104 protein-coding genes and 1 tRNA gene (1 of these 105 only partly in view) are annotated in these 115,343 nt (G+C 53.7%); 63 read left to right on the top strand and 42 right to left on the bottom strand.

Annotated features, from left to right (window positions below; genetic code table 11):
• Positions 1-13: the final stretch of an acetyltransferase gene (locus tag VIN76_RS08675; RefSeq protein WP_332041438.1), read on the top strand. It extends 6,023 nt beyond the left edge of the window; the window shows 13 of its 6,036 coding nt (coding positions 6,024-6,036); its start codon lies beyond the left edge, outside the window; it ends in the stop codon at positions 11-13.
• A 22-nt stretch (positions 14-35) separates the two neighbouring features.
• Positions 36-215, top strand: a complete 180-nt coding sequence (locus tag VIN76_RS08670; RefSeq protein ID WP_332041437.1) for a hypothetical protein — start codon at positions 36-38, stop codon at positions 213-215.
• A gap of 84 nt (positions 216-299) precedes the next feature.
• On the opposite strand, the gene VIN76_RS08665 is transcribed toward VIN76_RS08670, so the two are convergent.
• The 6 genes from VIN76_RS08665 to VIN76_RS08640 form a co-directional block, all read right to left on the bottom strand.
• Positions 300-491, bottom strand: a complete 192-nt coding sequence (locus tag VIN76_RS08665) for a hypothetical protein (protein WP_332041436.1) — start codon at positions 489-491, stop codon at positions 300-302.
• A 10-nt stretch (positions 492-501) separates the two neighbouring features.
• On the bottom strand, positions 502-1,383 hold the full coding sequence (locus VIN76_RS08660; protein WP_332041435.1) for an SDH family Clp fold serine proteinase: 882 nt from the start codon (positions 1,381-1,383) through the stop codon (positions 502-504).
• Positions 1,384-1,510: 127 nt separating this feature from the next.
• Positions 1,511-2,140 (bottom strand): SOS response-associated peptidase family protein, encoded by a 630-nt coding sequence (locus VIN76_RS08655; protein ID WP_332041434.1) that lies wholly within the window; start codon positions 2,138-2,140, stop codon positions 1,511-1,513.
• Between the two features lie 12 nt (positions 2,141-2,152).
• Positions 2,153-2,404: a hypothetical protein gene (locus VIN76_RS08650; protein WP_332041433.1), complete on the bottom strand. Its 252-nt coding sequence runs from the start codon at positions 2,402-2,404 to the stop codon at positions 2,153-2,155.
• A 183-nt stretch (positions 2,405-2,587) separates the two neighbouring features.
• Entirely contained in the window at positions 2,588-2,782 is a 195-nt protein-coding gene (locus VIN76_RS08645) for a hypothetical protein (protein ID WP_332041432.1), read from the bottom strand.
• Positions 2,783-3,398: 616 nt separating this feature from the next.
• Positions 3,399-3,472 (bottom strand) — tRNA-Gln (locus VIN76_RS08640).
• Positions 3,473-3,707: 235 nt separating this feature from the next.
• Between VIN76_RS08640 and VIN76_RS08635 the strand changes: the two genes are divergently transcribed.
• Both VIN76_RS08635 and VIN76_RS08630 read left to right on the top strand, forming a co-directional pair.
• Complete coding sequence (locus tag VIN76_RS08635) at positions 3,708-4,817, top strand: Ppx/GppA phosphatase family protein (protein ID WP_332041431.1); 1,110 nt, start codon at positions 3,708-3,710, stop codon at positions 4,815-4,817.
• Positions 4,814-5,482, top strand: coding sequence for an RlmE family RNA methyltransferase (locus tag VIN76_RS08630; protein WP_332041430.1), 669 nt, complete (start codon positions 4,814-4,816; stop codon positions 5,480-5,482). Before VIN76_RS08635 ends, VIN76_RS08630 begins: the two co-directional genes overlap by 4 nt.
• Before the next feature lie 69 nt (positions 5,483-5,551).
• Here VIN76_RS08630 and VIN76_RS08625 read toward each other — a convergent pair whose 3' ends face one another.
• The 3 genes from VIN76_RS08625 to VIN76_RS08615 form a co-directional block, all read right to left on the bottom strand.
• Positions 5,552-6,313, bottom strand: a complete 762-nt coding sequence (locus tag VIN76_RS08625; RefSeq protein ID WP_332041429.1) for a DsbA family protein — start codon at positions 6,311-6,313, stop codon at positions 5,552-5,554.
• A gap of 129 nt (positions 6,314-6,442) precedes the next feature.
• Positions 6,443-7,846, bottom strand: coding sequence for a M48 family metalloprotease (locus tag VIN76_RS08620; protein ID WP_414696320.1), 1,404 nt, complete (start codon positions 7,844-7,846; stop codon positions 6,443-6,445).
• Between the two features lie 192 nt (positions 7,847-8,038).
• Complete coding sequence (locus VIN76_RS08615) at positions 8,039-10,882, bottom strand: Rne/Rng family ribonuclease (RefSeq protein WP_332041428.1); 2,844 nt, start codon at positions 10,880-10,882, stop codon at positions 8,039-8,041.
• Positions 10,883-11,457: 575 nt separating this feature from the next.
• Here VIN76_RS08615 and VIN76_RS08610 point away from each other — a divergent pair.
• The 3 genes from VIN76_RS08610 to lepA all read left to right on the top strand — a co-directional run bounded on the left by VIN76_RS08610 (position 11,458) and on the right by lepA (position 17,111).
• Positions 11,458-12,447: an N-acetylmuramoyl-L-alanine amidase gene (locus VIN76_RS08610; RefSeq protein ID WP_332041427.1), complete on the top strand. Its 990-nt coding sequence runs from the start codon at positions 11,458-11,460 to the stop codon at positions 12,445-12,447.
• 173 nt (positions 12,448-12,620) lie between these two features.
• Positions 12,621-15,152: a PBP1A family penicillin-binding protein gene (locus VIN76_RS08605; protein ID WP_332041426.1), complete on the top strand. Its 2,532-nt coding sequence runs from the start codon at positions 12,621-12,623 to the stop codon at positions 15,150-15,152.
• Positions 15,153-15,305: 153 nt separating this feature from the next.
• Positions 15,306-17,111 (top strand): translation elongation factor 4, encoded by a 1,806-nt coding sequence (lepA, locus tag VIN76_RS08600; RefSeq protein WP_332041425.1) that lies wholly within the window; start codon positions 15,306-15,308, stop codon positions 17,109-17,111.
• A 62-nt stretch (positions 17,112-17,173) separates the two neighbouring features.
• Here the strand turns inward: lepA and VIN76_RS08595 are convergent, their stop codons facing one another.
• Positions 17,174-17,944 carry a class I SAM-dependent methyltransferase gene (locus VIN76_RS08595; protein ID WP_414696319.1) on the bottom strand — a complete coding sequence of 257 codons (771 nt, stop codon included), beginning with the start codon at positions 17,942-17,944 and terminating at the stop codon, positions 17,174-17,176.
• Positions 17,945-18,233: 289 nt separating this feature from the next.
• On the opposite strand from VIN76_RS08595, the gene VIN76_RS08590 reads away from it, so the two are divergent.
• The 3 genes from VIN76_RS08590 to VIN76_RS08580 all read left to right on the top strand — a co-directional run bounded on the left by VIN76_RS08590 (position 18,234) and on the right by VIN76_RS08580 (position 20,919).
• On the top strand, positions 18,234-18,629 hold the full coding sequence (locus VIN76_RS08590; protein ID WP_332041424.1) for a hypothetical protein: 396 nt from the start codon (positions 18,234-18,236) through the stop codon (positions 18,627-18,629).
• A 98-nt stretch (positions 18,630-18,727) separates the two neighbouring features.
• Complete coding sequence (locus VIN76_RS08585; protein ID WP_332041423.1) at positions 18,728-20,077, top strand: TldD/PmbA family protein; 1,350 nt, start codon at positions 18,728-18,730, stop codon at positions 20,075-20,077.
• 47 nt (positions 20,078-20,124) lie between these two features.
• Entirely contained in the window at positions 20,125-20,919 is a 795-nt protein-coding gene (locus VIN76_RS08580; RefSeq protein ID WP_332041422.1) for a 3'(2'),5'-bisphosphate nucleotidase CysQ, read from the top strand.
• 60 nt (positions 20,920-20,979) lie between these two features.
• Here the strand turns inward: VIN76_RS08580 and VIN76_RS08575 are convergent, their stop codons facing one another.
• The gene (locus tag VIN76_RS08575) at positions 20,980-22,509 is read right to left on the bottom strand and encodes a phytoene desaturase (RefSeq protein WP_414696318.1); all 1,530 of its coding nucleotides are present in this window, start codon (positions 22,507-22,509) and stop codon (positions 20,980-20,982) included.
• The gene (locus tag VIN76_RS08570) at positions 22,506-22,706 is read right to left on the bottom strand and encodes a hypothetical protein (RefSeq protein ID WP_332041421.1); all 201 of its coding nucleotides are present in this window, start codon (positions 22,704-22,706) and stop codon (positions 22,506-22,508) included. Before VIN76_RS08570 ends, VIN76_RS08575 begins: the two co-directional genes overlap by 4 nt.
• Positions 22,707-22,897: 191 nt before the next feature.
• Here VIN76_RS08570 and VIN76_RS08565 point away from each other — a divergent pair, with 191 nt between their 5' ends.
• The gene (locus VIN76_RS08565) at positions 22,898-23,785 is read left to right on the top strand and encodes a MipA/OmpV family protein (RefSeq protein WP_332041420.1); all 888 of its coding nucleotides are present in this window, start codon (positions 22,898-22,900) and stop codon (positions 23,783-23,785) included.
• 6 nt (positions 23,786-23,791) lie between these two features.
• Here the strand turns inward: VIN76_RS08565 and prfB are convergent, their stop codons facing one another.
• The 3 genes from prfB to VIN76_RS08550 form a co-directional block, all read right to left on the bottom strand.
• A complete protein-coding gene (prfB, locus tag VIN76_RS08560; RefSeq protein ID WP_332041419.1) occupies positions 23,792-24,919 on the bottom strand; it encodes a peptide chain release factor 2 in 1,128 nt (375 codons plus the stop codon).
• A 101-nt stretch (positions 24,920-25,020) separates the two neighbouring features.
• Positions 25,021-27,042: a GMC family oxidoreductase N-terminal domain-containing protein gene (locus VIN76_RS08555; RefSeq protein ID WP_332041418.1), complete on the bottom strand. Its 2,022-nt coding sequence runs from the start codon at positions 27,040-27,042 to the stop codon at positions 25,021-25,023.
• 146 nt (positions 27,043-27,188) lie between these two features.
• Complete coding sequence (locus tag VIN76_RS08550) at positions 27,189-27,956, bottom strand: CsgG/HfaB family protein (RefSeq protein WP_332041417.1); 768 nt, start codon at positions 27,954-27,956, stop codon at positions 27,189-27,191.
• A 326-nt stretch (positions 27,957-28,282) separates the two neighbouring features.
• On the opposite strand from VIN76_RS08550, the gene VIN76_RS08545 reads away from it, so the two are divergent.
• A complete protein-coding gene (locus VIN76_RS08545; protein ID WP_332041416.1) occupies positions 28,283-29,590 on the top strand; it encodes an FAD-dependent oxidoreductase in 1,308 nt (435 codons plus the stop codon).
• Here the strand turns inward: VIN76_RS08545 and VIN76_RS08540 are convergent.
• Positions 29,587-30,477 (bottom strand): alpha/beta hydrolase, encoded by an 891-nt coding sequence (locus VIN76_RS08540; protein WP_332041415.1) that lies wholly within the window; start codon positions 30,475-30,477, stop codon positions 29,587-29,589. The two genes, VIN76_RS08545 and VIN76_RS08540, sit on opposite strands and share 4 nt — an antisense overlap.
• Positions 30,478-30,558: 81 nt before the next feature.
• Between VIN76_RS08540 and VIN76_RS08535 the strand changes: the two genes are divergently transcribed.
• A complete protein-coding gene (locus VIN76_RS08535) occupies positions 30,559-32,301 on the top strand; it encodes a D-aminoacylase (RefSeq protein WP_332041414.1) in 1,743 nt (580 codons plus the stop codon).
• Positions 32,302-32,339: 38 nt separating this feature from the next.
• Here the strand turns inward: VIN76_RS08535 and dnaN are convergent, their stop codons facing one another.
• Positions 32,340-33,455, bottom strand: coding sequence for a DNA polymerase III subunit beta (gene dnaN / locus VIN76_RS08530; protein ID WP_332041413.1), 1,116 nt, complete (start codon positions 33,453-33,455; stop codon positions 32,340-32,342).
• Between the two features lie 232 nt (positions 33,456-33,687).
• Here dnaN and VIN76_RS08525 point away from each other — a divergent pair, with 232 nt between their 5' ends.
• The 21 genes from VIN76_RS08525 (at position 33,688) to ligA (ending at position 58,564) form a co-directional block, all read left to right on the top strand.
• On the top strand, positions 33,688-34,371 hold the full coding sequence (locus VIN76_RS08525) for a histidine phosphatase family protein (protein WP_332041412.1): 684 nt from the start codon (positions 33,688-33,690) through the stop codon (positions 34,369-34,371).
• A complete protein-coding gene (locus VIN76_RS08520) occupies positions 34,368-34,862 on the top strand; it encodes a hypothetical protein (protein WP_332041411.1) in 495 nt (164 codons plus the stop codon). Before VIN76_RS08525 ends, VIN76_RS08520 begins: the two co-directional genes overlap by 4 nt.
• Before the next feature lie 133 nt (positions 34,863-34,995).
• The gene (locus VIN76_RS08515) at positions 34,996-36,717 is read left to right on the top strand and encodes a tetratricopeptide repeat protein (RefSeq protein ID WP_332041410.1); all 1,722 of its coding nucleotides are present in this window, start codon (positions 34,996-34,998) and stop codon (positions 36,715-36,717) included.
• A gap of 67 nt (positions 36,718-36,784) precedes the next feature.
• Entirely contained in the window at positions 36,785-38,032 is a 1,248-nt protein-coding gene (rlmN, locus tag VIN76_RS08510; protein WP_332041409.1) for a 23S rRNA (adenine(2503)-C(2))-methyltransferase RlmN, read from the top strand.
• Between the two features lie 136 nt (positions 38,033-38,168).
• The gene (locus tag VIN76_RS08505) at positions 38,169-38,978 is read left to right on the top strand and encodes a cytochrome b/b6 domain-containing protein (protein ID WP_332041408.1); all 810 of its coding nucleotides are present in this window, start codon (positions 38,169-38,171) and stop codon (positions 38,976-38,978) included.
• Positions 38,975-39,751, top strand: coding sequence for a molybdopterin-binding protein (locus VIN76_RS08500; RefSeq protein ID WP_414696317.1), 777 nt, complete (start codon positions 38,975-38,977; stop codon positions 39,749-39,751). The genes VIN76_RS08505 and VIN76_RS08500 overlap by 4 nt, the downstream gene beginning before the upstream one ends.
• 42 nt (positions 39,752-39,793) lie before the next feature.
• A complete protein-coding gene (locus VIN76_RS08495; protein WP_332041407.1) occupies positions 39,794-41,032 on the top strand; it encodes a class I SAM-dependent methyltransferase in 1,239 nt (412 codons plus the stop codon).
• Positions 41,033-41,159: 127 nt separating this feature from the next.
• Positions 41,160-42,383, top strand: coding sequence for an argininosuccinate synthase (locus VIN76_RS08490; protein ID WP_332041406.1), 1,224 nt, complete (start codon positions 41,160-41,162; stop codon positions 42,381-42,383).
• An 11-nt stretch (positions 42,384-42,394) separates the two neighbouring features.
• Entirely contained in the window at positions 42,395-43,369 is a 975-nt protein-coding gene (locus tag VIN76_RS08485) for a calcium/sodium antiporter (RefSeq protein WP_332041405.1), read from the top strand.
• A gap of 158 nt (positions 43,370-43,527) precedes the next feature.
• Positions 43,528-44,100, top strand: coding sequence for a ribosome maturation protein RimP (gene rimP / locus VIN76_RS08480; RefSeq protein WP_332041404.1), 573 nt, complete (start codon positions 43,528-43,530; stop codon positions 44,098-44,100).
• A 2-nt stretch (positions 44,101-44,102) separates the two neighbouring features.
• The gene (nusA, locus tag VIN76_RS08475) at positions 44,103-45,731 is read left to right on the top strand and encodes a transcription termination factor NusA (RefSeq protein WP_332041403.1); all 1,629 of its coding nucleotides are present in this window, start codon (positions 44,103-44,105) and stop codon (positions 45,729-45,731) included.
• Complete coding sequence (locus VIN76_RS08470; RefSeq protein ID WP_332041402.1) at positions 45,712-46,401, top strand: DUF448 domain-containing protein; 690 nt, start codon at positions 45,712-45,714, stop codon at positions 46,399-46,401. The genes nusA and VIN76_RS08470 overlap by 20 nt, the downstream gene beginning before the upstream one ends.
• A 65-nt stretch (positions 46,402-46,466) precedes the next feature.
• Positions 46,467-49,034 (top strand): translation initiation factor IF-2, encoded by a 2,568-nt coding sequence (gene infB, locus VIN76_RS08465; RefSeq protein WP_332041401.1) that lies wholly within the window; start codon positions 46,467-46,469, stop codon positions 49,032-49,034.
• 29 nt (positions 49,035-49,063) lie between these two features.
• Positions 49,064-49,504 carry a PaaI family thioesterase gene (locus tag VIN76_RS08460; RefSeq protein WP_332041400.1) on the top strand — a complete coding sequence of 147 codons (441 nt, stop codon included), beginning with the start codon at positions 49,064-49,066 and terminating at the stop codon, positions 49,502-49,504.
• Positions 49,504-49,905: a 30S ribosome-binding factor RbfA gene (gene rbfA / locus VIN76_RS08455; RefSeq protein WP_332041399.1), complete on the top strand. Its 402-nt coding sequence runs from the start codon at positions 49,504-49,506 to the stop codon at positions 49,903-49,905. Before VIN76_RS08460 ends, rbfA begins: the two co-directional genes overlap by 1 nt.
• 44 nt (positions 49,906-49,949) lie before the next feature.
• Entirely contained in the window at positions 49,950-50,891 is a 942-nt protein-coding gene (gene truB, locus VIN76_RS08450) for a tRNA pseudouridine(55) synthase TruB (RefSeq protein ID WP_332041398.1), read from the top strand.
• Between the two features lie 24 nt (positions 50,892-50,915).
• Complete coding sequence (gene rpsO / locus VIN76_RS08445) at positions 50,916-51,185, top strand: 30S ribosomal protein S15 (protein ID WP_332041397.1); 270 nt, start codon at positions 50,916-50,918, stop codon at positions 51,183-51,185.
• A 207-nt stretch (positions 51,186-51,392) separates the two neighbouring features.
• Entirely contained in the window at positions 51,393-53,645 is a 2,253-nt protein-coding gene (gene pnp / locus VIN76_RS08440) for a polyribonucleotide nucleotidyltransferase (RefSeq protein ID WP_332041396.1), read from the top strand.
• Positions 53,646-53,909: 264 nt separating this feature from the next.
• The gene (locus VIN76_RS08435) at positions 53,910-54,701 is read left to right on the top strand and encodes an outer membrane protein assembly factor BamD (protein ID WP_414696316.1); all 792 of its coding nucleotides are present in this window, start codon (positions 53,910-53,912) and stop codon (positions 54,699-54,701) included.
• Positions 54,702-54,773: 72 nt separating this feature from the next.
• Positions 54,774-56,438 carry a DNA repair protein RecN gene (gene recN / locus VIN76_RS08430; RefSeq protein ID WP_332041395.1) on the top strand — a complete coding sequence of 555 codons (1,665 nt, stop codon included), beginning with the start codon at positions 54,774-54,776 and terminating at the stop codon, positions 56,436-56,438.
• Positions 56,438-58,564, top strand: a complete 2,127-nt coding sequence (ligA, locus tag VIN76_RS08425; protein ID WP_414696325.1) for an NAD-dependent DNA ligase LigA — start codon at positions 56,438-56,440, stop codon at positions 58,562-58,564. Before recN ends, ligA begins: the two co-directional genes overlap by 1 nt.
• A 38-nt stretch (positions 58,565-58,602) precedes the next feature.
• Here the strand turns inward: ligA and VIN76_RS08420 are convergent, their stop codons facing one another.
• A complete protein-coding gene (locus VIN76_RS08420) occupies positions 58,603-59,283 on the bottom strand; it encodes a TIGR02117 family protein (RefSeq protein WP_332041393.1) in 681 nt (226 codons plus the stop codon).
• Between the two features lie 44 nt (positions 59,284-59,327).
• Here VIN76_RS08420 and phhA point away from each other — a divergent pair, with 44 nt between their 5' ends.
• Positions 59,328-60,224: a phenylalanine 4-monooxygenase gene (phhA, locus tag VIN76_RS08415; RefSeq protein ID WP_332041392.1), complete on the top strand. Its 897-nt coding sequence runs from the start codon at positions 59,328-59,330 to the stop codon at positions 60,222-60,224.
• A 21-nt stretch (positions 60,225-60,245) separates the two neighbouring features.
• On the opposite strand, the gene VIN76_RS08410 is transcribed toward phhA, so the two are convergent.
• From VIN76_RS08410 to VIN76_RS08395, 4 genes are read right to left on the bottom strand one after another with little or no spacing between them, the layout of a single operon-like run.
• Positions 60,246-61,232: a 50S ribosomal protein L11 methyltransferase gene (locus tag VIN76_RS08410; protein WP_332041391.1), complete on the bottom strand. Its 987-nt coding sequence runs from the start codon at positions 61,230-61,232 to the stop codon at positions 60,246-60,248.
• Between the two features lie 27 nt (positions 61,233-61,259).
• Positions 61,260-63,134 (bottom strand): ABC-F family ATP-binding cassette domain-containing protein, encoded by a 1,875-nt coding sequence (locus VIN76_RS08405; RefSeq protein ID WP_332041390.1) that lies wholly within the window; start codon positions 63,132-63,134, stop codon positions 61,260-61,262.
• A 44-nt stretch (positions 63,135-63,178) separates the two neighbouring features.
• Entirely contained in the window at positions 63,179-63,847 is a 669-nt protein-coding gene (locus tag VIN76_RS08400; RefSeq protein ID WP_332041389.1) for a spermidine synthase, read from the bottom strand.
• Positions 63,844-64,563 (bottom strand): SDR family oxidoreductase, encoded by a 720-nt coding sequence (locus VIN76_RS08395; RefSeq protein WP_332041388.1) that lies wholly within the window; start codon positions 64,561-64,563, stop codon positions 63,844-63,846. The genes VIN76_RS08400 and VIN76_RS08395 overlap by 4 nt, the downstream gene beginning before the upstream one ends.
• Positions 64,564-64,806: 243 nt before the next feature.
• Between VIN76_RS08395 and sdhC the strand changes: the two genes are divergently transcribed.
• The 3 genes from sdhC to sdhA are packed head-to-tail and all read left to right on the top strand — an operon-like array spanning position 64,807 to position 67,431.
• Entirely contained in the window at positions 64,807-65,205 is a 399-nt protein-coding gene (gene sdhC, locus VIN76_RS08390) for a succinate dehydrogenase, cytochrome b556 subunit (RefSeq protein WP_332041387.1), read from the top strand.
• A gap of 4 nt (positions 65,206-65,209) precedes the next feature.
• On the top strand, positions 65,210-65,599 hold the full coding sequence (gene sdhD, locus VIN76_RS08385) for a succinate dehydrogenase, hydrophobic membrane anchor protein (protein WP_332041386.1): 390 nt from the start codon (positions 65,210-65,212) through the stop codon (positions 65,597-65,599).
• Positions 65,599-67,431 carry a succinate dehydrogenase flavoprotein subunit gene (gene sdhA, locus VIN76_RS08380; protein WP_332041385.1) on the top strand — a complete coding sequence of 611 codons (1,833 nt, stop codon included), beginning with the start codon at positions 65,599-65,601 and terminating at the stop codon, positions 67,429-67,431. Before sdhD ends, sdhA begins: the two co-directional genes overlap by 1 nt.
• A 67-nt stretch (positions 67,432-67,498) precedes the next feature.
• On the opposite strand, the gene VIN76_RS08375 is transcribed toward sdhA, so the two are convergent.
• Both VIN76_RS08375 and VIN76_RS08370 read right to left on the bottom strand, forming a co-directional pair.
• Positions 67,499-68,008, bottom strand: coding sequence for a hypothetical protein (locus tag VIN76_RS08375; protein ID WP_332041384.1), 510 nt, complete (start codon positions 68,006-68,008; stop codon positions 67,499-67,501).
• Between the two features lie 23 nt (positions 68,009-68,031).
• Positions 68,032-69,195, bottom strand: coding sequence for an alpha-hydroxy acid oxidase (locus VIN76_RS08370; RefSeq protein ID WP_332041383.1), 1,164 nt, complete (start codon positions 69,193-69,195; stop codon positions 68,032-68,034).
• A gap of 111 nt (positions 69,196-69,306) precedes the next feature.
• Between VIN76_RS08370 and creD the strand changes: the two genes are divergently transcribed.
• Positions 69,307-70,719 (top strand): cell envelope integrity protein CreD, encoded by a 1,413-nt coding sequence (gene creD / locus VIN76_RS08365; RefSeq protein ID WP_332041382.1) that lies wholly within the window; start codon positions 69,307-69,309, stop codon positions 70,717-70,719.
• A gap of 119 nt (positions 70,720-70,838) precedes the next feature.
• On the opposite strand, the gene ypfJ is transcribed toward creD, so the two are convergent.
• Complete coding sequence (ypfJ, locus tag VIN76_RS08360) at positions 70,839-71,762, bottom strand: KPN_02809 family neutral zinc metallopeptidase (protein WP_332041381.1); 924 nt, start codon at positions 71,760-71,762, stop codon at positions 70,839-70,841.
• A gap of 128 nt (positions 71,763-71,890) precedes the next feature.
• Between ypfJ and VIN76_RS08355 the strand changes: the two genes are divergently transcribed.
• The 6 genes from VIN76_RS08355 to VIN76_RS08330 all read left to right on the top strand — a co-directional run bounded on the left by VIN76_RS08355 (position 71,891) and on the right by VIN76_RS08330 (position 77,297).
• Positions 71,891-72,676: a 3-hydroxybutyrate dehydrogenase gene (locus VIN76_RS08355; RefSeq protein ID WP_332041380.1), complete on the top strand. Its 786-nt coding sequence runs from the start codon at positions 71,891-71,893 to the stop codon at positions 72,674-72,676.
• Positions 72,677-72,900: 224 nt separating this feature from the next.
• The gene (locus tag VIN76_RS08350) at positions 72,901-74,229 is read left to right on the top strand and encodes an amidohydrolase (protein ID WP_414696315.1); all 1,329 of its coding nucleotides are present in this window, start codon (positions 72,901-72,903) and stop codon (positions 74,227-74,229) included.
• Positions 74,230-74,263: 34 nt separating this feature from the next.
• Positions 74,264-74,635: a hypothetical protein gene (locus VIN76_RS08345; RefSeq protein ID WP_332041379.1), complete on the top strand. Its 372-nt coding sequence runs from the start codon at positions 74,264-74,266 to the stop codon at positions 74,633-74,635.
• A gap of 171 nt (positions 74,636-74,806) precedes the next feature.
• On the top strand, positions 74,807-75,226 hold the full coding sequence (locus VIN76_RS08340; RefSeq protein WP_332041378.1) for a rubrerythrin family protein: 420 nt from the start codon (positions 74,807-74,809) through the stop codon (positions 75,224-75,226).
• A 135-nt stretch (positions 75,227-75,361) separates the two neighbouring features.
• Positions 75,362-76,693 carry a heterodisulfide reductase-related iron-sulfur binding cluster gene (locus tag VIN76_RS08335; RefSeq protein WP_332041377.1) on the top strand — a complete coding sequence of 444 codons (1,332 nt, stop codon included), beginning with the start codon at positions 75,362-75,364 and terminating at the stop codon, positions 76,691-76,693.
• Positions 76,694-76,703: 10 nt separating this feature from the next.
• Entirely contained in the window at positions 76,704-77,297 is a 594-nt protein-coding gene (locus VIN76_RS08330) for a DUF3501 family protein (RefSeq protein WP_332041376.1), read from the top strand.
• Positions 77,298-77,304: 7 nt separating this feature from the next.
• Here VIN76_RS08330 and VIN76_RS08325 read toward each other — a convergent pair whose 3' ends face one another.
• A complete protein-coding gene (locus tag VIN76_RS08325; RefSeq protein ID WP_332041375.1) occupies positions 77,305-77,721 on the bottom strand; it encodes a hypothetical protein in 417 nt (138 codons plus the stop codon).
• A gap of 304 nt (positions 77,722-78,025) precedes the next feature.
• Here VIN76_RS08325 and VIN76_RS08320 point away from each other — a divergent pair, with 304 nt between their 5' ends.
• From VIN76_RS08320 to VIN76_RS08300, 5 genes are all read left to right on the top strand, one after another.
• Positions 78,026-79,417, top strand: a complete 1,392-nt coding sequence (locus VIN76_RS08320) for a helix-turn-helix domain-containing protein (RefSeq protein ID WP_332041374.1) — start codon at positions 78,026-78,028, stop codon at positions 79,415-79,417.
• Between the two features lie 148 nt (positions 79,418-79,565).
• The gene (locus VIN76_RS08315) at positions 79,566-80,954 is read left to right on the top strand and encodes a TIGR03013 family XrtA/PEP-CTERM system glycosyltransferase (protein WP_332041373.1); all 1,389 of its coding nucleotides are present in this window, start codon (positions 79,566-79,568) and stop codon (positions 80,952-80,954) included.
• A 9-nt stretch (positions 80,955-80,963) separates the two neighbouring features.
• Positions 80,964-83,051 (top strand): XrtA/PEP-CTERM system histidine kinase PrsK, encoded by a 2,088-nt coding sequence (prsK, locus tag VIN76_RS08310; protein WP_332041372.1) that lies wholly within the window; start codon positions 80,964-80,966, stop codon positions 83,049-83,051.
• 1 nt (position 83,052) lies between these two features.
• Positions 83,053-84,435, top strand: a complete 1,383-nt coding sequence (gene prsR / locus VIN76_RS08305) for a PEP-CTERM-box response regulator transcription factor (RefSeq protein WP_332041371.1) — start codon at positions 83,053-83,055, stop codon at positions 84,433-84,435.
• Positions 84,436-84,505: 70 nt separating this feature from the next.
• Entirely contained in the window at positions 84,506-86,419 is a 1,914-nt protein-coding gene (locus VIN76_RS08300) for a tetratricopeptide repeat protein (RefSeq protein WP_332041478.1), read from the top strand.
• Positions 86,420-86,436: 17 nt separating this feature from the next.
• On the opposite strand, the gene VIN76_RS08295 is transcribed toward VIN76_RS08300, so the two are convergent.
• Complete coding sequence (locus VIN76_RS08295) at positions 86,437-86,781, bottom strand: GntR family transcriptional regulator (RefSeq protein ID WP_332041370.1); 345 nt, start codon at positions 86,779-86,781, stop codon at positions 86,437-86,439.
• A gap of 79 nt (positions 86,782-86,860) precedes the next feature.
• Entirely contained in the window at positions 86,861-87,451 is a 591-nt protein-coding gene (locus VIN76_RS08290; protein WP_332041369.1) for a nitroreductase, read from the bottom strand.
• Between the two features lie 162 nt (positions 87,452-87,613).
• Between VIN76_RS08290 and VIN76_RS08285 the strand changes: the two genes are divergently transcribed.
• The 3 genes from VIN76_RS08285 to VIN76_RS08275 are packed head-to-tail and all read left to right on the top strand — an operon-like array spanning position 87,614 to position 91,940.
• On the top strand, positions 87,614-89,209 hold the full coding sequence (locus tag VIN76_RS08285) for a peptide MFS transporter (protein ID WP_332041368.1): 1,596 nt from the start codon (positions 87,614-87,616) through the stop codon (positions 89,207-89,209).
• Positions 89,210-89,238: 29 nt separating this feature from the next.
• Positions 89,239-90,651: an amidohydrolase family protein gene (locus VIN76_RS08280; RefSeq protein WP_332041367.1), complete on the top strand. Its 1,413-nt coding sequence runs from the start codon at positions 89,239-89,241 to the stop codon at positions 90,649-90,651.
• The gene (locus VIN76_RS08275) at positions 90,648-91,940 is read left to right on the top strand and encodes an amidohydrolase family protein (protein ID WP_332041366.1); all 1,293 of its coding nucleotides are present in this window, start codon (positions 90,648-90,650) and stop codon (positions 91,938-91,940) included. The genes VIN76_RS08280 and VIN76_RS08275 overlap by 4 nt, the downstream gene beginning before the upstream one ends.
• 279 nt (positions 91,941-92,219) lie before the next feature.
• Here VIN76_RS08275 and VIN76_RS08270 read toward each other — a convergent pair whose 3' ends face one another.
• A complete protein-coding gene (locus VIN76_RS08270; protein ID WP_332041365.1) occupies positions 92,220-93,212 on the bottom strand; it encodes an aldo/keto reductase in 993 nt (330 codons plus the stop codon).
• On the bottom strand, positions 93,209-94,600 hold the full coding sequence (locus tag VIN76_RS08265; RefSeq protein ID WP_414696324.1) for an alanine/glycine:cation symporter family protein: 1,392 nt from the start codon (positions 94,598-94,600) through the stop codon (positions 93,209-93,211). The genes VIN76_RS08270 and VIN76_RS08265 overlap by 4 nt, the downstream gene beginning before the upstream one ends.
• Before the next feature lie 120 nt (positions 94,601-94,720).
• Between VIN76_RS08265 and glmM the strand changes: the two genes are divergently transcribed.
• The 5 genes from glmM to folP all read left to right on the top strand — a co-directional run bounded on the left by glmM (position 94,721) and on the right by folP (position 99,995).
• Positions 94,721-96,073: a phosphoglucosamine mutase gene (gene glmM / locus VIN76_RS08260; protein WP_332041363.1), complete on the top strand. Its 1,353-nt coding sequence runs from the start codon at positions 94,721-94,723 to the stop codon at positions 96,071-96,073.
• Positions 96,074-96,086: 13 nt separating this feature from the next.
• On the top strand, positions 96,087-96,848 hold the full coding sequence (thiD, locus tag VIN76_RS08255) for a bifunctional hydroxymethylpyrimidine kinase/phosphomethylpyrimidine kinase (protein ID WP_332041362.1): 762 nt from the start codon (positions 96,087-96,089) through the stop codon (positions 96,846-96,848).
• Positions 96,845-97,414, top strand: a complete 570-nt coding sequence (locus VIN76_RS08250; protein WP_332041361.1) for a ribonuclease HII — start codon at positions 96,845-96,847, stop codon at positions 97,412-97,414. The genes thiD and VIN76_RS08250 overlap by 4 nt, the downstream gene beginning before the upstream one ends.
• Positions 97,415-97,705: 291 nt before the next feature.
• The gene (locus VIN76_RS08245; RefSeq protein ID WP_332041360.1) at positions 97,706-98,866 is read left to right on the top strand and encodes a site-specific DNA-methyltransferase; all 1,161 of its coding nucleotides are present in this window, start codon (positions 97,706-97,708) and stop codon (positions 98,864-98,866) included.
• Positions 98,867-98,876: 10 nt separating this feature from the next.
• A complete protein-coding gene (gene folP / locus VIN76_RS08240; protein ID WP_332041359.1) occupies positions 98,877-99,995 on the top strand; it encodes a dihydropteroate synthase in 1,119 nt (372 codons plus the stop codon).
• Between the two features lie 33 nt (positions 99,996-100,028).
• Here folP and VIN76_RS08235 read toward each other — a convergent pair whose 3' ends face one another.
• Both VIN76_RS08235 and VIN76_RS08230 read right to left on the bottom strand, forming a co-directional pair.
• A complete protein-coding gene (locus VIN76_RS08235; protein ID WP_332041358.1) occupies positions 100,029-100,274 on the bottom strand; it encodes a hypothetical protein in 246 nt (81 codons plus the stop codon).
• A 5-nt stretch (positions 100,275-100,279) separates the two neighbouring features.
• Positions 100,280-100,408 carry a hypothetical protein gene (locus VIN76_RS08230; protein ID WP_332041357.1) on the bottom strand — a complete coding sequence of 43 codons (129 nt, stop codon included), beginning with the start codon at positions 100,406-100,408 and terminating at the stop codon, positions 100,280-100,282.
• 605 nt (positions 100,409-101,013) lie between these two features.
• On the opposite strand from VIN76_RS08230, the gene VIN76_RS08225 reads away from it, so the two are divergent.
• Positions 101,014-101,898: an OmpA family protein gene (locus tag VIN76_RS08225; protein WP_332041356.1), complete on the top strand. Its 885-nt coding sequence runs from the start codon at positions 101,014-101,016 to the stop codon at positions 101,896-101,898.
• 68 nt (positions 101,899-101,966) lie between these two features.
• On the opposite strand, the gene VIN76_RS08220 is transcribed toward VIN76_RS08225, so the two are convergent.
• Together VIN76_RS08220 and VIN76_RS08215 are read right to left on the bottom strand one after the other, a co-directional pair.
• Positions 101,967-103,556 (bottom strand): hypothetical protein, encoded by a 1,590-nt coding sequence (locus VIN76_RS08220; RefSeq protein WP_332041355.1) that lies wholly within the window; start codon positions 103,554-103,556, stop codon positions 101,967-101,969.
• 166 nt (positions 103,557-103,722) lie between these two features.
• Positions 103,723-104,964: a threonine ammonia-lyase gene (locus VIN76_RS08215; protein WP_332041354.1), complete on the bottom strand. Its 1,242-nt coding sequence runs from the start codon at positions 104,962-104,964 to the stop codon at positions 103,723-103,725.
• A 200-nt stretch (positions 104,965-105,164) separates the two neighbouring features.
• Between VIN76_RS08215 and VIN76_RS08210 the strand changes: the two genes are divergently transcribed.
• The 3 genes from VIN76_RS08210 (at position 105,165) to VIN76_RS08200 (ending at position 108,251) form a co-directional block, all read left to right on the top strand.
• Positions 105,165-106,847 (top strand): amidohydrolase, encoded by a 1,683-nt coding sequence (locus tag VIN76_RS08210; protein ID WP_332041353.1) that lies wholly within the window; start codon positions 105,165-105,167, stop codon positions 106,845-106,847.
• Between the two features lie 204 nt (positions 106,848-107,051).
• Complete coding sequence (locus tag VIN76_RS08205) at positions 107,052-107,294, top strand: hypothetical protein (protein ID WP_332041352.1); 243 nt, start codon at positions 107,052-107,054, stop codon at positions 107,292-107,294.
• Positions 107,295-107,492: 198 nt separating this feature from the next.
• Positions 107,493-108,251, top strand: coding sequence for an arginyltransferase (locus VIN76_RS08200; protein WP_332041351.1), 759 nt, complete (start codon positions 107,493-107,495; stop codon positions 108,249-108,251).
• Between the two features lie 26 nt (positions 108,252-108,277).
• Here the strand turns inward: VIN76_RS08200 and VIN76_RS08195 are convergent, their stop codons facing one another.
• From VIN76_RS08195 to arfB, 3 genes are all read right to left on the bottom strand, one after another.
• Positions 108,278-108,964, bottom strand: coding sequence for a hypothetical protein (locus VIN76_RS08195; RefSeq protein ID WP_332041350.1), 687 nt, complete (start codon positions 108,962-108,964; stop codon positions 108,278-108,280).
• Positions 108,965-109,123: 159 nt separating this feature from the next.
• Positions 109,124-109,609, bottom strand: coding sequence for a GAF domain-containing protein (locus tag VIN76_RS08190; RefSeq protein WP_332041349.1), 486 nt, complete (start codon positions 109,607-109,609; stop codon positions 109,124-109,126).
• A gap of 45 nt (positions 109,610-109,654) precedes the next feature.
• Positions 109,655-110,053 carry an alternative ribosome rescue aminoacyl-tRNA hydrolase ArfB gene (arfB, locus tag VIN76_RS08185; RefSeq protein WP_332041477.1) on the bottom strand — a complete coding sequence of 133 codons (399 nt, stop codon included), beginning with the start codon at positions 110,051-110,053 and terminating at the stop codon, positions 109,655-109,657.
• Positions 110,054-110,393: 340 nt separating this feature from the next.
• On the opposite strand from arfB, the gene ctrA reads away from it, so the two are divergent.
• Positions 110,394-111,101, top strand: coding sequence for a response regulator transcription factor CtrA (ctrA, locus tag VIN76_RS08180; RefSeq protein WP_332041348.1), 708 nt, complete (start codon positions 110,394-110,396; stop codon positions 111,099-111,101).
• Between the two features lie 95 nt (positions 111,102-111,196).
• Here ctrA and VIN76_RS08175 read toward each other — a convergent pair whose 3' ends face one another.
• The 5 genes from VIN76_RS08175 to VIN76_RS08155 form a co-directional block, all read right to left on the bottom strand.
• Complete coding sequence (locus VIN76_RS08175; RefSeq protein WP_332041347.1) at positions 111,197-111,925, bottom strand: metallophosphoesterase family protein; 729 nt, start codon at positions 111,923-111,925, stop codon at positions 111,197-111,199.
• Positions 111,926-112,102: 177 nt separating this feature from the next.
• On the bottom strand, positions 112,103-113,284 hold the full coding sequence (locus VIN76_RS08170) for a saccharopine dehydrogenase family protein (protein ID WP_332041346.1): 1,182 nt from the start codon (positions 113,282-113,284) through the stop codon (positions 112,103-112,105).
• A gap of 44 nt (positions 113,285-113,328) precedes the next feature.
• A complete protein-coding gene (gene dcd / locus VIN76_RS08165; protein WP_332041345.1) occupies positions 113,329-113,883 on the bottom strand; it encodes a dCTP deaminase in 555 nt (184 codons plus the stop codon).
• A 69-nt stretch (positions 113,884-113,952) separates the two neighbouring features.
• Positions 113,953-114,645 (bottom strand): glycoside hydrolase family 25 protein, encoded by a 693-nt coding sequence (locus VIN76_RS08160; RefSeq protein ID WP_332041344.1) that lies wholly within the window; start codon positions 114,643-114,645, stop codon positions 113,953-113,955.
• 92 nt (positions 114,646-114,737) lie between these two features.
• Positions 114,738-115,220 (bottom strand): UPF0262 family protein, encoded by a 483-nt coding sequence (locus VIN76_RS08155; protein ID WP_332041343.1) that lies wholly within the window; start codon positions 115,218-115,220, stop codon positions 114,738-114,740.
• Positions 115,221-115,343 lie beyond the last annotated feature (123 nt).

Genomic DNA, 115,343 nt, shown 5'->3' with positions numbered 1-115,343 from the left:
CAAAATTAAGTAAATCACGAAATGGAGTATGCAATATGTCAATGACGCAAGAACAGATAGACCGCGACCGTAAATATCAATTCGAACAGCGGCAAGCAGCTCAGGCGCGTTCAAAAGCGTTTTATGAGCGCCATGATCAGCCACAGAAAAAGCGAAAAGGCACACCGGGTGATATTGCTCACCAAATGTATCCGGAAGATGTTCCGCTGGATTAAGTTTCTACCGGCGCAGGCTCGTAAATTATAGTGCAGAATTGTCAATAAAACTGCTCTAGATGCAGGGGCAAATTGATGTAGAGACTAACCCTTCTTCACTTGTGCTAATGTTATGCGTTCCATCAGCGGAATGCTGAAACTCTGTTTTTTTGGAGTTAACCCGGCTTTCGTCATACGAGTGCTAAATTCGCGGTGCTTCTCTAGTTGCTTTGCGAACGCGCCTGATCTGCCTCTGCTGCCTTTAACCGCTTCTTTTACAATAATATCAATGCTCATAGTGGGTTCCTTAGAAGATATGCCTGTTATAAATAGCGAATTGTGAACCATTCCGTTCCAAATACCCAGTTAAAGTATCGCTGTATCGTCTTACATTTAGATTAAGATTATCATCTTCGCCAAAATCTTCGATTTCAAGTTTCAATTCCGACCTTAGCACACCCATAGGTATCGTGCGCCCATGAGAGTGCCAAATTTTATTATCGGATAATTTCATAGCTATTTCTTCAGCCCGCTGCAACTTTTGATCTGAAGTAACTTTTGAACCCACATTATTGGTCCGGTGGTTCGTCCAGTTTTTAAACTTATATTCGGTGAGCCATTTCTTCAGCAAATTAATTGAGAGATCCTTAGCTTGCTCGTAAAAACGAAGCATGGCCAAGTCCAAATTCTGTAACATAGAAAATTCAGCAGGTGTGATCGTATTGTCGCGACTTTTTTCGATAAGTTCATCTACTTTATCGAGGTAACCTAATGCAGGCACTAAAACACGATTCTCTCTATCAGGGACCTGGGGGTCAATAGGCCCCAAAGCAGACGCGTAATTCATGTAAATTTTGTCTGCTGCCATGCAAAATATGGTGCCCGCTGACATCGCTGTATTAGGCACAATCGCATAAAAATTATTATAATGATGGCGTATAACATTAACCATGCGTTCGACCGCCTCAGCCTCGCCTCCGGGAGTTGTCAGGCAGAGAGCGAGCGCTTCTCGTTTGTCACCGCGCTCAGCCATCCGCTCAATAACATCTTTGAATGAATTGAAGTTCCCGGTCCGAAGCTCGCCATAATAATACAGTATATCGCAATCTAGATGTTCCTCTAGTCGCTTTTCAGCAATTTCAACTGTATCGAAAATTACACGATCTACTAATGCTAGTGTCGCCGCCATATTACGTCCTCCCGGCTATCGTTTGTCATATCGGGGCTGAGCTGTCGAATCTTCACCTTACCAGTTTCGGACAGGATTGATGTAATGATAGAACGGTCTGTGGTTTTCAAATCTGAGATAAATTCGTTCATCCAGCCCAGAGGTGATTAGTCCAGTCAATCTCAACTGATCCTGTCCATGGCCGGCATAAGTGGGCGGCATGTTCCATTGGCTCGTTCAGCCATGCTTCCACATTGTCCTGAGCCAGAATAACCGGCATTCGACTGTGAGCCTTCGCTGCATCGCCTGCTGCATCCGTCATGACCATGGTATAGCAGTTGCCCCATTCATTACTGGGACGCAATAAACCCGCAACTGCCATTAACTGTTGATCCGGGATTGATACCCAAGCCTCTTTCATGCTGCCTTTGGGGCCATAGGCTTCTGCATAGCGTTTGACCGGGATAATGCAGCGATATTCGGGTCCAGTCCACCGACGCCAGAATGGAGATGACAGTTTGTCGGTGCGGGCATTGTTGACCGGTTTGGGCCTGGGGTGCTTGCCCTGTTCGTTCGCTCGCTTTCTAACGGCCGCCATTATGAGCGGGAAACCCCATGTCATCTGGCTGATCGTTCGCTTGCCGTCTATCATACGGACGATTTCACCTTGTCCCTGCGGATGGATGATAGATCCCGCACTGTTGAACATCTCGATTTCAAGAACCCTTAAAGCGCGGCGAGCGGCTTCCGTTGCGGCCTGTTCATATCGATTGCACATAATAGCAGTCTATCACGCCAAACCGCCAACGAAAGGGGTAGTTTCACCTTCGGTAGTTTGAGCCATACGCATGGTGCCACCGCACCCACGCTGGCGGCACCGTGCGCGGCGTTCTACATCTTCAAGATATAAATATTTGGCATCTGCGCGATCCAGCAGCTCTTGCGCAGACAGCCAACGCATTTTCTTGCATTTGCGACAGACCAGCTCGAACCGTTCGTCAGGCTCCAGATCGAGTACCTGAATATTGCGTCTCCAGTTCATAGCATTACCTTTGTCCCGGTGATTCGGGGTGGTAATATGAGAACATTATAAGAACAGTCGCAAGAGAGGATGCTATATATGAGATGCCTGACACGGGCGGCTGATTGATTATTAAACCTTATTCTTTAGCTGGAGAGGAGGATAATGGTAAAAGGGGCAGGCTTTAACCTGCCCCCCAACGCGTTACATCGGGCTGCGTCCAGTGATGTGATGCCCGCGTTTTCCTGTTCTGATTTCTGATATACGGCCTTGGTTAATACCCAAGTCCGCCGCAATATCGTGTTGGTAGTGACCTCGTTTGAGGCGCTCCCAGATTTTGCGTATTACATCATCAGTCAGTCGAGCGCGTTTGCGCCCCCTGTTGTCGTCAACCATCATTCTACCTTCCTTGATGGTGCGATCTGAGACTTGACGGGCATAACTATCAATGCAAGAGCATCGATTACCAGGTTCTACCAACCTCGCGTCTCAGAACAGTTATTGCGAGGCTACCCTGAATAAGGTCCAGCGCTCCAACGCTGGGCCTTTTTATATTCAGGATAATCAGTCACTAGTTTAGAGACCCTTTACCGTATGCACGAGAGGGTAAATGACTTTAAAGGCAATCCGTTCGTCGTATGTATGAATCACATCAACGCACATGATTTTTTGCTGCGGTGCAGCGACTCCCTGACAATGTTGAGCAGGGATAGAATGCCCAGTTACACAAGAGGCTAAATCTCATTTGAAAAAGTTTTCAGCAATCATTGTTCTCTATGCGTTCGTAATCGAAAACTCTCCTGATCTACACAGAATCAGAGCAGTTTCTTCAGCAGTGTTGAGAAATGTATAGATCGGTTTCATTTTATGTTGCATCCATGTTGCATGGAGCTGCCGGAACTCAGTGTAATAGCAAGGAAATTGGCGGTATTCTGCGAGTCTGTCTTGCAACATGGAAAACGGCAATCTAAGAGCCAAGGGGTCTTTTAACTATCTGATAAGTCTAGGAAAAAGCTGGATCCCCCGTGAGGATTCGAACCTCAATTAACGGAGTCAGAGTCCGTGGTATTACCATTATACGACAGGGGAGTGTCGGGGGCGCTCTAAACGGCGGGTCTCGGCGGGTCAAGGGGTTTTGGCAATGTCACGGCACAGTTTTGATGGCAGGGCGTGAAATTTTCGTTCAGGTGGATATAATCTCACGCCGGGCTGACCCTGTCGCACCTTTTTCGCTAAACTCTTGCACATGGGGCACCCTACCGTTATCTCTAAGGTCAAATACCGGCGGTATTATCCGATCCGGAGGAACATAAGAGTAACGGTTATGGCGGATGAACTATCCCCATCGCCGCAACAACAGGACGGCGGAAAATCCGCAAGGATGGCGCGCTCGAAACATGCGGCGACATACAAAAATGGAAGGCGAAATGCGTCTTCCTCACACTATAATGGCGCCCGGTGGCCCAAGCTGAGGTCTTATGCGGCCATTGATCTGGGCACGAATAACTGCCGTCTATTGGTTGCAAAGCCGTCTTCTGACGGGTTCATTGTCACCGACGCTTTTTCCCGTGTTGTGCGGCTTGGCGAGGGGTTGATCGAAACCGGGCGGATCAGCAACCGCGCGATGGACCGTGCGGTTGCGGCGCTGTCCATTTGTTCGGACAAGCTGAAACGCCGCAATGTCACGCTCGCCCGTTCGGTGGCTACTGAGGCTTGCCGCCGGGCCAGTAATGGCGACAAGTTTATCGACCGGGTGCGGCAGGAAACCGGCATTGCACTGGACGTCATCAGCGCGGAAGAAGAGGCACGTCTAGCCGTATTGGGGTGCCAGATTTTGCTGGAACCGGGAGAGGGGCCAGCGCTGATCTTTGACATTGGCGGGGGGTCAACCGAGCTGGTGCTGGTCGATACATCGGGAGCAGCTCCGCAGATTATTGACTGGCTGAGCGCACCTTGGGGCGTGGTGTCGCTGACCGAGACGGAAAAATATAACAGCACTAATCCGCGAGCCCGCGCCCAGGCGTTCGAAAATATGCGTGCGCGAGTGCGGGATAGTTTTGCCGAGTTTGCCAGCCGTTTGCCCATATCCGAAAATCAGGATTTTCGCTTGCTTGGGACCAGCGGTACCGTGACAACTCTGGCCAGCCTGCACTTGAAACTACCCCATTATGACCGGAAGGTGATTGACGGCTTGATTGTTCCAGCAGATTCGATGCGTGATATCAGCGCCATGTTAGTAGCCTGTTCACCAGAGCAGCGATCCGCGATACCTTGCATAGGCCGGGAGCGTGCGGAGCTGGTAGTTGGCGGCTGCGCGATACTTGATTCCATTCTGGAAATTTGGCCAGCCAGCCGCGTCGGTGTTGCTGATCGCGGGATAAGGGAAGGCATCTTGCGTTCCCTCATGTCCTCTCATGAACGGCAACAGTCATGAGCCGGGGCAGATCAGGCCACAAAGAGCGTGTAAAGACCGCAAAGGGCCGGAAAATCGGTTCCACGCGTTGGTTGGAGCGGCAGCTTAACGACCCCTATGTCAAACAGGCAAAGGCAGAAGGTTACCGATCTCGCGCGGCGTACAAGATATTAGAGCTGGACGAGCGGTTCAAGTTTGTCCGCAAGGCCAAGGCTGTGGTCGATCTGGGCATTGCACCCGGTGGCTGGTCACAGGTCATTCGCAAATTTGTTCCCGGAGCGAAAATTGTCGGCATCGACTTGCTACCAGTTGACCCGATTGATGGCGTTACCATTTTCGAAATGGATTTCATGGATGACAGTGCGCCGGACAAGCTGATGGAAGCGCTGGGCTGCGCGCCTGACCTTGTGTTGTCGGACATGGCGGCAAATACTGTCGGGCATCAGCAAACCGACCATTTACGCACCATGGGACTGGTGGAATCCGCTGCCCACTTTGCTGTGGAAAATTTGCAAATAGGCGGCACATTTGTGGCAAAGGTTCTGGCCGGAGGCACGGACAATGAATTGCTGACTTTCCTGAAACAGCATTTCAAGACCGTGAAACATGCCAAGCCCCCGGCAAGCCGTAAAGGCTCGTCAGAATGGTATGTGATTGCCCAGGGATTTAAAGGGCGACGCGACTAGGGCTTTGTGCGGGGCGCATCATCAGATAACCCATTTTAGTCCCCGTTAATCCCCGCCTGCGGCCGCCGTTTATTTCGAGCTGCGGGCCTTGGCGATCATTTCCTTTATGCCGTCATAGCCGACCGCGCCTACCTGGCTCTGGTTGCCGACAACAAATGCCGGGGTTCCGGTGAACTGTAGCTGCCGTGCGACTTCAATATTTTTCTGAATCTCTTCGCGCGCTTCGGGAGTTGCAATAAATTTGCGGGCGGCCTGCATGTCCATACCGACTTCCTTAGCTGCGCTCTCGATGGTGGAAGGGGTCGGCCGGCCGGTGGCGAACATGGTTTTGTGAAAGGCGTAATATTTCCCCTGCTTGGCCGCGGCCAACGCCATTAACGCGGCGTCGTTACTGGCCTCGCTCAATATCGGAAGTTCGCGGAAGACCACTTTGACATTTTTGTCTTCCTGCAAAACGCGGGCAATATCGGCGGTGGTTTGCTTGCAATAGGGGCAGGCAAAGTCGGAATATTCGACGATGATAACATCGCCATTGGGGTTTCCTGCAAAGGCGTTTCCGGCAAAGGGAGTTTCGATCTGGGCGCGCACTTCATTAATAGCCGCACCTTTTTGGCGGTTCTGCAATATTTCGACGGCTTCGGGAATGATTTCAGGATTTTTGAGAATATAGTCCCGCACAATGGCTTCGATTGCGGCCTTTTGTTTGTTGTCAATGCCCGCAGCAAGCGCGGCCTTTGCCGCTTCGTCACCTGCGGATGATGCACCGCTTGTCTGCATGAACCAGACCGCCGCTGCCGCAGCTATGGCCAAAGCGCCACCTCCCATAATCATCCACTTTCTCTTAATATTGTTCACGTTTCACCATTTCAAATAACTTCACCCCCCTTGGGTCAGCTTCTTCCGCTTGTCCAGAGTTGTTAGTAAAGAGCACTGTTTGAAGAAGGTTGTTGAGGGATAGGTTTAGCGCCGCCGCTTATCCTGCCGCTCAAACTCGTTCTTAGCGGTTAACAGAATATCCTGAGCGCGGATCCATTCCGGTGTGTTTTCCTTTATGCCGGACATGGCGATTTGCGAGCTGCGGATCGCGCTACCATAGTTGCGTGACAACATGGCGCTTTCTGCGGTGGCAAGCTGTGCGCGAGCGCTATCGCCTTGCTGTGAATAGACAACGCCCAGTTGGTACCATGCGAAGGGGTTTTGATTGTCCTTTGCTACAGCGGCTTTCAATACACGCTCGGCTTCCTCGAAATGACTTTGGTCTTCGGTAGCGATCAACGCATGGCCAAACAGACTGGCGATCAGGGGTTGGTTATTGGTCAGCTGGACCGCTTTGCGTAAAGAGGCGATGGCGTCTTGAGGGTTACCCGATTCTAGATATATCTGTCCTTGCAGTTCCAGAAAATAGGGATCGTTCGGTTCGTCATTCAAAAGGCTATTGACCTCTGTCATGGCGCGGTCTGGATAGGCGCTTTTGTGCCAGGCATAGGCCCGGGCATAACGTGCGGCGATGCTTTGATCGGTTTCCGGAAACTCGCGTAATGTGACGGCTGGGTCACTGATATAGCCAAACAGCTTTGCCTTGACCCGCTGGAACCGTTTTTCAATCTCTGGATCGGGAGGGTTATCCCATGCAGAATCTGCTTGATACACATCGCGTAGCACGGAGATACGCTCACCGGACAGCGGGTGGGTGCGGCTATAGCTATCTTCCTGAGGAATGCCGAGACGGAACTCGTAATTTTGCAGCTTTTTGAAAAAGTCGATTGACCCTTTGCCAGTGATACCGGCGCCCGAAAGATAACGCGCACCTGCGGCATCGGCGCTGCGTTCCTGAACCCGGTTAAAGGCAAGAAATTTGCCCATCGCGGCTTGTTGTCCGGCCGCCAAAATCCCAGCCCCAGCATCACCCGCACCCGCAGCAATGGCTGCCGCGCCAAGAATCAGGCTGAGGATAGTGATGCCGGTGGCGGTTTTCATGCCTTCGCCAAAGCGGATGATATGACCGCCGGTAATATGGCCAAGCTCGTGCGCCATAACGCCCTGTATCTCGACTGCACTATCCGCTTCGGCTATTGTTCCGGAGTAGAAGTATATGCGCTGTCCACCCGCGACAAAGGCGTTGACCTCGCTGCTGTTGATCAGGACAACTTCCACGTCCTTGGCATCCAGTTCGGATGCTTGTACCAGCGGGGCCACCATGTCACTGAATAGCGCTTCGGTTTCAGCGTCACGTAGAATAGACTGGGCGGCAACCGGTTGCGCCGTGACCGCAAACATGGTGATAAGCGCAATGATGAAATGCCCGATGCGGGACAAGGAAAAAGAGGCAATATGCTTGCGTTTATGATCATTCGGCGATGACATATCTGTCCTTTTGGGATGTCCTCTGAAATTCAGTATTCGGGCGAATTTATCTTCCTGTTTGGTGTCTATACTGGGGCGGCCAGGCTTAACCTGCGATGAAATATACTGTCGGCAATCTAACGGATAATGGGACCCGTTGACAACAGAAGATGTGCCCCGCTCCCGAATGGAGAGGGGCACCATATCTTCTGCTTAGCCGAATGTCCGTTGCCACCAACCGGCACGGGGCGGGTCAGATTTTTCTGATTTCGCCGTTTTTTCAGAAGTACTTTCAGAAGGAACGCTTTCTGAAGAGACGCTTTCTGAAGTCTCGTTTTCAGCAGGGGCGGTTTCCTTCGGTGCGCTTTCTTCTGACGCCTTCACGGCTGGTTTTTTGGCCGCAGTCCTTCTGGCTGCAGGTTTAGCAGCCGGTTTATCGGTAGTTTCCGCGCCATCGACATCGGCTTTTTTCGCTCGCGACCGGCTTGCCCGTTTAACAGCGGGTTTAGCAGCCGGTTCCTCAGTAGTGGCATCACCGCCGCTTTCTGTCGGAGCCGTTGTAGCTTCTTCGGTCTCAGGAGCCTGAGCAGCTTCAGGGCTTTTTGCAACCGCTTTGGACTTACGCGGTGCACGGCGGCGTTTGGGCTTTTCTTCGGCCTCAGGTACCGGGGCTTCCTCTGCGTTCGGTGTGGCTTCTGTTGCAGCCTCCGAAGCGTCGGTTTTCTTCGATCGCGACCGGCGAGCCCGTTTCGGCTTTTCTGCCGATTCAGCAGCTTCGTCCGTACCAGCTTCTACTGGTGCCTTTGCTTTCGCACTATCGGTTTCCGAACCCTCTGCCGCCGCTACTGCACCGTCAGATGGCTTGCGATTGCGTCCACCGCGGGAACGGCGTGACCTTGGCTTGTCGCCGCTATCGCTGCTTTGTTCTGCAGTTTCTGCTTCTGATGGTTCAGAGGCTTGTTCTGTGGCATTGTCGTTATCGCCGTTCTCATTGTTGGAAGCGGTTTCGCTACCATTACGATCACGTCGACCGCCGCGACGTCCACGCCGTCCGCGCCGTTTGCGCGGGGCGTTTTCTTCGCTGCCGGTTTCCTGCGCAGCGACATCGGATGCAGTGTCTTCTTCCTCGTCGTCCACGTCTATAATAGGCTCAAACTTCGGGGCGTTTTTCGGCGGGCTACCTGATCCTTTGACCTCCATCCGCGCGCCTTCAATCTCTCCATCCGGAGTGATCTCGACCGTAACGCCGTAACGCTGCTCGATCTCGCCGATTTCATGCCGCTTGCTGTTCAGGACGTAAATAGTCGCTTCCTGGCTGGTGGTAAGTGTGATCTGGCTGGCTTTACCCTTGGCTGCCTCTTCCTCAATCAGGCGCAGGGCAGATAGCGCAGCCGAAGATGCCGTGCGGACAAGGCCGGTGCCTTCACAATGCGGGCACACTTTGGTGGATGCTTCCAGAACGCCGGTACGCAGACGCTGGCGGCTCATTTCCAACAAGCCAAAGCTTGATATCCGTCCGACCTGAATTCGTGCGCGGTCATTTTTCAACGCATCGCGCATGGCCCGTTCGACCTTGCGGACATTCGAGTGGCGGTCCATGTCGATAAAGTCGATCACCACCAGACCGGCCATATCGCGCAGGCGCAATTGACGGGCAATTTCCGCTGCGGCTTCCAGATTGGTTTTAACCGCAGTGGCTTCGATACCATGCTCTCGTGTGGACCGGCCAGAGTTAATGTCGATAGAGACTAGCGCCTCAGTCGGATTGATGACCAGATAGCCGCCGGATTTCAACTGGACCTCCGGCTGATACATGGCAGAAAGCTGGTCCTCTACGCCGTAACGCTGGAACAGGGATACCGGATCGGCATAGCTTTTCACCCGCCTGCTGTGGCTGGGCATTAGCAATTTCATAAAGTTTTTGGCCGCTGCATAACCTTCTGCACCCTCGACCAGAACTTCTTCGATCTCGCGGTTATAGATGTCGCGAATCGCGCGTTTGATAAGATCGCTGTCGCTGTGGATCAGGGCAGGGGCCACTGCGCCCAATGTTTTCTCCCGCACTTCGTCCCATAGCCGGGCGAGATAATCAAAGTCGCGCTTGATTTCCGGTTTTGTGCGCGAAAGACCAGCGGTCCGTACGATGCAGCCCATGCTATTGGGCAGGTTCAGGTCCGCAATAATGGATTTCAACCGTTTCCGGTCGCCCGCATTGTTGATTTTACGGCTGATCCCGCCGCCATGCGACGTGTTAGGCATCAGTACGCAATAACGACCCGCAAGACTGAGATAGGTGGTGAGGGCTGCGCCTTTATTGCCGCGCTCTTCCTTGACAACCTGCACCAGAACAACCTGACGGCGCTGGATAACATCCTGGATCTTGTAGCGTTTGCGAAGGGCCATGCGCTTCTGACGCGCCTGGTCACTGGCTTTGGCTACATTGCCGCGGCCTTCATTGTCACCCGAACGCCCGCGATTGCGGCCTTTGCCGCGACCCCGGTTATTGCGGCGGCCATTGCCCGCTTCATTATCGTCCCCGGTCGATTCTTCATCATCGTCATCATCGCTGTCGTCGCTATCTGAATCATCGCTATCATCGTCATCATCGGGGATTTTACCCTCTGTGACGTCGATCGTATCGACGCTTTCGTCTTTCTCGACCTCGACCAAAGCGGTGTCCAGCTCTTCGGTGGCTTCGCTACGCACCATATCGGATGGTGTGTCGTCTTCCTCTTCTTCCTGTGCGCGCAATGCAGCCTCTTCGGCGGCATGTTCGGCTTCTTCGGCAAGCAGACGTTCGCGATCTTCCTGCGGGATCTGGTAATAGTCGGGGTGGATTTCGCTAAATGCCAGAAATCCGTGGCGGTTGCCGCCATAATCAACAAACGCAGCCTGTAGCGAGGGTTCCACTCGCGTTACTTTTGCTAGATAAATATTGCCTTTTAGCTGTTTGTGATCCGAGGATTCAAAGTCAAACTCCTCAATTTTGTTCCCTTTTACGACGGCCACCCGGGTTTCTTCCTGGTGGCGCGCGTCGATTAACATGCGCGTGCTCATTCAATATACTCCTGACATGGTGCGTCGGAAACTTGTCCGGCGGGACCATGCGATATAAAAGGGATGACGTCTTCTTGCGCGCGGCCAATCCGATGCTTCTCCATCGATCCGGGGCGCGCGGCGTCATCCGGTTAGATTCAAATGTCTCTGAAAAAAATGTGTCTGCAACAAATGCATGGCCCGGGCCGGTAGCCAGGGTCTTTCCGTCCATAGAAGCACTTCCCTTTGGAAGAGTTCCGGAACCGGAGATGTCATGCCTCATGTCGCGTCAACCTGTAAGTGCGGGACTGATGCCCCGCTTCGCTCGTGTCTTTGTAAATTAGTTTCTAATGACACAGATGGAGTGCTAGCACCGCAATTGCAAATCGGCAATATAAACTATCGTATGACCGGCTTACTATTTCACCCGCGATTATGCCCCAAGCATAGTGCCGGTAGCTGGATTGCCGAAAACTGGCCAGAAACCGGGTATTTCCCAATTAACTTCCTCATATTGCGCGCGATTATAATTATATCCTTTATGGAGCATTAATCTTGTTTTAGGGCTGTTCCACAGGGGGTATCGCCAAACATATATGGCCGAAAAAAATTTTATCCGGACCGGCATCAAGGCGCGGCTGCATAAGGTATATTTGCCTTTTGGCCGGTTTCGTGCTGCTCATTTTGCAGTGTTTCCGGTGCTCTGTTCATTGGCTTTAACTCCTCACTATCCTGCACATGCGGCTGTCCTTGGCTGGTTCGCTCCGTCGTCTATACTACAGACAGCTCAATTCCGCGCCGCGCCGCCGAAAAAATCCTACAGCGTCAAAATGCCGCTCGGTAAGCCTCAGCCTACGGTTGCTTTGCCCAGGATTGCCGGTCCAAGGGACAGGAACCTGCCTCTGGTCGTTATTGATGCCGGGCACGGGGGGCATGATCCGGGCACGGTTTCGCCGCATGGCGGCCAATATGAGAAGACGGTTGTGCTGGCGGTTGCCAAAGCGGTTCGGGAACAGTTGCTTGCCGGAGGACGGGTTCGCGTTGCCTTGACGCGCGATACGGATAAATATCTCTTGCTAGAAGAAAGATACGGTATTGCCCGACGGTTGGGTGCTGATCTGTTCATATCCATTCATGCCGATGCTGCGGGCAACCCGTTGGCGTCCGGCGCCAGCGTCTATACCCTCTCGGAAGTCGCTTCGGACAGGGAAGCGGCCAAGCTGGCAGCGCGAGAAAACCGCGGCGATATCATAAACGGCGTGAATTTGGGCGAGGCCAACCGCGATGTATCTTCGATATTGATTGACCTGACCCAGCGTGAGACGATGAAAGAGTCCGCTGACTTTGCTAAACTGTTGGTCCGCGAAGGTGAGCGGTTGATCAAATTCCGCGACAACCCGCACCGCTTCGCGTCGCTTGTGGTCTTGAAAGCGCCGGACACAGCCTCTGTCCTGTTTGAAAGCGGTTATATGACGAACAAGGATGACGTCGCGATACTGGCATCGAGTGAAGGACAGATCAAGGTCGCCACCGGAATCGCCAACGCTATCGAGGCTCATTTCGCCCGTAAGGCGGCGCGGGAATAACCGTTTGATATGTGCCCTAATCTCCATCCTGGGGAGGGTAGGGATTTTAACAGGCATCTTAATGATTTCCGGCTTGTGCGCGGAAGACGGTTGCCATTTTGCGGCGCCACAATGCAATTTTTTCGTCGATATTATCTGGATAATGGCTCCGATGGTGCTAGATAGCGCAGGATATGGTCAATGATACCCCCGATACAGATGGCACCGAGGCCACGGAAAGTCTTGCTTACAAGCTGGAACGCAAAAGCGGCAATTTTCTACGTGGGCTGGAAACATTGTGGCAAAAATGGTGGTTTCGCCTGCTTATCGCCTTTGCTGCACTATGCCTGATTGGCTGGCTGTTGATCTGGCTACTGTTCGCACGCGATTTGCCCGATGCGAAAATGCTGGAACAATATGATCCGCCTTTGCCGACTATAGTGCGTGCTTATGATGGTGAGCCTGTACACAGCTATGCCCGCGAAAGACGGGTGCAACTGGCTTATTCCGATTTTCCGACAACATTGATACGCGCCTATCTGGCTGCGGAAGACCGGACCTTTTTTCAACATGGTGGGCTGGATTATCCCGGCATCGCGACAGCAATTGTCACCAACCTTACCCGCGGCGGTCGCCCGGTGGGTGCCTCTACCATTACCCAGCAGGTCGCAAAAAACCTGATGCTATCGAACGAGCTTTCCTATCGCCGTAAAGTCCGCGAGGCGATACTCGCCTATCGGATTGAGGAAGTGCTGACCAAAGAGGAAATTCTAGAGCTTTATCTCAATCAGATTTTCCTTGGCCGAAATGCTTATGGTGTTCAGGCTGCGGCGCAGGCCTATTTTGGCAAGGATGTCGACGAACTGGCCCTCCATGAAATGGCCTATCTGGCGATTCTGCCTAAGGGACCGGCCAATTATCGCCCGGAACAGAATGAAGAACGCGCCATTTCCAGACGCAACTGGGTTCTGGGCGGAATGCTGAGCAATGACTGGATCACAAAGGAACAGCATGACCATGCCGTCGCACAGCCTTTGGGGGCCATCACCTCTCGCGGGGAACGCTATGAACGGGTTGGTGGTTATTTTATCGAAGAAGTACGGCGCCAGTTGATCGACCAATTTGGCGAAACGGATGAGGACGGGACGAACAGTGTCTATGCCGGTGGTTTGTGGGTCCGCACCTCTCTCAATCCGCAATTGCAGGAATATACGAAAGATGCACTGCGGAACGGCTTGCTGCGCTATAGTCGCGGTAAAAGCTGGAGCGGGCCGATCAACACTATAGAGATAGACGGAAACTGGACGCAGAGACTGGCTTCGACCAATATAGACACCGACTATTCCGACTGGCAGATTGCTGTGACTCTAAAGCGTCAGGGCGGTGGCGCTGAAATCGGTTTTTCCGATGGCAGGACAGGCACTATTGGCAATGCGCCGGATAAGTTGAAAGCCGGTGACATCATTGCCGTCAGCCCGGAAGGCGGCAGCAATTACGTGCTTCGCAATGTGCCCAAAGTTTCCGGCGGAATGGTTGTGCAGAATCCGCATAATGGCCGGATATGGGCCATGCAGGGCGGGTTTGATGACCGTATGAGTTCGTTCAATCGTGCCACACAGGCATCGCGGCAGCCGGGTTCCACGATCAAGCCATTCGTCTATGCTACCGCGCTTGATCAGGGGATGACCCCTGCGACGATCATCACGGATAGTCCGTTTTGTGTCTATCAATCCGCTTCTCTGGGGCAAAAATGTTTTCGTAATTTCGGCAATTCCAGAGGGGCCGGGCCGCAGACATTGCGGTGGGGGGTCGAGCAATCCCGCAACCTGATGACGGTGCGCGCGGCCAATGATGCAGGCATGGATAATGTCGTCAAAACCATCAAGACAATGGGCATTGGCGAATATGAACCGTATCTTTCCTATGCGCTCGGCGCGGGCAGCACGACAGTGGAAAAGCTGACCAACGCATATTCAATGCTGGTCAACTATGGGCGCGAGTTAAAGCCAACCGTTATTGATTATGTGCAGGACCGCCATGGTAAGGTGATTTTTCGAGCCGACAAGCGGATTTGCGAGGATTGCAACCAACCTGACTGGGACGGCGGACGTATGCCGCGCCCGCGCCCTGCAGGAAAACAGCTTATGGACCCGATGACGGCTTATCAGATGGTCAATATCATGGAAGGGGTCATCACCCGCGGCACAGCGCAAAGGCTCCGGAGCCTCGAGCGTCCGTTATTCGGTAAAACCGGAACGTCCAATGGCCCAACCAATGTCTGGTTCATTGGCGGATCGCCGGATATGGTTGCCGGGGTCTATATGGGCTTTGACCAACCGGCCAATATGGGTGGCTATGCTCAGGGCGGCTCATTGGCGGCCCCGATCTTTCAGGAATTTGCCCAGAAAGCGATGGAGGGCATGCCGAAAACGCCTTTCGTAGCTCCGCGCGGTATCCGCATGGTCAAAGTGGACCGCAAAACCGGCAAGCGGGTTTTCGGCGGCTGGCCATCCGATGACCCAAGAGCGGCAGTGATCTGGGATGTCTTCAAGCCGGAAACCGAACCTAAACGCTCAATCCGTAAAGAGGATATGCTCGCCCGTCTGGAAGCTATGAAGGCGCAGTTGAAGGCCGCCAAGATCGCAGCCCGTAACCGCGCTGCGAATGCAGGGGCTGGGGCGCAAAGTGACAGCGAGTTTCTTCAGGAAGAAGGCGGCATTTATTAGGTTACATCGCAGTGGACTTTATAGCCTGTTCTATGGTTCATTCCATGACGGGCCGGTAAAGAAAGCGCATCCCCGCCAATATTGTTTGGCAAGCTGCGCCACTTTTGCTGTTTCCCTACTGACAGGGGGGAAAACCCCTGCTATCGGCGCGCTATGACTGAACGCTCCCATATTCGTAATTTTTCGATCATCGCACATATTGACCACGGCAAATCGACGCTGGCGGACAGGCTGATCCAATATACCGGCGGTCTTACCGAGCGCGAGATGAGCGAACAGGTGCTCGATAACATGGATATTGAGCGCGAGCGCGGCATCACGATCAAGGCGCAGACTGTTCGGCTCAACTATACAGCGAAAAATGGCGAGACTTATGAATTGAGCCTGATGGACACGCCAGGCCATGTCGATTTTGCCTATGAAGTGTCACGCAGCCTTGCCGCCTGCGAGGGGGCCTTGCTAGTGGTGGATGCGGCGCAAGGCGTGGAAGCGCAGACGCTGGCAAATGTTTATCAGTCGATCGAGCATGACCACGAGATTATTCCGGTCCTGAACAAGGTCGATTTACCCGCCGCAGACCCGGAACGTGTTCGCACCGAGATCGAGGAAATTATCGGTATAGATGCTTCGGAAGCAGTGCTGGCTTCGGCAAAATCCGGCATCGGTATCGAGGAGATTCTGGAACAGATTGTCGAAAAGATACCCGCCCCCGGCGGTGACCGCAATGCACCGTTGAAAGCGATGCTAGTCGATAGTTGGTATGACCCCTATCTGGGCGTTGTCATCCTTGTCCGCGTTATTGACGGCGTGCTGTCCAAGGGGCAGCGGATCAAATTCATGGCGCAGGGCACGGAACATCTGGTCGACCGTGTTGGCTGTATGCGGCCAAAGATCGAAATCCTGCCCGAACTGGCAGCTGGAGAGATCGGCTTTATTACCGCGCAGATCAAGGAAGTTTCCCAAACCGCCGTCGGCGATACGATCACAACGGTCAAAGGCGGCGCGACAGAGGCCTTGCCCGGTTTCAAGGAAGTGCAGTCGGTGGTCTTCTGCGGTCTGTTCCCCGTCGATGCTGCCGATTTTGAAAAGCTGCGGGAAAGTATCAGTAAACTGCGCCTGAATGACGCAAGCTTCACCTTTGAAATGGAAACCAGTGCCGCATTGGGGCAGGGCTTCCGTTGCGGTTTTCTGGGCCTGTTGCATCTGGAGATTATTCAGGAACGGCTGACCCGCGAATATGATCTGGACCTGATTACAACCGCTCCTTCGGTAGTTTACCGGATGGTGATGAATGACGGGTCGGAACAGTTTCTACACAACCCCGCCGACATGCCGGACATCGTGAAGATTGCGGACATTGAAGAACCATGGATAGAGGCAACCATTTATTGCCCCGATGAATATCTGGGCGGTATCCTGAAACTCTGTCAGGATCGACGCGGGATCCAGAAAGACCTGACCTATGTCGGGGGACGGGCGCAGATAGTCTATGAACTGCCTCTCAACGAGGTGGTGTTCGATTTCTATGACCGGCTGAAAAGTATTTCGCGCGGTTATGCCAGCTTTGATTATCATCAGGTGGGACTGCGCTCCGGTAACCTGGTCAAGATGAATATCATGGTCAACGGCGATCCGGTCGATGCGCTCAGCATGATTGTTCACCGCGACGCTGCTGAAGCGCGTGGTCGGCATATGTGCGAAAGGCTGAAAGACCTGATCCCGCGTCACCTGTTCAAGATCCCCGTGCAAGCGGCGATTGGCGGCAAAGTGATTGCGCGCGAGACAATTGCAGCGATGCGTAAGGACGTGACCGCGAAATGCTATGGCGGTGACATCAGCCGCAAGAAAAAGCTGCTCGAAAAACAGAAAAAGGGCAAGGCCAAGATGCGCGAATATGGCAATGTCAGCATTCCGCAGGAAGCGTTTATCGCTGCTCTGAAAATGGGTGATGAAAGTTAGTTAACACATTGTGATACAGGAAAATAAGGCGATCAGCTTTTAGAAACAGCACCTTTCACCGATTATTCCAGTAAACCGCAAGGCTCTATTTCATCGGGAAGCAAAGCCCTGCCAGCGGGGCGAAAGCGGGCGAAATATCCGCCCAGTTCAGGCCGCTGCATAAAACCGGTCAGTTGATAGCCAACTGCCTCGAATTCGCAAAATAGCTGCCTGGGTGGCGTCCCGTGCTCTGTAAAGGGGCGGTCAACATCGACTACGATGACTTCCCCACCATCATATCCGTCATCGTCTCCGTCCTTGCGGAGCGCGGGGCGCAGCCGCGAGAGGAAAGCATAGGGCTCGCTCACTTCGTGATACATATGCACCAGGAAGATGCGGTCAAAGCTGTTTTCCGGCAGGCGCGGATCGTCCGGAGCGCCAAGTTTGATCGAGACATTATCAAGCGATTCGCGCGCGACCCTGTCGGCCAGACGCTCAATCGCACCCTTGTCGATATCCTGCGCCAGCACGCGCCCCTTTGGACCGACTTTTTCGGCCAGTCGCACGGTATAATAGCCTTCACCTGCACCAATATCGGCGACCGTCATGCCCGGTTCCAGCATCGCCGCTTTCATGATCTCCTCTGCCTCACGCCGGTCATCACGCACAGTTTCGGTGGACCACTCGTTACCGCTCAACTCCGCAACAGGCCGCGATGCTGGCGGATAAGCCCGTGCAGTCTCCACCCGCCCGGCATCCTCATCGGATACCTTCTTGCACCCGGCTAGGGGAAGTGTGGCCACCAATGCCGTGATTGCCATCAAGGAAAAAATGGAACGGGGAGGCGTGATCATGATCATGAATATGGAGTAGGAGAGGAGAAGGACGGGGGCAATGGTATTTTTGTGGGTGTGCTCTATAGCGCTGACTCTGTGCCTAAGCTGGAAAGGCAGTTGATGATTTAATACCGCGCTTCATCCCGTCGTAAGACCGCAATGATTGGAAAGAATTTTCCGTATCCATGAAATATTAGGAATGAAATATTGTGATTTGGCTTTTGGAAAAAAAGGCTTATAGTATTAAGAGCGTCAGATCGAAGGGGACATTTGACGGCGCGGAGAGGGTTAGTTGGAAGGAATCAAAATGACTGCATCCGCACATCATGAGCCAGTGACAAAGGGCCGTTCCAATGGTGATCGCCTGCCTATGAGAACTGTGCGCTGGGATAAGAAAATGAGCAACAACAGCGCTGCTGCGTTGCTTGTTTATACCATGCTGCAAATTTTCTTTGTGCTTAAATTCATTGAAACCAAAGGCATGTCGATTGCGCCTTATTTCGGATTGGTATTGCTGGTCGGTGTCATCATTCCTGTTTGCCGCAAATATGAAAAGCGCTGGCGCGATGTGGATTCTTTTGGCCTGTCGGAGCGCAGTCTTGCAGCCCGTTTTCGCAAGGACCAGATTTCGCTCTGGACATTGACACTGGGCATACCGCTCGTTTTCATTGGTATGATCCTGCTTATCAGGGCGATCTTTTAATATAACCGGGTTAATAACTGCCCTCAAAACAGGTTGTTTGGCGGTCAAAGGCCGATAGCGCCGTTGACCTTGAGGCCGGGCGTATCTATGTCCTGCTCATGTTAAAGCCAGAAGAAGCGCAGGACCGCGCCGACGCCCTTATCTCCCAAGCTAAAAAAGCCGGCGCTGATGCCGCCGATGCGATTTATGTCTGCGACGCCTCAACTCAGGTGCAGATGCGGCTGGGCAATCTGGAGGATGTGGAGAGGTCCGAGGGTGAGGAAATCGGCCTGCGGGTCTTTGTCGGCAAGCGGTCGGCCACTGTTTCATCATCGGACATGGACCCGGTGATTTTGTCTGCACTTGTCGGGCGGGCCATGGATATGGCGCGCGAGGCACCCGAAGACCAATATGCCGGGCTTGCCCCCGAAGAGCTGATCCTGAAATCGCTGCCCGATATCAAGATTGACGGCGATGATGGCGCTGATCCCGATCCGGCGATATTGCGGGAAATAGCATTGAAGGCGGAGGATGCTGCGCGGGCTGTGGAAGGTGTTACCAATAGCGAAGGCGGCGGTGCCAGCGCGGGGCGTTCGATTGTTGCTCTGGCCACCAGCCATGGTTTTTCCGGCGCTTATTCCACCAGCGGCTATGGGTGTCATGCAAGCGTGATTGCTGGGCAGGGCAACGCAATGGAGCGGGACTATGCCTATGATAGCAAGCGGCACTTTACAGACCTTGATACGCCGGAAGCGATTGGTAAAGAGGCGGGAGAACGCGCAGTCGCCCGGTTGAATCCGGTTGATTTCAAATCCGGTGCGATGCCCGTTATATTCGATCCACGGATCAGCAATTCCCTGCTCGGCCATTTTATCGGTGCGATTGCCGGCAGCGCGATTGCGCGGAAAACAAGTTTTCTGCTCGACGCCCTGGACACGCAGGTTTTCGACAGCGCGATCAATATTATTGATTGCCCGCACCGCAAGCGCGGCTTGCGTTCGAAAATCTTTGACGGAGAGGGATTGCCGACGGCCAAGACCAAATTGATCGACAATGGTCGCTTGACGCAGTGGATCATGGAAAGCGCTTCGGCGCGTCAGTTGGGATTGCAGCCAACCGGACATGCCTCTCGCGGGGTGGGCGGTGCGCCCGGAGTCAGCGTGACCAACCTTCACATGAACGCCGGATCGGTTAGCAAGGCCGATCTAATCAAAGATATTAAACACGGTGTTTATATCACTGAATTAATTGGGCAAGGTGTGAACCCGGTAACGGGTGATTACAGCCGCGGCGCAGGTGGTTTCCTGATTACTGATGGCGAAATTGGCGCGCCGGTTTCGGAAATCACCATTGCCGGGAACCTGAAAGCCATGTTCGCCAGCCTGATCGCTGCGGATGATCTGGAATATCGCTATGCCATCAACGCCCCGACATTGCGGACCGATAGCATGACCGTGGCCGGTGGTTAAGCATTTAGCATATAGCATAGGCGCACCGCCGTATTTTGGGCGGACCTATGGTTGAAATTGACTATAACCAGCTTGTAACCATCGCCAAAGAGGCAGGACAGCTTGCCATGGCGGGGTGGTCCGCTGGCGTATTGTCACAAGATGTCTGGGAAAAAACACCCGGCCATATTGTCAGCAGCGTCGATATCGCCATTGATGATCTGCTGAAAGTGCGGCTGCACAAACTGCTTCCGGAGGCTGGCTGGCTTTCTGAAGAAACGGCGGATGATAGCGGGCGACAAGGCAAGGATTTGCTCTGGGTCGTCGATCCGATTGACGGCACCAAGGATTTTGTCAAAGGCAAGACCGGCTGGGCAATCTCGATTGCGCTGGTGGAACGGGGCGTGCCGGTGTTCGGGATTTTGGAAGCGCCCGCAATGGGGGAAACATGGATCGCCAAGGCGGGCAGCTTTGCCGAGGTCAATGGCCGCGCGATAATCGCCAGTAACCGCGCCCGCTATGACGGCTCGCGCATACCGCTCGACATCGCGGATCTGCCGTCGGATATCGACCTTTCCCCTGTAGCAAAACCCAACAGCATTGCGCTGCGTATGGCGATGGTGGCGGATAACCGGGCAGATCTGGTCGCGTCTATCCGCTGGGGCTATGAATGGGATATCGCCGCCGCGCATGTGATCGCCAACGAAGCGGGGGCTCAGGTCACTGACGCGCTTGGCAACGAACTGCGCTACAATAGCGAGCATGGGAAGGCCTTTGGCGTGCTGTGCTCTGCAAAAAAGATCCACAACGCTGCGGTTGAGCGGCTGTCACAAATTGCAGCCGATGTTCTGGCGCGGGATTGACGGTTTAATCTGCAAGCGGCCCAATCTCTCTTCCCCACCGAAGGAGGGCCGGGATTGGGTTCATCCCAAATCCTCAATCATCAGATCTGCTGTCGCCTTGGCACCGCTGACAACTCCGGGGATACCGGCCCCCGGATGCGTGCCCCCTCCGACAAAATAGAGGTTGCTGATAATATCATCGCGGTTATGCACCCGGAACCACGCGCTTTGCGTGAGTAGCGGCTCCTGACTGAATGGGCTGCCCAGATAAGCATTAAGGTCGCGGCCAAAATCCTGCGGTGTATAATGAAAGCTGGTGACGATACGGTCATGGATATCGGGAATCAGGCGATGGCCGATCTCGTCGAGAATATGTTTTTCGTAAACCGGCCCCATTTTTTTCCAGTCAATCGGCAGTTTTCCCTGATGCGGTACGGGGGCAAGTACATAAAAACTGCTATCGCCCGGGGGCGCCATGTCGGGGTCGGTGATTGTCGGATGGTGTAAATACAGCAAATTATCACCCGGTAGCACGCCGGTATCATAAATATCCTTTAACAGCCCTTTATAGCGCGGACCGAACAGCATCATATGGTGCGGAATCCCCGGCCATGTGCCTTTTAGTCCGAAGTGGACGATGAAAAGAGAGGGTGAATATTTCTTTTTCTTTAGCGCTGCAGTGGCTTTCCTGCTGCGATGCTTGTGAGCCAGAAGATCGCGGTAACTGTGCATGACATCGGCGTTGGAAGCAACGGCATCAAATGCCTCACTCCACCCCGATTTGCAGGTGATGCCAGTGGCGCGGTCGCCCAGCGTGTCGATGCTGGTCACAGGGTCGGATAAACGGATTACGCCGCCGAGCCGTTCAAAATGCTTTACCATGGCGGCTACAAGCATATTCGTCCCGCCTTTCGGGAACCACACCCCGCCAGCCCGTTCCAACTTGTGGATAAGGGCGTAAATGGCACTGGTTGTCATGGGATTACCGCCGAGGAGCAGGGATTGAAATGACAGGAACTGGCGCAGTTTTTCATTCTTTACAAAGGTTGAAACCATTGCATAAACAGAGCGATAGGGTTGAAACTTCATAAGCGCTGGCGCAGCGCTAACCATGGATTTGAAATCAAGAAAGGGCGCGGTGCCAAGCTTGACATAGCCTTCTTCATACAGCCCTTCGCTATATTTCAGGAAGCGTTTGTACCCTTCCACATCGCTCGGTTCAATTTTGGCAATCTCCGCTAAAAGCGCGTCCGGATCGTTGACATAATCAAAATTCGTACCGTCCGGCCAGTTGAGTCGGAAAAAGGGCGATACGGGAAGCAACTTGATATCCGCAGCCATGTCGTGACCGGTGAGCTCCCAAAGCTCGCCAAGGCAATCGGGATCGGTAATGATCGTCGGTCCGGCGTCAAAGATGAACCCGTCTTTTTCCCAATAATAGGCCTGCCCGCCTGGCTTGTCGCGGCCTTCCACAACGGTTGTCTGGATACCTGCCGATTGCAGACGGATGGCGAGCGCAAGACCGCCAAAGCCGGAACCGATGACAGCCGCTTTCTTGAACAGCTCGGCTTGCTGATATTGGTTGCTTTTGCTGTTGGCTGTTCCGCTCATCGTAATTCCGTCCAGCCATATTTGAATATGATGGGAAGCGCCTCTGCCAAAAGAACCGGCGGACAACCGGCCAGTAGGGAAATGCTGCCCATTCTGTTACTGCTACAGGCATAGATACGCTTAATCAATTTTTTGTCCTTGATATGGGTATTTTCCAGCGTGCGATGTGGCAATCCCGCTTTGGCCCTTTGATACATCCTGGCGCAGTCCTTGGGATAAAATATGTAGTCATACCAGTGTTTAAGCGCAGTTTTTTTGCAAAAACTTTCACAAGTTCCTCCTGACTGGGTTCCGGCATGGCGGCAATCGGAAAGGCTGGAAAGAAATATAGTTTGCAGGAATGAACAATTTGTTTGGATCCTTTACAAGTTTGCCGCATTAACATGATATGGTTCATAAAATATCGACAAAATCCGGCACGGCGGCTCGCTGTATAAGTTTTGGTGCGGCGCTATTATTTTCCTCCACCGCTTATGCACAGAACGAGGATCCTCAGCAGGGACCGCCCGCTGCAGAAAATGTCTTTGCAGGCGACTATGTGACTATTGGTGCAGGCGTCAGGGTCGGGCCCAGCTACGCTGGATCCGATGATTATAACATATCTCCTTTACCAGTAATTATTGGCAGCATCTCGGGCATTGATTTTCAGCCACGCGGCCCCGGTTTCGCGGTGGACCTGATTCCAGACAAGAGAAACGCAAAAATAGATTATATCCTTGGGCCGGTCGCCGTTGCCCGCTTTGACCGAAAAAGTTCGATTAAGGACGATGTTGTAAAGAGTCTCGGCAAACTGGATATTGCCGTCGAATTGGGCGGGAACGCGGGTATTCAGGTGAACCGGGTACTACATGACTATGACTCATTAACCGCTCAGTTTGATATGCGCTGGGACGTTGCAGGCGCGCATAACGGGATGGTGATGAATCCATCGCTGACTTATTTCACGCCGATAAACCGCGCAGTTGTGGTCAGCTTTTCGCTCAACGCTGATTATATGGATGACGATTTTGCCGACTATTATTACAGTATTGACCCGGCAGGATCAGCGGCAAGCGGACTTCCCGTCTTTGCAGCAGATGGCGGCTGGAAAAGCGTTGGTGCATCCGTTTTTGCTGGTATTGATCTTGATGGCAATGCGGCGAATGGTGGGTTCAGCCTGTCCCTTATAGGCAGCTATTCCAAATTGCTTGAAGATGCAAAGCGTTCTCCAGTCACCTCGATTCGCGGCAGCTCAAACCAGTTTACGGGCGTTATCGGTCTTGGATATACGTTTTAAAGCTACTTAATCGACATCCTCAACATCGACCTTTTCACCCGTCACCCGCTGCGACAATGCGGCAGCAATAAAGGGGTCGAGCGCACCGTCCAGCACATCGGAGGGTGCGCTGGAAGTCACGCCTGTGCGCAGGTCTTTGACCATCTGGTATGGCTGTAACACATAAGATCTGATCTGGTGGCCCCATCCGATATCGGTTTTGGCCTGATATTCACCGCTGGCTTCTGCCTCGCGGCGCTGCAATTCGGCTTCATATAGCCGCGCTTTCAACATGCCCATGGCGGTGGCGCGGTTTTTATGCTGGCTACGGTCGTTTTGGGAGGCGACGACGATGCCGGTTGGCTGGTGAGTGATACGCACAGCGCTGTCGGTTGTGTTGACATGCTGTCCCCCTGAACCAGAGGCACGGTAGGTGTCGATTTTCAGGTCGCCCTCGTTAATCTCCACTTCGAAACTGTCATCGATCACCGGATAGACCCAGACACTGGAAAAGCTGGTATGGCGTTTGGCGGCGCTATCAAAAGGGGAGATACGCACGAGCCGGTGGACGCCGCTTTCGGTTTTGGCAAAGCCGTAGGCATTCTCGCCCTTGATTTCGAGCGTTGCGGATTTGATCCCGGCCTGATCTCCTGCTTGGTAATCGACCATAGAGACTTTATAGCCGCGCGATTCTGCCCAGCGCTTATACATACGCAGCAGCATCTCGGCCCAGTCCTGACTTTCCGTCCCGCCAGCGCCGGCGTGAATTTCCAGATAGGTATCCAGATTGTCGGCTTCACCCGACAGCAATGCCTGCACCTTGTCACGGTCTGCGCGGTCAGCAAGTTGAGCCAGCGTGGCGACGCCCTCATCCGCAAGAGCATTATCGCCTTCTTCCTCTGCCATCTCGATAAATTCGAGGGCGTCGTTCATTTCTTGCTGGATTTCTCTGGCCGCAGTGATCGATTCATCCAGCCGCCGCCGCTCAGTCATTACAGCCTGTGCCGCCTCCTGGTCATCCCACAGAGTTGGATCTTCCACCCGCGCGTTCAGTTCATCCAGCCGCCGTAAGGCAACATCCCAGTTGAGTGAGGTTCTTAGCAGGTCGAGCGCTGCGTTGATCCGGTCCACATGCGTTTGAGCTTCCGCACGCATTACAAAATCTCCAATAATAGCTTGGCGCTTCGATTAGACGATATGACGCTGATGTAAACAGGCTATGTTAGCAGCTGAGTTATGAGGGGGCGGCCTCGGCTTCACCCGAACCGTTTTTTCCCGGCCATTGCCCGGTGCGCCATGGCCATGGTGGTTAGCTGTGCATTAACGCGGATACAGCTTGGCATCACGCTGGCGTCAGTGACATAAATATTTGCGGTGCCGTGGACGCGCTGGTCCAGATCGACCACGCCTTTGGACGGATCAACGTTGATCGCGTTGCCGCCATGAGGGTGCGAGCTGGACAGGACAACATCATCCGGTTCGGTAATGGCATTGGCATAAAATTCGTCGATCTCCGCATCACTCATAATATTGAGCAAGGTCTGGCCCTTTAACAAGGCGGGATAGACCTCTATCGCGCCGTTCAGAAAATGAACCTTGGTCATCGTAGCCAATGCGCGGCGGAGCAGGGCAAGCTCAGGTTCACCGACTTTCAGTTTCAGCTTGCCATCCTCCATTTTCCCCAGGCGGTCTGCCGGGAACAAAACACCCGCCGAAACCAGTCGGTTATAGTTCAGCATCCGGCGGAAATGTTCGTCAAACCATCCGGGAACCAGCGTCGCCATGCTCATCGGCGGCTGAAAATGGCTTTCGATCAGATAATCGCCGCGATCAACATAGGTCGCCATCTGGTCCTCATTCCAGGCATTCACCTCGTGGCCTTCGGGCATCAATGCGACTACGGGGCAAGCGATGTTGAGAGAGATGCCGCTGCCGCTATTGGGAAAGCCGCTATTGATTAGCAAATTGCTTGAGGCCAGTGCACCTGCTGCGACGACTACGCCTTTGCGTACGGCTATTCTACGTTTGCGGCCATCGCGCAATGTGACATCCACTGCTTCGGCTATGCGTGTTCCATCTGCATTTTCTTTCCAGACGATACGCCTTACTTCGGCGCGGTCCAATATCCGGGCGGGTTTGTCACGCTGCGCGCTGGTGGCGTGGGAGAGGAAGCTTTCCGGCATTGCTTTCTTGCGGCCATAGGGGCAGCCGGTGTTGCAATAGCCGCAATAGACACATTCGCAATCAGGTGTCTGGGGACCATAATTTTTCCTGAACCATGAGGTGACGGCTTGCTTGTCCATCGGGTCAGAAGATTTGGCAGCATATCTGTTCCAGCCTTCCAGCAGATGCGGCCCATTGTTACGCCCCGTTAGTGCCGATAATTGGGACACTTCCAGCATGCTTTCCACCGCTTCATAGCTGGTGCTCAGTTCCGCTTCGCTTACTGGTGCACCAAGGTCCGCCCAGGTTTTATAGACATCCTCTGCCTGCGGATGGACAAGGCCAGCCTGCTTCATTCGTAAACAGATACCATTGTTGATGACGGTCGATCCGCCCACCACGCGGCCCTGAAATATGATGACATCGCGGTCCTTTGTGGTTTGCAAGGCTCCGTCCTTAAACAAGCGCGCCGTCATGCGCGCTTCTTCATGGGTGATGCGCGAAGAAGGGTAATTACGGCCCGCCTCCACTATCAGGACGCCGTGCCCCTCATCCGCTACCGCTGCGGCGGCGACCGCTCCCCCGGCCCCGGAACCGATGACGAGGACATCGACTTCCTCCGGGACTGCGCCATGACCAACAAAAACTTCGGATGTCAGGTCGCGTTCGGTTTTCCGCTCCACGGCCACTTCGTTCGGAGCTGACCGGTCGCGCTGGCCGGGTAGGTCATATCTTAGCCGCTGGTAAATCGGATTATCAAAATTGGCTTCTTCATCACCATGTTCCCAATGTCCGTAATAGCCTGCAAGGATGACGCCTTTTGTGCGGGCAATATCCTGAAAAAGGTCTACGCGGCTATGTTGCAGGCGGCGGCGTATCAGCGTCTGGCGTACTTTGGGGGATGCCAGAAGGAAGAACGGGCCGCCCAGGATCAGGAACAGGCCATATAGTGCCATTCCGATTTCCTTTGGCTTGTCGCCATCAATATTGGAAAAATGCTCTTGCAGATTCTCAACCACCTGATCGGGGGAGATCGCCATCGGTGTATCATGGAACAGTGCTTGTGTTAGCGCCTTTAACATACGCGCTTGCAAGGAGTTGAAAGGTTTCTGCATTACCTCTTCCTATTATTCGGCATCATGCGAGAAGCGTCGTCGGGCTTTTTTCGACAGGTTGAGAGCTAACGGCACTCTCTCGCCAATAAAAATCCCCGGCAAGCCGTTAAGCTGCCGGGGATGATTTGACCTAATTCAAGAGGATTTTACTCTGCTAATGGTGCAGCGGCGCTGGGGTCTTCGGGAAGGCCGCCGAGCTGAGTCACCATTTTCGTATAGGCATCCAGATAGGCAAGGGCCATGACTCGGCCAATCTGCGTATTGGTATAACCACCGCCAGCCGCGCCGGCCAGCACGCCGCCAAACAGTCCGCCGGCACCGCCGCCGAATTTCACATCGGATTTACGTGAATAGCCTTCTGTAATGCGCTCCATCTCGGTGGTGCGTACATTGACGAGCGAGAGGGTTACGTTGGCTTCTTTTTTGTTGACTTTGATACCGCCAACTATGCCGCCAAAAACACCACCGCCCAGCGCACTGGCGATCCCGCCCAGTCCTCCGCCGCCACCGGAATTGCTATTGGCGGAAATAATGTCCGGAACGATGACATAGTCTGCTGCTTTCACCTGCCGTTTACCGATATTGGACCCGCGCTGCAATTCACCGGAATCGCCCAGTGCCCGTTCGACAGCTCTACTGGCAAGTCCCTGGCCGCGATCAACCAGACCGAAACAGCCAGAGCGCGCGACAAATGTTTTGATCAATGCTTCAGGGGAGCCCAGTTCATAATTTACCCACCAGCGATTTTCCGGTTCGACAATGGCAATGGTGCCAAGCTTTTTATAGCAAACAGGGATTTGCGCTACGCCACGATCCTGTGCCTGTTGCCCCTTGGATTTTCCGGCAGCCAAAGCGGCTCCGCCCGAAAGAGCGAAAGATGATATGGCTATTGCGGTAGTAATTTTCTTTAACATTTTAATGCCTCCACTTCAAAAATACACTGCAAACATAAGAACTTGGATCGAATGATATTGGGCAGCTAATAAGTCGGTCTGCTACCCAGAAAAAGTCATGTTCGATCCGTAAGCTGTAAAAGTTAATAGCGTAATAGGGTAGCGTTAATGTGATCTATAGCACGTTTTCGACATTTAATTATCTTGCCTCACATCAATTTGAGCATCTGTTCGCCTATCAAACTGCCCGCCAAACTGATAGCGGTCGACCGTAACTCTTTTCTTTTGGAATTATACCGTTAGCATGGCCGAAACTGTGAAGTTCTGGAGTGAAGAGAGGAATATCTATGCGGCATATTGCGATCATTGGATCGGGACCAGCGGGCTATTATACTGCCGAGGCGGCGCAGAAAAAATATGGCGATGGCGTTACGATTGATATTATCGACCGAATGCCCGTACCTTTCGGTTTGATTCGCACCGGCGTTGCCCCTGATCATCAATCAATCAAAGCCGTATCCCGCCGCTATGAAAAAACCGCGCTTGGCGACAATGTGCATTTTGCTGGTAATGTAAATGTCGGGAACGATGTCAGCATAGCGGAACTGCAAAATCTTTATGATGCCGTGATCTTGGCAACCGGCGCACCCGATGACCGGCCCCTAGAAATAGAAGGTAGCGATCTGCCCGGTGTGATTGGTAGCGCGGCATTTGTCGGTTGGTATAACGGGCATCCCGATTATAAGGATCTTGACCTGCCGCTTGATGGAAAATCGGTTGCAATCATCGGCAATGGTAATGTTGCTTTGGATGTCGCACGCATATTGGCAAAGACGGAAAAGGAATTTGCGGGCAGCGATATTGTTGCCCATGCGCTCGATTGGTTGAGCCATAGTAATGTGGAGACAATCACCTTGCTTGGACGGCGCGGCCCGCACCAGATTGCAATGACGCCCAAGGAGTTGGGAGAACTTGGACAGCTAGAGCGCGCTCAGCCTGTTGTTGAAGCGCATGATTTTCCGGATGAAAGCGCGGATGCTCTGCTGGAACCGGGTATGCGTAAATCCGTTACCCATCTGCGCGACTTTCTGGCCCGCGAGGCTGAGCTTGCGGACAAGCCGGTCAAAATTAATTTCGACTTTTTTGCTATGCCGGTGGCGATAGAGGGCAATGGCAAGGTCGAGAAACTGGTCGTAGAAAAAACAAAGCTCGACGCGGACATGCGCTCTGTGGGTACAGGGGAACATTACGAGTTGGACTGTTCGATGGTGATTAGCTGTATCGGTTATCGCACGCCGCCGATTGAAGGCGTTCCCTATGAACATGGCCGGGGTCGGTTTGCGAATGATGAAGGCCGGATATTGCCGGGGCTTTATTGTGTCGGCTGGGCACGGCGTGGACCAACCGGGACCATCGGCACGAACAAACCGGACGGCTTTGCGATTATCGAGGCGGTGGCAGAAGACATCGCAGCAGGAGCGAATAAAGAGGGCCGCACAGGGCTTAACCGACTACTCGCAAGCCGCGGTGTGGAGGCTGTTTCATTTGCCGACTGGAAAAAGATCGAGGAAGCGGAAATCGCCAATGCGCGCGACGGTGCACCGCGCGAGAAGTTTACTAATGTGGCCGAAATGATCGCTGTACGGGAAAGCTAGGACAGCCACTCGCGCAAAATGGCGTTCACCTTTTCCGGCGCTTCCTGTTGCACCCAATGGGAAACACCGGGTAGGCGATGCAGTTCCAGATTGGGAACCCATTGCTGCGTTCCTTGCGTGCAGTTGATATTTAGAGCGCTGTCTTCCTCTCCCCAGATCATCAGTGTGGGCGCATTGATACTCCCGTTACCCAAGTCGATACTATCCCCGTGGCGCAGCAAAGCGCGGTAATAATTGATCATTGCCGTGAGTGAGCCTGGACGCATAGCGGCCTTGGCAAAGACTTCTAGAGCCTCGTCCGGAAAATTGCTCTGATCGCAGGCCATGTTGGAAAATGCCTGTTTGATCGCTTTCCCATTACCGCGAGAGAGCAGGAATTCGGGTAGCCATGGAAGCTGGAAAAAGAAAATATACCAGCTCCTGCGCAATTGCCGCCAGTGGCGCATTTCTCGTCTGGCCACCATAGGATGTGGCACGTTCATAATGACAAGACGCTTGAGCGGCCGGATTTTCTGTATCGCAAAGGCCCAGGCGACAACGGCTCCCCAATCATGCGCGATCAACGTGATTTCTTTGGCACCGCTGGCATCGATGAGCGCCGCGACATCGGCGCAAAGATGATCTAGCGCATAGTCGCGCACCTCCGCTGGTTTGCTCGATCCGCCATAACCGCGCATATTGGGCGCCCAGACCCTGTAGCCAAGCTCGGCCAGCAACGGAATCTGGAACCGCCAAGAAAAATGCAATTCCGGAAAACCGTGAAGGCATAGCGCAAATTTTTCGCCAGAACCCGCTTCGGCCAGTTCAAAACTCTGACCATTGGCCTCGATCTGTTTGATCGTTATCCCGCTGGATAAAGCGGATTCCCAGGTTGAATTATCATCCATAAGTCATGCGATAACAGAAGATGACTTTAATCATCCAGTTAAATCTGTTACGCTTCAAAAAAAACAATATGGAGAGAGTCGATGCATGATTTGGTAATTCGTGGTGGAACGGTAGTTGATGGCACGGGCGGGGAGCCCTTTGTTGCTGATGTTGCGATAGATGGGGACCGAATCTCTTTGGTCGGAACCGTGACGGTACAAGGGCGCGAAGAAATCGACGCGACCGGCAAGGTCGTTACGCCCGGTTTTGTTGATATTCACACCCATTACGACGGCCAAGCGACTTGGGACGATGAAATGGCTCCGTCAAGCTGGCACGGTATTACAACTGTTGTCATGGGCAATTGCGGAGTCGGATTTGCACCTGCACGCCCTGACCGCCATGACTGGCTGATTGGCCTGATGGAAGGGGTGGAGGATATTCCCGGCACGGCGCTGGCCGAAGGGATGACCTGGAATTGGGAGACTTTTCCCGAATATCTGGACGAGCTGGAAAAAATGCCGCGCACCGTGGATGTCGCAACCCATGTCCCGCATGGTGCCGTGCGCGCTTATGTGCTGGGCGACCGGGAGCGTCCCGGGGCGGTGCCGACCGAAGCCGATATTGAGCAGATGTCGAACATTGTTGAAGATGGCTTGAAAGCCGGAGCGCTTGGTTTTTCAACTTCGCGGACGATCCTGCACCGCTCGGTCGATGGTGAGCTGGTGCCGGGGACGACCGCTACAAAGGAAGAGCTCATCGGTATTGGCCGTGCAATGGGCCGCGTTGGTTACGGCGTGTTTGAAATGGCATCGGACCTTAACCGCGAATGGGATGAATTTGGTTGGATGGGTGACCTTAGCCGCGAGACAGGGATGCCCGTAACCTTTGCTGCCTTGCAATCCATTGCCAAGGAACAATCTCTGGACGAGCAAATAGCCAATATGCGCGCGCAAAATGACAATGGCGCGAATATCGTCGCCCAGATTGCCTTGCGCGGCAACGGCATCGTCATGGCGTGGCAAGGCACAGTCCATCCGTTCATCCGCCACCCTAGTTGGATGGCGATGGAAAATCTGTCGTGGGATGAGAAATATGCAAAGCTGAAAGATCCCGCATTCAAGGCGCAACTGCTGAGCGAAGAGAGTGTGCAGCCTGATGTTGTCGATATGATCCCGGTATTCATGATCGTTACACAGGGCTGGGCGGCTCAGTTCGAGATGGATGAGGATTTCAATTACGAACCGGGCGCCGATGAAAGCATAGCATCACGCGCGCAGGCTGCGGGTAAATCACCGGCGGAATATGCCTATGACCTGTTAATGGCGGATGATGGCAAGGGCTTTGTCTATTTGCCATTGCTCAACTATATTGACGGTAATCTCGATTTTCTGGAAAAATTGCAACAGGCAGACGACACGGTGAACAGCCTGTCTGACGGCGGCGCGCATTGCGGCACGATTTGCGATGCGGCGAGCCCGACCTTCATGCTGGAATATTGGGTGAAAAACCGTGATCGCGGCACGATCAGCCTTGAACATGCGATCAAGCGCCAATGCTACGACACGGCGCGGCTATATGGTTTGAATGATCGCGGATTGTTGAAACCCGGCTATCTTGCCGATGTAAATGTGATTGATATGGACCGGATCAAACTGGGCAAGCCGTGGCTGGCCTTTGACCTTCCTGCGGGCGGTAAGCGTTTGCTGCAAAAGGCCGATGGCTATGATTATACGATCAAGTCCGGGCAAGTGACGTTCAAAGGCGGCGTCGTGACAGACAAACGCCCCGGCGTCCTGATCCGTGGCCCACAACAAGTGGAAATGATGCAAGCGGCTGAGTAGAGGTTCGGCCTCTCTCCGGAAGGAGAGGGCCGAAACTGTCAAACCCGCATGGGCATCAGTACATAGAGCGCTGCGCTTTTGTCATTCTCGCGGATCAATGTCGGCGCGCTGGCATCCGCGAGGTGGAGTTCGACATTGTCGCCTTCGATCTCTCCGAGAATATCCAGCAAATAGCGAGAGTTAAACCCGATTTCGAAAGCTTCCGATTTATAGGAACCAGGCACCTCTTCTGCGGCTGTGCCATTTTCGGGTGAGGTCACGGACAAGGTGATCTTGTCATCGCCCAGCGCCATTTTGACGGCGCGGGTTTTTTCGGTAGCAATAGTGGATACGCGGTCCACGCCCTGTGCAAAGCTTTTTGGATCAATTTTCAGGATCTTGTCATTTCCGGTCGGAATAACGCGGGTATAATCCGGGAAAGTTCCGTCAATCAGCTTGCTGGTCAGGATCGCTGTTCCAAGGGTGAAGCGGATCTTGCTTGCGGACAGGTTGACCTGAACCGAAGCTTCACTGTTTTCCGTGAGCAGTTTGTGCAGTTCATTGATACATTTGCGCGGGATGATAACATCCGGCATGCCTTCCGCGCCTGCTGGACGGGGCAGGGTGACACGGGCCAGACGGTGGCCATCGGTAGCTGCAGCTTTCAACACCGGCGTATCTTCATCCTGAACGTGCAGGAAGATACCGTTGAGATAATAGCGCGTTTCCTCAGTGGAGATCGCGAATCTGGTTTTCTCGATAATCTGGATCAGCGATGACGCAGGCAATTCAAAACTGGTGGGCAGTTCACCCTCTGCAATGATCGGGAAATCATCGCGGGGCAGTGTTTGCAGATTGAACCGAGCGCGTCCCGCATTGACCTTCATCTTGCCATCGGCAGCATCCAGTTGAACCTGTGAACCTTCGGGCAATTTGCGGGCAATATCGAACAATGTGTGGGCGGAAACCGTAATCGAACCGGGGGTTTCCACCTGAGCTTCGACTGTTTCGACCACTTGCAGGTCAAGGTCGGTTGCCATTAATTTTATGACTCCGCCTTCGCTGGCTTCGATCAACACGTTCGACAATATGGGGATAGTGTTACGCCGCTCAACCACTGACTGGACATGCCCCAGGCTTTTCAGCAGTGCCGCGCGTTCAATTGTCGCTTTCATATGCTATCCTTCATTTTCTGTCCCCGTCACTATGTTCAGGCCCGGCATAAGACTCCGTCCAGTTCACAGTTAGTCATCGCTTCATTAACAATATCAACCAATAGGGCAAGCCCGATGCAAAGAGGATGAAACATTATCGGTGAAAATCTGTGGAAAAAACCCATAATGCGGTTAAACCCGCTAAAAGCAATTCATCACAGACAATAGTGCAGGGGCAAATTAGATCATAGATATGAGCAATTTACGCAAGGATTTGAACACCAAAGGAAAGCGGCTGTTCATTGCACGGCACGGAGAGACGATTTTCAATCTGGCCGGTCGGATACAGGGCAATGCTGCCCATACCCCGCTGACCCAGCGCGGTTTTGCACAGGCGAATGAAATGGGCAGGGCACTGGCCCGTTATCTGGAAAATCATGCTGTCAGTGACGATGGCAGAGGCGAAGGTTACGGGCTGCAACTGGTCGCTTCCGACACCGGGCGGGCGCTGCAAACCCTGTCGGTCGTGTGTGAGCATATTAATCTGGATTGGCATCAGGCGGCGGCAGATGTGCGGTTAAGAGAAATCGACATGGGTGAATGGGAAGGCAGCTATTATCACGCTTTGGAAGGCCAATTGCAGGTGGACCGTGATAGAAGCCTGTTTCTGAGTCAGGCTCCAGGCGGGGAAAGCTATGGCGATATTGTCCGTCGGCTGGAAACGTGGATTGCGGAGCAGAGTTTTGAGCGAGACATGCTGCTGATCAGCCATGGTATGACCAGTCGTGTTTTGCGCGGATTACTGACCGGGCGAGAGCCGCTGGAACTAATCGGTGCGCCAATAGCCGATAGCCTTCCGCAAGGGTCGTTGGTTCAAATTACCGATGGCGTGGAAACGATTGTCCATCTGGGTGCGGGGGAAAGCGAAAAGGCATGAGGGGGCTTACCACCCTTTTTGCATTGTCCTTAGCGATGGTCTCCGTCCCCGTAGCGGCCAAGGAATCGCTCGGCATATATGATAGCTGGGGGGCATTTCGAGATCAGGAAATTCCGCGCTGTTATGCCATTGCCGAGTCAGAGGATATTACCGGTAAAGCCCAGCGCAAATCCTATATATCTGTCGGTTACTGGCCGAAACGCGGTATCCGCGCGCAATTCCATGTGCGGTTGAGCCGGGACCGTTCCACCAACAGCCGGGTGATGGTCGGCGTAGGTGGACGCCGGTTTCAACTTATTGCCAACCGCTCGGACGGCTGGTCGCAAGACAGGCGTATGGACGCGGCGATCATCGCTGCTTTACGCTCTGCCAACAGTATGACCGTGGAAAGCACTGGCCGCGACGGCCGACCGATAGTGGACGCCTATCTGCTCCGCGGCGCAGCAACGGCGATCGATGCGGCATCAATTGGATGTTCGAATTTGGACTGAGTGTATGGCCAAGGGCGCATTACGATATTCCGTGCATAAATTGCGCCCAGTGGTTGGGGAATTGCGATAGTTACAATAATCCTCCCCAAAGCTGTTAGGATTCCCGCCAGCGAAGCATCGAGCGGAGGGGTCTGTGAAGAAATTATCATTGATATTGGGGGCAAGTGCCTTGTCATTTGCAGCAATCGCATCTGCCAGTTCCGGCGAGAGCGCGGCTGCGAAGAGCATGGAAGCCAACGAAACCGAAAAATCCGGCGCTGACGCGGATCTGGTTCGAAGGGCGGGTGCGCCACTGTTCGACGGCATGGGCGACTATAGCCGTTCCATCACAACATCGTCCGAAGGCGCACAGCGCTATTTTAATCAGGGCATGGTGCTGGCATTCGGGTTCAATCATGCAGAAAGCATCCGCTCTTTTCGCGCAGCGCAAAAGCTCGATCCGCAATGCGCCATGTGTTTCTGGGGAGAGGCTTTGGCGACCGGGCCCAATATCAATGTGACAAGCAAGGGCAAGGCGGTGATGAGCGATGATGATCGCCGCGCCGCCTATAAAGCGATATCCAAGGCGCAGTCTTTGAAGGGTAACGCAACGCCGCTGGAGCGGGCGCTGATCGAGGCGCAGGCCCAGCGTTACAATGGCGACCCGGCAACCAGCCGGGAGCCGCTAGATCTTGCCTATGCCAGCGCCATGGGCGAAGTGGTCCAGGCCTTTCCCGATGATGACGATGCAGCGGCGATTTATGCCGAAGCGTGGATGAACACCATGCCGTGGGACTATTGGTCGGCAGACGGCAAACCAAAGCCTGAGACAGAAAAAGTCATAGCCTCACTGGAACGGATAATTGCGCGCAGCCCGCAACATCCACTGGCATTGCATCTTTATATACATGCAGTCGAAGCGTCGAAAAACCCTGGCAGGGCAGAGGACGAAGCTGATGCGCTGGCCAATCTGGTTCCGGCTTCGGGGCATCTGGTGCATATGCCCGCACATATATATTGGCGTGTCGGGCGCTATGATGATGCGGCGACGGCGAATATCCGGGCAGCAGCCGTGGATGAGGAATATATCGCGGCCTGCAATGCACAGGGATTTTATCCTGCGCTCTATTACCCGCATAATATCCATTTTCTGTGGGCAGCAACTAGCATGGCCGGTCAGAGCAAAATGGCAATCGATGCGGCAAGAAAGGTAGCTGCGAATGTCAGGTTGGAACAGATTGAACAGTACCCGACTGTCGAGTTTTTCAAAACTATTCCAGTTCTAACGCTGACCCAGTTTGGCAAATGGAAAGAGATAATGGCCGAGCCAGCTCCGCCCGAAAATCTCGATTATTCCAATGCGATCTGGCACTATGCCCGCGGTATTGCGCTAGCCAATACGGGGGATAGCGCAAGTGCAAACCAAGAGCGTGCTAAACTTGCGGCGGTAAAAGACACTGTACAGATACGCTTTCTGGACAATGCGGACTATCCTGCCAGCGTGCTACTGAATATCGCCGATGATTTGCTTCAGGGTGAAATAGCTTGGAAATCCGGCAATCTCGACCTCGCTGTGGAGCATTTTGAGCGCGCCGTCGCCAAGCAGGATGCGCTGCCTTATACGGAGCCGCCTTTCTGGTATTATCCAACCCGCCAGTCTTTGGGACAGGTATTGATGGAGGCCGGGGATTTTGCAAAGGCCGAGGCGGTGTATCGTCGGGACCTGGAAGATTATCCGCGCAACGGGTGGTCGATGTCGGGATTGGCTGAGGCCCTGACCGCGCAAAGCAAGACAGATGAGGCGGCCAAGGCCCGGTCAGCGCTGGATGTGATCTGGGCGAAGGCGGATGTTTCGTTAAAAGGTTCGCGCCTCTGATCTTTGTTCGGCTATCATTGGTCGCTAAAGCTGGCAATTGCGCCGGACCCGCACTATATGCGCCATCATGCAGATTCCCGGCCATATTGATCCAGTCCCTCTTCCCGCCAAGGTGACGCCTCGTGAAGACGGGCGTGTTGACCTCATTGGTCTAAGCGTTTCCGAAATCAGGGATGTCCTGATCGCAGCGGGGTTGGATGAAAAGCAAGGAAAACTGCGCTCGAAACAGCTTTTCCACTGGATTTATCATCGCGGGATCAGTGATTTTTCACAGATGACCGATATGAGCAAAACCCTGCGGCCATGGTTGGCGGAACGGTTTGTGATTGGCCGTCCGGAAATTGTCGAGGCGCACTTGTCGGAAGACGGAACGCGCAAATGGTTGCTGCGCTCCGCGGACAAACAGGATTATGAGATGGTCTTCATCCCCGATGAAGATCGCGGCACATTATGTATCTCTTCACAGGTCGGATGCACGCTGAACTGCCGCTTTTGTCATACGGGGACGATGCGGCTGGTGCGTAACCTTACGCCCGGAGAAATTGTCGGACAGGTTATGCTGGCCCGCGATGCTTTGGGGGAGTGGCCCAAGGGCGTGATGGATTTTGCCGACGATGAAGATGCCGATAGCGGCAAGGAATATAATCAGGCGTATAAATCTGACGGGCGGTTGCTGACCAATATTGTGCTGATGGGCATGGGCGAACCGCTTTATAATTTTGACAATGTGCGCGACGCGATGAAGATCGTTATGGATGGGGATGGTTTAGCCCTGTCGCGCCGCCGGATCACCTTGTCGACCAGCGGAGTGGTCCCGATGATCGCTCGGGCAGGCGAAGAAATTAACGTCAATCTTGCGATTTCACTGCACGCGGTGAACAAGGAAACGCGCGACGAGATTGTTCCGCTCAACCGCAAATATTCGATCGAAGAATTGCTTCAGGCCTGTGCCGACTATCCCGGTTCCAGCAATTCGCGGCGGATCACCTTTGAATATGTCATGTTGAAAGACAAAAATGACAGCGATGAAGATGCCCGCGAACTGGTCAACCTGTTGCGGAAATATGATCTTCCGGCAAAGGTCAACCTGATCCCGTTCAATCCGTGGCCAGGGTCTGACTATGAATGTTCAGCGCCAGAGCGGATCAAGGCTTTTTCCAAGATTATCTTTGATGCAGGTATCAGCGCACCGGTAAGGACACCGCGCGGGCGCGATATCATGGCTGCGTGCGGTCAGCTCAAATCCGCAAGCGAAAAGAAAAGCCGCGCAGAGCTGGACCGCCTTGCGGAAGAAAAACAGGCCGCATTAGGTTAAAAACGGGGGGAGTATCACTGCCCGCCCACCTGTTAAATGATGTGTGACAGTTTATTCCATGTCTTCAACACATTGGTTGCGGGCTTGCAGTAACCTTTAGGTTTCCTTTGTCGCACCAATCGGTATGTATAGCGATATGACAAAGGGGCAAAAACACAGGTTTGTGCGCCACCGGCTGACAACCCGGCTTTGGCACTGGGTCAATGCGCTGTGCTTGTTGGTTCTGTTGATGAGCGGGCTGATGATTTTTAATGCCCACCCCAGACTATATTGGGGCGAATATGGGGCGAATGACGATTATGCCTGGGCAGCAGTCGGGTCGTCGCAGACCATGGGTTATGTCCGACTTGGCGAAACCAGAATTGAGACAACTGGCTTTATCGGTAATTGGCGTGATAGCAATGGCAAGGTGCAGACATGGGCCTTCCCCGGCTGGGCGACTATTCCGTCTTACTATAGCTTGGCCGAGGGTCGCCGTTGGCATTTCTTCTTTGCTTGGATTTTTAGCATAGGGCTGACCCTTTTCATGATTGCATCACTGCTCAATAGGCATGTGCAACAAGACCTGCATATCAGGCGGCCCGAATGGCATCCTTCGCGCATATGGGCTGATATTAGAAACCACTTCCGTTTGCGCTTTCATGAACCGGACAGCATCAATATCTACAATATTCTTCAGAAATTTAGTTATAGTGGCGTGATCTTCATCCTGCTGCCGTTGATGATATTCACCGGACTTGCCATGTCGCCGGCTATGGATGCGAACTGGCCCTGGCTGACCGATATTTTCGGGGGCCGTCAATCAGCACGGTCAATCCATTTTATCGGCATGTTCTTGATGGTTCTGTTTTTCATTGTCCACATGGCCCTGTTATTGCTGTCCGGGCCTTTCAAACAGACCTGGGGGATGATAACCGGGGGTGAACGGGAAGCGGGGCCTGAATGATAAAGGTTGCAGAAACACCCCTGATGGGGCGGCGGGCGCTCCTCACGTCGGGAGCCGTGGGCTTGGCTGGCTTGCTGAGCGGCTGTGATGCCCTAAGCCGAAATCAGACATTCCAGAATATATTAAGCAGCGCGGAGGATGCCAATTTTCTGGTCCACCGCGCTTTGGGGGACCGGATGCAGCTGGCCAGCGAGTATAGCATCGCGGACCTTTCGCCGAAATTTCGTCCCAACGGCACGCGCAATCCCGGAACGCCGGACTATACAGCCAGCGCCGCGCAGGGCTTTTCCGATTGGCAATTGCGTCTGACCGGCCTTTTTGCGAAGCCGCAAAACTTTTCGCTTCCGGCGCTGCAGTCTATGCCGCAGCGCACCCAGATCACCCGGCACGATTGCGTCGAGGGTTGGAGCGCCATCGGCCAGTGGACTGGCGTGCCGTTGAAATTGTTACTCGATCAGGCACAGTTGCTCCGCAGCGCCAGATTTCTCGTGTTCCATTGCGCTGACAGACTTGGCGGGCGGCCTTATTATGAAAGTATTGATCTGCTTGATGCCTTTCATCCGCAAACAATATTGGCGCACCGATTAAATGGAGAGGCCCTTCCGATTGAAAACGGTGCGCCTCTGCGCCTGCGGGTGGAGAGGCAATTGGGCTATAAGCACGCGAAATATGTTACCGGGATTGAGGCTGTAGCCTCTTTGGATAATATCGGCGGCGGCAAAGGTGGATATTGGGAAGATGTCGCTAATTATGAATGGTATGCAGGGGTTTAAGCTGAGAATTAATGGGTAATTTTATGCCGAAGGAGCACATGAATGTCCATATTAGGTCGTTTTCTAAAGAGCGTTGTGAAAAGGGGGACGATCACCGTCATCCATCCAGATGAGGAGATAGAAAAATTTGGGCAGTCTGAGGCCGGATTTCCCGATGTTACGGTGCGCCTTGCCGACAAGGGCGTGATGCGCCAGATATTACTGGACCCGCGATTGGGCGCAGCGGAAATGTTCATGGACGGACGTCTGATTATCGAACAGGGCGATATTATGGAGCTGATCCAGCTCGCACGTTCCAATAAGCCGTGGGAACGGGGAGGGCATCTTGGTGAGTTAAGCGGCTTCAAAAGGGCAAAGGATTATATTGCAGGTAAACTGGATGCATATAACGGGCAAAGGCGATCTAAGGCGAACGTTGCGCACCATTATGATCTAAGCCGCAAGCTTTATGAACTGTTTCTGGATGAGGACATGCAATATAGCTGTGCTTACTGGACGGACCCCGGCAACACGCTTGAACAGGCGCAGCTCGACAAGAAAGCGCATATCGCCGCCAAGATGGACCTGAATCCGGGTCAGCGCGTGCTTGATATCGGTTGCGGCTGGGGCGGGATGGCGCTCTACCTGCACCATAAATTTGGCGTTGAGGTACTTGGCATTACGTTGAGTGAGGAACAGCTTAAAGTTGCACAGGAGCGGGCCAGCAAAGAAGGCGTCGCGGATAAGGTCCGTTTTGAGCTTATCGACTATCGCGATCTTGCAGAGCGCGACGCGGGGCAGTTTGACAGGATCGTTTCGGTCGGCATGTTTGAACATGTCGGCACCCCTAATTTCAAAACATTTTTCAGATGTGCCGCGAATTTGATGAAAGATGACGGGGTGATGCTGCTCCATACCATCGGACGTATGGGTAGGCCGGGGACGACCGACTCTTTTACGCGCAAATATATTTTTCCCGGTGGATATATCCCCGCGCTCAGTGAGACAGTAGAGGCGAGCGAGCATTTCCGGCTCATCGCGACAGATATTGAAACGCTCCGGCTACATTATGCGCTGACCTTGCGTGAATGGTATAAGCGCACAACCGCGAACAAGGACAAGATCGTTGCTCTTTATGACGAGCGGTTTTTCCGTCTGTGGACTTTCTATCTTGCAGGCGCGACAGCGGCTTTTGAAAGCGGCGGTATGTGCAATTACCAGATCCAGTTCAGCCGCAACCGGCATACATTGCCGATGACGCGCGACTATATCGGGGAGGCCGAAAAGCGCTTGAATGGGTAGGGAATGACAGTTTTTTAGTCTTTCTTTGCATTTTTGCGTACCGCCGCCCTTAAACCTTGCATATCATATTGCACGGCCTTGCCGAGCCTGATAGGCGCGCGGCTCTGAACATTTGGAAAGAATGATAATGAGCGATTCCGTCAAACGTGTAGTTCTGGCCTTTTCCGGAGGACTGGACACCAGTGTTATTCTGAAATGGCTGCAGCAGGAATATGGCTGTGAAGTCGTTACCTTTACTGCTGACCTTGGGCAGGGCGAAGAACTGGGGCCAGCACGCAAGACAGCCGAGATGCTAGGCGTAAAGCCGGAGCATATTTTTATCGACGATTTGCGTGAGGAATTTGTGAAAGATTATGTCTTTCCAATGATGCGCGCCAATGCGGTTTATGAAGGTCTTTACCTGCTCGGCACATCGATCGCGCGGCCGCTCATTTCCAAGCGCCAGATCGAGATTGCAAAGCTGACTGGCGCCGATGCTGTTGCCCATGGTGCAACCGGCAAAGGCAATGACCAGATTCGTTTCGAACTGGGCTATTATGGCCTGAACCCCGACGTAAAGGTAATTGCACCGTGGCGGGAATGGGATTTGACCAGCCGCACGCGCCTGATCGAATTTGCTGAAAAGCACCAGATTCCGGTGCCCAAGGACAAGCGCGGCGAAGCGCCGTTTTCAACCGATGCGAACATGCTGCATACTTCATCGGAAGGCAAAGTGCTGGAAGACCCGTGGGAAGAAGTGCCGGATTATGTCTATTCACGGACCAATAATCCGGAAGATGCACCCGATACGCCGGAATATATCAGGATTGATTTTGAACGCGGCGACGGCGTAGCGGTCAATGGCGTGGGCATGAGCCCCGCGACTTTGCTCGAAAAACTGAACGACTATGGCCGCGAACATGGCATTGGCCGACTCGATCTGGTCGAAAACCGTTTTGTCGGTATGAAGTCACGCGGCATGTATGAAACGCCAGGCGGCACCATCTATCACGCGGCGCACCGCGGTATCGAACAGCTTACGCTCGACAGCGGTGCTATGCATATGAAGGACGAATTGGCCCCGCGCTATGCCGAACTGGTTTATAACGGCTTCTGGTTCGCTCCCGAACGCGAAATGTTGCAGGCGGCCATCGACAAGAGCCAGGAACGTGTGACCGGAACGGTCCGGTTGAAGCTTTATAAGGGGTCGGTGAACGTTGTCGGACGCAAGGCTGATGTTGACTTCAACCTTTATAGTCAGGACGTTGTGACATTTGAGGATGATGCAGGCGCTTATGACCAAAAAGACGCAGAAGGCTTTATCAAGCTGAATGCCCTGCGACTTCGGTTGCTTGGCAAGCGTCATCGTTGAACTGAGCTAGCATGCTTCTCGCGATTTTGACCTTGTTGGTGGGTCTGGTCGTCCTGATCGTGGGCGGCGAGCTGCTCGTGCGCGGCGCCGTCCGCGTGGCCGAGCGTGCAGGAATGTCCCAGATGCTGATCGGTCTGACTATTGTCGGATTCGGCACATCATCGCCGGAGCTTGTCGCCAGTATTGAAGCGGCGTTGGCCGGATCACCGGGAATCGCCTGGGGTAACATTGCCGGTTCCAACTTAGCCAACAGCCTTTTGATATTGGGCGTCGCATCTATAATATTCCCCTTGGCCGTGCTGCGCGGGCAGCTTTGGCGTGATGGCGGGCTGGCGCTGATAATTACGGCTGCGCTCTGGTATATTGCGAATAATGGCGGGATAACAGTCGCTATTGGTTTCGGGTTTCTTGCTATTATGGGCGTCTATCTGGGTTATGTCTATTGGGCGGAAAAAAAGTATCACATCACTGACACCGCCGTGCATGAAAAGGCCGAAGCGCTTGAATTAGCGGATACCCATTTGCATATGGATCAACCTATTTGGCGATCCGTTCTTGTGTTGTTTGCCGGTATTGCCCTGATCATTCTGGGCGGCAAGTGGCTGGTTGAAAGTGCTATCGACCTTGCCAGAATGATTGGTATGAGCGAAGCGGTTATCGGTTTGACGGTGATCGCCATCGGGACTTCTCTGCCTGAGTTGGTCACGTCGGTGATTGCTGCTTATAAGAAAGCAAGCGCCGTTGCCTTGGGTAATATTTTAGGATCGAATATCTTCAATCTGTTGCTTATCGGCGGTATTACGGCAATTGTTTCTCCGGGATCAATCCCTGTTGAAATCTCAAGTTTCAGTTTGCCTCTGTTAGTTGCCGCATCTATATTGCTGCTGATACTTGCTGCAACCGGGCGAAAGATAACCCGCTGGGAAGGCGCGGTGTTACTGATAGTTTATCTCGGCCAACTGTTATATAGTCTGACGGCTATTTAACGCCCGGAACAGGCGGAAATCCGCCTATTGCAAAATAGCGTTGCAAAAATAGGAATCAGTCCCTAGATAGCATGCATCCCTACATTGAAAGAGTTTGAAGGGGCTGGCGCCGGATGGGGCCGGCACGAAAGAGTTTTGCATTTTAACTGGAACATTATTTGACCGATTTGACAGCCATTATCAAACTTGCCGAGCCTGAGGCGCAGGCTTTGGGCTTTGATTTGGTGCGTGTGCAGTTTGTTGCCGGTGCGGATGAGCCTACGTTGCAGATCATGGCAGAGCGGCCGGAAACCGGTCAGCTTAATATCGATGATTGTGCAGACCTGTCACGGCGGATTTCGGCCAAGTTTGATGCTCTGGAAGAAGCAGGCAATGACCCGGTCGAGGGCGCTTACCGGCTGGAAGTCAGCTCTCCGGGTATTGATCGTCCGCTAACCCGGGCAAAAGATTATGCGAATTGGGCCGGGCACGAAGCACGGATCAATTTGATTGAAGCGGTTTCGGGCAAGAAGCAATTACGCGGCTTGCTTGAAGGCATTGAAGGTGAGATAATAGCGATTGACGATCGCAAGGTGGGACGTCAAACGATCCCCCTCGACAATGTGCATAGTGCCAAGCTGATTCTGACAGATGCCTTGATCGCTGCGACCATACCGGTTTCTGCTGACGGCGTTGATGAGGTTTCAGGCGAAATTGAAGACGATATTTTAACCGAAGAACAGGAAGACTAATCATGGCCAGTGCCATTTCTGCGAATAAAGCTGAATTGCTAGCTATTGCCAATGCGGTTGCATCGGAAAAGATGATCGACAAGGCCATTGTGGTCGAGGCGATGGAAGAAGCAATCCAGAAAGCTGCGCGGGCGCGCTATGGCGCGGAAAATGACATTCGTGCAAAGCTCGACCTGCAAAGCGGTGATTTGCGGTTGTGGCGTGTGGTTGAAGTGGTTGAGGAAGTCGAAGACTATTTCAAGCAGGTTGACCTGAAGCAGGCTGAAAAGCTGCAAGCGGGGTCCAAAGTAGGGGACTTTATCGTTGACCCGCTGCCCGCTGTGGATCTGGGCCGCATCGACGCGCAATCCGCGAAGCAGGTTATTTTTCAAAAAGTCCGCGACGCAGAGCGGGAACGGCAATATGAAGAATTCAAGGACCGTGCTGGTGAAATCATTACCGGTGTCGTGAAGTCGGTTGAGTTTGGCCATGTCGTTGTTGATCTTGGTCGCGCCGAAGGTGTCATCCGCCGTGACCAGCAAATCCCGCGTGAGGCAGCCCGCGTTGGCGACCGCATCCGTTCGCTGATTTTGAATGTTCGCCGCGAAAACCGAGGACCACAGATATTCCTGTCCCGTGCACATCCCGATTTCATGAAATTGCTGTTCGCGCAGGAAGTTCCCGAAATTTACGACGGCATTATCGAGATCAAGGCGGCTGCGCGTGATCCGGGTAGCCGTGCCAAAATCGGCGTGATCAGCCATGACAGCTCGATCGATCCGGTTGGTGCCTGTGTGGGCATGAAGGGTAGCCGCGTTCAGGCAGTCGTGCAGGAAATGCAGGGCGAAAAGATCGACATTATTCCATGGTCTGACGACATCGCGACATTTGTTGTGAATGCGCTTCAGCCCGCAACGGTTAGCCGCGTGCTGATCGACGAAGAGGAAGGCCGGATCGAAGTGGTTGTTCCTGATGACCAGTTAAGCCTTGCTATTGGTCGGCGCGGGCAGAATGTTCGCCTTGCGTCGCAATTGACTGGTCTTGCCATTGATATCATGACCGAAGCGGATTCCAGTGAGAAGCGTCAGGCTGAATTTGCGGCCCGCACGGCGATGTTCCAGGAAGATCTGGACGTGGATGAAACCTTGTCTCAGCTATTGGTTGCTGAAGGCTTTAGCGAGATGGAAGAAGTCGCTTATGTCGCTCCCGAAGAGCTTTCGAGCATCGAAGGCTTTGACGAAGAACTGGCGGCCGAACTGCAAAGCCGTGCGCTTGAGGCACTGGAACGCCGGGAAGCGGCAGCCAGGGAAGAGCGGATCGAACTGGGTGTTGAAGATGCGGTTGCCGAACTGCCATATATGACGGAAGCCATGCTGGTAACTTTGGGCAAAGCTGGTCTTAAGACTCTTGACGATGTTGCCGATCTGGCGACCGACGAACTGGTATTGAAACGCCGGTCCGAGCCGCGCCGCCGCAATGACAATCGCAAGCCTGAGCCTGATGGTGTATTGGCCAGCTATGGTCTGACCGAAGAGCAGGGCAACGAGATTATCATGGCTGCCCGCGCGCATTGGTTCGAAGATGAAGACGAAGCAGCTCCTGCTGCTGAAGGTGAAAAAGGGGAGGACGCGAATGCGGAAACTCCCCAATGAGACGCCTTCTAACTCTTTAGATCGCACGCCGCACCGTAAATGTATTTTGACTGGGGAAAGCCTTCCCCAGGATGCACTGGTGCGTCTGGCATTGGGTCCCGACGGGCAAATCGCGCCTGACGTTCGTGCCAAGGCACCGGGCCGCGGCGCATGGTTCAGCGTGGATCGTAGCGCATTTGAAACCGCACAGAGCAAAGGCGTTCTGAAAGGCGCATTGTCGCGTGCTTTCAAAACCGGCAAGCTCGATATTCCGGACGATTTGGCGCAGCAGGTTGAAAATGCGCTGGAACGCGCCACATTAAACCGGCTAGGCTTGGAAGCGCGCGGTGGCATGTTGCTGACCGGTTCGGAAAAAATTGAAACGGCTGCGCGGCAGGGTGACCTTGATATGTTGTTCCATGCGTCTGATGCCGGGCGGGATGGCTCTGCAAAACTGGATCAGGCATGGCGTATTGGCAGTGATCGCGAAGGACAGGATGTCCGTGGTCAGATATTGCCGGTGGACCGACAGGCCCTTTCTGTGGCATTGGGGCGTCAAAATGTCGTGCATATAGGTATAACCGACCACAGGGCGGCGGAACGAATATCGCACATGCTAGATAGATGGCGTCACTTTATCGGTACTGGTAAGGTCGATGGTGGCTGTGAAGCAGAGAAGAAAGTTGCGTGAACCCGGTTGAAGTTCGCCTGTTAGATTATTGAAGTAATGGAAATTTTAAGGATTAAGTCTGTTCGATGAGTGAAGATAATAAAGATACGGCCAAATCTGAACGCAAACCTTTGGGATTGAAGCGTTCGGTTGAGCCTGGCGAAGTCAAACAGACGTTTAGCCACGGGCGCACCAACAAGGTCGTCGTGGAGGTCAAGCGCCGTAAACTGGTTGGCAAGCCGGGCGCCCAGGAAGCGGCCAAGAACATCGTGCCGGAAACCCCGGCTCCTGCTCCCGCGCCTGCACCAGCCAAAAAGGCTGCGCCAGCGCCCAAGCCGAAGCAGGAAGATATCCTGACGCGTCAGGAAAAACAGGCGATATTGCTGCGCGAGGCCGAAGAAGCCCGTCTGGCCGCTATGGAAGAGGCGCGTAAACGCGATACGCAGGCCAAGAAAGCCCAGACAGCCGAAGAGAAAAAACGCGCCGAAGAAAAGCGCCAAGCTGAAGAAGAAGCAGCTAAAAAGGCTCAGGAAGAAATCAAGGCAGCAGAAGAAGCTGCTGCTGCATCTGTTGCCGAAACGCCTGCCGCTGAAGCCGTTGCTAAAGCCGAGCCTGCCGAAGCTGCTCCGGCGGAAACGGATAGCGCATCAACATCCAAGCATCCACCGGCGCGTAAATTTACGCCAGTAGAAGCACCGAAGCGGGCGGAGCCAAAGGCGAAACCGAAAGTCGGCCGGAGTGACCGTAATGATCGTCGCCAGTCCGGGAAGCTGACCGTCAACCGTGCATTGCGCGGTGAAGATGGTGCAGCGCGTGCCCGCTCTCTGGCAGCGCTCAAACGTGCGCGCGAAAAAGAAAAACGCGCTCAAATGTCCGGGCAGCCGCGTGAGCCGCGTGAAAAGCAGATACGTGACGTGATCGTTCCGGAAGCCATTACGGTGCAGGAACTGTCCAAGCGTATGGGCGAAAAAGGCGCTGATCTGGTTAAATCCTTGTTCAACATGGGTTCCATGGTCACCGTCAACCAGACGATCGATCAGGACACAGCAGAATTGCTGGTCGAGGAATTTGGCCACCGTATCCAGCGTGTGTCCGAAGCCGACGTTGAAATCGACACGGAAAAAGATATTGATCCGGAAGAAACGCTGAAACCGCGTCCACCTGTAGTCACGATCATGGGCCATGTCGACCATGGTAAGACATCCTTGCTGGATGCCCTGCGCGGGACCGATGTGGTTGCCGGGGAAGCTGGCGGGATTACGCAGCATATTGGCGCCTATCAGGTCCAGATGAAGAATGGCGACAAGATCACGTTCCTCGATACTCCGGGCCATGAAGCTTTTACCAGCATGCGTTTGCGCGGTGCCAATGTCACCGATATCGTGATCCTTGTTGTGGCCGCTGACGATGGTCTGATGCCGCAAACGATTGAAGCGATTAACCACACCAAGGCGGCCAATGTGCCGATGATTGTGGCGATCAACAAGATTGACAAGGAAGGCGCTGACCCGCTTCAGGTCCGCACGCGTCTGCTTGAGCATGAGGTGATTGTGGAGGCCATGTCCGGTGATGTTCAGGATGTGGAAGTCTCTGCGCTCAAAAAGATCAATCTTGATGAGCTGATTGAGAAAATCCATCTGCAGGCCGAATTGCTTGAACTCAAAGCTCGTCCAGACCGTCCAGCCGAAGGTATCGTGATCGAGGCCAAGCTTGACAAGGGCCGCGGTCCTGTTGCTACCGTGCTGGTACAGCGCGGAACCCTGAAGCGCGGCGACGTTTTTGTTGTCGGTTCGCAAACGGGTAAAGTCCGCGCAATGATCGACGATAAAGGTGTTCAGCGCAAGGAAGCGGGTCCATCTGTTCCAGTTGAAGTGCTTGGTCTTTCGGGCGTGCCATCCGCTGGTGACAAACTGACGGTGGTTGAGAATGAAGCCCGCGCCCGTGAAGTTGCGGCCTACCGCGCGGAGCAAGAGAAGTTGCTTCGGACAACACAGGCACCAACTTCACTGGAAAACATGTTCTCCGCCGCTGCCGACAGTGCAGTCGAATTCCCGCTTCTCGTCAAAGCCGACGTGCAGGGATCGGCAGAAGCAATTGTACAAGCGCTCAACAAAATATCGAATGACGATATCAAGGTGCGTGTCCTGCACAGCGGAGTTGGCGCGATTACCGAAAGCGATGTGATATTGGCATCGGCCAGCAATGCCCCGATTATCGGTTTTAACGTGCGTCCCAATGCAAAAGCGCGTGATATTGCCAAGCGTGATGGTGTCCGGCTTAAATATTTCGATATCATCTATGATCTGACCGACGATATCCGCGCTGAAATGGCCGGTGAACTTGGTCCGGAAAAGATCGAGAATGTCGTGGGCCGTGCAGAAGTCAAGGAAGTGTTCAAATCCGGCAAGAAGGACAAGGCCGCTGGCTTGCTCGTCACCGAAGGCATGCTTCGCAAGGGGCTTTTCGCACGTCTTACCCGCGACGATGTTATTGTCAGCGCAACGACTATTGCGTCGTTGCGCCGCTTCAAAGACGATGTAGAAGAAGTCCGCGCCGGCATGGAGTGCGGTGCGGTGCTGGAAGATACCAACGACATCAAACCCGGCGATATGCTTGAGGTGTTTGAAGTCGAAGAGAGAGAGCGCGTTCTTTGACGACAGACGGACCCATGCAGGGAATAGAAATGGCTGAAGCACCGGAGCAGCACAAGGAAATATTGGGCCTGGAGCGCCCACCTTGTTCTGAAGCTCTCAACTCGGCCATTCTGGAAGCAGATAGAGAAACCGGCGCTGTCCGGATGCGCTTTGATGCTCCGCAGGCTTTTACCAGCCCGCGCGGAAGCGTTCAGGGCGGCTTCGTTGCCGCGATGGTTGACGAGGTTATCGGCATTCCGGTGCTGGTGAAATCGGGTGGCGTAAATGCTCCGCTAACATTGGAACTGAGCGTGACCTATATCAATCCGGTGTTGCCGGGCCGGGTTTATGGCGAAGGGCAGATTGTTCGCATGGGCCGCAATATCGGATTTCTGGAAGCACAGCTTTATGATGAAGCGGGTAAGCTTTTGGTGAAGGCCACGTCAACGGTTAAGATTGGACCAGCAATGATTGGGTCAGCGAAACAGTAATGGCGAAACATAACGACACATCTCCTGAAGGCCGCTCGGTGCGGCTGCTCCGTGTGGGGGAGCAGGTACGGCATATCCTGTCGGAACTGCTGATGCGCGGAGAGGTGCATGATGACGTACTGACTTCCCATTCTGTCAGTGTGACCGAAGTGCGGATGTCACCGGATTTGCGCCATGCCACGGTATTCGTAAAGCCCCTGTTAGGCGCAAACGAAGCGGATGTGCTGAAGGCGCTGAGAACCAATACCGCGTTTTTCCAGAAGGAAGTCGCCAAACGGGTAAAGATGAAATATGCCGCGCGACTCAAGTTTCTTGCGGACGATAGTTTCGAGGAAGCCGCGCATATCGAAAGCCTGCTACGCCATCCAAAAGTGGCGCGGGATTTGGGTGAAGAAGAGTAACCCGGTATCAAACGTTTTGATTATGCTCAAAAAGGAGCTGGTTGATGCCGCATGGTTGGATCATATTCGACAAGCCACTGGAACTTGGCTCTACCCAGGCTGTTGGAGCGGTGAAGCGCAACTTGCGTGAGGCGGGGCTTCTCGGCAAGGGTAAGGATAAAACCAAGGTCGGGCATGGCGGAACGCTGGACCCGCTTGCGACCGGCGTGCTCCCGATTGCTATAGGCGAGGCGACCAAGCTATGCGGCCGTATGCTGGATGCCTCAAAAATCTATGATTTTACGATTGCGTTCGGGACAGAAACCGAAACTCTGGATGTCGAAGGGGCGGTGTCCGAAACTTCTGATCATTTGCCTACGCTGGAACAGATCAAGGCAGTATTGCCGCAATTTACGGGGCCAATTGAACAGATACCGCCCAAATATTCTGCGTTAAAAATCGACGGCAAGCGAGCCTATGATCTGGCACGGGCTGGCGATAAGATCGAGATGAAGACGCGGAATGTTATGATATTCGACCTTTCCGTGGTTTCTCCCCTTGAAGCAGAAGGCGAGCTTGTTTCCGTCACACTTTCCGCTCATGTTTCCAAAGGCACCTATATTCGTTCTCTTGCCCGCGATATTGCGCGCGGCCTTGGAACAGTCGGACATGTTTCGATGTTGCGCCGGACCAAGGCGGGGCCGTTCACGCTTGAACATGCGATTTCGCTGGACAAACTCAACGAAATTGGTAAGGGCGCGAACATTAAAGATTATCTCTTGCCGCTTGAGGCAGGGCTGGACGACATCCCGGCTTTTGCTCTCACCCCTGATCAGGCAAGACTGCTTCGGCATGGCATGACGCTGGACGAGCAGGATTTGATCGGGAACCCCGCCCAAAAACAAGGGTTACACGGGCTCTTTCTGGCGACCGAAGGCGATAGCCCGGTTGCTCTGGCAGAGCTTTTAGATGGGACCGTAAAGGTTGTTCGCGGGTTTAATTTGTAAGATGTTCGAAGGAAAAATAAGACTATGACGATTACCGCAGAAAAAAAACAGGAACTGATCACAAAATTCGCCCAGACAAAAGGCGATACCGGTTCTCCGGAAGTCCAGGTTGCAATCCTGACCGAGCGTATTGTGAACCTGACCGAGCATTTCAAAGGCCATCACAAAGATAACCATTCGCGCCGCGGACTTTTGATGATGGTGAACAAGCGCCGCTCTTTGCTGGACTATCTCCGCAAAAAAGATGCGGGACGCTATTCAAAGCTGATTAAAGACCTTGGTCTTCGGAAATAAGAAATTGGAAACCGGCCTCCCGATGGAGGCCGTTTTCATATTGGTCCCCTGGATTTTAAGGGGAACAGAAAAGGCAAATTCTCATAATAAGGTGGGAGATGCCAGGAAAGAAGAGCTACAATAGCTCTCAACCGCTGTTCAGCCGGATTGCTGGACAAATGAAAGCCCCCGCATTGCATAGGGCAGGCGGGACAAAGGAAAATACGAATGTTTGATGTAAAGAAAGTTGAAATGGAGTGGGGCGGACAGACCCTCACCCTCGAAACGGGCCGTATTGCTCGTCAGGCTGATGGTGCGGTACTCGCGACCCTCGGCGAAACGGTTGTGCTATGTGCAGTTACCGCCGCTAAATCGGTAAAAGAGGGTCAGGACTTCTTCCCGCTTACTGTTCATTATCAGGAAAAATTCTCAGCCGCTGGTCGTATTCCAGGCGGCTTTTTTAAGCGTGAAGGCCGTGCGACGGAAAAAGAAACGCTGACTTCGCGTTTGATTGACCGTCCTTGTCGCCCACTATTCCCCGAAGGTTTCTACAACGAAATCAACGTGATATGTCAGGTGATGAGCTATGATGGCGTCAACGAGCCTGATGTTCTGGCCATGGTTGCGGCTTCCGCAGCGCTGACCATTTCCGGCGTTCCATTCATGGGGCCAATCGGTGCGGCTCGTGTCGGCTATAAAGAAGGCGAATATCAGCTAAACCCATCCATGGAAGAAGTCGCAGAAGGCGAACTCGATTTGGTTGTTGCAGCGACACATGGTGCAGTGATGATGGTTGAATCGGAAGCGCAAGAGCTTTCCGAAGAAGTCATGCTTGGCGCTGTTCAGTTTGCCCATGATGCGGCGAAAGATGTTGCCGGCCTGATTATCGAATTGGCTGAAAAGGCCGCCAAAGAACCTTGGCAGCTTGATGCTGGCGAAGATAATAGCGCCATCAAGGAAGACCTGCGTAAGCTGGTTGGAAAAGACATTGCTGCGGCCTACAAGAAAACCGATAAATCGGCACGCTCCGAAGCTCTGAATGCGGTTCGTGAAAAAGCCAAAGAAAAATATGCCGATGAAGACGGTCAGACCCAGATGACCGCCGGTAAGATGGTTAAGAAACTGGAAGCCGAAATCGTTCGCGGGGCGATCATCAAAGACGGTACACGTATTGATGGTCGTAAGCTGGATCAGGTGCGTCCGATCGAAGCTATGGTTGGCTTGCTTCCACGGACTCATGGTTCGGCTCTGTTCACCCGTGGTGAAACACAGGCGATTGTTACCACGACATTGGGCACCAAAGATGCGGAGCAGATGATCGACGGTCTGGAAGGCCTCAGCTATTCCAATTTCATGCTGCACTATAACTTCCCGCCCTATTCGGTTGGCGAAGTAGGCCGTTTCGGTTTCACCAGCCGCCGCGAAACCGGTCATGGTAAGCTTGCTTTCCGTGCGCTTCGCCCGGTTCTACCGGCGGTGGAGGAGTTCCCCTATACGATCCGTGTGCTTTCCGACATTACCGAATCCAATGGTTCGTCTTCGATGGCGACTGTTTGTGGCGGTTCATTGGCCATGATGGATGCAGGTGTGCCTTTGGCGCGTCCGGTTTCCGGGATTGCCATGGGCTTGATCCTCGAAGGCGAAGAATTTGCGGTTCTGTCCGATATTCTGGGCGACGAAGATCACCTTGGCGACATGGACTTCAAGGTTGCGGGTACCGAAAAAGGCATCACCTCCTTGCAGATGGACATCAAGGTAGCCGGCATTACGCAGGAGATCATGAAAACTGCACTGGAACAAGCCAATGGCGGCCGTGCGCATATCCTTGGTGAAATGAGCAAGGCTCTGTCCTCGGTTCGTACCGAAATGTCCGAACATGCTCCGCGTATCGAAACCTTGCAGATCAACAAAGAGAAGATCCGCGACGTTATTGGTACTGGCGGTAAGGTGATCCGCGAAATCGTTGCGGAAACTGGCGCTAAGGTGGATATCGACGATGAAGGCCTGATCAAGGTTTCTTCTTCCGACAAATCCCAGATTGATGCGGCGATCGCCTGGATCAAGGGCATTGTCGAAGAAGCCGAGGTCGGCAAAGTCTACGACGGGAAAGTAGTAAACCTCGTTGATTTTGGTGCATTCGTGAACTTCATGGGCGGCAAAGACGGTCTTGTCCACGTCTCTGAAATCAAGAATGAGCGCGTTGAGAAAGTCTCCGACGTGTTGAGCGAAGGTCAGGAAGTCAAGGTCAAGGTCCTCGAAATCGACCAGCGCGGCAAGGTTCGCCTGTCGATGCGGGTCGTAGATCAAGAAACCGGCGAAGAGCTGGAAGATACCCGACCTGCACGCGAACCACGCGGTGACAAGCCTCGTGGGCCACGCCGTGATGGCGGTGGCCGCGGTCGTGGTCGTGGTCGTAACAATGACGGTAACAACGACAGTGGCGGTGATATTCCGCTGCCAAGCTCGATCACAGAAGACTAGATCTTTTGGACTTATAATAAAAAGGGCTCCGTGAAAGCGGGGCCCTTTTTTTACGTTTATCCTACCGGAAATTTGCCTTTGTTCACAAGTGGATAGTTTATGGCCTACGGGATAATCGCTATTATTTTGCCTTGTTCATTCATCTTACAGATAACGAGAACGCGCTAGAAACCGGGGGCACTGGTTGAGCCAATAGCAATCAAAGATAGCGCGCTGTTCAAACAACTATTGGCGGGCAGGGGATTAGTGGTTAAGGGAAGTGTTATGAAAAACATGATCATCAAAGCGGCCCTGTTAGGCCTGTCGGTTACCGCGCTTTCGGCTTGTGCATCGCTGGGCGGTGGTGGAGGCAGCACGGACACCAGTTATGTCGCACGTGATGTAAACACATTGTATAATGCGGCAAAAGACCGGCTGGACCGCGGTCAATATAAAATTGCTGCAGCATTATTTGATGAGGTTGAGCGTCAACACCCTTATTCGCCGTGGGCACGCCGCGCACAGCAGATGAGCGCATTTAGCTATTATGTCGCCGGTGATTATAACAAGGCAATCGAGTCTGCACGTCGCTTTTTATCGATCCATCCGGGTAATAAAGACGCGCCATATGCGTATTATCTGATTGCGCTTAGCTATTACGAACAGATTAGCGACGTAACGCGCGACCAGAAAATTACCGAACAAGCACTGGCAACATTGGGTGAAGTGGCGCGCCGCTATCCCAATACCAGCTATGCCGCCGATGCCTTGTTAAAAATGGATCTGGTCAACGACCATCTGGCTGGTAAGGAAATGGAAATTGGTCGCTTTTACCAGCGGCGGGGCAAATGGCTTGCCGCATCCATACGTTTCCGTACTGTTATCGACACATATGAAACGACCACTCATGCGCCTGAAGCATTGATGCGGTTGACCGAATCCTATCTTGCGCTGGGTGTCCCGACGGAAGCCAAGAAATCGGCAGCGGTTCTTGGCGCAAACTATCCCGGTTCAAAATGGTACGAGCGTGCTTATGACCTGATAAACAAGCATGGGGACAAGCTGAGCGCGAGTTGATTTTACGCAAATTGCTTTCCGCCATGTTCATGGGTCATTGCAGCTAAGATGAACGTGATTTAAGAGAGGGCTGTGCTGCAGTCCCTTTCCATTCGTGATATTGTTCTTATCGAGGCTCTGGACCTGGAGTTTGGGGCCGGACTGTCGGTACTGACCGGTGAAACGGGGGCGGGTAAATCGATCTTGCTGGATTCCCTCGGCCTTGCGCTTGGCAATCGCGCGGATAGCGGGCTGGTGCGTCAAGGCACTGAAAAGGCGCAAGTCACCGCAAGCTTTGCTCCGCCAGCAGCAGACAGCAAACTGGCCGAATATCTAAGCAATAATGATATTGATATGGAACCCGGTGAACCGCTCATCATAAAACGCTCAGTCAAGGCGGATGGCGGCAGCCGTGCTTTTATCAACGACCAGCCCTGTTCTGCAGCTATGCTCCGCGATGTGGGTAGCCGGTTGATCGAGATTCACGGACAGCATGATGATCGCGGCCTGATAAATCCACGCGGACACAAGGCTTTACTTGATAGCTATGCCCGGGTTGATGTCGCAAAGGTGCGACAGGCTTTTGAAAATTGGCAGGCAGCCAAGGCCGATCTGGAAAAGGCTTTGGAGGATCAGGAAACAGCGGAGAAGGACCGGGAATATCTGGAAGATAGTGTAGCGGAGCTATCCAAATTTGCGCCGCAGTCAGGCGAGGAACAGGAACTGGCGCTTGGACGCGCGGCGATGATGAAGGGCGAAAAGTTGACCGGTGACCTTGAAGCGATCAGAGCCGCCTTTGACGGATCGAATGGCGGTCTTGCATCCTTGAGAGCAGCGGCGCGGCGGCTTGACCGGATTGCCGAAGATCATCCGTTGCTGAGTGAGGCGCTGCAAGCAATTGACCGAGCTGTTATCGAAGCGGGCGAGGCGGAGGATAAGTTGAACGAAGCAGCCTATACGCTCGCTTTTGATCCGCAGCGGCTGGACGATATGGAGACACGTTTATTTGATTTGCGAGCTTTGGCGCGCAAGCATCGGGTTGCGGGGGATGAACTGCCGCAATTGCTGATTGATCTGGAAAACCGGCTTGCTGCGATTAGCGACGGGGGCAAATCACTGGAGTCAATGGAGACGAAAGTGAAGGCCACGAAACAGGCCTATATGGAGGCGGCGGAGGCCCTGCGGGAGAGGCGCACGAAGGCCGCAAAGGCGCTGGACAAGGCGGTTGCAGGGGAATTAGTGCCGCTGAAACTGGACGCTGCTCGGTTTGAAACCCTGTTGGAACCACTGGCCGAGGACCGGTGGGGGGCGAGCGGGATGGACCGGGTGGAATTTTTAATTTCCACCAATCCCGGCGCACCGTTGGCACCGCTCGGCAAGATTGCTTCAGGTGGTGAACTGTCACGGTTCATATTGGCGCTGAAAGTGGCGTTGGCGGAAGAAGGAGGGGCCAAGACAATTATTTTTGACGAAGTGGACCGCGGCGTTGGCGGCGCGGTGGCATCGGCCATTGGCGATAGATTATCACGCCTGTCGAACAGCGCGCAATTACTGGTCGTGACGCATAGCCCGCAAGTGGCATCGAAAGGCAATGCCCATATGCTAATCAACAAAAGCTCTAACGGCACCGTATCGCGCACCGATGTCAACGCGCTGGATGACGAAGGCCGGCGACAGGAAATTGCCCGGATGCTGTCCGGTGCAGATGTGACGGATGAAGCGCGTGCGCAAGCAGACCGGCTGCTGGAGCGGGCGTGATGCAGGAGTCCGTGAACGATACTCCCCCCGCCAAACTCTCGGAAGCGGAGGCCGCTAATGAATTGATGCGCCTTGCCCGCATAATCGCCAAGCATAACAAGCTTTACCATACCGAAGACTCGCCGGAAATTTCCGATGCGGAATATGATGCGCTGGTGCGGAGGAATAATGAGCTGGAGGAGGCGTTTCCGCATCTGGTGCGCGATGACAGCCCGAATCGGCTAGTTGGTGCGGCGGTGGCCAGTTCACCATTATCAAAAGTCACGCACGAACAGCGGATGTATTCGCTCGACAACGCATTTGCGGATGAGGATATCACCGAATGGATCGCGCGGGTGCGGCGGTTCTTGAACTTGCCGGAGGGTGAGCCGGTTGCGGTGACGGCGGAGGACAAGATTGACGGCCTGTCCTGCGCACTGCGTTACGAGAAAGGCGAGCTTGTGCTGGCCGCCACGCGCGGTGATGGGCAGGTTGGCGAGGATGTGACCGCCAATGTCCGGATGATTGCCGATATTCCGCAAGTGCTGGCCGGGGATGCGCCCGATATTTTTGAAATTCGCGGAGAGGTCTATATGGCCAAGAGCGATTTTGCGGGATTGAACACCCGATTGATGGAAGAAGGCAAAGCGGCGGCAGAAGCGAAGAACATCGATTTCGACCCTTCAAAAATCCGCCAGTTTGCCAATCCCCGCAATGCAGCGGCAGGATCGCTACGCCAAAAAGATGCACAGGTTACGGCCAAACGTCCCCTGAAATTCTGGGCGCATGGCTGGGGCGTGGCAAGCGAGGTTCCGGGGGATAGTATTTTTGATGTTATGGCCGCAATCGCCGGTTGGGGCGTTCCTGTATCACCGCTGATGAAGCGGTTTGATACGGTTGATAAGATGCTGGACCATTACCGGCATATCGAGGCAGAGCGTGCGGATATGCCTTATGATATTGACGGAGTGGTTTACAAGGTTGATCGGCTCGATTGGCAGCAACGTCTTGGATTTGTGGCCAAGTCGCCGCGCTGGGCCATCGCCCATAAATTCCCGGCGGAGCAGGCGCAAACGACGCTGGAAAGCATTGATATTCAGGTTGGCCGCACTGGCAAATTGACCCCCGTCGGGCGGCTGAAACCGGTGACGGTGGGCGGGGTGGTCGTGTCCAACGTGACTCTGCATAACCGCGATGAAATAGAGCGGCTGGGCGTGCGCCCCGGCGACCGTGTCCTGGTTCAGCGGGCGGGGGACGTTATACCGCAGGTTGTTGAAAACCTTACGCGTGATGAACCGCGTGAACCCTATATTTTTCCCGACCATTGCCCGGAATGTAATAGCGAGGCGGTCGCGGAAGAGGGGGAAGTCGATGTCCGCTGCACCGGCGGTTTGATCTGCCCGGCCCAGCGGTTTCAGCGGCTGGTCCATTTCGTGTCGCGTGCGGCGCTGGATATAGATGGCCTGGGTGAGAAAAGCATCGCGGAATTTATTGAGGCCGGTTTTATCGAAAGCCCTGCGGACATTTTTCGTCTGCACAAGTATCGCAAAGAGATATTGGCGCGGGATGGGTGGCAGGAAAAGTCTGTGGATAACTTGTTGGCGGCTGTGGAAAAGAAACGCTCGGCTGATGCGGCGCGGCTGCTTTTCGGTTTGGGAATCCGCCATATCGGCGCAGTAACGGCGCGTGATTTGATGAAGAACTTTACGACGCTGCCTAAATTGGCCAAAGTTGCTGTTGCTGCGCGAGAGGATGAATCGGTCCGTGAAGAAATTACAGCCATTGATGGCGTGGGACCAACCGTGGCCGAGGCTCTGGCAGACTTTTTCCATGAACCGCATAATCGCGCGGTTTGGGATGATCTGTTGAGTGAAGTGTCACCGCCCGATTATATTGTCGAAACACGCGATAGCGCGGTGGCGGGCAAAACGGTGGTTTTCACCGGCAAGCTGGAAACGATGAGCCGCGATGAGGCAAAGGCGCAAGCCGAGGCTTTGGGAGCAAAGGCATCTGGTTCTGTTAGTGCCAAGACCGATTTGGTGGTTGCCGGACCCGGTGCGGGATCCAAAATGAAGAAAGCCGCCGAACTGGGTATTGAGGTTATTGATGAAGCCGCCTGGGCGGAGATTGTGAAAGCGGCGGGGTAAGGAAGGCCAACGGTCTTTAACCGTGGGAGTGAATGTAATTACTGATTATCCGTTTCGCCTTCCGGAACCCAGCGCATTACTCCGCCCTGAAACGGGGTCCAGATGCCGGTTCTGATCCCGGCCTGACGCAGGACATCACTGGTCCAGTTATTGCAGGTGTAAAAGGCGTTATAATGGCCATAGGCTTTATAAAATAGATCGTGCTTCCCATAGCCGGGAGACGGAATGGCTTGTCCGGCCTCGTCCAGCACGAAGCGTTCCTTAATGGCCTTCACGATCAGGCGATATTCCGCCTCGCTGACTGTGATGCGCCGCCGGTAATGGGGATAAGCCTGTGGATAGTTCAGGTGATAAACGTGCAGCAATACGTCATCGCTGCCAAATATCGCGCTTGTGGCGTCGCTGAAGCGCAGATCCTGCCAATTTTCGGTATTTCGATAGACGCCTTCATGGCCCCATCCGACCAGAATATGACTGCTATAGCCCATTGGACTGTCAACATGTTCGGGGCGGACCAATGTTCGCCAATCATGCACGTCGCTATAGACTGGCATGATGATTCCGGTGTGCAAGTCGTTGGTTTCAATGAATAGTTCTATGCCGCTATCGGTGCTTTTCCAGAATTGGTTGGCGGGTATAATGCTTCCAAGCAGGGCAGCGACAAGATATAGCGCGATCACGGCCAAAAGGCTGGCTATGATACGGGACAGCCATTTCATTCGAAAAGTTGCCATTGAAACCTTTTTTGCTGTAAGAGGGATCCATGCTAACCGCTCCCGATCCGGAATCCCATGTCTATGACAAGCCACCGGCACACGCAAATGCCGACTGGACAATTGACCAGAACTGGGCTGGTTATAGTGATGAAGAACATGCCACCTGGGACACGCTTTTTGAGCGTCAGCGCAAAATGTTGCCCGGCCGCGCGGCGCAGGCATTTCTGGACGGCGTTGATATATTGCAGCTTTCCAAGCCCGGCATTCCGGACTTTGATGAACTGAACCGGATATTGATGGACGCGACCGGATGGAAAGTCGTCGCGGTGCCCGGACTGGTCCCTGATGATGTATTTTTCGATCACCTCGCCAATCGCCGTTTCGTGTCTGGCAATTTTATCAGGAAGCCGAACCAGCTAGATTATTTACAGGAACCGGATGTTTTCCACGATGTTTTCGGTCACGTACCGATGCTCGCGGACCAGCGTTTTGCCGATTATATGGAGGCCTATGGACGCGGGGGGCTTCGGGCGCTCAAGTACGGGGCGCTGAAACAACTCGCGCGGCTATATTGGTATACGGTTGAATTCGGGCTTATTCAGGAACCGGAAGGGCTGCGCATCTATGGCGCGGGGATCGTGTCCAGCTATGGCGAAAGCATCTTTGCGCTGGATAGCGATAGCCCCAACCGGATCATGTTCGACCTGGAACGGGTATTGCGCACGGAATATAGGATAGACGATTATCAGCAGAATTATTTTGTCATCCCCAGCTTTGATGAATTGCTGCGCGTGACGGTCGAGACGGATTTCAAACCGGTTTACGAAAAAATTGCCAATATGCCGGATATTGCGATTGCCGATATTGTCGAGGGGGACAAGGTGTTGTCGCACGGGACGCAGGACCATGCCAGCGCGCAGTCCGGTGAGGCGGTTGTTGTTTGAGGACGCGGGAGAGAAGCTACCTCAGCATTCCCCGAAATAATCACGGGCCAAGGGTGATTTGGTGATCCTTCTTGTTCTGGATGAGCCATAATCCTTGGCTTTGACCAACGTTAGGCAGGGCCATTCATTTTCCAACTGGACGTGCCGCAGACGAAAGCCTTCCCTGATATAGGCGTGCAGAACATCGCTCTGCTGCGCTTTTAACAGACCAGCCAGAATCAGGACCGTATTGGGCGCTGCAGCCGCCGCGATTTGCGGGGCGAGGGCGATGAGCGGTCCTGCAAGGATATTGGCAATGATCAGGTCGAAAGGCGCGCGCCGACCGATAGCAATATGGTCAAGGCCATTGCTGGCCAGCAATTTTATAGCGCCCGGTAACGGTCCCGTCGCAATGCCGTTTATCCGGGCATTTTCTGCGCTGACCTCAACAGCAACCGGGTCAATATCACTGGCGATTATGGCGGCGGCTGGCCACAAGCTGCGCGCCGCAAAAGCCAGAAGGCCGGTTCCTGTTCCGACATCAATGATATTGCGATATTGCTGGCCGCGGTGTTTCAGCCGGTCAAGACTGGCCAGACAGCCCATGGTCGTTTCATGATGACCGGTGCCAAAGGCTTGGCCTGCGTCGATACAGATATTCGTGACCTTCGCATCATCCAATGGGGGACTGTTTGATGTATGCACATAAAAGCGGCCTGTGCGTAAAGGCTCCAGACCTTGCTGGCTCAGCGTGACCCAGTCCTCGTCCTCCAGTTTTTCGGCCACCGGATCAATATTGGATGACCGGGCGGACGGGGAAAGCTCGGCAGCGGCTTTCAGGAGCGCGTTATCGGGTTTTGCGTTACAATATATTTCGATCAACCAGTCATCGGGCGTTTCGGGGCTGGCTTCGCGGGTGACGGTCGTTGGCGGATTATCGGTGAAACTGGAGAAAAGATCTTCCTCCTCCGCCAGGCGGTCGGCCTCTGCGCGGGTGCACGGCACAGTGATTTTCCACGTATCGGTCACCGGAATGCGACCGGGTTGAAAATATTGTCAGGCATTGGCCATCTCCAGCGCTTCATTGGCAGCAAGCCAGGCGGTTTCGTTCTGTTCCAGCTCGTCCTGCACAGAGGCGCGCAGCTTCATCAGCTCGGTCATGGTTAAATCCGCATATTCTTTTTCCGCACTGGCTGGATCGAACATCGCGCGGTCAATGCCGGACAGTTTTTTGCCGAGCGTTTCGATTTTCTTTTCGGCGGTGCTGGCGGCTTTGCGCAGCTCCGATTGCTCCTTGCGCCGTTCGGCGGCAAGACGGCGCTCTTCCTTGCGGTTGCCGCCGCTACTGCTGCTCCCCGCCGACTTCTCCTGGTTTCGGCCCAGAACAAAATCGGTATAATCGTTCAGCGTGCCAGAAAACTCCTTGGCCTTTCCGCTGTCGACCATGACAAGGCGGTCAGCGGTCAGTTCCAGCATATGGCGGTCATGGCTGACAAGGATCACCGCGCCGCTATATTCATTCAGCGCATGCACAAGCGCTTCGCGGGCATCAACATCAAGGTGGTTTGTCGGCTCGTCAAGGATCAGCAGATGCGGCGCATCGCGGGTAATCAGGGCAAGCGCAAGCCGCGCACGTTCGCCGCCCGACAGCTTGCCGACTTTCACCGTGGCTTTGTCACCGGAAAAACCAAACCGTCCAAGCTGCGCACGCACGGCTCCCGGCTTGGCATCCTTCATCAACCGCGTCATATGTTCGAGCGGCGTGTCGGTCGTGTCCAGTTCTTCAACCTGATATTGGGTGAAATAACCGACGGTGAGCTTGCCCGATTTATTCATCGCCCCCGCTTTTGGCTCCAACTGGCTGGCGAGTAGGCGGGCCAGCGTCGTTTTGCCATTACCATTACGGCCCAGCAAAGCCGTTCGGTCATCGGGATCAAGACGAAGGTTCAGGTCCGACAATATGATATTATCGCCATAACCAACGGCCGCATCGTCAAGCGTGATGAGCGGCGGTTTCAGTTCGGCCGGGCTGGGGAAATGAAAGCTGAGCGACGGGTCATCTATTGCCGCAGCTATTGGCTCCATGCGGGACAATGCCTTGACGCGGCTTTGCGCCTGTTTCGCGCTATGTGCCTTGGCTCCCCAGCGGTCGACAAAGGCTTGCAGTTTTTCACGTTGAGCAACTTGCTTTTCACGGGCCGAGGCCAACTGCGCCTGACGTTCGGCGCGCTGTTTCTCAAACGCATCATAGCCGCCGGGGTAGAGCGTGGTCTTTCCGCCCTGCAGGTGCAGAATATGATCAACCACATTGTTCAGCAAATCCCGTTCATGGCTGATCACCAGGATAGTCGCCTGATAGCTGGTCAGGAAATTTTCCAGCCACAAGGTTGCTTCCAGGTCGAGGTGGTTTGAAGGCTCGTCAAGCAGCAGCAATTCGGGCTGCGAGAACAAAAGCGCGGCAAGCGCCACCCGCATCCGCCAGCCGCCGGAAAAGCTGTCCATGGGCTGTTGCTGTGCTTCTTCATCGAAGCCCAGACCGATCAGGATTTTTGCTGCACGGGCAGGCGCGCTGTGCGCTTCGATAATATTCAGGCGTTCATGAATTTCGGCAATCCGGTGCGGCTCATCAGCGGTTTCCGCCTCCTGCAACAGCGACGCCCGCTCTGTATCCGCCGCCAAAACAGTGTCCAGCGGGCTTGCTGCTCCCGCGGGAGCTTCCTGTGCAATGTAGCCCATGCGTGCGCCTTTGGGCATGTCCACGCTGCCGTCATCCGGCTCCAGCAGTCCGGCAATCACCTTCATCAAGGTGGACTTGCCCGCGCCATTACGGCCGATCATCCCCACGCGCGCACCGGGGGGCAGGGCAGCCGTCGCCCCGTCCAATATGACCGCTCCGCCAAGGCGCACTGTTATGTTGCTGAAATTAAGCATGGCCGCTCGTTAGCGGAGCTTTGGGGATTCGGCTAGTGAACGTTTTAAGTCCTGGTAGCCAACCAAATCATGTGATGCGCGCCGCGTTTCCCGCGGCCACGTACCGGGTTTTCTTCAACCGAAAATCCGGCCTTCATCAATCGTCGTGTAAATTTTGGATCCGATGCAGAGGACCAGACAGCCAATATTCCGCCGGGGCGCAGCGCTCTTTTGGCGGCCTTTAACCCGGCAATTGTATAAAGCCGGTCATTCGATGCATGGGTGATCCCGTCCGGACCGTTATCGACATCAAGCAGGATGGCGTCAAAATGGTCTTGATGCTCGGAAATCAAGTCAAACACATCGGCGGTTTCGATTGATACACGAGGGTTGGACAAGCTGCCCTCAAATAAATCTGCCATTGGTCCGCGCGCCCATTTGACGACGGCGGGAACCAGTTCCGCGACAATGACTTCCGCGCTGGCATCCAGCAAGGGCAGGGCGGCGCGAAGGGTAAAGCCCATTCCTAGTCCGCCGATCAATATCCGCGATGCAGCCCGGCCGGACAGCCGTTCACAGGGCAGGGTGGCAAGTGCTTCCTCCGACCCGCTAAGGCGGCTGTTCATCAGCTCGTTATTGCCGAGCATGATCGAAAATTCCTTGCCGCGCTGAAAAAGCCGAAGCTCCCCGCCGCCCGGAATTTGCGCGCTGTCAATCAATATGCGCGGTATCACCGCACAAAGCTCGCGCCATTGGCATCAAGCACTGCGCCGGTCATCGACGCCGGAGCGTCAATCGCACAATATTTGGCCATAGAGGCAATTTCCTCTGGCTGGGCCACGCGGCCAAGGGGAATATCCTGCAACAGTTTATCGCCGCCGCGACTTTCCAGATATTCCTCCGCCATGCCGGTCATCGTAAAGCCGGGACAGATTGCAAAGGCGAGGATGCCTTCATGGGCATAGGCGCGGGCGATGGATTTGGTCATCGCAACCATGCCGCCTTTTGACGCTGCATAATGCCAATAATCCGGCCCGTCACCGCGATAGGCGGCGCGGCTGGCGATATTGATGATCCTGCCGCTGCTCCCATTGCTTTGGTAATGCTGCACCGCCAAACGGCAAAGCTGGGCAGATGCGGTGAGATTGATTTGCATCGTGCGGTTCCAGCTTTCAAGCCAGTCGTCGCTATCTTTGGTAATCGGGTTCGGGTCAAAGATACCGGCATTGTTGATAAGAACATCTATCCGGCCATCCAGCCGTTCCAGAGCATTGTCCCACAGCAGGGCGATCTGGTCCGGCTGTGTAAAATCAGATTGTAACAGGCCTGCCCCGCCAGAAGTGCTTTGGCCAATAGCATGGACTTTCTGTGTATCAAAGCTGTCCAATACCGCCTTGCCAATGCCGCGGCTGGCTCCGGTTACCAGAATATGTGTTTTTGCATGTGTCATATTGCAAACGAATAGAGCGGACGTGTGAAAAGGTCCAACAAGAGATTGGAAATCGCTCATAATTTTAATAGCTATTAGGTGATTTGGGCGAGCGAACAGGGAAATTCTAAGGAAATCCGGCTGACGATATAGAAAAACCCTGCTATCCTATTTGCATGATGCCGTGATTTCGCTAAAGCACTGCTTCATTACAAAGACTCCGGAGCCGTATGATAATTGGCTCTACTCATCAGGGGACAAAAATTGGCTAAATCAACAAACCGGCCATTATCGCCGCATTTGGGAATTTATAAGTGGGGGCCACATATGCTGGTTTCCATCCTTCACCGGGCTACAGGTGACGCGCTTGCGTTGCTGGGTGCCCCGATATTGGTGTGGTGGCTATACAGCATTTCTGCCGGGCCAGAGTCGTATGAGACTTTCGTTAGCGTCATGACGAGCATACCCGGCTTTGTCGTGATGATCGGTATGAGCTTTGCCCTGTTCGAGCATATCTATTCCGGATTACGCCATTTCGTGCTTGATGCAGGTGCCGGTTACGAGCTTCAGTTGAACAAAAAGTGGTCGTCCGCCGTGCCTGTTCTGGCGTTGCTTTCCACTGCTGCGTTCTGGTTTTTCATCTATACAAAGCTGATTGGATAACACGATGGGATCAGGAACAGATATTGGTAAGGTCCGCGGTCTTGGCTCTGCCCATGGTGGCGCACATCACTGGATAATCCAGCGGGTCACAGCCGTTAGCAACCTTCTGCTGGTTGCTTGGCTTTTGGTTTCGTTGCTCAGATTGCCCAATTACGAACATGAACTGCTTGTCGGCTGGCTGTCTTCGCCGCTGGTCGCGGTTCCGATGATATTGATGCTGGTCAGCATTTTCTGGCACTTGCGGCTTGGTCTGCAGGTTTTGATCGAGGATTATATTCCCGATCAAGGTGCGAAATTCGGCCTCATCATCTTGCTTAACTTTTTCGCCATTGGCGGTGCAGCGCTGGGAATCTTCGCTGTTGCCAAGGTCGCCTTTACCGGAGTGGTCGCCTAATGACTGACACAAATTCACAGCCCGCTTATAAAATTATTGACCATATGTATGACACGGTCGTCGTGGGTGCCGGTGGGTCCGGCTTGCGGGCCACCATGGGTTCTGCGGAAGCCGGTCTGAAAACTGCCTGCATTACCAAGGTTTTTCCAACCCGTTCGCATACGGTTGCGGCGCAGGGCGGTATTGCCGCTTCGCTGGGCAACAACACGCCGGATCACTGGACCTGGCATATGTATGACACGGTCAAGGGATCTGACTGGCTGGGCGATCAGGACGCGATTGAATATCTTGTCCGTGAAGCGCCGCAAGCGGTTTACGAACTGGAACATGCCGGTGTGCCGTTCTCTCGTAACGAAGATGGCACGATCTATCAGCGTCCGTTCGGCGGCCACATGCAGAATTTGGGTGAAGGCCCGCCAGTGCAGCGGACCTGTGCAGCGGCGGACCGGACCGGCCATGCAATGCTACATGCTTTGTATCAGCAAAGCCTGAAATATGATGCGGATTTCTTCATCGAATATTTCGCGATCGACCTGATCATGGAAGACGGAGAATGTCGGGGCGTTATTGCAATCTGTATGGAAGACGGATCGATCCACCGTTTCCGCGCCCATGCGGTTGTGCTGGCAACGGGCGGATATGGCCGTTGCTTTTTCAGCGCAACATCAGCGCATGCCTGCACCGGCGACGGCGGCGGTATGGTGCTGCGTGCTGGCCTGCCTTTGCAGGATATGGAGTTTGTCCAGTTCCACCCGACCGGCATTTATGGCGCGGGCGTACTGATTACCGAAGGCGCACGCGGAGAGGGTGGTTACCTGACCAACTCGGAAGGTGAGCGTTTCATGGAACGCTATGCTCCAAGTGCAAAAGACCTGGCCAGCCGTGACGTTGTTTCCCGCTGCATGGCGACCGAAATTCGTGAAGGGCGCGGTGTCGGGCCAGAGAAAGATCATATCTATCTCCATCTCGACCATATTGATCCGGCTGTTCTGGCAGAACGCCTGCCGGGCATTACCGAGACCGGCAAGATTTTCGCCAATGTCGATCTGACGCGCCAAGCGCTGCCGGTTGTACCAACGGTCCATTACAACATGGGCGGTATACCCTGTAACTATCATGGCGAAGTCGTGAACCCGACCAAGGATGATCCGGATGCTATTGTGCCCGGCCTGTTCGCCGTCGGTGAAGCTGCGTGTGTTTCGGTCCACGGTGCAAACCGCCTGGGTTCCAACTCGCTGATCGATCTGGTGGTATTTGGCCGTGCAACCGGTCTGCGTCTTAAAGACAAGCTGACCCCGGGCACGCCGCATAAGCCATTGCCAAAGGATTCTGCGGATCTGGCGCTCACCCGTCTGGATCACTTCCGCTATGCAAAAGGCGGCACGCCAACCGCCCAACTGCGTACGGAAATGCAAAAAACGATGCAGAAAAACTGTGCAGTGTTCCGCGATGATGAATTGCTTGCCGAAGGCGTAGCCGCGATGCGGGTAGTGAACCAGAAAATGGGCGACCTCCATGTGAGTGACCGTTCGCTTATCTGGAACACGGACCTTATCGAAACGCTGGAGCTTGATAACCTGATGGGGCAAGCTGTTGTGACGATGGAAAGCGCAGCCAACCGCAAAGAAAGCCGCGGCGCGCATATGCATGAAGATTATCCAGACCGTAATGACAAGGAATGGATGAAGCATACGATTTCCACATTCAGCGGCTGGGGCGGTCCCGACAAGTCACGTGGCACTGGCAAGGTCGATCTCAGCTATCGTCCGGTGCATGACTATACGTTGACCGACGAAGCGACATATGTAGAGCCCAAGAAGCGGGTTTACTGATTTTATGGGAGTGGGGAAGGGCTCGCTGATGCGGCCCGCTACCCACTCCTAACTCAAGACTCCTAAATCAAGGCCGCGCGGGTGCTTTACAACCGCGTTCGTGGCCTATTCCCTTCAGGAAACTCCGCCGCGCTGCGCCGGCATAAGCGGCGGCATTATATTTGCGTTCGTCGCCAGCAGCACCAGATATTTCGCGCACAAGGCCGCGAAAGGGGATAATGCCGCCGATCACTCCGCCCGCAACACGTCCGGCAGTTTCTTCCCGCTTTTCAGCTCTGGTTTTATCAACTTCCTCGTTCACATCAGCGGCCAGAACTGCATTCAGTTCCTCAACCTCTTTGATAATCGCGGCGCAGCGGCGCAGGCCGTCAAGCGAATAGGGATCATCCTGAATGGCAATCAGCTTTTCAGGGATTTCAGTCTTTTTCAGGCCAATATCCTTGACCGGTGTGGTGATTGCACCTTCTGCATGTTTTTCGATTGGCTCATCGGGATCGTGCATTTGGGCATGCGCTGCCGGTGACAGAAGTAGCACCATCGCGGTGGAGGCTGTCGCCAATCTTATAAAGTTTCGCATCGTAGAGCTTCCTTGTTGATAATCTAGGGTCGATACCGCAAATTATCCCGGTTCAACTGGTGGACGGATGTAACGCCCATCAATTTCATATCCCGTTCAATCTCCGCTTGCAATAATCCGAGAGTGCGCTCCACGCCGGCCTGACCCGCCGCAGCCAGCGCATAGAGATAGAGTCGCCCGCCGGAACAGGCTTTGGCTCCGACGCTAAGCGCCTTTAGCACATGGCTGCCGCGAGTAATACCACCATCGCAAATGACATCAATTCGGTCCCCTACCGCATCGCAAATTTCCGCAAGCTGATCAAAAGGAGCGCGGGATCCGTCCAGTTGCCGCCCGCCATGATTGGAAACCATGATCGCGGTGGCACCAATATCCACTGCGCGTTTTGCGTCCTCAACCGACATGATGCCTTTCAGGCAAAATTCCCCGCCCCAATCCTTGCGAATTTCTTCGGCCATGGTCCAGTCGAGTGACTGATCCAGCATGGTGGAGAAATAGTCGGCGACCGACAGGGCGACGTTCGTGCCCTCTGCAACATGGTCTTTCAGGTTGGACAGCTCAAAATTCTCGCGAAACAAATAGTTGAGCGCCCAGGCGGGCTTGGTCGCATAGCTCAGGAAACTGGCCGGGGTGATTTTCGGTGGACTGGTAAAGCCGGATCGCAAACAGCGTTCGCGGTTTCCGCCGACAATCGTGTCCACGGTGAGTGTGATTGCATCAAATTTAGCAGCCTTGCACCGTTCCACCATTGATTTGTTCAAGCCCTTGTCCTTGTGGACATAAAGCTGGAACATCTTGGGCGTGCTGATGCTTTCGCCGATTTCCTCGATACTGACGGTGGCGAGGGAGGAGATACCGAAAAACGTGCCGAATTTTTCGGCTGCCCGCGCTACTCCGCGCTCACCTTGCCAGTGGAACAGGCGCTGCAATGCTGTGGGAGACAGGAACAGGGGCATGGCAATCTTTTTCCCCATGACCGTCGTGGTCATGTCGATAGTCTCTACCCCGGCAAGGACATTGGGTATAAGGTCGCAGCTTTCATAGGCCGCTGTATTGCGGCGGCGCGTCACTTCGTCATCGGCCGCACCGTCGATATAGTCAAAGATCGGAAAGGGCAGGCGCTTTTTGGCGAGCGAACGAAAGTCGTTCACATTGTGGCAATTTTCTAATGTGTTAATCTGGCGCACATAAATCTCGATTCATCGCTCGGGTGAGAATGAAATCATGATTAGAGCAATGGCTCAAGCTTGCAAGAGCCGCGATTACCTGACAGCAGGGGGCTAGAGGGAGAATTTCTGATGAGTGATAGTGCCGATAACACGCAGACCTCCGAGCCAGAGGAGCGGACCGAACGCTCGCCAGGTGCCAAATTCCTTTTGGTGTTGCTCACCGGCTTTTTGCTCGCAATCCCCCTCTTTGTAAGCTGGCTGCTAATATACGACCGCCAAAGCCAGAGCGATCAGGCCGAACAGTCCATCGTCACCGGTTGGGGCGGGGAACAGGTCTTTGCCGGACCGAAAATTGTGCTGCCCTACAAAGCAAAGGTGCAGACAGCGGTGGAGCAGGACGGCAAAACCGTCACCCGCACCGATCTGGTTACGCAGGAGCTATATATCTCGCCGGAAGTGATGACCTCTGACAGTGATATCCAGACCGAGGTGAAAAGCCGGTCGATCTATGAAGTTGTGATATACAATACCAACGTGACCGGTTCCGCCACTTTCAAACTTCCGGAGGACTTTGACCGGTCCGGTATTGATCTCGCCGATATCAATTTTGCACGGGCAGAAATCCGTTTTGGACTTTCCGATGCACGGGGTCTGGCCTCGAATAACAAACTTTCCGCCGACGGACAGCCCCTTGTCCTGCAACCCGGAAAAGGGCTGGGCGAAACAGGTAATACGGGGTTCTTTGCATGGATGGATGCGAGCGCTCTGGCCGATGGCACGATTACCGTGACATATGACGTAAAGTTTCGTGGGACAGAAAGCCTTACTATGGCCCCTGATGCGGGGCAAACCAACTGGACAATTGCATCAGCATGGCCGCACCCGAGTTTTACGGGCGGATTTCTACCCGCTAACGAGGTTACGGCGGCGGGCTTCACCGCGAAATACGGCATATCTAACCTTGCGCTCGGTACTTCGTTGACCTCCACGCAAGCGAGAGAGCAAATATTCCCGCAAACCAATATCGGGGGATATAGATATGCGGGCGTCGGCACGCAGCCTTCAAGCGTGACCATCAATCTTATCCAGCCGGTTGATCTCTATGACCAGGTGAGCAGGGCCACCAAATATGGCTTCCTCTTCATCGGATTTACCTTTGTTGCGATGCTGCTGTTTGACCTGATTGGCGGAGTGCGGATCTCGTCCGTTCAATATATTCTGGTTGGCGCCGCGCTGGTGCTGTTCTTTGTTTTGCTGCTCGCCTTTGCGGAGATTATTGGATTTGCCTTGGCCTATGTCACGGCCTCTATCGCCACGATCGGGCTGATAACCGCCTATGTTGCTTCGGTTCTGGCCAGTTGGCGGCGGGCGTCCATGATCGGCGGGCTTTTGGCAGCGCTTTATGGCGTGATCTACATATTGTTGAGCCTTGAGGCTTATTCGCTGCTCATCGGATCGTTGCTGATCTTTGCCGCCTTGGCCGGGGTGATGTACGTCACCCGCCGGGTGGACTGGTCGCGGACGATGCGGAAGCGAGGATAGAGCAAAGCGGGTAAATACCGGTAGTCCTGAGCTTGTCGAAGGGCGCTTTAGACTTGATACTGTGCCTGAGAAACGCCCTTCGTTAGGCTCAGGGCTAACGGTTATGGGGCATAGTGGACCTAACGAACCGCGCCGCTTACGAAGGTGTTACAGGCTGCCGGATCGCCGGTTTGCAGTCCTTTTTTTAGCCACGCCATGCGCTGCTCGGACGTTCCGTGCGTGAACATGCTTTCCACAGGCGTCTGCCCGGCCCCACGTATCAACGTATCATCGCCAATGGAATGAGCGGCGGTCAGGCCTTCTTCGACATCGCCCGGCTCCATCCGGTCGGCATTTTGCGCCGCCCAGACTCCGGCATAGCAATCCGCCTGTAATTCCATGCGTACTTGCAGGGCATTGCCCTCTGTCTTACTGGTGCGGCTTTGTTGCTGACGCACCTGATCGGCTGTTCCGGTCAGATTCTGGATATGATGGCCGACTTCATGGGCAATGACATAGGCTTTGGCAAAGTCGCCGCCTGCGCCCAATTTTGTTTCAAGTTCATTGAAAAAAGATGTGTCGAGATAAATGCCCTGATCCGCCGGACAATAAAATGGACCCGCTGCTGAAGTAGCAGAGCCGCAGCCATTAGAGCTAACGCCGCCCTGATAGAAATTGATCGTTGTGGGTGTATATTGTGATCCGCCAGCCCGAAACAGCTTTTCCCATGTCTGCTCGGTGGAGGTCAGTACCTGTCCGGCAAACCGTTCTTCCGCTGTGTCATAGGCCACGGCTGGGCCGGACCCGCTGGCGGGCAGGCTGCCTTGACTAGCCATATCGCCGGTTAACATACCGGCTCCGCCAAAATACATAAAGGCGAGTGCTGCGCCGCCGATAAGCAATATCGTGCCACACCCCATTTTACGGCCCAGTAACATGGGAAGAAAGCTAAGCAGCATGCCAAGGCCGCCGCCTCCAGCGCCGCCGTTGCCGCCAAAACGGCTGCCACCGCCCCTGCCATGATCGCGAACATTTTTGCTGGGATCGAGATCATCTAAACGCATGGCATCTTCTCCTATGGCAGCTTAATTCGCCTGAATCTTATAAAAGTGCAAGCGCGGAACCATAGTTTTTACAAATTTGCATTGCAGTCATTCCCGGGTGTTTTAAGGTCGCGCAAAGGAGAGAAAACATGTTTCTGAAGGGTAAGACGGCATTGATTACAGGGTCAACTTCCGGAATCGGCGGCGGTTATGCCAAGGCTCTGGCAGCGGAAGGAGCAGCCGTCATGATAAACGGCTTTGGCGATGCGAACGAAATTGAAACGCTGCGTCAGGAGCTGGAAAGCCTGAGTGGGACAAAGGCTGCTTATAGCAACGCCGATATGACTAAGCCCGAAGAAATCCGCCAGATGGCAGCGGAGTGCGCGGGAAAACTTGGTCCGGTTGATATATTGATAAACAATGCAGGTATCCAGCATGTCGCCCCTGTGGACGAGTTTCCGGAAGAAAAATGGAACGCCATCATGGACATTATCTGCAACAGCGCGTTCCACACCACCAAAGCGGTCTTGCCCGCCATGAAAGAGCGCGGCTGGGGACGGATTATCAACACAGGGTCCATGCACAGCAAGGTCGCAAGCCCTTATAAATCGGCTTATAATGCCGCTAAACATGCGATTGCGGGCTTTAGTAAAACAGTCGCGCTGGAAGTCGCTCAGCAAGGCATTACCGTTAACACAATCTCTCCCGGCTATGTCTGGACGCCGTTGGTGGAAAACCAGATCCCCGATACAATGAAAGCGCGAAACATGACGCGCGAACAAGTAATGAATGATGTGCTGCTGGCCGGACAACCAACCAAGAAGTTTGTCCAGATCGAACAGGTCGCGGCGCTGGCGCTGTTCCTTTGCAAGGAAGAAGCAAGCGCGATTACGGGTGCGAACCTGTCTGTGGATGGAGGGTGGACGGCACAATGAATGTGTTTAGGACGAGTAATTTCCGTTAGTCCGGAGCTTGTCAAAGGGCAGCCCTAGGTCGATAGACGTGGTTCGACAAGCTCATCACTGACGGTATCTTCCTCTCTTGGTATTCTCCGTCCAAAAGGATAAACCCTGATCCCCGCCACTTTGCAAATAATAGCTTGCAAGCGGTAGTTTTGCCTATAGGTTCAACCAGATAATATAATGGTTTGGGGACAGTTATGCGCAGATTTTCAAAAATGGCCTTAATGGCTGCAACAAGTGTTTTGCTTAGCACACAGGCACAGGCTGATCCGTTGACCGATGCGATCAAGGCTGACTTGCCGTCACTGATGGAAATTTACCGCGACCTTCATGCCAATCCCGAATTAAGCGGCGAAGAGTTTAAAACCGCTGCAAAACTGGCCGCAGAGGCGCGGCGGCTGGGCTTTGATGTTACGGAAAAAGTTGGCGGCACCGGCGTGGTTGCGGTCATGAAAAATGGCGACGGGCCGACTGTGATGATACGGGCGGATATGGATGGCCTGCCGCTGGTTGAAAAAACCGGACTGCCATTCGCTTCCAAGGTTATGGCAAAAACCCGCGAAGGAAATGATACGGGCGTGATGCATGCTTGTGGTCACGACACGCACATGACCGGATGGGTCAGCACTGCGCGGCAATTGTCATCGCGCAAGGATGAATGGTCCGGAACGCTGGTAATGATCCTGCAACCGGCGGAAGAAACCGGGGAGGGGGCCAAGGCTATGTTGGAAGACGGCCTTTATACACGTTTCCCGAAACCCGATTATGTTATCGCCTTTCACGATGCTGCGGGCGCTCCGGCTGGCCATGTTGGCTATGCACCGGGCTTTGCTCTGGCCAATGTCGATAGTGTGGATATAACGGTGCCGGGTGTGGGCGGGCACGGTGCATATCCGCATACTACCAAAGACCCGATTGTAATCGCTTCGCGCATAGTCGGGGCATTGCAAACATTGGTCAGCAGGGAAACTGACCCGCAGGATTCCGCCGTTGTGACAGTCGGCAGTTTTCAGGCAGGCTTCAAGCATAATATCATTCCTGATGAGGCCAACCTGTTGCTGACCGTGCGCAGCTATTCCGATGAAACGCGCGCCAGGTTGCTCGACGGGATCAGACGGATTGCAAGAGGGGAGGCGGTGACGGCCGGTCTTCCCGAGGATAAAATGCCTATCGTCAGCATACGCGAGGATGAATATACACCTGCGACCTATAACAGCCCTGAATTTACCAAAGAGATGGCGACGCTATTTGAGCAGCGCTTTGGCAAAGAGCGGGTTGTGCAAGCGCAGCCAGTCATGGGCGGCGAAGATTTCAGCCGCTATCGCCGGGCGGATGAAAGCATTAAAAGCATGATTATATGGGTCGGCGGTGTTCCGATGGATGAATATCTGGCGGCGGAGAAAGAGGGTAAAAAACTGCCATCGCTCCACAGTCCCAATTGGGCACCTGATGCAGAAAAAGTTGTCGCTACCGGCTCGGAAGCGTTGACAGCCGCGGCGCTGAACATCATGAAGCCGGGCGGTTAATACAGCCAGTAAAACTAGTGAAGGGTGCTAAAAAATGCTATCCGTATCGACTGCCGGTCTGGGTGTTTTAACGGCCACCTTGATCGCGGTAACGCCTTCATTGGCAAGCGGCGATGCGGTAGACGCTTCTTTCTTTGAAGGACGCTGGGCTTTTGCCGAAGAATCATGTGACCAGCCGACCAACTGGACCTTCGTTGAAGGCGGAAATTTTGTTTCGGAAGATGTGACCGGTTCGTGGCAATGGACGCAGGGGCGACTGGTATTGAACCTCATCGACTTGGCGGTGGATGAGGAAACCGGCGAAGCGGGAGGGCGCTTCCAGATGGAGGGCCCTGTCGAGATCGCCGGAAACGACCATTTTTCCTTTATAATTGAACCTGATAGATATGTTTTGAAGCGCTGTTAACAGGGCTGTAATTATCGCTATTGCGAATAAGTCGCATGTTATTAATCGGTTTTATCGATTGCACTCGATCAAAAAATCAGGTGGAGAGCGTGGCCAAATAAGAGTATCTATTTGCCCAACCCGATTTCAATAATCGGCGTCACTCTAATCACACCCTTAAAGGAGAAGAACATGGGACTCGCAGGAACGAAAACGGAAGCAAACCTGAAAGAAGCGTTCGCCGGTGAAAGCCAGGCCAACCGCCGCTATCTCTATTTCGCCCAGAAAGCCGACGTTGAAGGTTATAACGATGTCGCTGCTGTATTCCGGTCAACCGCAGAAGGTGAAACCGGCCACGCACACGGTCACCTCGAATATCTTGAAGAAGTTGGCGATCCGGCAACCGGCGAACCAATCGGCAACACCGAAGCCAACCTGAAATCGGCAATCGCTGGGGAAACTCACGAATATACCGATATGTATCCCGGTATGGCCAAATCTGCCCGCGAAGAAGGCTTTGACGAAATTGCCGACTGGTTTGAAACGCTTGCCAAAGCAGAGAAAAGCCACGCAGGTAAATTCCAGAAAACTCTGGATACACTGGACGCTTAAGTCTTTTAAATAAAAGAAATTATGTTAGTGCCGCGACTGATCCGTAAATTGGTCACTTCGCGGCACTTTCGCAAGCATTGGCTCGTATCCCGCTGATACGGAGCCGCAAGTCTAGGTGCACGATTGGAGCATGTCATGAAGGAAGGCAGTTTGGACGCGCCCATGCGTCACCCCATAGCTTGGCAGGAAGAATCCTTCTACGATGAAGAGGCGCTGGACAAGGAACTGCGCCGCGTTTTCGATATTTGTCACGGCTGCCGTCGCTGTTTTAACCTTTGTGATAGCTTCCCGCAGCTGTTCGACATGATCGACGAAAGCCCCAATGAAGAGGTCGATGACCTGAGCGCTGACGACATGAAGAAAGTCGTCGATGCCTGCACCCTGTGTGACATGTGTTTCATGGTCAAATGCCCCTATGTCCCCCCGCATGAATTCGACCTCGATTTCCCCCATCTGATGCTTCGTCACCGTGCTGTTGAGAATCGCAAGGGCAATACGCGCTTTGCTGACAAGGAATTGGCAAAGATCGACCGCAATGCCAAACTTGCCGGTGTTGTGGCGGGTGCCGCCAACTGGGCTACCAGAAAAGATAATAGCTTGACCCGCGGTCTGCTTGAGACAGTTGCCGGTATTGATAAGCGCGCGCATTTGCCGCAATTTGAAGATGTGCCGCTGACCCATAAACATGCTGGCGGCGGCCCCGTTCCCAATGCCGATGCACCGGCGTTCGGAAAGAAAGCTGCGATTTACGCGACATGCTACGGCAATTTCAATGACCAGACATCAGGCAAAGCTGCACTGGATGTTTTATCGCATAACGGTGTGAAGACGCTGATTGAATATCCCGGCTGCTGCGGAATGCCAAAGCTTGAAAATGGCGACCTACCGGCAGTAGCATCCTCTGCGGAAATGGTGGCGGCGCATTTTTCTCCGTTGATAGATGACGGCTATGACATTGTTGCGCTAACGCCGAGTTGCGCTTTGATGATGAAATTTGAATGGCCTTTGATCCTGCCAGAGAATGAAGAAGTAAAAAAACTTGCTCTCGCAACGCGTGATCTCAGCGAATATGTTGTCGAACTGGCAAAGGAATGCGGTTTGATGCCGATAGAACCTATGGACGCACAAATTGGCGTTCACTTTGCCTGTCACAGCCGAGCCCAGAATATGGGGCCGAAAGCGATGGAAATGCTGAAGCTGATCCCGGAGGCAAAGCCCACCATTACAGAGCGGTGTTCCGGACATGGCGGTAAATGGGGTATCTTCAAAGATAATTTTGACAAGGCTGTGAAGGTTGGTCGTCCTGCCGCGCGTTCAGTTGCCAAGAATGATCCGGATTATATGGTAAGTGAATGCCCACTGGCCGGCCCGCATCTTAAGCAGGTCATGGAATCTGGCGGCCAGTCCAAAGTGCCCGAACGGATAGGGCATCCCATTGAACTGCTTGCAAAGGCGTATGGATTTTAAGGAACTAGAAATGCCCCGTGACAAACATGTGATAACCAAAGACGATATTCTTTCACTTAGCGATTATGAAACGATCAGAGCGGAAAAGCGTCAGGAAAACATCTTGCGCAAAAAATTCCGGCGATTGTCCGTCGGACCTTATGCGACTATCCACTTTGAAAGCTGGGAAAGCATGTGGCTGCAAATCCAGGAAATGCTCCGGATTGAAAAAGGTGGTGACGAGCAACTGGCTGATGAATTGGAAGCTTATAATCCAATGATTCCTAACGGATCTGAATTTACAGCGACGTTGATGTTCGAAATTGACGATGAAGAGCGCCGCACTGCTTTTTTAAAGACTTTGGGCGGTGTGGATAAGCATATTCATCTGATCATTGGCGATCACAAAATCACTGCGGAACCGGAGCAGGACATTGACCGCACCCGCGCCGACGGCAAGGCGAGCGCGGTCCAGTTTCTGCATTTCCCGTTAACTGCCGACCAAGCGAAGGATTGGAAAAGCGGTGAGAGGCAGGCAATGATCCAGATCGATCATCCCAATTATGGCCACGCAGCTGTTATCGGGGAGGACGCTCGCCGAGATATGGCACGGGATCTGGACTAAGATAGGATCAGTTGAGAAGGATCGGGTTTTCCGCGCTGCCTAACTCGCCCGGTTTGGGGCTGCTGCTATGAATGGGACGACTTTTTGCCGGTGCGGAAGGACGGTTCTGTGATGAATTTGTTGAACTTGACGCGGTTTCGCGTTCATCACCGGATCCATCTTCGCTGCGGTTGTCAGTAAATTCATCCGTATCAATGATTGGATCGGTGCTCATCATCGGTTCGCCAAATACAAACTCTTGTTCGTCACTATCCTCGCCATATGCGTCGTCGCCCCAATAATCCGCATCTTTCGAAGGAGCGGATACCGGCTTTTGTTCGGCTTTTATTTCAGTTGGCTGAGGTTTCTGTTCCTCCTCTACCGGGGCGATGAAATACACCAGAAACGCTGCTGAAATGACAAAAAGAGCCGCTTTTTTAATCATGATGCTCACCGGAGACTAAAGTTATATCCGGAGAAACTAGACGATCAGGGTTAAAATAGCCTTACAGACGAACATACGGCCTTTCCGCCGCTCAAAAAAATCCGCCGGAGCGGCAAGGCTCCGACGGATAGCTTTTCCTCCCCAGGAAACTGTGTGTGAATCGACCATGAAATGACCGGGTTGTATTTTATTAAGGCTATATTCGTGGAAGACGCAAAGGTAATTTACAAAATATGTTGAAAATAAAGTGACTATTATCATTTCAGATTGAAAATTTGTAAAATTATTTACATACATGCCCGTCATGGCAGACAGAAAACTTTTTGCGGGTGCGGCAATACGACGGCTGCGCCGGACGGCGAATATGACTCAAGTGGCATTGGCCGATGCGCTTGATATTTCTCCCAGCTATTTGAATCTGGTAGAGCGCAATCAACGCCCGTTAAGTGCGCGGCTGATGCTATTGCTCGCAGACCGTTTTGATTTTGACCCGCGCCAGTTGGTTGCAGATCAACCCGGTGGAGGTGTGGACGGGATTGGCAGACGGCTGGCCGATCCGATGTTCGATGATCTGGCAATAGACAGGGCGGAGCTGGAGGAATGGCTGACCGCGGCACCGAATACTGCGGAAGCGTTTGTAAGGTTGTTTGACAGCCGCTCCGCAGGGCTGGTTGGGAGTGCCCCTGAAATAACAGATCCAATTAAACTGGTGCGCGGGGAAATAGAACGTTGGCGCAACCATTTTCCGGACCTTGATGCGGAAGCGGAGACGCTGGCCGATGATTTGCGGCTAGGCGCGGCCGATTTATACGGGGCCATTGCCGAGAGGCTCAGGGTCAAGCATCAGCTTACGATAAGGGTGCTACCACAGGCTGTTTTGCCGGAAACATTGCGCCGGTTGGATCTGCACGCGCGCCAGTTGCAGCTTTCGGAAATGCTTGACCCGGCATCCCGCACTTTTCAGGCCGCAGCATTGCTAGGAGAAATTGAAGCCCAGGTAGAAATTGAGAGCTTGATTTCAGGGGCTAATTTCCAGGATAAAGTGGCGCAACGCCTCTATCGCCGTCATCTGTCGAGCTACTTTGCCGCAAGTTTAATGATGCCCTATGCACGGTTTTTAAGGGCATGTGAACAAACCGGATATCATATCCAGGTCTTGCAACGGCGCTTTGGAGCCAGTTTTGAACAAGTCGCGCACCGGTTGACCACGCTTCAACGTGTGGGCGCGCGGGGTCTGCCATTCTTCATGATACGGATTGACCGGTCCGGGTTGGCTTCCAAACGCTTTGCCGGAGCGAGCCATGCTCCGTTGGTTGAAACTATCCATCGCTGCCCGTTGTGGAATATTCACCAGTCGTTCGACCGGCCTTTAGATGTGCATAGCCAGCTGCTGGAACTCGAAGATGGATCGACATGGTTTACTCTGTCCCGTGCGGTTGAAGGGTTCGGTGCAGGCGCAAGTGGCTACACGCCCGAATTTGCTGTTGGCCTTGGCCTGCCCGCAGATTTGGCCGCCACGCTCTATCATGCGCGGGGGATGGATTTGTCTGCCGACAATGCAGCATCTATCGGGCTGGGCTGCCCGGCTTGCACAAGGGAGCAGTGCCCGCAGCGATCAATGCCTCCGAAAAGCCGGGCTATGAAATTTGATGAGCGGGAAACCGGGCTGACACCTTACAGCTTTGTCGGCGATTGAACAGCTTTGTTCGATTGGCGGGCACTGTCGGGAAATTGAACATTCGTGACGGTGTTTCATGCTTTGCTGGAAAAAGAGTGTAAAATTAACCGACAGCTAAACAATTCTATCTATCAGCTAAGCGATCAACCCAGAGATTGCGCGCTTAATGTTCAGATTGTTCAAACATTATATACCCTATCCAGTCTTTTTTCTGGGGCTACTGGATTTCTGCCTGCTTGTTTTCGCCGCTGAAACGAGCTGGGCATTCCGTGCCAGTCAAATCGGCATGAGTGCAGGGTCGATATATGACCATCCGCTTCCGGTTATCAGTTTCTCTCTGGCAATTGAAGTCGCTCTTATCGCTGTCGGTGTCTATGGGGCGGAAGCGTTGCAATCGCTCAGATTTGCTGCGGCCCGCATATTGGTTGGGATATCTTTGGGCATTATTTTTCTGTCCTTAATGGCTTTCTTGTTACCTGGTATCACTCTTTGGCGTTCGATTTCCTTATATGCCATGCTGTCTTCCATATGCCTTCTCATGGCTGTCCGGATGGTGTTGGGCACGCTATTGGACATGAGCGTATTCAAGCGCCATCTTTTGATCCTGGGCGCAGGGCCAAAAGCGAATCGTATCGCCGAGCTTTCGACCAAACAGGAAAGCGGCTTCATCATCAGAGGCTTCGTAAATATGAACGATGGCCCTGCTATTGTGACAAACGCCATTAACCGTTCTGAAATAGAAAATTTACCGAAACATGTGATGAATCTGGGGGTTAGCGAAGTTGTGCTGGCTCTGGAAGAACGCAGAAATTCTCTACCTGTGGCGGATTTGCTGACAATCAAAACGACCGGGGTTCATGTCAACGATATGTCCAGTTTCATGGAAAGGGAAACCGGGCGCGTCGATCTGGATAGCGTGAATCCCAGCTGGTTCATTTTTTCAGACGGATTTTCTTCCGGGCGGAGACTTTCAACGATTTTCAAGCGCAGCTTTGATATTGTTCTGAGCCTGCTGCTGCTGATTCTGACGGGTCCGATCGTTCTGCTTTTTGCCGCGCTGATAAAGCTGGAGAGTAGAGGAGGCGCCTTTTTCAAACAGGAACGTGTCGGTCTTTACGGGCAGAGATTCAATATCCTTAAACTCCGTTCGATGCGCGCTGACGCCGAAGTGGCAGGCAAGGCGATGTGGGCCGAGGAAAATGATCCGCGGATTACAAGGATAGGGAAATTCATCCGCAAGGTTCGCATCGATGAGCTGCCGCAGTCATGGAGCGTTTTGAAAGGTGAGATGAGCTTTGTTGGCCCTCGACCGGAACGCCCGCAATTTGTTGAAGAATTGCAAACCAGAATGCCATATTACGCTGAGCGGCACATAGTGAAGCCGGGCATTACCGGCTGGGCGCAGATCAATTATCCTTATGGCGCATCAATCGAGGATAGCCGGCACAAACTGGAATATGATCTCTATTATGCCAAGAATTATACGCCGTTTCTGGACATACTGATTTTGCTGCAAACCATCCGGGTCATAATCTGGCCTGATGGGGCACGCTGAGGTGATGGCATGATGACCCAGATCAGCATATTTGGTCATGGCTTGGCGGCGGCGCTTTTTGCGGCGCTAACGATCTGGCAATTCCAGCGTAAGACCGAGCGGAACAAAGCGCAGTTTGCCCTTGTGATGGCGCTCGCATGGACGAGTTTTTGGGCTTTAGCTACCGCGGTTGAGGGGGCCTTTTCGCTCATTTCCAGTTTTGCTGAGTCGATCAGAAACCTGGGCTGGCTGATATTCATGTTCATATTATTGAGATCAGGCGAGGGGCGGGATCAGCCTACAGCGGTCAAAATCATTTATGTCGCCTTGGCAGTGGTACTGCTCGGTCAGATAGTCGTGGATTCCCTGATCCCCATTTTTGCTGAGAGCCCGCGTATCGGGGGAATGACAATCTTTACCTCGGTGGTACTCCGTATGTTGTTCTCGGTAGGCGCCTTGGTATTGGTGCACAATCTATACTCCGTTTCAGCACCTGAAACGCGGTGGGGGATCAGATTGCCGATGGCTTCGCTTGCGGCGATGTGGACCTATGACCTGAACCTCTTCACAATCATCTACTTAACCCAGCAATTCCCGGCTGAACTCACGGCCATGCGAGGACCAGCAATGGCATGTCTCGCGCCAATTTTTGCATTGGCATCTGTCCGCAACACCGAATGGAAGCTGAAACTGTCGCGAAGCATTGCGTTTCGCTCTTTGTCCCTTGTCGCCATCGCCGGGTATCTTTTGATGATGGTGATTATCACTACGGCGCTGGAAATCATCGGCGGCGATTATGCCAGGCTTGCACAGATCAGTTTCATCTTCGGAACGTCCATTGCCGCTTTGCTTTTATTACCATCCGGGAAATTTCGGGCCTGGTTCAAGGTCAAGCTGGCAAAGCATTTCTTCCAGCATCGTTATGATTACCGTGTGGAGTGGATCAGATTCACCAACACAATCGGGCGGCCAGGCCCTGACAGCGCGCCATTTCATGAGCGGGTTGTCAAAGCGATTGCCGATATTACCGAATCTCCTGCCGGTATATTACTCATGCCCGATGATTCCGGTCGCTTGTCCCTGCAATCCCGGTGGAATTGGCCAACTATAGAAGTGCCGGCGCGAGCTTGCACATCAGGCACCATCCCGTTTTTTGAAGAAACGGGACATATAATCGAATTTGACTCTTTGCAGACGGACGAAGTGGCGCGGGAAAATCCCGACGCTATTCCAGAGTGGATGACCAATGATCCGCAGGCATGGGCAGCAGTTCCGCTTGTCCATTTCGACCGGCTGGCCGGCATTGTTTTGCTCGCAAGGCCGCGGATAAACCGGACATTGGACTGGGAAGATCTTGACATGTTGCGTGTGGTTGGGCGGCAAGTGGCCAGCTATCTAGCCGAAGCACGCAGCCAGGAATCACTATTGGAAGCGCAGCGCTTTGATGAGTTTAACCGCCGGATGGCGTTTGTGATGCACGATATTAAAAATCTGGTTAGCCAGATCAGTTTGTTGGCCCGCAATGCAAAACGGCATGCCGACAACCCTGAATTCCAAACTGACATGATCGCCACTCTGCAGGATTCAGCGGATAAGATGAACGGTCTTCTGGAACGATTATCCCAGCATAACAAGGCGAGGCCAGAGGAGCCTAAGCCGATAAAGCTGGCTGGTTTGTTACAGTCCATCATCGACAAAAAACGACTGCTTCATGAGATTGAGAGTGTGGAGATAGATGATCTCACCGTCATGGCCGATCCCGCGCGGGTAGAGCAGATATTGGGGCATCTGATCCAGAATGCGATTGATGCCAGTCCCGAGGGACAGTCAATCATGATCAATGCGCGAAGACGCAGTTTCAGTCTTGCTATAGAGGTTGTGGACCGCGGAGTAGGCATGTCGAGCGAGTTTATCCGAAGCCAGCTATTCAAGCCATTTGCATCGAGCAAAGCTGGTGGCTTTGGCATCGGTGCTTATGAAGCACGTTCCTTGGCTAAAGCGATGAACGGCAGGATTGAAGTGGAGAGCAAAGAGGGGGCGGGGAGTCGTTTCACCCTGATATTGCCATTGGCAAGTTGGCTCACCCAAGAAGATAAAGTAAATGAAAGGGCTGCATGACATGTCTGGTAAAGACAAAAAGCCGCTAGAAAAACTCCTTATTGTTGAAGACGATACAGGACTGCAAAGGCAGCTCAAATGGGCATATGAGGACTTTGATGTTTTTGTTGCAGGCGACCGCGATACTGCAATCGATGTGCTCCGCGCCGAAGAACCCGGAGTGGTGACGCTCGACCTTGGTCTGCCGCCAGACCCCGATGGCACCACCGAGGGGTTCGCCACTATGGCGGCTATTCTCAGCCTGAAGCCTGACACCAAAATCATTGTCGCGTCCGGGCATGGCGAAAAAGAGAGTGCGCTTCGTGCCATTGCCGCCGGCGCATGGGATTTTTACCAGAAGCCTCTGGATATTGACGAATTGGGCTTAATCGTGCGCCGGGCTTTTCAGGTCAGGCAACTGGAATTGGAAAATGCCAGTCTTGCAGCAAAGAATGACGGCAATCATAAAGTGCTAGGCAGGATCATTACCGGCGCCCCTGAAATGCTCAAAGTCGCGCAGATGATTGAACGTGTTGCGAATACCAATGCCTCTGTCATGCTGTTAGGCGCAAGTGGTACAGGTAAGGAGTTGCTGGCACGTGGTTTACATGATGCCAGCGACCGCCGGGACAATGCTTTTGTTGCGATAAACTGTGCTGCTATCCCCGAAAATTTGCTGGAATCCGAATTGTTCGGCCATGAAAAGGGAGCCTTCACCGGGGCCGTCAAGATGACTGAGGGCAAGATTGAGCAAGCCAATGGAGGCACTTTATTCCTTGATGAAGTGGGTGATATTCCGCTTCCGCTACAGGTGAAACTGCTGCGGTTCATCCAGGAACGGGTGATCGAACGGATAGGTGGCCGCAAAGCCATTCCGGTAGACACCAGAATTGTTTGTGCCACGCACCAGAATCTTGAAGAAATGATCAGGAATAACAGCTTCCGCGAAGACCTATATTATCGCTTGGCAGAGATAGTGGTGAAGATACCGCCATTGTCGGAGCGGTCCGGTGACGCAAGCCTGCTCGCCCGGCATTTCCAGAAGAAATTTTCCGCAGAAATCAATCCGGACGTTAAAGGCATCGCACCCGATGCACTGGCTGCCTTAAATGCATGGAAATGGCCCGGTAATGTCAGAGAACTGGAAAACCGGATCAAACGAGCGGTAATCATGGCCGATGGTAAAATGATTGTCGCAAAAGATCTCGACCTTGAGGAGATAGAAGATAATGTTGCCGATTTCCTTAACCTGAAAGCGGCAAGAGAAGCAGCGGATCGTACCGCTATCATCCGGGCAATCTCGCAAACGGATGGCAATATATCAAATGCTGCGAAGCTTTTGGGCATTAGCAGACCGACATTATATGACCTGCTCAAGCAATATCAGTTGCAGCAGGCGAGCTGAATTGATGGGGAGAGCGTTCCAGAATATTCCAAAGCAGGAATACAGATATCTGGCAAGATTTCTGATTTTGGTGATATTGATAGGATTATTATATGCAGCTTTACCGCCAGCAATTCAGGCGGCGAGTAATGGCCATAAAGACGCACGCACGGCTTTTACAAAGGCCAAACAATATGAATCCCGCGGTGATGTCAGGTCGGCGCGTATTGAAATGCTGAATGCCATTAAAGCCGATCCAGAATGGATTGACGCGCGTATATTACAAGCAGAGATATTGCTGAAATTATCCGATGGTGCGGGCGCAGAAGCGGAGTTGGATCGTGCTTTTGATCTGGGGCTTGATGTATCGCAAGTCAGGCACATTTACGGGCATGCCTTGCAGATTCAGGGCAAATGGGACGAAGCCAAGGATCAGCTGATTGCAGAAGATATTCCGGTTCAGCATAAGGCCTATGCCGATCGGATACTTGGCCGGGTTGCGATACAAACAGGTGACGAAGATCTGGCAAGAAGGGCTTTTGATCGTGCTATTCGGCGCGATGCGGCCAATGCTGATCTCTGGGTGGATGTAGCCCGGTTTCGTGCCGGTTCAGGCGATCAGGCTGGAGCGCTTGCCGCGGTAAAGGAAGCGGTTCGGCGGGACCCAGATAATATCCGCGCTCTGCAATATCGCGGCGAGTTGTTGCGTTCCCAATATGGTTTGGCGGCGGCATTGCCTTGGTTCGAACGGGCGTTGCAGATCGATCCCAATGATGTTCCGATATTGACAGAATATGCGGCAACCTTGGGGGATATGGGCCGCATGACCGATATGCTGGCCATTTCGCGGAAAATTATATCGCTGGATGTCAGTAACCCGCGCGCTTTTTATATGCAGGCTGTTCTGGCCGCGCGTGCTGGAAAATATGATCTTGCCCGTATGTTGATGCAAAAGACCGAAGGGCGGTTGGATAATGTGCCCGCCGTAATGATGATGCAGGGCATTGTTGAGTTTGAAGTCGCCAATTATATAATCGCAATTGACAGATTTCATCGGCTGGTTTCCCTCCAGCCCAATAATGTGCAAGCCCAAAACCTGCTGGCGCGATCGCTTTATCTTTCAGGCGATCCGGATGGCGCGATGAATCGTTTACAGCCTCAAGTCAATAATAGCGGTACGGCCTCTTATACGCTCTGGTTAGCGGGCCGCGCGCTAGAGGCGAATGATATGCGGCAAGAGGCAACAGGTTTATTCAACCGGGCCTCGCGTCACGATGCTGGGCAAGCGTCCGTGATCCTGCCAGAGGAACCCATCGGGTTTTTGCGGAGCGAGGTGGAGCGTGAACCCGATAATGCTGTTAAAGTCATACCCTATATCAGGGCACTGTATCATAGCGGCGATTACAGCGCTGCCTTCGCTCAGGCAAAACACCTGCAACAGGGTAATCCCGGTGCCAGTGATGCCCATATTTTGGTTGCGGATACGGCAATGGCGATGGGTAATTTCGATGAAGCGTTGGCGGCGCTTGCACTTGCACGGCGCATCCGTTTTTCCGAACCAGTGATGCTACGTATTGTTGAGGCGCTTCGGGCAAAAGGTGATGTGCAGGGGGCGGGTGCAGTCTTGGCTGAATTTTTGACTTATAACCCCAACAATCTTTCTGCCCTGCGCTTGATGGCTTATGGACATCTGGAGGCCGGAAACTGGGATATTGCGCGGCGCATCTTGGAAAATATCTGTAAACGCATCGGCGAAAATGATGTCTTGATTATGGCAGGTTTGGCGCAGGCTTATACCGAATTGGGACAGACAGACAAAGCGGTCGCGACAGCACGGATTGCCTATTATGTGCAACCTTCAAGCCCGGTTGCTTCCCATATCTATGGGCGTGCTCTACTGGCAGAGGGATCGCGATCAAATGACGCACGTGATTTGTTTCGAAAGTCAGTTATGATCGCGCCTCTTAATGAAGCATATCGTGCCAGTCTTGCCCTGACCCGGTAGAAGAATAGCCCCTGAATTCAGGCTTCTTTTTCAAGCAATTCTTCTATCCGGATATTCAGCCGGTTCATTTGGCGCTCTACTGGTGGCCAGACATTTTTTATGAAATGGGCTCGCTGCGCATCCCGCAACTTGGCCTTTGCACCTTTGGCGACGAACATGCCGACGCCGCGCTTAACGGTGACCAGACCATCTTCCTGAAAGCCTTGATAGGCTTTTGCGACGGTCAGGGGGTTGGCCCCTTGCTCAACCGCAAAGGCGCGTACTGAAGGTAACATGTCGCCCTCGGCATATTCACCATCAAGGATTGATTCGGAGATGATATCCCGCAATTTCAAATATACAGGTTTACTTGATCTGTGCATACTGCATCACTGCCATAATACAGCGATGCGGGCAAGCGGAAACTACGCTTTTCTGCGGTTTAGTATGATTTGAAACCAGTTACATCCCGGCAGGATGTTTCCATTTGGATAAAATGCCAGCCAGTTCAGGACGTGGACGTTCTTCAAGCTCGGTTACTGCTGTCCCCGCGAATATAAACCCTGCTATGCGTTCCGGGGCTTTTCCGAACAGATTGCGGATGTCATCGTTATATGTGGGCCATCCGGTAATCCAGCCGCCCACGAAACCTTGAGCATGGATCGCATGGAGGAGGTTCATACAGAATGAGCCGCAGCTAAGCTCTTGCTCCCAGAGCGGTATTTTGGTTGACGCGACCGGGGAGGACATAACGACCAACAGTGTCGGAGCCTGATGCGCCATGGTTTCCAATGATTCCAGTTCCAGACGCCCGGCACCCGGCTTTTCAATCCGGTAAGCCTTGGTCAATTCGGCCGCCAGTTGGGCGCGCTGGCTTTTTTCTACTTGGATAACGCGCCACGGTGCCAGCTTTCCATGGTCCGGTGTGCGGAGAGCCGTGGTGACAATATTTTCGACCTGCTCGTCACTTGGCCCCGGAGCAACCATATCGCGTGGGCGGCAGGAACGGCGGGTGGACAAATAATTGTTCAGACTGGAAAGATCATTAAACATGGCTGTCATCTTGTGTGATGCAGCCCTGATTGCAAGCCAATCTTTTGATTAAAAACTGGTCTCAGGTGCAACAATATACTTCACTTGCGATGATTTTTGACTAGGGTGCAAGGCAACTGGGCCGCGAAAGACGGCTTTGCAACAGCTAGGGAGGCCGAGTTAATGGCTAGTGCGTATCAAGAATCCGGTGATGCTAAAGGGACGTTTCTAGGGCATCCCAAAGGTTTGTTTGTTCTGTTTTTTGCCGAGATGTGGGAGCGTTTTTCCTACTATGGCATGCGGGCCTTGCTTATTTTCTATCTTACCAAGCACTGGCTTTTTTCGGATAGTGAGTCTGGTATCATCTACGGCGCTTATACAGCGCTGGTTTATATTACGCCGGTGGTCGGGGGATATCTGGCTGACCGCTATCTGGGGCAACGAAAGGCGGTTCTCTTCGGGGCAGTATTGCTGACCGCGGGTCATTTCTTCATGGCATTTGAGGGCGACGCGGCAGTGGGGCATACCGATAACCCGGTAATCAGTGTTTTCTGGCTTGCGCTTGCTCTTATCATTGTCGGATCGGGCTTTCTGAAAGCTAATATTTCCGTGATTGTCGGCCAGCTTTATCCGCGTACCGATGTGCGGCGGGACGGTGCTTATACAATCTTTTACATGGGCATCAATCTGGGCGCGGCGATGGGGTCGCTGCTCTGCGGTTATATTGGTGAGACATATGGCTGGGCCTATGGTTTTGGTCTGGCGGGTATCGGTATGCTCCTTGGGCTGGTTGTGTTTATCTGGGGCAAGCCTTTGCTCCTGGGACGTGGTGAGCCGTCTAATCCGGAACGTTTGAAACAGCCGGTTGCCGGACTTAGGCTTGAATGGTGGATGTATATTGCCGGTTTGGCGCTTGTCGGTGTCTGTTGGCTGGCTATCCAGTATCAGGATATGGTCGGGTATGTGCTCGGCATCTTTGGCGGAGGGCTTGTCTTCTATGTCCTTTATACAGCGGTGTTCAAATTGCTGCCTGAGGACCGGGACCGTATTTTTGCGGCCATGTTCCTGATTGTCACATCGATCATTTTCTGGGCATTGTTTGAACAGGCCGGATCGTCGCTGAACCTGTTTACGGACAGGCATGTTGATCGTGCCGGTGTGCCAGCCTCCATGTTCCAGTCGATCAATGCCATCTATATCATCCTTTTGGCGCCGATATTTGCGACTATATGGACGTTGCTTGGCCGCAAGGGGGTGGAGCCTTCCGCACCGTTCAAATTCGGTCTGGGCGTGGTGCAGGTTGGGCTGGGCTTTCTGGTCCTGGTCTGGGGCGCGCAGGCCGCCGGTCTGGAAAATGCAACGCCGGTCATATTCATTTTCCTTGTTTACCTGCTGCACACGACCGGTGAACTTTGCCTGTCCCCGGTCGGACTTTCGGCCATGAACCGGTTGGCACCAGCGCACATGGCCAGCTTGATCATGGGTACCTGGTTCTTTGCGTCGGCGACCGGTAACTTTGCTGCTGGTCTGATCGCTTCTGCAACGGGAGCGGAAGCTGTGGGCGAAGCGTCCGGCAAGGAGGTCGTGCTTGACGTTTACATGTCCGTCGGCTGGTTTGCCATTGCTGTGGGCGTGGGTGTATTGCTAGTATCTCCGCTGATCAAAAAACTCATGCATCTGGACACGCTTCAGGACGACGAAATTGGCGATGACCTGGAAGGCCAGGGCGAGTTTGGCGAACCGGCGTCTGCGGGTGTTCACCCAACAACGAAATCTTGAACGGACCAGTTAAGGCATAGAGGATATTTATGAAATTACGGGATTTGCTGGCAGTTGTTTCTGCCGGAGCACTGGTCGCGGGTTGTGCATCGACAGGAGCAGAGAGCAGCACGGCCAGCGCATCGACAACCGCTTCCTCGGCAAGTTCGGACAAGGATACGCAAGAGGCTGCATATCCTTCAACCTATCAGGCCTATCCGTCCACTGATGTCGCCATAACCGGCGTGACCATATTTGACGGTGAGGGGCAGCGGATCGACAATGGCACGGTCTTTATGTCGGACGGCAAGATTGTCTCTGTTGGCGGACCGGAAACGGCGATACCGGCTGACAGCAACGTCATTGACGGCACCGGCAAATATGTGACGCCCGGTATCATTGATGTGCATAGTCATTTGGGCGACTATCCCACGCCCAGCGTGACGGCGCATAGCGACGGTAACGAGGCAACCGCCCCCGTTACTTCGGAGGTATGGGCAGAACATAGCGTCTGGCCACAGGATCCCGGTTTCACCAGAGCGCTGACCAATGGCGGGATCACTGCGCTGCAAATCCTTCCCGGTTCGGCAAACCTGTTTGGTGGCCGGTCGGTCACGCTTAAAAACGTGCCGGCCCGCACGGTTCAGGCGATGAAATTCCCCGGTGCGCCTTATGGTCTGAAAATGGCCTGCGGAGAGAATCCCAAGCGTGTTTACGGAAGCCGCAATCGCAAGCCTTCCACCCGGATGGGGAGCCTGTCGCTAACCCGTCAGACGTGGATCAATGCACAGGATTACCAGAAGAAGCGGAAAGCCGCGAAACCGCCGAAACGCGATCTGGCGATGGAAACTCTGGCTGATGTGCTGGACGGCGAAATATTGGTTCACAACCATTGTTATCGCGCCGACGAATTGAACCAGATTATCGATATGTCCAAGGAATTCGGCTATAAAGTGACCGCATTCCACCATGCTGTCGAAGCCTATAAAATCGCCGATATCCTTGCGAAAGAGGAGATATGCTCTGCGGTCTGGGCGGATTGGTGGGGCTTCAAGATGGAGGCTTATGACGCCATCCCTGAAAATGCCGCTTTGTTGCAACAGGCGGGGGCGTGCGTGATTATTCATTCCGACGATGAAAACCAGATCCAGCGGCTCAATCAGGAAGCGGCCAAGGCGCTGTCCGACGGACGTGCGATGGGCCTTGAGATTAGCGATGCACAGGCGATCCGGTGGATTACCTATAATCCGGCCAAAGCGATGGGCATTGCCGATCAGACGGGTAGCTTGAAGCCCGGTAAAATGGCCGATGTCGTGCTGTGGAACGATAATCCGCTCAGCGTTTATGCCCGTCCGGAAAAAGTCTGGGTTGACGGGGCTTTGCTTTACGATGCGAATGACCCGGCGCGTCGTCCGGTCAGTGATTTTGAGCTGGGCCAGCCGGGTGAAGGAGATGTGAAATGAAACGCATTGCAGCAATATTCGTTTCGACACTCGCTCTTATGGCGGCTCCTGTAGCGGCGGAAACCATTGCTATTACCGGCGGGAAAGTTGTCGCCGGGGACGGTAGCGCACCAATGGACGGTGCGACCGTTATCATCCGTGACGGTTATGTTCAGGCGGTTGGCACTAATGTCGCCATCCCTGCCAATGCGCGGCAAATTGATGCCACGGGGAAATGGGTAACGCCGGGAATCTTCGCCGGTTTTAGCCGGCTCGGCCTTGCCGAGGTGGGAGCGGTTAGCTCGACCAACGATATCAACGCGGTTGGATCGGTTTTCTCTGCCGCACTGGATGTGCAATATGCGGTCAACCCGTTCTCCGCGCCGATTTCGGTGAGCAGGGCCGCCGGTGTGACGCGCGCCGTGGTTTCGCCTGGCTCGGGCAAGTCCATATTCGGCGGCTATGGCGCGGTGATCGATCTGGGGCAGGACAGCAACCCGATTACTCAGGCGAAGGCTTTCCAGTTTGTCGAACTGGGCGAAACCGGGCAGAGCAAGGCAGGGGGCAGCCGGTCTGCGGCGCATATTCTTTTCCGGGCCATGCTAAACGAAGCGCAGACCTATGCCCGCAATCCATCCCTGTTCGACAGCGATCTTATGAAAGCATCCGATGCCAAGGCTTTGCTTCCGGTTATCAATGGCACAACGCGGTTATTGGTTCATGTGGAGAGTGCCAATGACATTCTCAAAGTGCTCGACCTTCGCAAGGATTTTCCGTCGCTGAAACTGGTGCTGGTCGGGGCCAATGAAGGGTGGCGCGTGGCGAATGCGATTTCGGCTGCCAAAGTGCCGGTTCTGGCATCGGCGCTTACCAATCTTCCCGCCGCCTTTGAAGGGCTGTCCGCAACACAGTCCAATATCGGACGGATGAAGCAGGCGGGGGTGGAAGTCGCGATCGGGATGATTAACGACAATGATACGCACCAGATCCGCTATTCCGCGCAATATGCCGGTAATCTGGTCGCGCTGAACAAGATACCGCGGGCCAACGGGCTGAGCTGGGACGAGGCATTTGCCGCAATCAGCTCCAAACCGGCAGAGATTATGGGCATGGGCGACCAGCTTGGCTCGCTTAAAGCCGGGCGCAAGGGCGATGCCGTGATCTGGTCCGGCGACCCGCTGGAGCTTTCCACGCAGGTCGAGAGCGTGTTTATCGACGGTGTCGAGCAATCGCTTTCCAACCGGCAGCAACGCCTGCGCGAACGCTATCGCAATCCGGCTCCGGGCGCTTTGCCAAAGGCTTACGATTAGGGGAGAGGGGTAGTAAGGAAGCGGGTTTTTCCCGATCCTTGCTATCCCCAAACTTCACTAACTTCACTAACTTCACACCAAGGAAGCTTTCTTTTCCGCCAAAGTGTCCTCAAAATGTTGGACATTTCCAACATCTGGAACGCATCCCCCCTCTTTGAAACGGGAGCGCGCATACGGGAAAAATATTCAAAGCTGAGAAAGAACCTGTCTGGCACTATCACAGCTCTGATATTGTAGGACAGCCCTTTCTATCCGCGCCGCCCGGCCGCTAAATCCGGATCAAAGCCGGACCATCGACAACGCAGCTTCGGTATAGCGCGGGCCGGATGTGCCGCCCACGGGTGCGGCTTTCTCCAGTTCGTCAAGGTCGGCATCGCTCAAGCTGATATCAACAGCAGCCATCGAGTCTTCCAGCGTCGCGCGGCGTTTGCAGCCGGGGATCGGGACGATGAAGTCCCCTTGCGCCAAAAGCCATGCCAGCGCGATTTGTGCGGGGGAACTTCCATGGCGCTGGGCCACTTGTTTGACGGTTTCGACCATTTTCAGGTTCTGGCCGAAATTTTCTTCCGAATAGCGCGGATCATTGCGGCGGTAATCCCCTTCTTCCAGATCATCGCGGCTGGTAATCTGCCCGGTCAGGAAACCGCGGCCCAAGGGACTATAGGGAACAAATCCGATGTTCAGATCCTGACAAACCGGCAATATTTCCTCTTCCACTTCGCGCTCCCACAGCGAATATTCCGATTGCAAAGCGGTGATCGGGTGAACCTTGTGCGCCCGTTTGATCGTGTCGGCTCCGGCTTCCGAAAGCCCCAGATAACGCACCTTCCCGGCCTGAACCAGCTCCGCCATTGCGCCAACTGTATCCTCGATCGGCACGGCGGGATCGACGCGGTGCTGGTAAAACAGATCGATCACATCAACGCCCAGCCGCTGAAGCGAGGCATCACAGGCGCGGTGCACATTTGCAGGCGATGAATCGACGCCGAGCTTGCCCGGAGTGCTGAAATCAAAACCGAATTTGGTGGCGATGACCAACCGGTCGCGGCGGCCCTTGATAGCCTGCCCCAAAAGCTCCTCGTTCCTGAAGGGGCCATAAATCTCTGCCGTGTCGAAAAATGTCACGCCCAGTTCGATTGCCCGGTCGAGCGTCGCCAGACTCTCTGTCATGTCGGCCTGGCCATACATGCCGCGGCCAATACCGAACATCGGCATACAGCCCAGCCCCAGCGCCGATACTTCCAGTTCGTTACCGAGTTTGCGATATTTCATTCTGCCTGATCCTTTGAAGATAATTTCTGTCTGTCCAAATAGCCGAAAATCTCTCGTTTAATCTCCGGCGCGAATATGTAGAGCGTGATAATATTGGGAATGGCCATCAGGAAGAACGCACTGTCAATCAGCTTTATGACCTGACCCAGTTCCAGAACCGCGCCGATGGGCAAAGATATAACATAGATAAACTTATAAACCCATATCGCCGGCTTGCTATGTCCGAATAAATAGCACCATGCCTGCTGGCCGTAAAAGCCCCACGCGCACAGGGTGGAATATCCGAACAGGAACACCGCAACCGCCAGCATATAGGGGAACCAGTCGGCCACCGTTGCAAAGGCGGCGGATGTGATTTCTATCCCTTCCGCATCGCCGGCATAGGTTCCGGCAACGACTATCGCAACCGCGCCCAGAGAACAGATGACTACCGTGTCGATAAACGGTTCTAGCAAGGCAACCAGCCCTTCCGATGCCGGTTCAGCGGTTCGCACCTGTGTATGGGCAATCACCGCAGAGCCAATGCCGGATTCGGATGAGTAAACGGCGCGGCGCATCCCCACGACAAATGCGCCGATAGCACCGCCCGCGACGGCCTGTCCGGTAAAGGCGTCGGAAACAATCAAGGCGACAGCGGCCGGAATCTGTTCAAAGTTCATGGCCAATATGGCGAATATACCGCCCAGATAAACTACCCCCATGGCCGGGACGATAGAGGCCGTCACCCGCGCCAGCCAGCCGACGCCATTGATGACCACGACGCCTACCAGTGCGGCCATGATGATCCCGTATATCAGCGGCTCCGTAAAGCCGGTGACTTCGGCCACCTGCACATAGCTTTGATTGACCTGAACCAGCGGAATAGCGCCGAACAGCGCCAGAAAGGCATAGATGCCGCCAAGGATCAGTCCGGCTTTGACAAAGCCCTTTGAAGCCAGCCCGTTTTTCATCGTGTACATCGGGCCGCCGCGCACATAGCCGCCGGGCTGGACCTCCCGGTATTTCAGGCCAAGCGTGACCTCGGCACATTTCAATGTCATGGCCATCCACCCGATGACAAACATCCAGAAGGCAGCGCCCGGCCCGCCGGTGGACAGCGCAATCGCAACGCCCGCAATATTGCCAAGGCCAACAGTGCCCGACAATGCGGTGGACAGAGCGGCAAAAGGCGACATGTTCCCCGGTTGATCGGGACCGGAAAACCTGCCCCGAAGCACTCGGATTCCCGCACCCATGGCGCGCAGATTGATGAAGCCCAGATAGACCGTGAAAAACAGCATCGGGATAGCCAGCCAAAGCACGACCAGTTCGATAGTGATGCCAAAAAGGGTGACCTGATAAAATACCAGATCGGACAGTCGGTTAATCAGGCCATTCAGAATTTCCAACATTTTACCGCAATGTCCCCTGTTTCGGCTTTATCCCGTTGTGGCCAGACGCTAAGGCCTAATGAACCGCAGCGCCAACCCTTAACCGGCGTTTGCACCAAATGGGGAATAGGACCTGTTATGGCAAAGAAATTTTTTGGGACAGACGGAATACGCGGTCTGACCAACAAGCATCCGATGACGGCTGAAATCGCCATGAAAGTCGGACAGGCGGCGGGGCGGCATTTTGCGCGCGGAAACCATCGCCACCGGGTCGTGATTGGCAAGGATACCCGGCTTTCCGGCTATATGATGGAAAATGCGCTGGTCGCCGGTTTCACCAGCGTGGGCATGGATGTCGTGCAGGTCGGGCCGATGCCGACACCGGCTGTTGCCTTGCTCACCCGGTCGATGCGGGCGGATCTGGGCGTGATGATCTCGGCCAGCCACAATCCCTATTATGACAATGGCATCAAATTATTCGGCCCGGACGGATTTAAACTGTCCGACGAGGACGAGCTCAAGATCGAACAATATCTTGGCGAAGATGCAAAATTGGCCGCTGCCGAGGATATTGGCCGGGCCAAGCGCTTTGAAGACGCGCGCGGACGCTATATTCACGCGGTCAAAATGTCGCTGCCGGATCATATCCGTCTCGATGGCCTGAAAATCGTTGTCGATTGCGCGAACGGCGCGGCTTATCAAGTGGCTCCATCGGCCTTGTGGGAGCTGGGGGCTGAACTGGTATCCATTGGCGTTGAACCCAATGGCAAGAATATCAACCATAAATGCGGTTCAACCGACGTGGCAACTTTGCAGGAAACGGTAGTGGCCAGCGGCGCGGATATCGGAATTGCGCTGGACGGTGATGCCGACCGTTTGATTGTGGTGGACGAAAAAGGCAAGATTGTCGATGGCGACCAGCTCATGGCGCTGATCGGGTCAAGCTGGAGCCGAAACGGCTTGCTGAACGGTGACGGCATCGTTGCGACGGTGATGTCCAATCTGGGGCTGGAGCGGTTTCTGGCATCGCAAAACCTGAATCTCGTCCGCTCGAAAGTCGGGGACCGCTATGTACTGGAAGAGATGAGAAAGGGCGGCTTCAACGTCGGCGGTGAGCAATCAGGACATATGATCCTGCTCGATCACGGCACGACAGGCGATGGCACCATCGCTGCCTTGCAGGTTTTGCGCGAACTGGTCGAAAGCGGCAAACCGGCCAGCGAATTGCTCCACCTGTTCGATCCGGTTCCGCAACTGCTTAAGAACGTGCGCTATGCAGGCGGTGCGCCGCTGGAAGATGACAAGGTGAAATCGGTTATCGCAGAGGCAGAGAAAGAATTGAACGGCACGGGCCGGCTCGTCATTCGGGCGTCGGGGACCGAGCCGCTTATCCGCGTGATGGCAGAGGGCGACAATAGCGACCAGGTGCATGCAGTGGTGGACCGTATATGCAGCGCCGTTGAAGATGTCGCAGCCCCATGTGCAGCATGAGCATGTTTGACCGATGAGCAAGGCTTGCCCGCGCGTCCTGTCCATTGCCGGTTCCGATAGCGGCGGCGGGGCAGGGATACAGGCGGATATTCGCACGATCAGCAACCTTGGCGGCCATGCGATGACCGCGATTACGGGTGTTACCGTGCAAAATAGCGTAGGGGTGACGGCTGCCGAACTGATGACGCCGGAACTGGTGCTCGCGCAAATTGAGGCGGTGGTGGATGATTTTGGCGTCGATGCGATAAAGATCGGGATGCTGGGATCGCCGGAAATCGCGCTGGCGGTTGCCGGTTTCCTGAAATCCCTGCGCGATATTCCGGTCATTTTCGATCCTGTCATGGTGGCGACCAGCGGCGCTGCGCTGGCGGATGAGCGGACGGTTGCCGCTTTTCAGGAGATCATTCCACTGAGCAGCCTGGTCACGCCCAATCTTGACGAGATGGAGCGGCTTGGCGGGGAAAAGATCATTGCGGATTATAATGTGCCCTTTCTGGTCAAGGGCGGGCACGGCGATTACGGCAATAGCCCGACCGTGACCGACAGGCTGGTCTACGCTGATGGCGAGCGGGAACGCTGGGAAGGCAGCCGGATCGTAACGCAGCATAGTCATGGAACAGGCTGCACCATGTCGGCGGCAATTGCCACATATCTTGGCGGCGGGGATAGTTTGAGCGCCGCGATTGGCAAGGCGCGGGAATATGTCAGGGCAAGCCTGAAAGCGGCTCCCGGCTATGGCGCGGGCCATGGGCCAATGGGTGTTCCAAAGATATGATGTTCAAGATGATAGCAGGCGTTGATGAAGCGGGCAGGGGGCCGCTGGCAGGGCCAGTGGTTGCAGCGGCGGTGATATTGCCGGATGGACACGGCATAAAGGGACTGGACGACAGCAAGAAGCTGACCGCGAAAAAGCGCGCGGAACTGGAAATAGAAATACTAGATAAATGCTTTTATTTCATAGGCTTATGCAATGAATCAGAGATTGATTCTATTAACATATTACAGGCCACGATGCTGGCCATGACCCGCGCTGCGGATGGATTGACGCAAAGGCCGGATTATATATTGGTCGATGGCAACCGTTTGCCGACCTGGAACCATCAGGCCGAAGCCGTCATCGGCGGCGATGCCATTCATCCCTGCATTTCGGCAGCGTCCATATTGGCCAAGGAATATCGCGACCGGATGATGATCGCGGCGGCGCAGAAATATCCCCAATATGGCTGGGAACGGAACAAGGGCTATGGAACGGCAGAACATCTGGCCGCGCTCAGGCAATATGGGCCGACACCGCTACACCGCAAAAGCTTTGCGCCCGTCGCCCAGTATGAACTGCTTTAACAGGCAGATACCACCCTCAATCACCATGCCCGAGAGTCCGGATCGGCTGGTGCGAAAAATTATTTCAATTTATTTCCGTTTGCTTGTGCCTGCGAGTCCTTTTCGCCACACCACTAGGGATTGAGTCCGCGAGTCGGGCCATGACTCCATATCTGGTGAGGGGACTCCTTTCGTTCTCATTTGCAAAATCCCGTTAACCATTAAAACACGCCTTTAACCTAGGTTAACGGCCTTGACCGCTGGCCGCGAAGGACTCACCGTGTGAGCAACTTCAGTCAAAAAGGCAAATTTATGGGTATCATTGAGCGTATTAAAACGCCCGCACCAAAAGCAAAAACACGGGCCGCGACAAAAACCGCGCCGTCAAAAAAAGCGGCCGTTGATCTGCCGCTGAACCAGATTTTGAAGATGGACTGTGTCGAGGCAATGAAGTCCTTGCCGGATGAATCCGTCGATATGGTTTTTGCCGATCCGCCCTATAACCTGCAACTGGGCGGCGATTTGTTTCGTCCGGAAGGCGGGCAGGTTGATGCGGTGGACGATGCCTGGGACCAGTTTGAAAGCTTTGCCGTTTATGATGCTTTTACAAGGGCCTGGCTATCAGAGGCACGGCGCATCCTTAAACCTAACGGCACGCTGTGGGTGATTGGAAGCTACCATAATATCTTCCGGGTCGGAGCGTCTTTGCAGGATCTTGGTTACTGGATCCTCAACGACATTATCTGGCGCAAGGCCAACCCGATGCCGAATTTCAAAGGCACACGCTTTACCAATGCCCATGAAACGCTGATCTGGGCATCGAAATCGGAAAAGGCCAAATATACGTTCAACTACCGCGCGATGAAGAACCTGAATGACGAGCTGCAAATGCGTAGCGACTGGGTCATGCCGATTTGCGGCGGTCAGGAACGGTTGAAGCGCAACGGCGTAAAGGCGCACCCGACACAAAAGCCGGAAGCGTTGCTTTACCGCGTGATGCTGGCGACAACCAACAAGGGCGATATTGTGCTTGATCCGTTTTTTGGAACGGGAACCACCGGCGCGGTCGCCAAACGCCTTGGCCGCCACTGGATCGGTTGCGAGCGGGAGGATGGTTATTGCGAAGTGGCGATGGAGCGGATCGAAGCGGCTTTGCCACTGGACGAAAGCTCCCTTAAAACCATGCAATCGCCAAAATCAAAACCGCGCGTGGCTTTTGGCACATTGGTCGAGACAGGCTATGTGAAACCGGGCACAACATTGTGCAGTAAAAACCGTAAGTTCAAGGCGAAAGTTCGCGCGGATGGTTCGCTTTTGTGGGAAGGGCACGAAGGCTCTATCCACAAGATCGGAGCAATCGTTCAGGGTGCGCCAAGCTGTAACGGCTGGACCTATTGGTATTATGATGACGGCAAACAGCTAAAGCCGGTGGACGACCTTCGCCAGACCTATTTGCTGGCCACCGAGCCGTAGGGAATATTACATGGCAGACACTATTGGACCGAATGCGAAAATCTATCTGAAGCCCGGCGGTTTTTTGGATAGTCCGCAATATTTTGATGAACAAAATAGACGGTTAAACAATAGCTTGCTGTGGTTTTCTCAAGTTGAATATTCGATTGTCGAGGAGGGGAAACCGGTTATCAGAAATCTGGTCCCGGTGGAACTGTGGGGCAAGATTGCATCGCGCTTGCCCGGACATCTGGAACAGCGCGCGGCAGTCCTGTTTGCCAATCTGACCAAGGCCCACGCGCCCCTGCAATGCGGGGAGCGGGTGCTGCGCCTTGACCAGCCGCATGTCATGGGCATCCTTAACATGACGCCGAACAGCTTTTCCGATGGCGGGAAACATGATGGCGATCCGCAAAAGGCGGCAGATGCAGGGTTTGATATGGCAGCGGCCGGGGCTTCCATTATCGACATTGGCGGCGAGTCCACGCGGCCCGATGCGCAGCCCGTGTGGGAAGGCGATGAAATCAAGCGGGTCGTGCCCGTGATCGAAAGGCTGGCCCAGTGCGGCGCGGCTCTATCCATCGACACGCGCAAAGCGGCGGTGATGGAGGCCGCAATCGCCGCGGGCGCGCATATTATCAATGACATATCCGCACTGCTGCATGACAAACGTTCGCTGGAAGTGGCCGGAGTATCGGGCAAGCCGGTGGTGCTGATGCACGCGCCGTCCAGCGGGGATGACCCGCACAAGGGCGGCCATTATAGCGATGTCGTGACCGAAACATTCGACTGGCTGGAACAGCGCATTGCCGACATTATAGATGCGGGTTTTGAGCGTGACAAGATCATCGTCGATCCCGGCCTGGGCTTTGGCAAGTCACTTTCCGAGAACTTGGCGCTGATGAACAATATCGCGCTGTTCCACGGGCTGGGCCAGCCTCTGCTTATCGGGGCGAGCCGCAAACGGATGATCGGCGCGCTATCCAACGAAGCGCCAGTAGGTGAGCGCCTGGGCGGCTCCATCGCTTGCGCCCATCACGCGGTGCAGCAAGGCGCGCAAATCGTGCGGGTGCACGATGTACCAGAAACCGTACAAGCGGTGCAGATGTGGCGCGGAATGCGCGACGCCGGAGTTACGGCACGGGTTTAGGGTGATATATGAGGAAGTCATATCTTCCTGAAATCACGCCTTTAAGTCTGATACTTTCTCCGCATCGTCTTCGGCTGTAAATTCCAGAGCAATTTGAGCATCGATTTTATCGAGCGGGCTCTGATGGCCAGCTTCACGCTTCACCGCCATGGCCGCTTCAATCTTCCAAGCGGCTACCGCTACCTGCGCAATTTTCCTGCGGGATTCCAGCGGATGATTTTGAGCAATATCCTGGTGGGTCTTAATCTGATTCTTGCATGTGTCTGCTGAAACCCGCATATCAACTACCTTTTCATATGTTCAAGGCCGCGGACAACACCCGGCTTTTCTGTCGGCTTTGACGCGTTTGTTTTCACTTTTTCCGCTTTGGGCTTGCGAATTTCGCGGTTCGACTTCTTTTGTGATTTAGCCATGTTCATTCCTTCTGCTTTGGTGGTTGGAAATTACCTGTGGGTCGGCAAGCGCTTCTTTTGGGCAGGCTGTTCGGGTCGCTCACGCCGGGCTGTCAAATCCCAGGCATAGCGACCGCTTTTCCTGTCTCGGGAAAGCCAATAAAATAAAATTTTGACCCTGAAGAGACGCGCCAGACAGTTTGCAATCCATCAATTACAGTGGCGTAGACTATATATGGGGTGCCCGCTGGCACAATGTAAGGACACAGGCCTGTTATCTTTGATGCAGCTATCGTTCCGGGTTCCAGTTGCCGGCAAAACCATATGTTCCGGATGGTGAACGGTGTTTGCCACGGAAGCGTGCCGCGCTGTCAGCAACGGTTCATCGCAGGTTCCGCTCTTATTATCCGTGGATCGGGCGGTGATGCCGTTTGCGTTCATATGCCAGAAAGGATGGCTGGATCACTCAGGAAATCCATATGTTCCCAGGCGGAATATATGGCGCCATATCTTGTGCCGTGAACTGAAGGGAAAACTGACAGGACGGCACGCCAATACGGGTCCGGTCAAAACAACCCCCACAAACATGCCGGGCCAAATGCTACTATTTGAAGGGAGCAATAAACATGCGCTACATTTCCAGAAGTCCGAAAATCACCCTTATGCTTGCCACGTTCGCAATGCTGGCACCGGCTAGTGTGTCTGCACAAGTCGACAGAGAGGACATTATCGTGTCCGGGCAGGGCATGGAAGATGCCTATGCGACTATGCCAGATGCCAACGCTCCCGCAGGGCCGGAAGTCGAAGGCGTTATCACCGCCCGCAAAGACAACTTGATGGAAGTCACGGGCAGTGACGGATCGAAAACGGTTGTCGCCTTTAATGAATCCACCGAGATCAAAGCCAGCAAGGGCTTTTTGGGCCTTGGCCGCAAAGCGCTCGGCGCGGACGCGCTGCTCAACGGCCTGCCGGTCAGCGTTGATACCTTGCAAGCGGGCAATGCGTTGTTCGCGAGCAAGATCAGTCTGAGCAATAGCGACCTCAAAACCGCCAACATGATCCATAACGGCACCGCTCAGGGCTTTGCAGAGCAGACCGCCGCGACCGAAGCGCTCCGCAGCCGCGTGGGCGATATCGACCAGTATAATGTCAAGGGCACAACCAATGTGAACTTTGATATTGGCAAAGCGGTGCTTTCAGAACAAGGCAAAGCCGATCTGTGCGCCACAGCAAACGCGGCCGAACGACTTGATAACGCCCTCTTGCTTGTTGTCGGCTATACCGATTCAACCGGAGACTATGAATTTAACCAGCGGCTCAGCGAAAAACGGGCCAGCCGCGTCGTCAACTATATTCAGCAAAATTGTGGCTGGAAACCGTATCGCATGCTGACCCCCACCGGCATGGCCGAAGCGGACCCGCTGGCCAGCAACGACACCGATAGCGGCAAAGCCCAAAACCGCCGCGTTGCCGTGAATATCCTGGTAAGCAAAGGCCTCGACGGCCTGTAAATCACACGGGGCGGGTATTATGCCCGCCCCGTCATTTTTGCGCGAAAGATTGGTGGTTTGGGGCTGAGCTAATCCGCCTGCCTTTCGGCTGCGAGCTGATGGAGCCGTTGGCCAGCAAGCGGAATATAGCTGTCCGGGATCGTTCGGCCAACGCGCTCAAAGGCTTCCGTAACTTTTGGATGTGAGCGCAATTCGCTATATATCGTCGGTATCCGGGTACTCGTATAGAAGGTATCAAACTGCGGGTTTTGAAGTGTTTCGATTAAAATCGGGCCATCTTTTTCATCGGCCAGTCCTTTTACCATCATCTCTGCGGCGCGTTCCCGCTCGCCTACGCATAGCAACGCGTCGAGTGATACCCTTAAAGAATCCTCCTGATGAGCCTCGACTTCTTTGATAACCGCTAAACTTTCTTCCACGCGGCCCAGATTATGCAGCGCGCAGGCATTTACGAGACGAACCAACATTCTGGCGTAGGGATTTCCAGCTTCAGCGGCTACGTCACCGGCGATTTTAGCAGCGGCCAGAGCTTCTTCCCATCGAGTCTGCCTCACAAAACGCGAAGCCCGGTTAATCAGAAAATTGACACGCCAGCCCTTCTGGTTTGAAGGATCATCCAAAGCTACGAAACTGTCAAAAATGCGATCTGCCGCCGCTGTGTTGCCCAGCGCATCATGGGCATAAGCCTCTATATTGAGCAGCCAGCCATCATCTTCTCCCCAATTCGGGATAGCTTCCGGGCTATGATCAACACTCTGGGCCAACGTAATTATATCTTCGAACTGCCCGGCGAAGTTCAGTGCATGTGCATAATCTTGTCTGATTTTCTTGTTCTGAGGATCACTTTGGTAGGCGGCGCTTATTATTTGCAAATATTCACCTATCACTATTTCCATATTAGGGCCGACGCGTTGCTCTATCTCGTTCCAGATAGGCTCATATTCTCTTGAGGACAGCATTTCAGTATAGAAATCGGGGGTAGTAATGTGAGCCAGAAATTCTCCGGCCGCATCCCGATTTCCGCTTTTTATTCGCTCCCCCAATATATGCGCGGCGGTGGAAGATCGGACATCCGGATGTAATATCTCAAAATGCGGTGACTCTATTAATATATTATGGAGCCGGGTGACGGCGTCTTTCATATTCTCCTGATGAAGATCACCTATGACCTGAAATATGAACCGGCCAGTTGATTCAAGCAGTTCATCCGGTTCTTCGAATTGCGCTATTTTTTCCAGCCGTCCCAGAGCATCATCCCGCGCGCCTGCCACATAGGCCACCCGGAATGCCCATCCGGCATCCAGCTCATATGCACCTTCCATCCCCTCCCACTTCACAATATTACGATAGGCTTCTTCCATATCCCCGTTTTGAATGGCACAATTGATCGAATTTTCAGTGTAATCCAGGAGTGCCCCATCAGAAAAGACCTCCCGTTTCAGCATTTCGGAAAGTAGGGATTTCGCCTCACAACTATTTGTGAAGCTCTCGTTCACGTACATTTCATACAGCGCCTTGTCGTCAAGGTCGTGATATTTGCTTTGTGGTACAGTTGATTGATCCGCTGCGACATCCGATTGTGCAGCCCAAGCAGAGTTGTTCCATGAATTGGCAAGCAACAATATAGTGGCCAGCACAGATAAACGGCGATTTGTCATTATATATTTCCCCCCAACCGAAACGGTCGACCAGTTATGCGGTTTTGGGGGCAAGTGGTCAATATAGATGGCCGGAACTACTCACTAAGCCTTAATGCCGGGCGCAGCACTATCAGAAAAAGCGGACGGACCGCGTTGACGAAACCAGTCGCAGCCCGCTTAATTCCTAATCCGCCAGTTCCACCTGACGGACATCATAGCCAGCCTTGTTGAGGTCAACGATCAGGCCGTCCAGTTGCGCCTTGTCCTTTGCCTCGCACTCGATATCGGTGATCAATCCCTTTGCGGGCAGGTTGGTGAATACGCGTTGGTGATAGACTTCGATGATGTTGACTTCATGCTCGGCAAATTGTTTCACGACATTATAAAGCGCGCCGGGCTGATCGCGCAGGTGGAGGCGCAGGCGGGCGAGGCGGCCGGATCGGGCCAGGTCGCGGAGCAGGACATTGGCCAGGAGCCGTGTATCTATATTGCCGCCGCACAGCACGAGGCCGACCTTTTCGCCGGCGAATTTCTCCTTGTTGGCGAGCAGCGCGGCAAGACCGGCGGCGCCTGCGCCTTCGACGACGGTTTTCTCAATCTGTAGCAAGAGGCTGACCGCGCCTTCCAGTTGGGCTTCGCTCACCAGCAATATCTCGTCAACATATTTGCGGATGATTTCAGCGGTAAAGTCCGATGGAGTGCTCACCGCAATGCCTTCGGCCAGTGTGTCGCCGCCAGCCGTAACTTCCGTGCCGTTAATCTTGCCATACATGCTGGGATAAAGCGCGGCTTGCACGCCGGTCGTCTTGATATCCGGTTTCATCGCATGGGCCGCTGTCGCCATGCCTGAGAACAGACCGCCGCCGCCAATCGGGATAATCAGCCGGTCGAGGTCGGGGACAGCTTCCAGCATCTCGATAGCCACTGTGCCCTGACCGGCAGCGACGTGCGGATCTTCAAAAGCGTGGATATAGGTCATGCCGCGCAGTGCTGCGAGGTCCAGCGCATGGGCATAGGCTTCGTCATAGCTATTGCCGAACATGACAATTTCCGCGCCGTGCCCGCGCGTCTGCTCGACCTTCACCATCGGTGTGGTGGTCGGCATGACGATGGTCGCCGGGATGCCGAGGTTCTTGGCATTATAGGCCAGACCTTGTGCATGGTTTCCGGCCGAAGCGGCGATGACGCCCGCAGCCCGTTTGTCTTCATCCATCAAAAGCAGGGCATTCAGGGCACCCCGCTCTTTATAAGCGGCGGTAAACTGCTGGTTTTCAAATTTCAGATAGACTTCCGCGCCAGCCATTTCGGATAGGGTAGTGCTTTTCAAGGTAGCTGTATGCACGATCCGGCCACGGATACGCGCATGGGCCGCCCGAACGTCGGCATAGTTGAAAGATGGAAGCGATTTGGTTTTTTGAGCTGTCATAGTGGGGTGGCCCTAACCTATCTGGTCTTTCAGGGAAACAATGATTATGCGAGTCTGTAATGGCAAATATGGCATTGGCCGCAATTGATGTGCCGGGTACCCCCATGGCAGCGCATGTGATGCGCTTTCCCAAAGGGTGAAGCCCTGACAGGTGGAGCAGGGGTGGAACATATGGTTTGGGGGCCGTTTAACTAAGGATAATGATGCGTATTTTTTCAATATCGGGAACGGGAATTATATTAGCTGCCAGTGCGGCGCTTTTGAGTACGGGTTCACCGGCGCAGGCCGATAGCCTGATCGAGAATGTCAACGGCATGACGCTGGATGAAAAGGGCAGGGTCATCCGCTTTACCGCTATGGTGATTGACGATGAAGGCCGGGTGAAAGAGCTGTTGGACCGTAAAGACAAACGGCCCAAGGAACTGGACTTCCAGTTTGATGGCAAGGGTAAAAGCCTGATCCCCGGCTTTGTCGATGCGCATGGTCATGTGATGGGACTGGGCTTTGCCGCGCTAACGCTGGACCTGTCCGGCACCAAATCCCTGGCAGAGGCGCAGCAGGCCTTGCGCGAATATGCGGCAAAATATCCCAATCGCCCATGGATTATCGGGCGCGGGTGGAACCAGGAGGCTTGGGGCCTGAACCGCTTTCCTACCGCCGCAGAGCTTGACTCTGTAATAGCTGACCGGCCGGTTTATCTGACACGGGTTGATGGTCATGCGGCATGGGTCAACAGTGCGGGCATGACAGCGGCAGGGATCACGGCAGCGACCAAGGCACCGTCCGGCGGCATGATCGAAAAAACTGGCGGCAAGCCGAGCGGGATTTTCGTTGATAAGGCCCAGGACCTTTTTGCCCGCTCCATACCCGAACCGCGTCCTGTGGAGGAAGATCTGGCGCTGGTGAAGGCGCAGGAAATATTGCTGTCGCATGGCGTAACCACGATTGCCGACATGGGGACAACCATGCCGCACTGGCAAAGTTTCCGTCGGGCAGGGGATAAACAGCAATTAAAGATACGGATTATCTCTTATGCTGCCGATACTTCTAATATGGTTGCCATTGGCGGGCCGGGGCCTTCGCCCTGGCTCTATGATGACCGCTTGAAACTGGCAGGGGTAAAACTGGTTCTTGACGGTGCGCTGGGGTCGCGCGGCGCTTTATTGAAACAGGATTATGCCGATATGCCAGGGGAGAAAGGGCTGGCGCTCATGTCCTCGTCCCAGCTTAAAAATAAAATGAGCCGCGCCGCGATGGATGGATTTCAGGTGGCGGTCCATGCGATTGGTGATGAAGCCAATGCAGAGCTTTTGTCCGCGATTGAAGAATTGCAATATACGTTCACGGGCGACCAGCGTTGGCGCATTGAGCATGCACAGATTGTGGATCCCGCCGATTTGTCAAGAATTGCCAAAACAAAGGCTATCGCATCGGTGCAGCCGGTTCATCAGACTTCGGACAGGTTGATGGCAGAGGCGCGGCTGGGACTGGACAGGCTAGCCGGGGCTTATGCGTGGAACTCGATTCGGGAATCGGGGGCAAAATTGGCCTTTGGAACAGATGTTCCGGTTGAATCTTCCAATCCTTTCCCCGGGCTGGCCGCTGCGATGACCCGTGAAGATGCGAATGGCCAGCCCTTTGGTGGCTGGTACCCCGAGCAGCGTTTGACGCGTGAGCAAGCATGGCAGGCTTATACGATGGGCGGGGCCTATGCCGCATTTGCCGAAGACCGGATTGGCAGCCTGACCAAAGGAAAACGCGCAGATTTCCTTATCATTGAAGAAGATATCATGCTGGTGGAGCCTGGCGTAATCAGGAACATAGTTGTTGAGCAAACATGGGTAGGTGGCCGCCCGGTTTACGTAAGAAAAGCGCAACAATAATCGAACTAACTTATTGGAACATCAGTTAATCCTATTTTTCCAGCTAGAGCTTGCATTATAATGTTCCAGCACTTAACGTCACCATCAATAGCGTGTGCGATAAAAAAATAGAGTTATGCGGCGTTATTACTATCAGGGGGTTCAATAGGTCGATTTTCGGCTTTTACCTTGTGATAACTGCAAATATCCTGTTGGGAGTAGATAATGAAATTGAATAAATTGGCCGCTTCTGTAGCCGCCCTTTCTCTTGTAACTGTGCCTGCAATTGCACAGGCTGCACAAAGTGCGGCTCCAGTTGCACAGCGCATCGGCGCTTCTGCTGATGCCAAAGCTGAAAAGCTTGAAGGCAGCACCGGCATTATTGTTGGTGTATTGGCGGCTGCGGCTGTCATCGCCGGCATCATCATCATTGCTGATGACGACGACGATTCACCAACAAGCCCCTGAGGTTTGAAATCATATTAGGGAAGACGGGGCCTTTGTGCCCCGTTTTTTTTTGTCCTGAATTCACGCTGTTATCGTAGCAGCAGGTTTTATTTGTTATCATGCAGCTTTTACATCATGGTAAATGGCCTTTTCATAATTGCTAACAAGATGCATATTAGGTTCATCGATTCTTAACCTTGTGGAAAGAGGCCATCTATTGTGACTGCACCTGTTCGTTTTCCGCGCTTTTTTGTTACGAATTCCAGTCCGTGCCCCTATCTTCCGGGCAAAAGCGAGCGGAAGGTTTTTACCGAATTGAACGGCCCGCATACCGATGAGATGAATGACGCACTGGGCCGCATCGGTTTTCGCCGCAGCCAGAATGTCGCATATCGGCCAAGCTGCCCAGATTGCAAAGCCTGTGTATCGGTTCGCGTATTGGCTGATGAGTTCAGCCCGAATGCAACACAGCGAAAATTGCTAAGGCGTAATCAGGATTTGGTGGTGGAAGCCTGTCAGCCATGGGCGACGGAAGAGCAGTATGCCCTGTTGCAAGAATATCTCTCAAAACGGCATCCCGGCGGCGGCATGACGGAAATGGACGAGATGGACTATTCCGATATGGTCGAGCAATCCCCGGTGAAAAGCTATGTCATCGAATATCGCGAACCGGCTGTGGACGGCGTTAAAGGCCGGTTGATCGGGGCTTGCCTGACCGATCAACAGGGTGATGGCCTGTCGATGATTTACAGTTTTTTCGATGCCGATCACCCTAGCCGCAGCGGTTTGGGCAACTTCATCATCATGGATCACATATTGCGCGCCAAAAATGCAGGCCTGCCTTATGTATATCTGGGCTATTGGGTCAATGGATCCAGCCGGATGGAATATAAGATTCGGTATCAGCCGTTGGAGCAATTAGGTGCGGAAGGCTGGCACCGCTTTGATGCAAAACAGGTTTCGCGTCAGCCTGCCTGAATAGGCACCTTTAACCTATATCCCAATTAATCTTCGTAATAGGTCGTGGTTGTCGTCGTCCCCGGCGCCGAATGGATTACGATTGTCGTGGTTGCTGGCGGATAATGGGGGGGATAATAATATCCGTTCCAACCGCTGGGATAGCGATATTGCGTCTGACTTTGCGGACCCGCCACCGGTGCTGCGGGAACAGGCGGTGCAGGGGCCTGCGTATATTGCGGTGCGTTGCCCTGATAAAGGGGCGCCACATAATTCGTGCCAGGTTGAGCGGGCGCAGTTGCTACCTGTACCGGTATCTGTGCCGGCCCCGATGGTGTTACCGGCGATGCTTCAGCATAGCGGGGGTTAATCTGGGGGCGCTGCGGAGAAGGCTCTGGATCAGGGTTGCCTTCACCGATAAAGGTCCCGGCATATTGCCCTTTGTAAAGCTTGCCGTCTCTATCGCGGTAAGTGCCTCGCCATTCGCCCTGATAAGTGCCATCTTCCTGATAAGCGCCGTCCCAGTTGCCCTTATAGATTGATGATCCGCCACGCGCGGCCCATTGGCCAGCGATAACGCGGTCGTCGTTCATCATTACGCCATTATCATAGACGACCTGTTGTCCGGCCGGATTTGTAGCGCCGTTAACGGGGGACGTTTCGGCGGCGAATACACAGGTTACAGGTAATATTGAAGCCGCGCCAGCAAGGCCAGTAAGCAAAAGGGTCTTCATAGTTAATGTCTCCCTATTTTGTTCGCGCAATTGGCACGCTCCCTCTTCATATAGTTATCAGCCGGTTATCATTTTAACCGTTATTTTACCATTAGTAGCTTGTAAAACAGGGGGGTTTTTGAAGACTGTCTCGAAATGGGGCAAAATGTTTAAGCGGTGTTAAGCAAGACTGCCCGCAATCGCTGCGATCAAGCTCGTCATGCCGCGCTCGTCCGCCGCTGTGAAACGCTCCGCCAGCGGGCTGTCTAAGTCGAGCACCGCGACTACCTTGCCATCTTTACTGACCGGCACAACCAGCTCGCTGCGGCTGGCGGCATCGCAAGCAATGTGGCCGGGAAATGCGGTAACATCCGCGACCCGCTGCACCTGATTGGTGGCGGCGGCAGTACCGCACACGCCTTTGCCCATCGCAATCCGGATACAGGCGCTTTTGCCCTGAAACGGGCCGAGGACCAGTTCATCGCCAATCACCCGGTAAAAACCGGCCCAGTTCAGGTCGGGCACGAATTGCCAGATAAGTGCAGCGACATTGGCCATATTGGCGATGGCATCCGGCTCCCCGTCCACGAGCGCGCTGGCGGCGGAGGTCAGGTCGCCATAGAATATATCGGCAGGCTGGTCGGTGGAAATGGAAAAATCATACATGACGGGCTTTGCTTTCAACTTAAGGGAGGCAATGAGGGGTGCGTATCAATCCAGCGACGGTTTCCCCCGCATTTTCTTGACGCCGGACTTTTTCTTCTTGGACTCCACCCGCCTTGCCTTGGCCGCGCGGCTAGGTTTGGTCTTTATGCGGTAGGCATCGCGCTGGTGCGCCTCGACCAGTAAATCCTCGACCCTTTTACGGGCCTCGACGCGATTGGCTTCCCGTGTGCGATGTTCGCGCACCGTGATGACCAGTTCTCCGCCGCTGGTCATTTTGCGGCCAGCCAAAGTGCGTAATTTACGAAAGGCATAGGGCGGCAGGCGCAGCGCGTAAATGTTAACGCGCATCTGCACGGCGGTCTCGACCTTGTTAACATTTTGTCCGCCAGGCCCGCTTGCCGCGAGGAAGCTCTCGCTAATCGCACTTTCGGGAATATCGAACATCATGAAGCGTCTCTAGTCGATTTGGCATAGGGAATATAGGGACGAATAAGTCTGCAAAAGACATGAAAAGACAATAAAAATAAGCCGAAAAATTATCAGCTTCTCGGTTTTGGACAGTTTTCACAACGAAAAATTAAATTAATTTTGCTGTTGTTCCAATCCCGTGAAACGACTCATTTCTGCGGCATACAGAGTCAAATGACCCCTCGCGACTCGCCTTATATCCTGCCTTAATGTAAAATTAACCTTTTACGTTCATCTATCTTATGGTTAATAAATGAACAGGGGCTTCGGGTGCAAACCCGTCGCTAGTGCATAAATTAAGAAAAGGGGCTACCCAATGCGTGTGCTGCTGATTGAAGATGAGCCAACAACGGCAAAAGCAATCGAATTGATGCTGACGACCGAGGGCTTTAACGTTTACACCACGGACTTGGGCGAAGAGGGCCTCGATCTGGGCAAGCTCTATGACTATGATATTATCTGTCTTGATCTGAACCTGCCTGACATGCACGGCTATGATGTGCTGAAAAAGCTGCGCGTCGCCAAGGTGCAGACACCTGTTCTCATTCTTTCCGGTATCAATGAAATGGACAGCAAAGTACGGTCCTTTGGCTTTGGCGCCGATGATTATGTGACCAAGCCTTTCCACCGGGATGAGCTGGTTGCCCGTATTCACGCTGTTGTGCGCCGGTCCAAAGGCCATTCGCAATCGGTTATCCGCACGGGCAAGCTGGCCGTGAACCTTGATACAAAAACCGTGGAAGTTGACGGCAACCGCGTCCACCTCACCGGCAAGGAATATGCGATGCTGGAACTGCTTTCGCTGCGCAAGGGCACGACGCTGACCAAGGAAATGTTCCTCAACCATCTTTACGGCGGCATGGACGAGCCGGAACTTAAAATTATCGACGTGTTCATCTGCAAGCTGCGTAAAAAGCTGTCTCTGGCTTGTGACGGTGAAAATTACATCGAGACCGTATGGGGCCGCGGCTATGTCCTGCGTGATATGGAAGAAGAAATCGGACCGGAGGTCAAGGTCGCCTAGTATTGACGGGTCTAGTCTGGCCCGGAAACTTGCTTAACCCAAATATTACCGGCGGGACCCAAAAGGTTTCGCCGTTTCTTTATGTAGCGGCTTCTTTATGTAGCAGACGTGTCCAGATACCAGCGGCTATTGCCTTCCAGCGCAAGCGCGGTCAGCTTTTCGGTATAATAAGCGCCGGTATCAATGCCGATCCGGTTGCCCTTTTCTATGACATCGCCGTTGATCGTGTGGCCATAGACGATCACTTTTTCATGTGGCTCTTTTACCGTCAGAAACTCTTCCCTGATCCAGCGCAAATCCTTTGGTTTTTGCGCTTCAAGGGGAACACCTGGCCGGATACCGGCATGGACAAAGGCATAATCGCCGATGACGATCTTGTCCTCGAACGCTTTTACAAAGTCGATATGACGGGCAGGGATCAGGTCGGGCAGGCGCTGGGCCAGTTCGGCGCTGTCCAGGCTCATATATTCCTGCAGGCTGATCTCATAGCTCAATATTGTTTCTTTTCCGCCGATCCGGGTAAAGAAACGGGCCGCTTTCTCGCTGCCGCTTGCCGCTTGCAAATAGACTTCTTCATGATTGCCCATCAGGAAACGGACGTTGCCCAATTCCTGCTTAAGCCGCATCGCGGTTTCAATTACTCCTGAACTGTCCGGGCCACGATCAATCAGGTCGCCCAGAAAAATGACCTCTGTCGTCGCATTTGCGCGGCTGGCATCATCGGCTTTAATTTTTTCGATCAATTGTTGCAGCAAGTCGTTGCGGCCGTGGACATCACCTATGGCATAGACACGGCGCCCCTCTGGTATAGATGCGACATCCAAAGGACGGGTTCGGGACTTTTTCTTAAACAGGCGACTCAACATTTTGCCGATGAACTTTTTCCATTTTTACGGTTGCAGGGAGCAGCCGCCATTGTTGCAAATTCGCAGTATAGCAGCCGGTCAGCCGCCCTCTATAATATTCTTATATGAATGTGAACTTTCGCGGGGTCTATTTCTTCAGTTTTCTACAGTAAAACTCAGCCCCGCATGATCCTCCAGCCGTTTGACCAGCTTTTCACCCATTAACGCGCCCGGCGTCCAGATTCCGCCGCCATGATCGTTGCCGTCAATCGCTATGCATAAAGCGGCCTCGGCAATCATCTTGGATGTGGAGCCATAGCCGGGGTCTTTGTCACCCTTGACGCACAGGCTGGCCGTTTTGCCATCGCTTGTCTCGCCGATGAAGAGTAGGTCATAATAGCCGTTTTCGCGCTGCTCCTTGGTCGGTCCTTCGCCCGGTTTTGGTGCGTCATCGTCGCCGAACGGGTTGGCTTTGGCGATCATTTCAGCCGCTTGCTTACCCATTTCGCCGGGACTGGTGACGATCATCTCGTCATATTTGAAATCCCCGCCATAGGGAAAGTCGAGGAGGAAATTGGTGCGGTGGACATTTTTGGTGTTGATCGGGGCCATGATGAAAGGTGCGACCCAGCTATTCAGTGCCTTGTCGATTTTGGGAATCATCATATTGGGCTGGTCCGGCCCTTCAAAACCGGGGGTCAGGCCAAAGCTGCTTGCCAGAATTTTGACCAGAGAGGGATTTTTTGCAACGGCCTTCATCGTTTCTTTCAGGCTGGCTGCGGTTCCGCCGGAAAACGTGCCTTCCATAGCCCGAACGCGCCCTTTGACCCGGTTGGCAGGCTTACCATAGCGAGCGTTCATTTCATTTTGCAGCATTAGCACGCCGAGATCGAAGGGGATGGAGTCAAACCCGCAGGAAAAGCAAATCTGTGCCCCGGATTTTTCTGCCGCCTCCTGATGCTCGTCAATCTTTGCGCGCATCCAGCCGGGTTCACCGCACAGATCAACATAATGCGTGCCGTTTTTGACGCAGGCGGCGACCAGTTCATCGCCATAAAGTTGATAAGGGCCGACTGTGGTCAGGATCACGCGGGCGCGGCTAGTCATGGCGTCGAGGGATGCAGGATCGCTGGAATCGGCAACCACCAGCGGGGTCTGTGCCGGTGCCCCGATAAGGTCGCGCACCTCAGCCAGTTTTTCCATCGAACGACCGGCCATTGCCCATTTGGGAGCATCCGCGCCAACGCCATATTGCTTTGCCACATATTCGGCGACCAGACGGCCGGTATAGCCGGTTGCGCCATAGATTATGAGATCAAATTCCCGTGCGTCGGCCATATATCCTCACCATTGTCGGTTCTGTTTTGAAATGATCTTATGGCCTAGAGCTTTGGCAGAGTCACGCCTCTTTGCCCCATATATTTGCCAGCGCGTTCCGCATAGCTAGTCTCACAAGGTTCATTGCCCTGCAGGAACAGGAACTGGCACGCGCCTTCATTGGCATAGATTTTTGCGGGCAGGGGCGTGGTGTTGGAAAATTCCAGCGTCACATGGCCTTCCCAGCCGGGCTCCAGCGGGGTAACATTAACGATGATGCCGCAGCGCGCATAAGTCGACTTACCCAGGCAGATGACCAGAATATCGCGCGGAATACGGAAATATTCCACCGTCCGCGCAAGGGCAAAGCTGTTGGGCGGAATGATGCAGCAATCGGTCTTGCGATCGACCAGGCTGTTTGAATCGAAACTTTTCGGATCGACGACAGCGCTGTTCACATTGGTGAAAATCTTGAACTCGTCGGCTACCCGTGCATCATAACCATAAGATGACAGGCCATAGCTGATACAGCCATCGCGCTTTTGTGCTTCCACAAACGGTTCAATCATATTGCTGTGCCGGGCTTCCTGACGGATCCATCTATCGGACATTATGCTCATATTTTCTCTTTCTTCCCGCGTCGCAATGCAGGTTTAACTGATAGTATGTCGGGTTTCATGCCAGCAAGCTTACGGTCGCACAACATTCCAGTTTACCGGGCCGTCAATGCCGTCGACCCGGCGCATGTCAGATGCGCGCCACATGACCCATGGCTTGGTTGCATAATCGGGCGGAAAGAAATTGGATTCCAGCCAGAATGTGCGATTGATCCCGCTGCTGATATTATATTCTTCCTCAAATTCTTCGGGCAGGATGATGATAGCCGGTTTGCCGCTATGCCCCTCGATCTGGTTGAGGAAAGTATTAAGCTCGCTCAATATCAAGGCGCGCCCCGGCCGTTCCTCGCAACCATCATGATAGGCAAGGCGGACAGCGGGCGGCAGGATGTTTTCGTCCCGCGGAACCGTGGTCACAAACATCGCGGCCTGATCGTTGGCAAGGCGGCACATATTATATTCGTGGATCGCGCCATAACGGACACCCGCATCGCGTGCGCCGGACAGGTTCTCGATGAAGTTACCGTCCCGTTTCCCGGCGCCGTTGGTGGCACGGATATAGGCGAAATCGACGCCCGTTGCGCCCACGACATGCCATGTGACCTTGCCGTTGCTGGCATCGACTGAAATACCCTGAACAGGATATTGGCTGCGCGGCGGGGCCCAGCCCGTGACGATATTAAACAGAACAAAGGCAATCGCTGCCAATCCAGCGATAACCAGCCCCAGCCGTAGCACGTTTTTCCCCCTGTTCTGATTGAACACCCTGTTTCCCTGAAACAATACTCAACTAAAATAATATTCACTAATAGATTGGCCGGATAGCCATATTACCGGCCCCCACCGGCAAGAATCGATTAGCTCTTGATATGTAATACACAGATCAAAGTGAAGAGGCGACGGGCGGTTTTGAAATCAACTTCGATTTTACCTTCCAGACGCTCGACCAGCAGCTCTGCACCATGATCGTGAACCCCGCGCCGGGCCATGTCGATGGTTTCGATTTCCTGTGCCGAGGCCTTGCGAATGGCTTGATAATAGCTGTCGCAAATCGCGAAATAATCACGGATAGGGCGGCGAAACCGGCCAAGCGCAAGGATCAAAGTTTCCAGCGGAGTGCCATCTTCGCGGGCAATGGAGATCACCAGGCGCCCTTCCTGAACGCTCAGACGCAACTGATACGGCCCGGCATAGCCATCTTCATGCTTTCGTAGCGGCTTAAAGTAATTTTCCTCGATTAAATCAAAGATCGCAATACGCCGTTCCTGCTCAATATCGGCATTGCGCCACAATATTGTCGCTTCGTCGAGTTCAACATTTATGATGCGCGGATCAGACATTTTTGTTCTGTTGCCGCAGCACCGGCATAAGGACAAGCTGTTTTGCAGTGCAGCGGGAAACAAAACATCCACCTGTAACATTTATCCCCCGGTTTATCCCCGCATTTATCCCCCCAGTTTTCC

Origin of the sequence: Parasphingorhabdus sp. (assembly GCF_036568145.1) — a bacterium.
Taxonomy (GTDB): domain Bacteria; phylum Pseudomonadota; class Alphaproteobacteria; order Sphingomonadales; family Sphingomonadaceae; genus Parasphingorhabdus.
This window is presented reverse-complemented; position numbering and strand designations above follow the sequence as displayed.

Excerpts from the sequence above, each read along its gene's own strand:
- VIN76_RS08670 (WP_332041437.1), top strand. The coding sequence starts at position 36 with ATGTCAATGACGCAAGAACAGATAGACCGCGACCGTAAATATCAATTC.
- VIN76_RS08665 (WP_332041436.1), bottom strand. The coding sequence starts at position 491 with ATGAGCATTGATATTATTGTAAAAGAAGCGGTTAAAGGCAGCAGAGGC.
- VIN76_RS08660 (WP_332041435.1), bottom strand. The coding sequence starts at position 1,383 with ATGGCGGCGACACTAGCATTAGTAGATCGTGTAATTTTCGATACAGTT.
- VIN76_RS08655 (WP_332041434.1), bottom strand. The coding sequence starts at position 2,140 with ATGTGCAATCGATATGAACAGGCCGCAACGGAAGCCGCTCGCCGCGCT.
- VIN76_RS08650 (WP_332041433.1), bottom strand. The coding sequence starts at position 2,404 with ATGAACTGGAGACGCAATATTCAGGTACTCGATCTGGAGCCTGACGAA.
- VIN76_RS08645 (WP_332041432.1), bottom strand. The coding sequence starts at position 2,782 with ATGATGGTTGACGACAACAGGGGGCGCAAACGCGCTCGACTGACTGAT.
- VIN76_RS08635 (WP_332041431.1), top strand. The coding sequence starts at position 3,708 with ATGGCGGATGAACTATCCCCATCGCCGCAACAACAGGACGGCGGAAAA.
- VIN76_RS08630 (WP_332041430.1), top strand. The coding sequence starts at position 4,814 with ATGAGCCGGGGCAGATCAGGCCACAAAGAGCGTGTAAAGACCGCAAAG.
- VIN76_RS08625 (WP_332041429.1), bottom strand. The coding sequence starts at position 6,313 with ATGATTATGGGAGGTGGCGCTTTGGCCATAGCTGCGGCAGCGGCGGTC.
- VIN76_RS08620 (WP_414696320.1), bottom strand. The coding sequence starts at position 7,846 with ATGTCATCGCCGAATGATCATAAACGCAAGCATATTGCCTCTTTTTCC.
- VIN76_RS08615 (WP_332041428.1), bottom strand. The coding sequence starts at position 10,882 with ATGAGCACGCGCATGTTAATCGACGCGCGCCACCAGGAAGAAACCCGG.
- VIN76_RS08610 (WP_332041427.1), top strand. The coding sequence starts at position 11,458 with ATGGCCGAAAAAAATTTTATCCGGACCGGCATCAAGGCGCGGCTGCAT.
- VIN76_RS08605 (WP_332041426.1), top strand. The coding sequence starts at position 12,621 with ATGGTCAATGATACCCCCGATACAGATGGCACCGAGGCCACGGAAAGT.
- lepA (WP_332041425.1), top strand. The coding sequence starts at position 15,306 with ATGACTGAACGCTCCCATATTCGTAATTTTTCGATCATCGCACATATT.
- VIN76_RS08595 (WP_414696319.1), bottom strand. The coding sequence starts at position 17,944 with ATGATCACGCCTCCCCGTTCCATTTTTTCCTTGATGGCAATCACGGCA.
- VIN76_RS08590 (WP_332041424.1), top strand. The coding sequence starts at position 18,234 with ATGACTGCATCCGCACATCATGAGCCAGTGACAAAGGGCCGTTCCAAT.
- VIN76_RS08585 (WP_332041423.1), top strand. The coding sequence starts at position 18,728 with ATGTTAAAGCCAGAAGAAGCGCAGGACCGCGCCGACGCCCTTATCTCC.
- VIN76_RS08580 (WP_332041422.1), top strand. The coding sequence starts at position 20,125 with ATGGTTGAAATTGACTATAACCAGCTTGTAACCATCGCCAAAGAGGCA.
- VIN76_RS08575 (WP_414696318.1), bottom strand. The coding sequence starts at position 22,509 with ATGAGCGGAACAGCCAACAGCAAAAGCAACCAATATCAGCAAGCCGAG.
- VIN76_RS08570 (WP_332041421.1), bottom strand. The coding sequence starts at position 22,706 with ATGTATCAAAGGGCCAAAGCGGGATTGCCACATCGCACGCTGGAAAAT.
- VIN76_RS08565 (WP_332041420.1), top strand. The coding sequence starts at position 22,898 with ATGGTTCATAAAATATCGACAAAATCCGGCACGGCGGCTCGCTGTATA.
- prfB (WP_332041419.1), bottom strand. The coding sequence starts at position 24,919 with ATGCGTGCGGAAGCTCAAACGCATGTGGACCGGATCAACGCAGCGCTC.
- VIN76_RS08555 (WP_332041418.1), bottom strand. The coding sequence starts at position 27,042 with ATGCAGAAACCTTTCAACTCCTTGCAAGCGCGTATGTTAAAGGCGCTA.
- VIN76_RS08550 (WP_332041417.1), bottom strand. The coding sequence starts at position 27,956 with ATGTTAAAGAAAATTACTACCGCAATAGCCATATCATCTTTCGCTCTT.
- VIN76_RS08545 (WP_332041416.1), top strand. The coding sequence starts at position 28,283 with ATGCGGCATATTGCGATCATTGGATCGGGACCAGCGGGCTATTATACT.
- VIN76_RS08540 (WP_332041415.1), bottom strand. The coding sequence starts at position 30,477 with ATGGATGATAATTCAACCTGGGAATCCGCTTTATCCAGCGGGATAACG.
- VIN76_RS08535 (WP_332041414.1), top strand. The coding sequence starts at position 30,559 with ATGCATGATTTGGTAATTCGTGGTGGAACGGTAGTTGATGGCACGGGC.
- dnaN (WP_332041413.1), bottom strand. The coding sequence starts at position 33,455 with ATGAAAGCGACAATTGAACGCGCGGCACTGCTGAAAAGCCTGGGGCAT.
- VIN76_RS08525 (WP_332041412.1), top strand. The coding sequence starts at position 33,688 with ATGAGCAATTTACGCAAGGATTTGAACACCAAAGGAAAGCGGCTGTTC.
- VIN76_RS08520 (WP_332041411.1), top strand. The coding sequence starts at position 34,368 with ATGAGGGGGCTTACCACCCTTTTTGCATTGTCCTTAGCGATGGTCTCC.
- rlmN (WP_332041409.1), top strand. The coding sequence starts at position 36,785 with ATGCAGATTCCCGGCCATATTGATCCAGTCCCTCTTCCCGCCAAGGTG.
- VIN76_RS08505 (WP_332041408.1), top strand. The coding sequence starts at position 38,169 with ATGACAAAGGGGCAAAAACACAGGTTTGTGCGCCACCGGCTGACAACC.
- VIN76_RS08500 (WP_414696317.1), top strand. The coding sequence starts at position 38,975 with ATGATAAAGGTTGCAGAAACACCCCTGATGGGGCGGCGGGCGCTCCTC.
- VIN76_RS08495 (WP_332041407.1), top strand. The coding sequence starts at position 39,794 with ATGTCCATATTAGGTCGTTTTCTAAAGAGCGTTGTGAAAAGGGGGACG.
- VIN76_RS08490 (WP_332041406.1), top strand. The coding sequence starts at position 41,160 with ATGAGCGATTCCGTCAAACGTGTAGTTCTGGCCTTTTCCGGAGGACTG.
- VIN76_RS08485 (WP_332041405.1), top strand. The coding sequence starts at position 42,395 with ATGCTTCTCGCGATTTTGACCTTGTTGGTGGGTCTGGTCGTCCTGATC.
- nusA (WP_332041403.1), top strand. The coding sequence starts at position 44,103 with ATGGCCAGTGCCATTTCTGCGAATAAAGCTGAATTGCTAGCTATTGCC.
- VIN76_RS08470 (WP_332041402.1), top strand. The coding sequence starts at position 45,712 with ATGCGGAAACTCCCCAATGAGACGCCTTCTAACTCTTTAGATCGCACG.
- infB (WP_332041401.1), top strand. The coding sequence starts at position 46,467 with ATGAGTGAAGATAATAAAGATACGGCCAAATCTGAACGCAAACCTTTG.
- VIN76_RS08460 (WP_332041400.1), top strand. The coding sequence starts at position 49,064 with ATGGCTGAAGCACCGGAGCAGCACAAGGAAATATTGGGCCTGGAGCGC.
- rbfA (WP_332041399.1), top strand. The coding sequence starts at position 49,504 with ATGGCGAAACATAACGACACATCTCCTGAAGGCCGCTCGGTGCGGCTG.
- truB (WP_332041398.1), top strand. The coding sequence starts at position 49,950 with ATGCCGCATGGTTGGATCATATTCGACAAGCCACTGGAACTTGGCTCT.
- rpsO (WP_332041397.1), top strand. The coding sequence starts at position 50,916 with ATGACGATTACCGCAGAAAAAAAACAGGAACTGATCACAAAATTCGCC.
- pnp (WP_332041396.1), top strand. The coding sequence starts at position 51,393 with ATGTTTGATGTAAAGAAAGTTGAAATGGAGTGGGGCGGACAGACCCTC.
- VIN76_RS08435 (WP_414696316.1), top strand. The coding sequence starts at position 53,910 with ATGAAAAACATGATCATCAAAGCGGCCCTGTTAGGCCTGTCGGTTACC.
- ligA (WP_414696325.1), top strand. The coding sequence starts at position 56,438 with ATGCAGGAGTCCGTGAACGATACTCCCCCCGCCAAACTCTCGGAAGCG.
- VIN76_RS08420 (WP_332041393.1), bottom strand. The coding sequence starts at position 59,283 with ATGAAATGGCTGTCCCGTATCATAGCCAGCCTTTTGGCCGTGATCGCG.
- phhA (WP_332041392.1), top strand. The coding sequence starts at position 59,328 with ATGCTAACCGCTCCCGATCCGGAATCCCATGTCTATGACAAGCCACCG.
- VIN76_RS08405 (WP_332041390.1), bottom strand. The coding sequence starts at position 63,134 with ATGCTTAATTTCAGCAACATAACAGTGCGCCTTGGCGGAGCGGTCATA.
- VIN76_RS08395 (WP_332041388.1), bottom strand. The coding sequence starts at position 64,563 with ATGACACATGCAAAAACACATATTCTGGTAACCGGAGCCAGCCGCGGC.
- sdhD (WP_332041386.1), top strand. The coding sequence starts at position 65,210 with ATGGGATCAGGAACAGATATTGGTAAGGTCCGCGGTCTTGGCTCTGCC.
- sdhA (WP_332041385.1), top strand. The coding sequence starts at position 65,599 with ATGACTGACACAAATTCACAGCCCGCTTATAAAATTATTGACCATATG.
- VIN76_RS08375 (WP_332041384.1), bottom strand. The coding sequence starts at position 68,008 with ATGCGAAACTTTATAAGATTGGCGACAGCCTCCACCGCGATGGTGCTA.
- creD (WP_332041382.1), top strand. The coding sequence starts at position 69,307 with ATGAGTGATAGTGCCGATAACACGCAGACCTCCGAGCCAGAGGAGCGG.
- ypfJ (WP_332041381.1), bottom strand. The coding sequence starts at position 71,762 with ATGCGTTTAGATGATCTCGATCCCAGCAAAAATGTTCGCGATCATGGC.
- VIN76_RS08355 (WP_332041380.1), top strand. The coding sequence starts at position 71,891 with ATGTTTCTGAAGGGTAAGACGGCATTGATTACAGGGTCAACTTCCGGA.
- VIN76_RS08350 (WP_414696315.1), top strand. The coding sequence starts at position 72,901 with ATGCGCAGATTTTCAAAAATGGCCTTAATGGCTGCAACAAGTGTTTTG.
- VIN76_RS08345 (WP_332041379.1), top strand. The coding sequence starts at position 74,264 with ATGCTATCCGTATCGACTGCCGGTCTGGGTGTTTTAACGGCCACCTTG.
- VIN76_RS08340 (WP_332041378.1), top strand. The coding sequence starts at position 74,807 with ATGGGACTCGCAGGAACGAAAACGGAAGCAAACCTGAAAGAAGCGTTC.
- VIN76_RS08335 (WP_332041377.1), top strand. The coding sequence starts at position 75,362 with ATGAAGGAAGGCAGTTTGGACGCGCCCATGCGTCACCCCATAGCTTGG.
- VIN76_RS08330 (WP_332041376.1), top strand. The coding sequence starts at position 76,704 with ATGCCCCGTGACAAACATGTGATAACCAAAGACGATATTCTTTCACTT.
- VIN76_RS08325 (WP_332041375.1), bottom strand. The coding sequence starts at position 77,721 with ATGATTAAAAAAGCGGCTCTTTTTGTCATTTCAGCAGCGTTTCTGGTG.
- VIN76_RS08320 (WP_332041374.1), top strand. The coding sequence starts at position 78,026 with ATGGCAGACAGAAAACTTTTTGCGGGTGCGGCAATACGACGGCTGCGC.
- VIN76_RS08315 (WP_332041373.1), top strand. The coding sequence starts at position 79,566 with ATGTTCAGATTGTTCAAACATTATATACCCTATCCAGTCTTTTTTCTG.
- prsK (WP_332041372.1), top strand. The coding sequence starts at position 80,964 with ATGATGACCCAGATCAGCATATTTGGTCATGGCTTGGCGGCGGCGCTT.
- prsR (WP_332041371.1), top strand. The coding sequence starts at position 83,053 with ATGTCTGGTAAAGACAAAAAGCCGCTAGAAAAACTCCTTATTGTTGAA.
- VIN76_RS08295 (WP_332041370.1), bottom strand. The coding sequence starts at position 86,781 with ATGCACAGATCAAGTAAACCTGTATATTTGAAATTGCGGGATATCATC.
- VIN76_RS08290 (WP_332041369.1), bottom strand. The coding sequence starts at position 87,451 with ATGTTTAATGATCTTTCCAGTCTGAACAATTATTTGTCCACCCGCCGT.
- VIN76_RS08285 (WP_332041368.1), top strand. The coding sequence starts at position 87,614 with ATGGCTAGTGCGTATCAAGAATCCGGTGATGCTAAAGGGACGTTTCTA.
- VIN76_RS08280 (WP_332041367.1), top strand. The coding sequence starts at position 89,239 with ATGAAATTACGGGATTTGCTGGCAGTTGTTTCTGCCGGAGCACTGGTC.
- VIN76_RS08275 (WP_332041366.1), top strand. The coding sequence starts at position 90,648 with ATGAAACGCATTGCAGCAATATTCGTTTCGACACTCGCTCTTATGGCG.
- VIN76_RS08270 (WP_332041365.1), bottom strand. The coding sequence starts at position 93,212 with ATGAAATATCGCAAACTCGGTAACGAACTGGAAGTATCGGCGCTGGGG.
- glmM (WP_332041363.1), top strand. The coding sequence starts at position 94,721 with ATGGCAAAGAAATTTTTTGGGACAGACGGAATACGCGGTCTGACCAAC.
- thiD (WP_332041362.1), top strand. The coding sequence starts at position 96,087 with ATGAGCAAGGCTTGCCCGCGCGTCCTGTCCATTGCCGGTTCCGATAGC.
- VIN76_RS08250 (WP_332041361.1), top strand. The coding sequence starts at position 96,845 with ATGATGTTCAAGATGATAGCAGGCGTTGATGAAGCGGGCAGGGGGCCG.
- VIN76_RS08245 (WP_332041360.1), top strand. The coding sequence starts at position 97,706 with ATGGGTATCATTGAGCGTATTAAAACGCCCGCACCAAAAGCAAAAACA.
- folP (WP_332041359.1), top strand. The coding sequence starts at position 98,877 with ATGGCAGACACTATTGGACCGAATGCGAAAATCTATCTGAAGCCCGGC.
- VIN76_RS08235 (WP_332041358.1), bottom strand. The coding sequence starts at position 100,274 with ATGCGGGTTTCAGCAGACACATGCAAGAATCAGATTAAGACCCACCAG.
- VIN76_RS08230 (WP_332041357.1), bottom strand. The coding sequence starts at position 100,408 with ATGGCTAAATCACAAAAGAAGTCGAACCGCGAAATTCGCAAGCCCAAA.
- VIN76_RS08225 (WP_332041356.1), top strand. The coding sequence starts at position 101,014 with ATGCGCTACATTTCCAGAAGTCCGAAAATCACCCTTATGCTTGCCACG.
- VIN76_RS08220 (WP_332041355.1), bottom strand. The coding sequence starts at position 103,556 with ATGACAAATCGCCGTTTATCTGTGCTGGCCACTATATTGTTGCTTGCC.
- VIN76_RS08215 (WP_332041354.1), bottom strand. The coding sequence starts at position 104,964 with ATGACAGCTCAAAAAACCAAATCGCTTCCATCTTTCAACTATGCCGAC.
- VIN76_RS08210 (WP_332041353.1), top strand. The coding sequence starts at position 105,165 with ATGATGCGTATTTTTTCAATATCGGGAACGGGAATTATATTAGCTGCC.
- VIN76_RS08205 (WP_332041352.1), top strand. The coding sequence starts at position 107,052 with ATGAAATTGAATAAATTGGCCGCTTCTGTAGCCGCCCTTTCTCTTGTA.
- VIN76_RS08195 (WP_332041350.1), bottom strand. The coding sequence starts at position 108,964 with ATGAAGACCCTTTTGCTTACTGGCCTTGCTGGCGCGGCTTCAATATTA.
- VIN76_RS08190 (WP_332041349.1), bottom strand. The coding sequence starts at position 109,609 with ATGTATGATTTTTCCATTTCCACCGACCAGCCTGCCGATATATTCTAT.
- arfB (WP_332041477.1), bottom strand. The coding sequence starts at position 110,053 with ATGTTCGATATTCCCGAAAGTGCGATTAGCGAGAGCTTCCTCGCGGCA.
- ctrA (WP_332041348.1), top strand. The coding sequence starts at position 110,394 with ATGCGTGTGCTGCTGATTGAAGATGAGCCAACAACGGCAAAAGCAATC.
- VIN76_RS08170 (WP_332041346.1), bottom strand. The coding sequence starts at position 113,284 with ATGGCCGACGCACGGGAATTTGATCTCATAATCTATGGCGCAACCGGC.
- dcd (WP_332041345.1), bottom strand. The coding sequence starts at position 113,883 with ATGAGCATAATGTCCGATAGATGGATCCGTCAGGAAGCCCGGCACAGC.
- VIN76_RS08155 (WP_332041343.1), bottom strand. The coding sequence starts at position 115,220 with ATGTCTGATCCGCGCATCATAAATGTTGAACTCGACGAAGCGACAATA.